Origin of the sequence: Clostridium sp. AF32-7AC, assembly GCF_003477925.1 — a bacterium.
Classification (GTDB): Bacteria; Bacillota; Clostridia; order Lachnospirales; family Lachnospiraceae; genus Otoolea; species Otoolea fessa.
This window is the reverse complement of record NZ_QUEG01000004.1, coordinates 1-115,343: the sequence shown is the minus strand read 5'-3', so window position 1 is coordinate 115,343 and position 115,343 is coordinate 1. Positions and strand designations below refer to the sequence as shown.

General features: G+C 49.1%; 99 protein-coding genes, 2 pseudogenes, 2 riboswitches and 1 other annotated feature. Of the genes and pseudogenes, 87 read left to right on the top strand and 14 right to left on the bottom strand.

Annotated features, from left to right (window positions below):
- Positions 1-11: 11 nt before the first annotated feature.
- From DWZ45_RS07585 to DWZ45_RS07555, 7 genes are all read left to right on the top strand, one after another.
- A complete protein-coding gene (locus DWZ45_RS07585; protein WP_118468420.1) occupies positions 12-1,061 on the top strand; it encodes a lactonase family protein in 1,050 nt (349 codons plus the stop codon).
- 97 nt (positions 1,062-1,158) lie between these two features.
- Positions 1,159-3,429 carry a hydratase gene (locus DWZ45_RS07580; protein ID WP_118468419.1) on the top strand — a complete coding sequence of 757 codons (2,271 nt, stop codon included), beginning with the start codon at positions 1,159-1,161 and terminating at the stop codon, positions 3,427-3,429.
- A 173-nt stretch (positions 3,430-3,602) separates the two neighbouring features.
- Positions 3,603-4,388, top strand: a complete 786-nt coding sequence (locus DWZ45_RS07575) for an RraA family protein (RefSeq protein WP_207663859.1) — start codon at positions 3,603-3,605, stop codon at positions 4,386-4,388.
- Between the two features lie 334 nt (positions 4,389-4,722).
- The gene (gene secA, locus DWZ45_RS07570; protein ID WP_118468417.1) at positions 4,723-7,305 is read left to right on the top strand and encodes a preprotein translocase subunit SecA; all 2,583 of its coding nucleotides are present in this window, start codon (positions 4,723-4,725) and stop codon (positions 7,303-7,305) included.
- A 212-nt stretch (positions 7,306-7,517) separates the two neighbouring features.
- The gene (prfB, locus tag DWZ45_RS07565) at positions 7,518-8,645 is read left to right on the top strand and encodes a peptide chain release factor 2 (RefSeq protein ID WP_117796089.1); all 1,128 of its coding nucleotides are present in this window, start codon (positions 7,518-7,520) and stop codon (positions 8,643-8,645) included.
- Positions 8,646-8,849: 204 nt separating this feature from the next.
- Complete coding sequence (locus DWZ45_RS07560) at positions 8,850-9,293, top strand: ACT domain-containing protein (RefSeq protein WP_107001373.1); 444 nt, start codon at positions 8,850-8,852, stop codon at positions 9,291-9,293.
- A 5-nt stretch (positions 9,294-9,298) separates the two neighbouring features.
- A complete protein-coding gene (locus tag DWZ45_RS07555; protein WP_117796088.1) occupies positions 9,299-10,516 on the top strand; it encodes a homoserine dehydrogenase in 1,218 nt (405 codons plus the stop codon).
- 93 nt (positions 10,517-10,609) lie between these two features.
- Here DWZ45_RS07555 and DWZ45_RS07550 read toward each other — a convergent pair whose 3' ends face one another.
- Complete coding sequence (locus DWZ45_RS07550) at positions 10,610-10,990, bottom strand: hypothetical protein (protein ID WP_118468415.1); 381 nt, start codon at positions 10,988-10,990, stop codon at positions 10,610-10,612.
- Between the two features lie 232 nt (positions 10,991-11,222).
- Between DWZ45_RS07550 and DWZ45_RS07545 the strand changes: the two genes are divergently transcribed.
- The 33 genes from DWZ45_RS07545 to eutH all read left to right on the top strand — a co-directional run bounded on the left by DWZ45_RS07545 (position 11,223) and on the right by eutH (position 42,470).
- A complete protein-coding gene (locus DWZ45_RS07545; protein ID WP_118468413.1) occupies positions 11,223-13,376 on the top strand; it encodes a Tex family protein in 2,154 nt (717 codons plus the stop codon).
- Positions 13,377-13,469: 93 nt separating this feature from the next.
- The gene (locus DWZ45_RS07540) at positions 13,470-13,967 is read left to right on the top strand and encodes a YcxB family protein (protein ID WP_107001377.1); all 498 of its coding nucleotides are present in this window, start codon (positions 13,470-13,472) and stop codon (positions 13,965-13,967) included.
- Positions 13,964-14,389: a tRNA (adenosine(37)-N6)-threonylcarbamoyltransferase complex ATPase subunit type 1 TsaE gene (tsaE, locus tag DWZ45_RS07535; RefSeq protein WP_022360622.1), complete on the top strand. Its 426-nt coding sequence runs from the start codon at positions 13,964-13,966 to the stop codon at positions 14,387-14,389. The genes DWZ45_RS07540 and tsaE overlap by 4 nt, the downstream gene beginning before the upstream one ends.
- Before the next feature lie 23 nt (positions 14,390-14,412).
- On the top strand, positions 14,413-15,162 hold the full coding sequence (gene tsaB, locus DWZ45_RS07530) for a tRNA (adenosine(37)-N6)-threonylcarbamoyltransferase complex dimerization subunit type 1 TsaB (RefSeq protein ID WP_117796084.1): 750 nt from the start codon (positions 14,413-14,415) through the stop codon (positions 15,160-15,162).
- On the top strand, positions 15,162-15,650 hold the full coding sequence (gene rimI / locus DWZ45_RS07525) for a ribosomal protein S18-alanine N-acetyltransferase (protein ID WP_107001379.1): 489 nt from the start codon (positions 15,162-15,164) through the stop codon (positions 15,648-15,650). Before tsaB ends, rimI begins: the two co-directional genes overlap by 1 nt.
- An 85-nt stretch (positions 15,651-15,735) precedes the next feature.
- A complete protein-coding gene (locus tag DWZ45_RS07520) occupies positions 15,736-16,140 on the top strand; it encodes an ACT domain protein (protein ID WP_022360619.1) in 405 nt (134 codons plus the stop codon).
- Positions 16,141-16,256: 116 nt separating this feature from the next.
- Positions 16,257-16,499, top strand: coding sequence for a hypothetical protein (locus DWZ45_RS07515; protein WP_181357235.1), 243 nt, complete (start codon positions 16,257-16,259; stop codon positions 16,497-16,499).
- Positions 16,500-16,720: 221 nt separating this feature from the next.
- A complete protein-coding gene (locus DWZ45_RS07510) occupies positions 16,721-17,632 on the top strand; it encodes a ribonuclease Z (protein WP_118293360.1) in 912 nt (303 codons plus the stop codon).
- Between the two features lie 5 nt (positions 17,633-17,637).
- Positions 17,638-18,807 carry a tRNA (adenosine(37)-N6)-threonylcarbamoyltransferase complex transferase subunit TsaD gene (tsaD, locus tag DWZ45_RS07505; protein WP_227589677.1) on the top strand — a complete coding sequence of 390 codons (1,170 nt, stop codon included), beginning with the start codon at positions 17,638-17,640 and terminating at the stop codon, positions 18,805-18,807.
- A gap of 114 nt (positions 18,808-18,921) precedes the next feature.
- Positions 18,922-19,689, top strand: a complete 768-nt coding sequence (gene ispD, locus DWZ45_RS07500) for a 2-C-methyl-D-erythritol 4-phosphate cytidylyltransferase (protein WP_118293361.1) — start codon at positions 18,922-18,924, stop codon at positions 19,687-19,689.
- A gap of 37 nt (positions 19,690-19,726) precedes the next feature.
- Positions 19,727-19,861: a sequence feature (ribosomal protein L10 leader region), on the top strand.
- A 47-nt stretch (positions 19,862-19,908) separates the two neighbouring features.
- Positions 19,909-20,397 (top strand): 50S ribosomal protein L10, encoded by a 489-nt coding sequence (rplJ, locus tag DWZ45_RS07495; protein WP_022360614.1) that lies wholly within the window; start codon positions 19,909-19,911, stop codon positions 20,395-20,397.
- Positions 20,398-20,501: 104 nt separating this feature from the next.
- On the top strand, positions 20,502-20,873 hold the full coding sequence (gene rplL, locus DWZ45_RS07490; protein WP_107001383.1) for a 50S ribosomal protein L7/L12: 372 nt from the start codon (positions 20,502-20,504) through the stop codon (positions 20,871-20,873).
- Between the two features lie 165 nt (positions 20,874-21,038).
- Positions 21,039-21,701 (top strand): hypothetical protein, encoded by a 663-nt coding sequence (locus DWZ45_RS07485; RefSeq protein ID WP_118293362.1) that lies wholly within the window; start codon positions 21,039-21,041, stop codon positions 21,699-21,701.
- Between the two features lie 165 nt (positions 21,702-21,866).
- Positions 21,867-22,541 carry a uracil-DNA glycosylase gene (locus DWZ45_RS07480; RefSeq protein ID WP_022360612.1) on the top strand — a complete coding sequence of 225 codons (675 nt, stop codon included), beginning with the start codon at positions 21,867-21,869 and terminating at the stop codon, positions 22,539-22,541.
- Between the two features lie 12 nt (positions 22,542-22,553).
- Positions 22,554-23,393, top strand: a complete 840-nt coding sequence (locus DWZ45_RS07475; protein WP_022360611.1) for an undecaprenyl-diphosphate phosphatase — start codon at positions 22,554-22,556, stop codon at positions 23,391-23,393.
- 234 nt (positions 23,394-23,627) lie between these two features.
- Positions 23,628-24,344: a polysaccharide deacetylase family protein gene (locus tag DWZ45_RS07470; protein WP_181357236.1), complete on the top strand. Its 717-nt coding sequence runs from the start codon at positions 23,628-23,630 to the stop codon at positions 24,342-24,344.
- 9 nt (positions 24,345-24,353) lie between these two features.
- The gene (locus tag DWZ45_RS07465; protein ID WP_107001387.1) at positions 24,354-25,676 is read left to right on the top strand and encodes a replication-associated recombination protein A; all 1,323 of its coding nucleotides are present in this window, start codon (positions 24,354-24,356) and stop codon (positions 25,674-25,676) included.
- Positions 25,677-26,048: 372 nt separating this feature from the next.
- Positions 26,049-27,860 carry a transcription termination factor Rho gene (rho, locus tag DWZ45_RS07460; protein WP_118468411.1) on the top strand — a complete coding sequence of 604 codons (1,812 nt, stop codon included), beginning with the start codon at positions 26,049-26,051 and terminating at the stop codon, positions 27,858-27,860.
- A gap of 316 nt (positions 27,861-28,176) precedes the next feature.
- The gene (gene rpmE / locus DWZ45_RS07455; RefSeq protein ID WP_022360607.1) at positions 28,177-28,386 is read left to right on the top strand and encodes a 50S ribosomal protein L31; all 210 of its coding nucleotides are present in this window, start codon (positions 28,177-28,179) and stop codon (positions 28,384-28,386) included.
- 86 nt (positions 28,387-28,472) lie between these two features.
- The gene (locus tag DWZ45_RS07450) at positions 28,473-29,429 is read left to right on the top strand and encodes a DUF1385 domain-containing protein (RefSeq protein ID WP_118468409.1); all 957 of its coding nucleotides are present in this window, start codon (positions 28,473-28,475) and stop codon (positions 29,427-29,429) included.
- A gap of 32 nt (positions 29,430-29,461) precedes the next feature.
- A complete protein-coding gene (locus DWZ45_RS07445; protein ID WP_118468407.1) occupies positions 29,462-30,460 on the top strand; it encodes a HemK/PrmC family methyltransferase in 999 nt (332 codons plus the stop codon).
- Between the two features lie 18 nt (positions 30,461-30,478).
- On the top strand, positions 30,479-31,555 hold the full coding sequence (gene prfA, locus DWZ45_RS07440) for a peptide chain release factor 1 (RefSeq protein WP_118468405.1): 1,077 nt from the start codon (positions 30,479-30,481) through the stop codon (positions 31,553-31,555).
- 31 nt (positions 31,556-31,586) lie between these two features.
- The gene (locus tag DWZ45_RS07435; RefSeq protein ID WP_022360603.1) at positions 31,587-32,075 is read left to right on the top strand and encodes a deaminase; all 489 of its coding nucleotides are present in this window, start codon (positions 31,587-31,589) and stop codon (positions 32,073-32,075) included.
- A complete protein-coding gene (locus DWZ45_RS07430) occupies positions 32,044-32,823 on the top strand; it encodes a class B sortase (RefSeq protein WP_118468403.1) in 780 nt (259 codons plus the stop codon). Before DWZ45_RS07435 ends, DWZ45_RS07430 begins: the two co-directional genes overlap by 32 nt.
- 288 nt (positions 32,824-33,111) lie before the next feature.
- Positions 33,112-34,005 carry a glucose-1-phosphate thymidylyltransferase RfbA gene (gene rfbA / locus DWZ45_RS07420; protein WP_022360600.1) on the top strand — a complete coding sequence of 298 codons (894 nt, stop codon included), beginning with the start codon at positions 33,112-33,114 and terminating at the stop codon, positions 34,003-34,005.
- A 14-nt stretch (positions 34,006-34,019) separates the two neighbouring features.
- Entirely contained in the window at positions 34,020-35,042 is a 1,023-nt protein-coding gene (gene rfbB, locus DWZ45_RS07415) for a dTDP-glucose 4,6-dehydratase (protein WP_118468399.1), read from the top strand.
- Complete coding sequence (gene rfbD, locus DWZ45_RS07410; protein WP_118468397.1) at positions 35,042-35,896, top strand: dTDP-4-dehydrorhamnose reductase; 855 nt, start codon at positions 35,042-35,044, stop codon at positions 35,894-35,896. The genes rfbB and rfbD overlap by 1 nt, the downstream gene beginning before the upstream one ends.
- A gap of 179 nt (positions 35,897-36,075) precedes the next feature.
- The gene (gene glmM, locus DWZ45_RS07405) at positions 36,076-37,428 is read left to right on the top strand and encodes a phosphoglucosamine mutase (protein ID WP_107001396.1); all 1,353 of its coding nucleotides are present in this window, start codon (positions 36,076-36,078) and stop codon (positions 37,426-37,428) included.
- Positions 37,429-37,431: 3 nt separating this feature from the next.
- The gene (gene greA / locus DWZ45_RS07400; RefSeq protein ID WP_022360596.1) at positions 37,432-37,935 is read left to right on the top strand and encodes a transcription elongation factor GreA; all 504 of its coding nucleotides are present in this window, start codon (positions 37,432-37,434) and stop codon (positions 37,933-37,935) included.
- A gap of 29 nt (positions 37,936-37,964) precedes the next feature.
- On the top strand, positions 37,965-38,477 hold the full coding sequence (locus DWZ45_RS07395) for a nitroreductase family protein (RefSeq protein WP_117796070.1): 513 nt from the start codon (positions 37,965-37,967) through the stop codon (positions 38,475-38,477).
- Between the two features lie 360 nt (positions 38,478-38,837).
- The gene (locus tag DWZ45_RS07390; protein WP_182426649.1) at positions 38,838-39,983 is read left to right on the top strand and encodes an SEC-C metal-binding domain-containing protein; all 1,146 of its coding nucleotides are present in this window, start codon (positions 38,838-38,840) and stop codon (positions 39,981-39,983) included.
- Between the two features lie 21 nt (positions 39,984-40,004).
- Entirely contained in the window at positions 40,005-41,297 is a 1,293-nt protein-coding gene (locus DWZ45_RS07385) for a 2-hydroxycarboxylate transporter family protein (RefSeq protein WP_118468395.1), read from the top strand.
- Positions 41,298-41,387: 90 nt separating this feature from the next.
- Positions 41,388-42,470 (top strand): ethanolamine utilization protein EutH, encoded by a 1,083-nt coding sequence (gene eutH, locus DWZ45_RS07380; RefSeq protein ID WP_107001400.1) that lies wholly within the window; start codon positions 41,388-41,390, stop codon positions 42,468-42,470.
- A 157-nt stretch (positions 42,471-42,627) separates the two neighbouring features.
- On the opposite strand, the gene hypD is transcribed toward eutH, so the two are convergent.
- The gene (gene hypD, locus DWZ45_RS07375) at positions 42,628-45,075 is read right to left on the bottom strand and encodes a trans-4-hydroxy-L-proline dehydratase (protein WP_117796067.1); all 2,448 of its coding nucleotides are present in this window, start codon (positions 45,073-45,075) and stop codon (positions 42,628-42,630) included.
- Positions 45,076-45,080: 5 nt separating this feature from the next.
- On the bottom strand, positions 45,081-46,001 hold the full coding sequence (locus tag DWZ45_RS07370) for a trans-4-hydroxy-L-proline dehydratase activase (RefSeq protein WP_118468393.1): 921 nt from the start codon (positions 45,999-46,001) through the stop codon (positions 45,081-45,083).
- Positions 46,002-46,588: 587 nt separating this feature from the next.
- Positions 46,589-46,710, top strand: a riboswitch (molybdenum cofactor riboswitch).
- A gap of 128 nt (positions 46,711-46,838) precedes the next feature.
- Between DWZ45_RS07370 and DWZ45_RS07365 the strand changes: the two genes are divergently transcribed.
- The 12 genes from DWZ45_RS07365 to DWZ45_RS07310 all read left to right on the top strand — a co-directional run bounded on the left by DWZ45_RS07365 (position 46,839) and on the right by DWZ45_RS07310 (position 60,387).
- Positions 46,839-47,759 carry a substrate-binding domain-containing protein gene (locus DWZ45_RS07365; protein ID WP_022360332.1) on the top strand — a complete coding sequence of 307 codons (921 nt, stop codon included), beginning with the start codon at positions 46,839-46,841 and terminating at the stop codon, positions 47,757-47,759.
- A 209-nt stretch (positions 47,760-47,968) separates the two neighbouring features.
- Positions 47,969-48,652, top strand: a complete 684-nt coding sequence (locus DWZ45_RS07360) for an ABC transporter permease (protein ID WP_022360331.1) — start codon at positions 47,969-47,971, stop codon at positions 48,650-48,652.
- A complete protein-coding gene (locus DWZ45_RS07355; protein WP_107001403.1) occupies positions 48,639-49,349 on the top strand; it encodes an ABC transporter ATP-binding protein in 711 nt (236 codons plus the stop codon). Before DWZ45_RS07360 ends, DWZ45_RS07355 begins: the two co-directional genes overlap by 14 nt.
- A gap of 142 nt (positions 49,350-49,491) precedes the next feature.
- Positions 49,492-49,632, top strand: a riboswitch (molybdenum cofactor riboswitch).
- Positions 49,633-49,881: 249 nt separating this feature from the next.
- The gene (gene glp, locus DWZ45_RS07350) at positions 49,882-51,111 is read left to right on the top strand and encodes a gephyrin-like molybdotransferase Glp (RefSeq protein WP_118468391.1); all 1,230 of its coding nucleotides are present in this window, start codon (positions 49,882-49,884) and stop codon (positions 51,109-51,111) included.
- A 74-nt stretch (positions 51,112-51,185) separates the two neighbouring features.
- The gene (locus tag DWZ45_RS07345) at positions 51,186-53,093 is read left to right on the top strand and encodes a molybdopterin biosynthesis protein (protein WP_118468389.1); all 1,908 of its coding nucleotides are present in this window, start codon (positions 51,186-51,188) and stop codon (positions 53,091-53,093) included.
- A gap of 13 nt (positions 53,094-53,106) precedes the next feature.
- Positions 53,107-53,559: a hypothetical protein gene (locus DWZ45_RS07340; protein ID WP_118468388.1), complete on the top strand. Its 453-nt coding sequence runs from the start codon at positions 53,107-53,109 to the stop codon at positions 53,557-53,559.
- On the top strand, positions 53,559-53,945 hold the full coding sequence (locus DWZ45_RS07335; protein ID WP_022360326.1) for a 4Fe-4S binding protein: 387 nt from the start codon (positions 53,559-53,561) through the stop codon (positions 53,943-53,945). Before DWZ45_RS07340 ends, DWZ45_RS07335 begins: the two co-directional genes overlap by 1 nt.
- 15 nt (positions 53,946-53,960) lie before the next feature.
- Positions 53,961-56,171, top strand: a complete 2,211-nt coding sequence (locus DWZ45_RS07330) for an aldehyde ferredoxin oxidoreductase C-terminal domain-containing protein (protein ID WP_207663858.1) — start codon at positions 53,961-53,963, stop codon at positions 56,169-56,171.
- Between the two features lie 39 nt (positions 56,172-56,210).
- The gene (gene thiS, locus DWZ45_RS07325; RefSeq protein ID WP_022360324.1) at positions 56,211-56,408 is read left to right on the top strand and encodes a sulfur carrier protein ThiS; all 198 of its coding nucleotides are present in this window, start codon (positions 56,211-56,213) and stop codon (positions 56,406-56,408) included.
- A 20-nt stretch (positions 56,409-56,428) separates the two neighbouring features.
- A complete protein-coding gene (locus tag DWZ45_RS07320; RefSeq protein WP_182426648.1) occupies positions 56,429-57,184 on the top strand; it encodes a HesA/MoeB/ThiF family protein in 756 nt (251 codons plus the stop codon).
- Between the two features lie 204 nt (positions 57,185-57,388).
- Positions 57,389-57,982, top strand: a complete 594-nt coding sequence (locus DWZ45_RS07315; protein WP_107001407.1) for a TetR/AcrR family transcriptional regulator — start codon at positions 57,389-57,391, stop codon at positions 57,980-57,982.
- A gap of 146 nt (positions 57,983-58,128) precedes the next feature.
- Entirely contained in the window at positions 58,129-60,387 is a 2,259-nt protein-coding gene (locus tag DWZ45_RS07310) for an excinuclease ABC subunit UvrA (RefSeq protein WP_118468384.1), read from the top strand.
- A gap of 58 nt (positions 60,388-60,445) precedes the next feature.
- Here the strand turns inward: DWZ45_RS07310 and DWZ45_RS07305 are convergent, their stop codons facing one another.
- The 3 genes from DWZ45_RS07305 to DWZ45_RS07295 form a co-directional block, all read right to left on the bottom strand.
- Positions 60,446-60,703 carry a DUF4177 domain-containing protein gene (locus DWZ45_RS07305; protein ID WP_022360320.1) on the bottom strand — a complete coding sequence of 86 codons (258 nt, stop codon included), beginning with the start codon at positions 60,701-60,703 and terminating at the stop codon, positions 60,446-60,448.
- A 48-nt stretch (positions 60,704-60,751) separates the two neighbouring features.
- A complete protein-coding gene (locus DWZ45_RS07300) occupies positions 60,752-62,287 on the bottom strand; it encodes a BCCT family transporter (protein WP_118468382.1) in 1,536 nt (511 codons plus the stop codon).
- A 347-nt stretch (positions 62,288-62,634) separates the two neighbouring features.
- Positions 62,635-63,528, bottom strand: coding sequence for a glycyl-radical enzyme activating protein (locus DWZ45_RS07295; RefSeq protein WP_107001410.1), 894 nt, complete (start codon positions 63,526-63,528; stop codon positions 62,635-62,637).
- Between the two features lie 799 nt (positions 63,529-64,327).
- Here DWZ45_RS07295 and DWZ45_RS07285 point away from each other — a divergent pair.
- The 9 genes from DWZ45_RS07285 to DWZ45_RS07245 all read left to right on the top strand — a co-directional run bounded on the left by DWZ45_RS07285 (position 64,328) and on the right by DWZ45_RS07245 (position 73,370).
- Entirely contained in the window at positions 64,328-65,773 is a 1,446-nt protein-coding gene (locus tag DWZ45_RS07285; RefSeq protein WP_227589679.1) for a sodium:proton antiporter, read from the top strand.
- 13 nt (positions 65,774-65,786) lie between these two features.
- Positions 65,787-67,001: a cytidylate kinase-like family protein gene (locus tag DWZ45_RS07280; protein ID WP_227589680.1), complete on the top strand. Its 1,215-nt coding sequence runs from the start codon at positions 65,787-65,789 to the stop codon at positions 66,999-67,001.
- Between the two features lie 244 nt (positions 67,002-67,245).
- A complete protein-coding gene (locus DWZ45_RS07275) occupies positions 67,246-67,725 on the top strand; it encodes an acyl-CoA thioesterase (RefSeq protein WP_107001412.1) in 480 nt (159 codons plus the stop codon).
- A gap of 88 nt (positions 67,726-67,813) precedes the next feature.
- Positions 67,814-68,095, top strand: a complete 282-nt coding sequence (gene spoIIID / locus DWZ45_RS07270; RefSeq protein ID WP_117796058.1) for a sporulation transcriptional regulator SpoIIID — start codon at positions 67,814-67,816, stop codon at positions 68,093-68,095.
- A gap of 219 nt (positions 68,096-68,314) precedes the next feature.
- The gene (locus DWZ45_RS07265; RefSeq protein WP_118468380.1) at positions 68,315-69,109 is read left to right on the top strand and encodes a sirohydrochlorin cobaltochelatase; all 795 of its coding nucleotides are present in this window, start codon (positions 68,315-68,317) and stop codon (positions 69,107-69,109) included.
- 152 nt (positions 69,110-69,261) lie between these two features.
- Entirely contained in the window at positions 69,262-70,596 is a 1,335-nt protein-coding gene (locus DWZ45_RS07260; RefSeq protein ID WP_243023465.1) for an ABC transporter substrate-binding protein, read from the top strand.
- A 36-nt stretch (positions 70,597-70,632) separates the two neighbouring features.
- Positions 70,633-71,709, top strand: a complete 1,077-nt coding sequence (locus DWZ45_RS07255; protein ID WP_182426647.1) for an iron ABC transporter permease — start codon at positions 70,633-70,635, stop codon at positions 71,707-71,709.
- 28 nt (positions 71,710-71,737) lie between these two features.
- Positions 71,738-72,880 carry an ABC transporter ATP-binding protein gene (locus tag DWZ45_RS07250; protein WP_118468376.1) on the top strand — a complete coding sequence of 381 codons (1,143 nt, stop codon included), beginning with the start codon at positions 71,738-71,740 and terminating at the stop codon, positions 72,878-72,880.
- A 55-nt stretch (positions 72,881-72,935) separates the two neighbouring features.
- Positions 72,936-73,370 (top strand): protease complex subunit PrcB family protein, encoded by a 435-nt coding sequence (locus DWZ45_RS07245; protein WP_107001425.1) that lies wholly within the window; start codon positions 72,936-72,938, stop codon positions 73,368-73,370.
- Positions 73,371-73,490: 120 nt separating this feature from the next.
- Here the strand turns inward: DWZ45_RS07245 and DWZ45_RS07240 are convergent, their stop codons facing one another.
- Entirely contained in the window at positions 73,491-74,435 is a 945-nt protein-coding gene (locus DWZ45_RS07240; RefSeq protein WP_022360306.1) for a D-2-hydroxyacid dehydrogenase, read from the bottom strand.
- Positions 74,436-75,107: 672 nt separating this feature from the next.
- Between DWZ45_RS07240 and DWZ45_RS07235 the strand changes: the two genes are divergently transcribed.
- The 21 genes from DWZ45_RS07235 (at position 75,108) to DWZ45_RS07135 (ending at position 100,634) form a co-directional block, all read left to right on the top strand.
- Positions 75,108-76,061 (top strand): hypothetical protein, encoded by a 954-nt coding sequence (locus tag DWZ45_RS07235; RefSeq protein ID WP_118468374.1) that lies wholly within the window; start codon positions 75,108-75,110, stop codon positions 76,059-76,061.
- 165 nt (positions 76,062-76,226) lie between these two features.
- Positions 76,227-76,463, top strand: coding sequence for a hypothetical protein (locus tag DWZ45_RS07230; RefSeq protein ID WP_347475383.1), 237 nt, complete (start codon positions 76,227-76,229; stop codon positions 76,461-76,463).
- Between the two features lie 20 nt (positions 76,464-76,483).
- Positions 76,484-76,666, top strand: coding sequence for a DUF4250 domain-containing protein (locus DWZ45_RS07225; RefSeq protein WP_022360303.1), 183 nt, complete (start codon positions 76,484-76,486; stop codon positions 76,664-76,666).
- Positions 76,638-77,081 (top strand): type II secretion system protein, encoded by a 444-nt coding sequence (locus DWZ45_RS07220; RefSeq protein ID WP_118468373.1) that lies wholly within the window; start codon positions 76,638-76,640, stop codon positions 77,079-77,081. Before DWZ45_RS07225 ends, DWZ45_RS07220 begins: the two co-directional genes overlap by 29 nt.
- 296 nt (positions 77,082-77,377) lie before the next feature.
- Positions 77,378-78,121 carry a lysophospholipid acyltransferase family protein gene (locus DWZ45_RS07215; protein WP_107001428.1) on the top strand — a complete coding sequence of 248 codons (744 nt, stop codon included), beginning with the start codon at positions 77,378-77,380 and terminating at the stop codon, positions 78,119-78,121.
- 3 nt (positions 78,122-78,124) lie between these two features.
- On the top strand, positions 78,125-79,249 hold the full coding sequence (locus DWZ45_RS07210) for a bifunctional chorismate mutase/prephenate dehydratase (protein ID WP_118468371.1): 1,125 nt from the start codon (positions 78,125-78,127) through the stop codon (positions 79,247-79,249).
- Positions 79,250-79,355: 106 nt separating this feature from the next.
- Entirely contained in the window at positions 79,356-80,654 is a 1,299-nt protein-coding gene (locus DWZ45_RS07205) for an ATP-binding protein (protein ID WP_182426646.1), read from the top strand.
- A 1-nt stretch (position 80,655) separates the two neighbouring features.
- Positions 80,656-82,221, top strand: a complete 1,566-nt coding sequence (locus DWZ45_RS07200; protein ID WP_107001430.1) for an HD domain-containing protein — start codon at positions 80,656-80,658, stop codon at positions 82,219-82,221.
- Between the two features lie 2 nt (positions 82,222-82,223).
- Positions 82,224-84,353 (top strand): RNA degradosome polyphosphate kinase, encoded by a 2,130-nt coding sequence (locus DWZ45_RS07195; protein ID WP_117796048.1) that lies wholly within the window; start codon positions 82,224-82,226, stop codon positions 84,351-84,353.
- A gap of 158 nt (positions 84,354-84,511) precedes the next feature.
- A complete protein-coding gene (locus tag DWZ45_RS07190; RefSeq protein ID WP_022360295.1) occupies positions 84,512-85,216 on the top strand; it encodes a response regulator transcription factor in 705 nt (234 codons plus the stop codon).
- Positions 85,206-86,345 (top strand): HAMP domain-containing sensor histidine kinase, encoded by a 1,140-nt coding sequence (locus DWZ45_RS07185; RefSeq protein WP_347475382.1) that lies wholly within the window; start codon positions 85,206-85,208, stop codon positions 86,343-86,345. Before DWZ45_RS07190 ends, DWZ45_RS07185 begins: the two co-directional genes overlap by 11 nt.
- 196 nt (positions 86,346-86,541) lie before the next feature.
- Positions 86,542-88,998, top strand: coding sequence for a hypothetical protein (locus DWZ45_RS07180; RefSeq protein ID WP_118468369.1), 2,457 nt, complete (start codon positions 86,542-86,544; stop codon positions 88,996-88,998).
- Positions 88,998-89,960, top strand: coding sequence for an ABC transporter ATP-binding protein (locus DWZ45_RS07175; protein WP_022360292.1), 963 nt, complete (start codon positions 88,998-89,000; stop codon positions 89,958-89,960). Before DWZ45_RS07180 ends, DWZ45_RS07175 begins: the two co-directional genes overlap by 1 nt.
- Positions 89,938-90,861 carry an ABC transporter permease subunit gene (locus DWZ45_RS07170; protein ID WP_118468368.1) on the top strand — a complete coding sequence of 308 codons (924 nt, stop codon included), beginning with the start codon at positions 89,938-89,940 and terminating at the stop codon, positions 90,859-90,861. Before DWZ45_RS07175 ends, DWZ45_RS07170 begins: the two co-directional genes overlap by 23 nt.
- A 55-nt stretch (positions 90,862-90,916) precedes the next feature.
- A complete protein-coding gene (locus tag DWZ45_RS07165) occupies positions 90,917-92,239 on the top strand; it encodes an SPFH domain-containing protein (protein ID WP_118468366.1) in 1,323 nt (440 codons plus the stop codon).
- Between the two features lie 5 nt (positions 92,240-92,244).
- On the top strand, positions 92,245-93,330 hold the full coding sequence (locus DWZ45_RS07160) for a TFIIB-type zinc ribbon-containing protein (protein ID WP_118468364.1): 1,086 nt from the start codon (positions 92,245-92,247) through the stop codon (positions 93,328-93,330).
- Positions 93,327-94,208: a TPM domain-containing protein gene (locus DWZ45_RS07155; RefSeq protein WP_118468362.1), complete on the top strand. Its 882-nt coding sequence runs from the start codon at positions 93,327-93,329 to the stop codon at positions 94,206-94,208. Before DWZ45_RS07160 ends, DWZ45_RS07155 begins: the two co-directional genes overlap by 4 nt.
- Before the next feature lie 37 nt (positions 94,209-94,245).
- Entirely contained in the window at positions 94,246-95,757 is a 1,512-nt protein-coding gene (locus DWZ45_RS07150) for an SEL1-like repeat protein (RefSeq protein ID WP_022360287.1), read from the top strand.
- A 189-nt stretch (positions 95,758-95,946) separates the two neighbouring features.
- Positions 95,947-97,431, top strand: coding sequence for a threonine synthase (gene thrC / locus DWZ45_RS07145; RefSeq protein ID WP_118468566.1), 1,485 nt, complete (start codon positions 95,947-95,949; stop codon positions 97,429-97,431).
- 118 nt (positions 97,432-97,549) lie between these two features.
- Positions 97,550-98,413: a class II fructose-1,6-bisphosphate aldolase gene (gene fba / locus DWZ45_RS07140; protein ID WP_022360285.1), complete on the top strand. Its 864-nt coding sequence runs from the start codon at positions 97,550-97,552 to the stop codon at positions 98,411-98,413.
- A 103-nt stretch (positions 98,414-98,516) separates the two neighbouring features.
- A complete protein-coding gene (locus DWZ45_RS07135; protein WP_118468361.1) occupies positions 98,517-100,634 on the top strand; it encodes a glutamine synthetase III in 2,118 nt (705 codons plus the stop codon).
- A gap of 113 nt (positions 100,635-100,747) precedes the next feature.
- Here DWZ45_RS07135 and DWZ45_RS07130 read toward each other — a convergent pair whose 3' ends face one another.
- Together DWZ45_RS07130 and DWZ45_RS07125 are read right to left on the bottom strand one after the other, a co-directional pair.
- Positions 100,748-102,118 carry an N-acetylmuramoyl-L-alanine amidase family protein gene (locus DWZ45_RS07130; RefSeq protein WP_118468359.1) on the bottom strand — a complete coding sequence of 457 codons (1,371 nt, stop codon included), beginning with the start codon at positions 102,116-102,118 and terminating at the stop codon, positions 100,748-100,750.
- 324 nt (positions 102,119-102,442) lie between these two features.
- Positions 102,443-104,230, bottom strand: a complete 1,788-nt coding sequence (locus DWZ45_RS07125; protein WP_118468357.1) for a phosphotransferase — start codon at positions 104,228-104,230, stop codon at positions 102,443-102,445.
- A 629-nt stretch (positions 104,231-104,859) separates the two neighbouring features.
- Here DWZ45_RS07125 and DWZ45_RS07120 point away from each other — a divergent pair.
- Positions 104,860-106,458, top strand: coding sequence for a glucan-binding protein (locus DWZ45_RS07120; RefSeq protein ID WP_118468355.1), 1,599 nt, complete (start codon positions 104,860-104,862; stop codon positions 106,456-106,458).
- A 361-nt stretch (positions 106,459-106,819) separates the two neighbouring features.
- Positions 106,820-108,391, top strand: a complete 1,572-nt coding sequence (locus tag DWZ45_RS07115) for an AAA family ATPase (protein ID WP_118468354.1) — start codon at positions 106,820-106,822, stop codon at positions 108,389-108,391.
- A 203-nt stretch (positions 108,392-108,594) separates the two neighbouring features.
- Here the strand turns inward: DWZ45_RS07115 and DWZ45_RS07110 are convergent, their stop codons facing one another.
- The gene (locus DWZ45_RS07110; RefSeq protein WP_118468352.1) at positions 108,595-110,271 is read right to left on the bottom strand and encodes an AAA family ATPase; all 1,677 of its coding nucleotides are present in this window, start codon (positions 110,269-110,271) and stop codon (positions 108,595-108,597) included.
- A 229-nt stretch (positions 110,272-110,500) separates the two neighbouring features.
- Positions 110,501-112,048, bottom strand: coding sequence for a glucan-binding protein (locus tag DWZ45_RS07105; RefSeq protein WP_118468350.1), 1,548 nt, complete (start codon positions 112,046-112,048; stop codon positions 110,501-110,503).
- 106 nt (positions 112,049-112,154) lie between these two features.
- Here DWZ45_RS07105 and DWZ45_RS07100 point away from each other — a divergent pair, with 106 nt between their 5' ends.
- Together DWZ45_RS07100 and DWZ45_RS07095 are read left to right on the top strand one after the other, a co-directional pair.
- Positions 112,155-113,609, top strand: coding sequence for an RNA-binding domain-containing protein (locus tag DWZ45_RS07100; RefSeq protein ID WP_243023464.1), 1,455 nt, complete (start codon positions 112,155-112,157; stop codon positions 113,607-113,609).
- Positions 113,610-113,684: 75 nt separating this feature from the next.
- Positions 113,685-113,899, top strand: a pseudogene (locus DWZ45_RS07095) (type II toxin-antitoxin system YafQ family toxin); the annotation flags it as partial.
- A gap of 40 nt (positions 113,900-113,939) precedes the next feature.
- On the opposite strand, the pseudogene DWZ45_RS14815 reads toward DWZ45_RS07095, so the two are convergent.
- From DWZ45_RS14815 to DWZ45_RS07085, 3 genes and pseudogenes are all read right to left on the bottom strand, one after another.
- Positions 113,940-114,064, bottom strand: a pseudogene (locus DWZ45_RS14815) (hypothetical protein); the annotation flags it as partial.
- A gap of 66 nt (positions 114,065-114,130) precedes the next feature.
- Entirely contained in the window at positions 114,131-114,418 is a 288-nt protein-coding gene (locus DWZ45_RS07090; RefSeq protein ID WP_107001445.1) for a hypothetical protein, read from the bottom strand.
- Between the two features lie 102 nt (positions 114,419-114,520).
- Positions 114,521-114,841 (bottom strand): AAA family ATPase, encoded by a 321-nt coding sequence (locus DWZ45_RS07085; RefSeq protein WP_107001446.1) that lies wholly within the window; start codon positions 114,839-114,841, stop codon positions 114,521-114,523.
- Positions 114,842-115,047: 206 nt separating this feature from the next.
- Here DWZ45_RS07085 and DWZ45_RS07080 point away from each other — a divergent pair.
- The coding region (locus tag DWZ45_RS07080) for a transposase (RefSeq protein ID WP_147353104.1) at positions 115,048-115,343 on the top strand (296 nt) is incomplete at its 3' end.

Here is a 115,343-nt window from a genome sequence, read left to right as displayed (position 1 = left end):
GAGAATCTACCATGAAACAGTTCGCATATGTAGGATGCCGCACCACCAAGGAGCGCAACGCCCGCGGCAAAGGCATCCGTATTTTTGAGATAGAAAATGGAACCTGGAAACCGGTTGGACTTTTAGAAGGTCCGGTGAATCCGTCCTATTTTTGTCTGAATGAAGCACAGGACATGCTGTATACCATTCATGGTGATTACAGCGAAGTCAGCGCTTATCGAATCCAGCCGGATGGAAATCTTGTCTACTGCAATACAGTGGGCACACACGGAACGAATCCGGTGCATCTGGTGCTTGACAGAAGCGGAAAATGGCTGTATGTGGCAAATTTACAGACCGGTGCAGTTTCATTGATTCCGGTGCTGAAGGATGGAAGTCTTGGAAAAATCAAGGAATTGTATTTCATTTCCGGTAACGGCGGTCCGGGTTATATTTCCCATCCGCATCAGACGATGCTTGATCGGAGCGGACGCTGGCTGGCAGTTCCATCCCAGGGAAGGCTTCAGGGTGTCGGAAAAATTACATTATTTGAAACAAACGGAACAGAAGGAACACTGAGAGAGCATTTTGCCATCAAGGGACGCACAGGGGCAGAGCCGAGACACTGCGTATTTGCACCGAGCAATCGTTTCTGCTATTGCGTGAATGAGAAAGACAGCACGGTAGCGGCGTACCGGTTTGATGAGAACGAGGGAACGCTGGAGCCGATGCAGATTTTGACGAGTCTGCCGGAGGACTATGCCGGAGACGGCTGGGCGAGCGCTATCGATATGGATGCAGAGGGAACGACCCTGTACGTATCGAACCGCAAGCATGACAGCGTGAGCGTGTACCATCTGTACGCTGAGACAGGCCGGATGAGCTGGATGCAGAACATTAAGACCGGCGGTGAACAGCCAAGATTTCTGACTGTCAGTCCGGATGGAGAGTGGGTTGTTGCAGCCAATGAGGTAACAGACACCATTGTATGCTTCAAGAGAAATGAGAATGGAAGTTTACAGGAAAATCCGGTGGTAGTAGAAACGGAGAGCCCAGTCTGCATAGTATTTAAGACCCGGTAGAGAAAAAAACGAGATATTTTTGAATTGAAAAGCCGATTTTTAGCAGAAAAATGAGAATGATTCGATTGGCACGAATCGTAACGAAAGGAGTACATATATGGTAACCTTACATGAGGGAAAACAATTCATTATAAATAACGATCACATTGCAAGTGCAGAGGAAGCTGCAAAGCTTTCTGAAGAAGCAGCAAAGAAAGAAACACTGACCTGGCAGGTGCTTTCAAAACACAATCACTCAGACAATATGGAACATCTGGAAATCCAGTTTGATTCTATGGGTGTGTATGACAATACCTACGTCGGCATTCTCCAGACAGCTTACGCAAGCGGTCTGAAAGAGTTCCCGATGCCGTGTGTATTTACAAACTGCCATAACTGTCTGTGTGCAGTCGGAGGTACTATTAACACCGATGTCCACAAATATGCAGAATCTGCCTGCCGCAAATCCGGTGGTATCTTCGTTCCGCCGCATGAGGCAGTCATCCATCAGTACATGCGTGAGATGATCGTTAACTCCGGCGATATGTCGATTGTATCCGATTCCCACACCCGTTATGGTACACAGGGTTCTGTCTCTATCGGCGAAGGCGGTCCGGAGCTTGCAAAGGCAATGCTGGGAAAATACTATGAGATCGACTATCCGGGTGTGATTGCCGTTCTTTTAACCGGTACCCCGAAGCCGTGGGTTGGTCCGATGGATGTGGCTTTGAGCATCATCGGCAAGGTATTTAAGAATAATTTTGTGAAGAATAAAGTCCTTGAGTTCATTGGACCGGGCGTACACAGCCTCTCAATGGATTTCAGAAACGGTATTGATACGATGACAACCGAGTCTGCCTGTCTGTCTTCTGTGTGGGCGACGGATGATAAGGTAAAAGAGTATTTTGAGATTCACAAGCGTCCGCAGGGCTTCAAGGAGATGGTTCCGGGCAATGTAGCACTCTATGACGGCGTAGTAGAGGTAAATCTGGATACGATCGTTCCGATGATTGCGCTTCCGTTCCATCCAAGCAATGCATATCCGCTGGCAGATGTCATCGCTGAACCGGAGAAATATTTAAAGATGGTAGAAAAAGAGGCAGAGCGTGTTTTCGAGAATAACAAGGATATTCATCTGGATCTCTGCTCCAAGATTCATGACGGCAAGATCAAGGTTGATCAGGCGGCGATCGCAGGCTGTGCAGCCGGTTCCTTCGAAAATATCTATGCGGTTGACCAGATCGCGAAGAAGATGGACAAAGGACTGGGAACCTTCCCATTCAATATTTATCCGGCATCTCAGCCGATTATGTATGAGTTAAACAAAATCGGTGTCTTAAATGACCTGATGGGATATGGGGTGCGTGTGAAGACAGCATTCTGCGGACCGTGCTTCGGCGCATCGGATGCACCTGGAAACAATGATTTCTGTATCCGTCATAGCACTCGTAACTTCCCGAACCGTGAGGGAAGCAACCCGGCAACCGGTCAGATCGCATCGGTTGCACTGATGGATTCCAAGTCAATCGCGGCAACTGCATTTAATGGCGGCTATTTAACCTCTGCAGAGAACTGCCCGGTTGTATTTGAAACACCATCCTATGAATTCAATGAGCACATTTACGAGAACATTGTATACAATGGATTTGGAAAAGCAAAACCGGAGACAGAGATCGTTTATGGACCGTCCATCAAGGACTGGCCGGAGATGGAGCCGTTAAAAGAAAATCTGTTATTACAGGTAGCCAGCGTAATCCGTGACGAAGTGACAACCACAGACGAACTGATTCCGTCCGGTGAGACAGCCTCCTATCGTTCTAATCCGTACAAGATTTCAGAATTTACCCTGATTCGTAAGGATCCGAAGTATGTTGGCCGTGCGAAAGCGGCACAGGAGTATGAGAAAGCTCGTCTGGCTGGTGACAGCGCTAAGGCTGGTGAATTTTATCAGGTACTGCAGGCAGCTGGCGTTACAACATCGCTTGAGGAGCTGATGCAGACAACCGGTATTGGTTCCGTACTGTATGCAAAACGTCCGGGTGATGGTTCAGCTCGCGAGTATGCAGCAAGCTGTCAGAAGGTGCTTGGCGGTCTGGCTGACATCTGTATCGAGTACGCAACCAAGCGTTACCGCAGCAACTGCGTCAACTGGGGTATCCTGCCATTTACCTGCGATGAGGCGGAAATTAATCTGGAAGCTGGCGAGTATGTATATCTGCCGGGTATCCGTGAAGCAGTTGAAAAGGGTGCAAAGGAATTTGAAGCAACTGTTATCGGAACAGACGGCAGCAGCCGGAAGCTTATGCTGGATCTCAAGGATGTGACCGAGGCGGAGAAGGAAGTTCTGCTGGCGGGAAGCTTGATTAACTTTTATAAAAACACAAAATAAAAATGGGAAGCGGGCGGTTGCTTGTGAGTATTGTGAGTAGACGCTGAATCCTGTCTGTACGCCCGGAATCCCGGATGCCCGATGGGGAGGGGACTGCGGGCGTATAATCAGTCGTGAAAGATTGAAACAGCCAAAACGTGAGAAATAGTTTAAAAGAAAGGGAAAGAGAGTCTATGAATATAGAAGAAATGCAGACGCAGAGAGACGCTGATTATGAAACATATAAGGCAGAAGGGCGCATCTGGGGAATAGTTCCGCGCGAAAAGATTGTGCAGATTCAGATTCCACGTACCAGCAAAGAGGTGATTGACCGCTACTATGCGCTGGAAGATATGAGTACGGCTGTATCGGACATTCTGGATACTTACGGCATTCACGGTGCTGTTCCAAACACCTGCTTAAAGCCAGTCAAGGCAGGCTCACGCCTGGTGGGAACAGCTGTCACGGTCCGCAGCATCCCGTCCCGCAAGACGGCGACGCAGGGACAGCGAGACAAAGATAAGATTTTGATGTCCACGAAGGATATTTTCTACCTGGGCGAGGCGGGCGATGTGCTGGTGTCGGATTTCGGAGGCAATCTGGAGTATTCCAATATCGGTGGCCAGAGCTGCCATCTGGCGAAAGTACGTGGATTTGCAGGCTGCATCGCTTATGGAAGCTGCCGCGATACGGAGGAGATCAGCCGGATGGATTTCCCGGTATTCTCCTGCGGCGTGACGCCGATGACCGGAAAATACCGCATGGAGTGTGCAGAAGTGAACGGACCGGTCAGCCTCTGCGGCTGCCTTGTCATGCCGGGCGATCTGATCGTGGCAGACGGCTCCGGTGTCTGCATCGTTCCGAATGAGCTTGTCGAGGAAGTGCTTGAAAAAGCGGAGAAGTCCGCGGCAAAAGAAGAAGAATTTTCCCGGATTCTGGAAGCAGGCGGGGGAATTGAGGAGCTGAAAAAAGCAAAATAATAAATAGGTATTTTCAGGGATATATTTCATAGAAACAGGGATTTGTTTACCATGCTGAAAGCGAGGTAAGCAGGTCCCTTTGTTCATGTATGGAGGATCTTGTTTTATGGCTGGGATTTTCCGGGTACGGCAGGTTCGGGTTATCTCAGCCGGGCGCGTGCGCAGCGTAAATGTAAAAAAATAATGAAATCATTGAATAAAATTCCCGTTAGTGTTAAAATAAATAAGATTGTATAACTATGCCTATATGATCTTTATGTATTAAAACATATCATTTATGATGGAATGAAATAAAATAACTAGATTTAGAATGTAAGAAATAGGAGAGAAAAGCATGAATCTGATAGAGAAAGTGTTTGGTACCCACAGCGAACGTGAGCTGAAGCTGATCCGCCCGATCGTGGATAAGATTCTAGGTATGCGCGAGCAGATGACTGCCTTATCGGATGACGAACTGCGCGACAATACGCGCAAGTTCAAAGAGCGCCTTGCGAACGGCGAGACGCTGGACGACCTTCTGCCGGAGGCATTTGCAACCGTGCGTGAGGCGGCGAGACGAGTATTAAATATGGAGCATTACCCGGTTCAGCTGATTGGTGGTATCGTCCTGCATCAGGGACGTATCGCAGAGATGCGTACTGGTGAGGGTAAAACCTTGGTTTCCACCGCACCGGCGTACTTAAATGCGCTGGCTGGAAAGGGTGTATTCATCGTTACCGTCAACGACTATCTGGCAAAACGAGATGCAGAGTGGATGGGCGAGGTTCACAGATTCCTCGGTCTGACGGTCGGCGTGGTTTTAAATTCAATGAATTCCGACGAGCGCCGGGAAGCTTACAACTGTGATATTACCTACGTTACCAACAATGAGCTTGGTTTCGATTACCTGCGTGACAACATGGCGATCTACAAAGAGCAGATGGTTATGCGGAATCTGGACTATGCGATCATCGATGAGGTCGATTCCGTCCTGATCGATGAGGCGAGAACCCCGCTTATCATTTCCGGACAGAGCGGCAAGTCCACGAAGCTCTATGAGGTGTGCGATATTCTGGCACGTCAGTTGGAAAAGGGCGAGGAATCAGCAGAATTTTCCAAGATGGCAGCCATCATGGGCGAGGAGATCGAGGAGACAGGCGATTTCGTAGTCAATGAGAAAGATAAAGTAGTCAACCTGACCGAGGCTGGTGTGAAGAAGGTCGAAGATTTCTTCCACATCGAAAACCTGGCGGATCCGGAGAACCTGGAGATCCAGCACAACATCATTCTGGCACTGCGTGCCAACTACCTGATGTTCCGCGATAAAGACTACGTGGTAAAAGATGACGAGGTTCTGATTGTCGATGAGTTTACCGGACGTATCATGCCGGGACGCCGTTATTCCGATGGTCTCCATCAGGCGATTGAGGCAAAAGAACATGTACATGTGCGTCGTGAGAGCCGCACACTGGCTACCATTACGTTCCAGAACTTCTTTAATAAGTTCAATAAGAAAGCAGGTATGACCGGTACGGCACAGACTGAGGAGAAGGAGTTCCGTAACATTTACCAGATGGACGTTATCTCCATCCCGACGAACCGCCCGGTACAGCGTATTGATTACGAGGATGCGGTTTATAAGACGAAAAAAGAGAAATTCCATGCGGTTGTCGAGGAAGTGGCAGCAGCCCATGAAAAGGGACAGCCGGTTCTGGTTGGTACCATTACGATCGAGACTTCCGAGCTTCTGAGCAAGATGCTGACAAGACGCGGCATTCCGCATAAGGTATTAAATGCGAAGTTCCATGAGCTGGAGGCTGAGATCGTAGCAGATGCAGGTATCCACGGTGCCGTTACGATCGCGACTAATATGGCAGGTCGTGGTACGGATATCAAGCTGGATGAGATTTCCAGAGAACTGGGCGGCTTAAAGATTATCGGTACAGAGCGTCATGAGTCCAGACGTATTGATAACCAGCTGCGCGGTCGTGCCGGACGTCAGGGCGATCCGGGTGAATCACGTTTCTATTTGTCTCTGGAAGATGATCTGATGCGCCTCTTTGGTTCTGAGCGTCTGATGAATATGTTCAACGCCATGGGCGTACCGGAGAATGAGCAGATCGAGCACAAGATGCTTTCCAAGGCGATCGAGAAGGCACAGATGAAGATCGAGACCAACAACTACGGTATCCGCGAGAACCTGTTAAAATACGACGAGGTTATGAACGAGCAGCGTGAGGCAATCTACGCAGAGCGCCGCCGTGTACTGGATGGCGAGAATATGCGTTCCGTTATCATGAAGATGATCACGGATATCGTAGAAAACGCCGTAGATATGTCCATCTCTGATGAGCAGGAACCGGCTGAGTGGGATTTGTCCGAGTTAAATTCCCTGCTGCTTCCGGTTATCCCGTTAGAGCCGATTCAGCTGGCGGAAGATCAGCAGCATATGAAGAAAAATGAGCTGAAACATATGCTCAAAGAGGCGGCAACGAAGCTTTATGAGACACGCGAGGCAGAGTTTACAAGCGCGGAACAGGTACGCGAGATGGAGCGCGTGATCCTTCTGAAAGTGGTTGATGCAAAGTGGATGGCTCATATCGACGATATGGATCAGCTGCGCGAAGGCATCGGTCTGCAGGCGTATGGTCAGAGAGACCCGCTGGTTGAGTATAAGATGAGCGGCTATGAGATGTTCGACAGCATGACGGCAGCGATCCGTGAGGATACCGTCCGTATTCTGTTCCACATCCGTGCAGAGCAGAAGGTCGAGCGTGAACCGGCTGCCAAGGTAACGGGAACCAACCGTGACGACAGCACCGTGCAGGCACCGAAGAAGCGTGAGGAGAAGAAGATTTACCCGAACGATCCGTGCCCATGCGGTTCCGGCAAGAAGTACAAACAGTGCTGTGGACGGAAGCTGTACGCGAAGAATTAATAGATGAAAGAAGGCAGGCTGCTGTGATTTTGCAGCAGTCTGTGCAGAAAATTCCCGAAACTATGGCGAAATACCTGGTTCCGGGAATTTTTCCAAATATAAAAAAGAGTTACGGTCTATATGTGTGTGATCCGTAACAAAATATAACTGAAAGAATGCTGAACCGTTGAGAAAAATGGCAGCAGATAGATGAGAATGGAGAAGGTGAGAGCATGGTTGAATTAGATCAGTTTAAGTATACGTTATCAACCTACGATGAGACGCTGAAAGAGGTCAAGGATTCCCTGGATCTGGAAAATAAGGAGCGCCGCATCACGGAGCTTGACAAATCAATGGAAGAACCGGGCTTCTGGGATGATCCGGAGCGCTCGACCAAGACGGTCCGTGAGGCGAAAAATCTCAAAGATACCGTGGATGGCTACAAGCACCTTGAACAGCAGTATGAGGATATCCAGGTCATGATTGAGATGGGCTATGAGGAAAATGACCCGGCGATGATTCCGGAGATTCAGGAGATGTTAGATGAGTTCGTCAAAGAGCTGGAAGAACTCCGCACAAAGACACTCCTGTCCGGCGAGTACGACGGCTGCAACGCGATCCTCAAGCTGAACGCGGGCGCGGGTGGTACCGAGGCGATGGACTGGTGCAGTATGCTGTATCGTATGTACCAGCGCTGGGCGGACAAAAAGGGCTTTACGACCGAGGTGCTTGATTTCCTGGATGGCGACGAGGCGGGACTTAAGTCCATCACACTGCAGGTCAACGGCGAAAATGCCTACGGCTACCTGAAATCGGAGAAAGGTGTCCATCGTCTGGTCCGTATTTCCCCGTTCAACGCGGCTGGCAAGCGTCAGACCTCGTTCGTTTCCTGTGATGTCATGCCGGATATTGAAGAAGATCTGGATGTGGAGATTAATCCGGACGATCTGCGGATCGATACCTATCGCTCGAGTGGTGCCGGTGGACAGCATATCAACAAGACGTCCTCCGCGATCCGTATCACGCATCTGCCGACCGGTATCGTCGTACAGTGCCAGAATGAGCGTTCCCAGTTCCAGAACAAGGACAAGGCGATGCAGATGTTAAAGGCAAAGCTGTACCTGCTCAAACAACAGGAAAATGCCGAGAAGTTGTCCGACATCCGCGGCGATGTCAAGGACATCAACTTCGGAAATCAGATTCGTTCCTACGTTATGCAGCCGTACACGCTCGTCAAGGATCACCGGACAAACGCGGAAAACGGCAATGTGAACGCGGTGATGGACGGTGATATTGATCTGTTTATCAGTGCGTATTTAAAGTGGATCAGCCTGAAAAACCAGAAGACAGAAGAAGCATAAAAGAAGATAAAACAGCCTGGATTGGCGGCACAAAAGTTTGACGGAGAAGAAAGCGCTCTGTCGAGTGCCGTCAGTTTGGGCTGTTTTTTTACAGATACAATTCGACTATAATGAAAGAAATAGATTGCAGAGTGTCAATAAATGTGATAATATCTTTCTGGTAAACACAAATGTATTTCTGGTGCGTACACAAGCGGAGATGGAATGGAAGAAAAAACAAAGTATTATCTGTTAAAGCAGAAAGCAGTGCCGGAAGTCCTTTTGAAGGTGGCGGAAGCGAAGAAGCTCATTGCGTCGGAAAAGGCGATGACGATTCAGGAGGCGACCGACCAGCTTGGGATCAGCCGGAGTTCCTTTTATAAGTATAAGGACGATATTTTTCCATTTTACGACAACGCCAAGGGCAAAACGATTACCATGGTGCTGCAGATGGATGATGAACAGGGACTTTTATCGGATCTTCTTCATATCGTAGCGATTTACAAGGCAAATATTCTGACGATTCATCAGAGTATTCCGGTCAACAATGTGGCGACGCTGACACTCAGCGTGGAAGTCCGTTCGGATACCGGAAATATATCGCATATGGTCGAAGAGATGGAAGAAAATTCGGGAGTACACAACGTAAAAATTATAGCCAGGGAGTAAAGATTATGATTCAGGTAGCAGTGATGGGCTATGGAACAATTGGTTCCGGAGTCGTAGAAGTATTAGAAACCAACAAAGACAAAATCACAGAAAAAACCGGCAAAGAGATTGCAGTAAAATATATTCTGGATCTGCGTGAATTTCCGGGTGATCCGCACGAAGCGCAGATTGTTCATGATTTTGAGATCATTGAAAAAGACGAAGACGTAGAGATCGTTGTAGAGGCGATGGGCGGCGTCAATCCGGCATACAAGTTTGCAAAAGCGTGCCTGTTAGCCGGTAAGCACGTTGTGACCTCCAACAAGGCACTTGTAGCGGCACACGGCACCGAGCTTCTGGCGATTGCACGCGAGAAGAACTTAAACTTCCTCTTCGAAGCCAGCGTAGGCGGCGGCATCCCGCTTCTGCGTCCGCTGACCCAGTCTCTTGCAGGCGAGAAGATCGAGGAAATCAGCGGTATCTTAAACGGTACAACCAACTACATCCTTACCAAGATGGCAAGAGAAGGTCAGACCTTTGAGGAAGCCCTGAAGAAAGCGCAGGAACTCGGATATGCAGAGCGCAACCCGGAGGCAGACGTAGAAGGCTACGATACCTGCCGCAAGATCACGATTCTTACCTCACTGGCAACTGGAAAAGAAGTAAATTACGAAGATGTGCCGACCGAGGGCATCACAAAGATTACCGATACTGATTTCAAATATGCGGCAAAGCTGGGAACTTCGATTAAACTGTTTGGAACCAGCCGCATGGAAGGCAATAAAGCCAGCGTCTATGTATGCCCGATGATGATCGGACCGGATCATCCGCTCTTTGCAGTCAATGACGTATACAATGCAGTCATGGTTCGCGGCAATACACTTGGAACCGTCATGTTCTACGGCAGCGGCGCCGGAAAACTCCCGACCGCCAGCGCAGTCGTCAGCGACATCGTAGAGATCGCCGGACACATGGAAGACAACATCCCGACCGGCTGGACCGACGAAAAACAGCCAGTTGCACCGATGGGCGAAGTAACCTTCAGCTACTTCCTCCGACTGGCAGGCAAATCAGCCGACAAACTTGCCGATGTGCGTGCAGCCTTCGGTGAAGCAGAAACCATCGAACTCCCGGAGATGGACGAATTTGCGGTCATAACCGGAGAAATGACCGAAGCACGCTTCCGGAAACTGGCAGCGGCATTCGAGGAAGATATCCGCCAGACGATTCGCTATACAAAATAGGATATAAAGTAAAAAGCACGCCAAAGTCATTCATGACGCGGTGTGCTTTTTAACGCAAGAAATACACAGAAAAAGGTCCTCTTGCCAATCATTTTATTGTAACGGACCAATCAAACTCTCATACAACTCCATTGCCTGATCAAAAAACGGCGCATATTGCGGATCCGTAATCATATGGTACACCTGGATCAGGCAGAAAAACTCAACTACTCCAAAGATGGTAGACATAACTCCCAGTATCAGCCCGACCACTGCGCTGCCGCGCCGCGGCTGTCCTTCCTCCTTGGATAGGACAAACAGTACATTCGCCGACATTCCGAGCAGAATCGCGGCGGAAAAACTCAAAAACAGGGAGAAAAATGCGAAGATGCCGCACATCATTGACATCGTGGCATAGCGGCGCGAACGATTGCTCCGGGTTTCATTTGTATCTGAATGTTCCTTCGGAGAAGGTGTTTCATCGTAATAACTCATCGTATATCTAATCCTTTCATAACTGTGAAAAAAGAAAACAGCTACATCCTTTTCTGAAAATTAGAGACAGCCGCCAAATAGGGCAAAACAAAATCTATGCCAATCCGGCAGATTGAATCCGATAAAAGTGTATCATGAATAAAGCTGCTTGTCCAGTTAGGCATTGACTTGCGAAATATGCGCTGGAATGGTATGATTAAACAGCGCATTGATATTGAAGGAGAGTTTTTGCATGGATATTATACAGGCATTAAAAGAAGAGCTTCAGATAGGGAAAAATCAGGTCGAAGCGGCGGTCAAACTGATCGATGAGGGAAACACGATCCCGTTCATCGCGCGTTATCGCAAGGAGGCAACCGGTTCCCTGAACGATGAGGTGCTGCGCCAGTTAGATGAGCGTCTGCGCTATCTCCGGAATCTGGAGGATAAAAAGGAGCAGGTGATCGGGGCGATCCGCGCCCAGGAGAAGCTGACGCCGGCGCTGGAAAAACAGATCCGCGAGGCTGCGACGCTGGTGGCAGTGGAAGATCTGTATCTTCCGTACCGCCCGAAACGTCGTACCCGTGCCGGAATTGCCCGTGAAAAAGGGCTGGAACCGTTAGCGGTCTGGATTTACAAGCAGGAAGCGGGCGGCAGCCTGGAGGCGGAAGCGGCGAAGTATGTGTCGGAAGAAAAGGGCGTTGCAGATGTTTCAGAGGCAATAGAAGGAGCGCGTGATATTCTGGCTGAACGGATCAGCGAGATGGCAAAGTACCGCAACTACGCACGTAAAAAGACGATGCAGGACGGTCTTTTGGAGGCGTCCGCGAAGGATGAGAAGGTACAGTCGGTGTACGAGATGTATTATCATTTTTCCGAACCAGTCAAAAAGCTGGCGGGACACCGCGTGCTGGCGATCAACCGCGGTGAGAAAGAGAAGATTCTGAGCGTGAAGCTTATAGCGCCGGAGGAGCAGATTGTCCGGTATATGGAGAAACAGCTGATTATCCGCCCGGATGGGGATGCGGCGCGCGCGATGGAAGAGGTCATTTTAGACAGCTACCGCCGCCTGATCGGACCGGCCATCGAGCGCGAGATCCGCACGGGGCTGACAGAAACGGCAGAGAGCGGCGCGATTCAGGTATTTGGCAAGAATCTGGAACAGCTCCTGATGCAGCCGCCGATTGCAGGATGCGTGGTGCTCGGCTGGGATCCGGCATTCCGGACGGGCTGCAAGCTGGCAGTTGTGGATGAGACGGGAAAGGTGCTCGATACGACGGTCATTTATCCGACCGCACCGCAGAACCGCGTGGAAGAGTCGAAGGAGATCGTGAAAAAGCTGATCCGCAAGTACGGCATTTCCCTGATCTCAGTGGGAAATGGTACGGCAAGCCGTGAATCTGAGCAGATCATCGTGGAACTCTTAAAAGAAATTCCGGAGAAAGTCCAGTATGTCATCGTCAATGAGGCGGGCGCGTCGGTTTATTCGGCGAGTAAGCTGGCGACGGAGGAATTTCCGCAGTTTGACGTCGGACAGAGAAGTGCGGCATCGATCGCGAGACGCCTGCAGGATCCGCTGGCGGAGCTGGTAAAAATTGATCCGAAATCCATTGGAGTCGGTCAGTACCAGCATGATATGAACCAGAAAAATTTAAGCGAGGCGCTGCAGGGCGTGGTGGAAACGTGCGTAAATAAGGTCGGCGTGGATCTGAATACGGCATCGGCGCCGCTGCTCGCCTATATTTCCGGCATTAACAAGACGATTGCGAAAAATATCGTGGCATATCGGGAGGAGAATGGCGCATTTTCAACGCGCCGTGAGCTTTTGAAGGTGGCGAAGCTGGGACCGAAGGCGTATGAACAGTGCGCCGGATTTATGCGGATCCAGGGCGGCAAGAATCCGCTCGATGCGACGAGTGTGCACCCGGAGAGCTATAAAGCAGCGGAGGCACTTTTAAAGCAGCTTGGACATGATCCGAAGGAGATCGCGGCGGGCGGCATCCGCAATATCCGCAAGGAGATCGCGGATACGGCAAAGCTGGCAAAAGAGCTTTCGATCGGCGAGCCGACCTTACTCGATATCGTGAGCGAGTTGGAAAAACCGGCGCGCGACCCGCGTGAGGAGATGCCGAAGCCGATTCTCCGCACGGATGTGCTGGAAATGAAGGATTTGAAGCCGGGCATGATTTTAAAAGGAACCGTGCGGAATGTCATTGATTTCGGTGCGTTTGTGGATATCGGCGTGCATCAGGATGGTCTGGTTCACGTGTCCCAGATGACAGACCGCTATATCAAGCATCCGCTGGAGGCGGTCAGCGTCGGGGATATCGTGGAGGTCAAGGTGCTGGCGGTTGATGTGGCGAAGAAGCGCATTTCGCTGACGATGAAAATCCGGGAGACGAAGTAAACCACGGCAGATTCAGCCGTTGGTTATAGGATGCAGGAGCGCTGACTGGAATGGGGCGGCGGATAAGGCATAGAAAATTAGGGAGAAGATAAAATGGACTTACGTGTAAAAATACAGCCAAAAGAGATTTTTATTTATTCGATGTACAATTTCTGGGCGGGACTGCGTGGAATCGGATGCATCATACTGACGGTGCTCGTTATTATTGCAGCGGCAGCCAGCGAGGAACGTCTGGGAACGCAGGTGACGAATCTGGTGATTCTGGGAGTGATTGCCTTGACAGGCTTTCAGATTTTTGCAATCTGGAAACAGGCAGAGCGCACCGCCCGGGATGCGAAAACGGGAGCTGAGATTGTATTTCACATTGGAGACGAGGGCATCCGTGCCCGCCAGGCGAACGGCAAGGGTGAGATCAGCTGGGATAAGCTGGTAAAAGTGAAAAAGATCGCGGGAATATATGTGCTTTACCTGGGTCGAGACAAGGCGTACCTGATGCCGAAGCGCGTGTTCAGAGGTTCGGAGGAGCAGATTTTTCTCAGTATGCTTACAAGAAATCTGCCGCAGGAAAAGAGAAGAGGAATTCGAGCATGATGATAGAAACAAACAGCCCGGAAGAGACGTATGCGTTTGGAAAAAAGCTTGGAATGGAAGCGCAGGCAGGGCAGGTGTATTGTTTGAATGGTGATCTGGGCGTGGGAAAGACGGTCTTTACGCAGGGGTTTGCCGCGGGACTTGGAATTCAGGAACCGGTCAACAGCCCGACTTTCACGATCGTGCAGGAGTACGACGATGGGCGCCTGCCGCTCTACCATTTTGATGTATATCGTCTCGGCGATGTGGACGAGATGGATGAGATTGGCTATGAGGACTATTTCTACGGCGAGGGCATCTGCCTGATCGAATGGTCGGAGCGCATCCGCGAGATCCTGCCGGAACATCCGATCCAGATCACAATTGAAAAAGATCTGGAAAAGGGCTTTGATTACCGGAAAATTTCAGTAAACGAGCAGTAGCCGGCGACAGGAGGAAAGAGAAAATGAGAATTTTGGGAATCGAAAGCGCATCCCTGGTGGCATCGGTTGCTATTGTTACGGATGATGTGATCACGGCGGAATATACGGTGAATCTGAAAAAAACGCATTCGCAGACACTTCTTCCGATGATTGATGAGATTGTGAAAATGCTGGAGGTGCCGTTGGAAAGCATCGATGCAATCGCAGTATCCGGCGGTCCGGGCTCTTTTACGGGGCTTCGGATTGGCTCTGCGACAGCGAAAGGACTGGGACTGGCGCTTGGGAAGCCGCTGATCCATGTGCCGACGATGGATGCGATGGGATATTGTCTGTACGGGGCTTCGGCGCTCATCTGCCCGATGCTGGATGCGAGACGGCAGCAGGTGTACACGGGGCTCTATCGGTATGAAGAGAAGTTCGAGATTGTGAAAGAACAGTGCATTACGGATATCCATGCGTTGATTGCCGAGTTAAATGAGCGCGGCGAGCGCGTGATTTTCCTGGGGGACGGTGTGCCGGTCAACCGGGCGGTGATCGAGGAAGAGATGAAGGTGCCGTATTCGTTTGCACCGGCACAGGCGAGCCGTCAGCGAGCTTCGGCGGTGGCAGCGCTTGGCGCAGTGTATCTGGCAGAGGGAAAGACCGAGACGGCAGCCGAGCATAAGCCGGATTATCTGCGGAAATCGCAGGCGGAGCGCGAGCGCGAGGTCGCAGAGCGTCAGGGCGAGATGGATAAGCTGGCAGCCGGTATTGTGGTCGTGGAGAAGAAATAATGGCGGCAGGAACGGGAACGCAAAAAGAGCTTTGTGTTCAGATAGTGGATTTACAGCCGGGGGATCTTCCTGCGGTCCGGGCACTGGAACTGGAATGCTTTTCGGATGCATGGTCGGAGAAGCTTTTACAGGATCTGCTGACGAGCAGCTGGGATAAAGCCTGGGTGCTGAAAGAGGATGAAACCGTCTGTGGCTACAGCAATTTCCGCGTCATTGCCGGGGAAGGCGAGCTGATGCGGATCGCGGTTCACGGCGCGTGCCGGGGGCGCGGCTATGGGCGGCTTCTGATGGAACGGCTGTTAAGGGAAGCAGAGGAAGAAAACGTCGAGGATATCACCTTGGAGGTGCGTGCATCCAATGCCCCGGCGATTGCGCTGTATGAGGCGTATGGCTTTCAGAAAGAGGCGGTTCGGAAGAATTATTACAGCGGGCCGACGGAAGATGCGCTGATTTATTGGAAAAGAAGCGGAAAAAGCATTGACAGATGAAATGGAAATGAGTATACTGTTTAACAGATAAAAGCGTAACACTTTACAGTGTTAAATTAAAAGAAAAGAACGGTAGGAGGTTCATATGCTGAGTCAGGTATCTATTTTTGCAGAGAATAAGAAAGGACGTTTACAGAATATTACATCCCTTCTTCAGAAGGAGAATATTAACATCTGGGGTTCGATCACGAATGACAGTGCGGAGTACGGTATTATCCGTATGGTTGTTTCTAATCCAGAGCACGCGGAGAAAGTGCTGGCGGAAGCTGGTTATCTCTGTCGTCTGACAGAGGTGCTTGGCGTCGAACTGGATGACGAGGTCGGAGCACTCAACCGTCTGTTAATTTCCCTCGAAGAGAGCAATATCAATGTAGATTACCTGTATCTCTCCTTCAATCGTGATTCTGGCAAGCCGGTTATGGTGCTTCACACGGACGATGTGAGGGAGGTCAGCATCTGCCTGACATCGAAGGGATATAAGGTACTGTAAGTATTTCCAGCACTTTCCGCTTAAAAACCGGTATAAAAAACAGTATAATGATGGAGAAGCTGTGGAGGACATGGCTTCTCCATTTTGCGTATATAGAAGAGAAAGGCGAGGAGAGCATGAGAAAATATGGAGAGAGCGGCATTCTTCTGTCGGTTGTCTGCAACCGGTGCGGGAAGAAGCTGGCGGTGAAAGAAGGCATTCTGCGCGAAGGAGCGGCGCATTTTGATGTGGCATGGGACTATTTTTCGGAGAAAGATGGGGAGGTGCATCATTTTGATCTGTGCGAGGAGTGCTATGATGGAGTGACGCGGGAATTTCTGATTGAGGCAGATAAGGAGGAGAGGACGGAACTATTGTAGAGTCGTGAGGGGAACGGAGAAACGCGGGACAGGCGGTGCGCCATCTGCGTCTCGCCAGTGAATTGGATTGCTGAATTTCTGGCTTGCAACATAGTATTTCTTTATGATATTATTAAATGATATGGGAGTTAGGAGAAAAGCTGTTTTGACAGCTTTTTGCATGACTTTTAATTAAAAAGATTTATTATGAATCATTTATTTAATAGAAAAGAGGATGTTCCATGTTAGATGTATGTTTGCTGGGAACGGGCGGGATGATGCCGCTGCCGTATCGGTGGCTGACGGCTTTGATGGTTCGCTGCTCGGGCAGCAATTTGCTGATAGACTGCGGGGAAGGCACGCAGATTGCGTTGAAAGAAAAGGGCTGGAGTCCGAAGCCGGTGGATGTGATTTGTTTTACACATTATCACGCGGATCATATCAGCGGTCTGCCGGGACTTTTGTTGACGATGGGAAATGCGGAGCGGACGGAGCCGATCACGATGATTGGACCGAAGGGACTGGAACGCGTGGTGACGGCACTGCGGACGATCGCGCCGGAATTGCCGTTTCCGCTTGAGTTTATCGAGCTGACGGAGCCGAGACAGCAGCTTCAGATTGGACCGTATGTGATCGATGCGTACCGGGTCAACCATAATGTGACCTGTTATGGGTACTCGATTTCGATTCCGAGAAAGGGACGGTTCGATGTGGAACGCGCGCGGGCGCAGGAGATTCCGCAGAAGTTCTGGAGCCGCCTGCAGAAGGGGGAGACGATCGAGGAGGAAGGCAGAACGCTGACACCGGATATGGTGCTCGGAGGTGACCGGAAGGGAATCAAGGTGTCATACTGTACCGATACGAGACCGCTTCCAGTAATTGCGGAGTACGCGAAGGATGCGGATCTGTTTATCTGTGAAGGCATGTACGGCGAGGACGGGAAAGAAGCCAAGGCGAGAGAATACAAGCATATGACATTCCAGGAGGCGGCGCACCTGGCGAAGGAGGCCCAGCCGAAGGAAATGTGGCTGACTCATTACAGCCCGTCGCTCATCCGTCCGGATGATTATATGGATAAAGTGCGTGAGATATTCCCGAGAGCGAAAGCCGCCCGTGATGGCTGGACGGCAGAGCTGGGATTTGATGAGGAGTAAGGGCGATGCAGACGGAAGAAAAGAGAGAGAATATAGAAGAAAAGAAGGAAGAACGGATGAAAATGCCAGTTTCAGGAGCATTGGAACGGGGACCGGGGAAAGCTCCGGTATCGGGGGCAGAGATTTCCGTGCATGATACAGAAAACGGACACCCATCAGAAGATGTTTACATTCTTGCAATCGAGAGTTCCTGTGATGAGACGGCAGCTTCAGTCGTGAAAAACGGACGTACCGTTCTTTCCAATATCATATCTTCCCAGATCGATCTTCACACGCTGTTTGGCGGCGTTGTGCCGGAGATTGCGTCGAGAAAGCATATCGAGAAGATCAACCAGGTTATTGAAGAGGCGCTGACAGAGGCACATATGAGTCTGGAGGAGATGACGGCGATTGCAGTTACCTACGGTCCAGGGCTGGTTGGCGCGCTTTTGGTCGGTGTGGCGGAAGCCAAAGCACTCGCGTATGCGGCGAAGAAGCCGCTGGTCGGCGTACACCATATCGAGGGGCACGTATCGGCAAATTTCATCGAAAATCCGGATCTGGAACCGCCGTTCATGTGCCTGATCGTGTCAGGCGGACATACACATCTGGTGATTGTGAAAGATTATGGCGAATTTGAGATTCTGGGACGCACCCGAGACGATGCAGCAGGCGAGGCCTTTGACAAGGTGGCACGCGCGGTCGGGCTCGGTTATCCGGGCGGCCCGAAGGTCGATAAGGCGGCAAAAGAGGGGAATCCACATGCGATTGAGTTTCCACGGGCAAAAGTGGGCGACAATCCATATGATTTCAGCTTCAGCGGCTTAAAATCGGCGGTCTTAAATTATATTAACCATGCGAAAATGATGGGCGAGGAGATCAATGTGCCGGATCTGGCGGCTTCGTTCCAGAATGCGGTTGTGGAAGTATTGGTATCGCGCACGATCGAGGCGGCGAAACAGCACGGCTATAAGCGCGTGGCGATCGCCGGCGGTGTGGCATCCAACTCCGCTCTCCGGGCGGGCATGGAGAAGGCCTGTAAAGAGGCGGGCATCCAGTTCTTCCATCCGTCACCGATCTTCTGTACGGACAATGCGGCGATGATCGGCGCGGCGGCGTACTATGAATATAAGAAGGGCGCGCGCGCAGGCTGGGATCTGAATGCGGTGCCGAATTTGAAGCTGGGCGAGAGATAATACAAATTTTTTTAGGAAGAATTGTTTTGCGGTTAGTTTTTTTAAAAGATTGATTTGACAAAAAGTGGAAAAAGAGTGTTTTAAGAGATCGTTCTGGCATGGAGGAGAAACGAGATGGAACATACATTGGATCAATTTGGAAAAGAGAAAATTACACCGCATCCGACCCGCACCGCCGCTATCGTTCTGGCAGCCGGACAGGGAAAACGGATGAAAAGCAAGATTCAGAAGCAGTTTCTCCTTCTGGAGGAAAAGCCGGTCATCTGGTATGCACTTCACGCGTTTGAGGAGAGCCGGGTCGATGATGTGATTCTGGTGACCGGGGCGGATGAGATCGCGTACTGCCGGGACGAGATTGTAGGAAAATATGGATTTTCCAAGGTGCGCGCTATCGTTGCGGGCGGAAAAGAGCGCTACCATTCGGTCTACGAGGGGTTAAAGGCGCTCGGCAGCCAGCTTTCCTATGGGGAGGGGGACTGCGTCCTGATTCATGACGGGGCGCGTCCGTTTGTGGACGAGCCGATGATTGAACGTATCGTATCAGATATACGAAGTTATAGCGCAGCAGTGGCAGGCATGCCGTCAAAGGATACGGTCAAGCTGGTGGATGCGGACGGATTTGCCTCTGTGACGCCGGAACGGGCGCATGTCTGGATGATTCAGACACCGCAGGGATTTACTTATCCGCTGATCCGCGCGGCGTATGACAAGATGATGAGTCGGGAAGAGTACCAGCAGGGAGTGACGGATGATGCGATGGTGGTCGAGACGATGACCGATCACAAGGTGCGCCTGACCGAAGGTTCTTACCGGAATATCAAGGTGACAACGCCGGAGGATATGGAGGTTGCGGCTGCATTTTTACAAAATAAAAAAAGTTAATAGGTCTATTGACAACCCTTGACTTCTATGTTATAGTACTTATCGTGTTTAACTGCCGAAGACAGCAGGTGCCGAAAGGCATAAGGTTAATACGCCTGCCGAGGGAACTGATATCGTTGTATATTTCTATCCCCCTGTCCTGCGAGTGACGGAGGGATTTTATTTTACAGAAAACGTTTACCAGGCGGTTATAGAAATAAAACAGGAGGTAAACCAATCATGGCAAAAGTTGAATTAAAGCAGCCGGTTGTTGCTGAAATCGCAGAATTATTCAACGGCGCTAAGGGCGCAGTAGTAGTTGACTACCGTGGACTGACAGTTGAGCAGGACACACAGCTCCGTAAGCAGTTAAGAGAAGCTGGTGTTACTTATAAAGTATATAAGAACACCATGATTCGTTTCGCTGCTAAGGGTACCGCGTTCGAGGCTCTGGAGCCGAATCTGGAGGGCCCGACCGCTCTGGCTGTATCCAAAGAGGATGCTACAGCTCCGGCAAGAATTTTAGCTGAGTTCGCTAAAAAAGCAGACAAGCTTGAGATCAAGGGCGGCGTTGTAGAGGATACTTACTACGATGCAAAGGGCATGCAGGTTATCGCAACCATCCCGTCCAGAGAAGTTCTTCTTGGAAAACTTCTTGGAAGCATGCAGTCTCCGATCACAAACTTCGCTCGTGTTATCAAACAGATCGCAGAGCAGCAGGAGGCATAAGACCCTTACCTGCAAAGCAGGGTGTAAGGTGCGTGAGAGCCGCATAGTAAAGCAAGAGGCCGCATAAGGCCGATTTAAAATTCAATCACAGGAGGAATATTAAAATGGCAAAGTTAACAACAGCTGAGTTCATTGAGGCAATCAAAGAATTATCCGTATTAGAGTTAAACGATTTAGTAAAAGCTTGCGAGGAAGAGTTCGGTGTATCCGCAGCAGCAGGCGTTGTTGTAGCAGCAGCAGGTGCAGCTGAGGCAGCAGAAGAGAAGACTGAGTTCGACGTAGAGCTGACAGAGGTTGGCCCGAACAAAGTTAAAGTTATCAAGGTAGTTCGTGAAGCTACAGGTCTTGGTCTGAAAGAGGCTAAGGAAGTAGTTGACGGTGCTCCGAAGGTAGTTAAGGCTGGCGCTTCCAAGGAAGAGGCTGAGGACATCAAGACTAAATTAGAGGCTGAAGGCGCTAAAGTTACCTTAAAGTAATTTAAGTAATTTCGCATAGAGCTAATTGCATTACAGATGGAGAGTCTGGCGTGTGCGTGAGCGCATGCCGGGCTCTTTTTATTTCATGGGAAATTGCGTCCTATGAAATAAAAAAACGCTCCGCGAAGATGCAGACTCTTTTTTAAACGGGGGAATCAAATCAAGATGGCAGAGAAGACAAGAAATGAAACGGCAGCAGATGAGGAACTTAAAACGCTTCGGGAACGGCTTAAGGCGTGCGAATTTCTGCTGATTGGGCTTGGAAGCGAATGGGAGAAGGCGGGAGGCGCGGAGGTACAGGAGGCATACCGGGCGCTGGCATCGATGACAGAGGGGAAGGATTATTTTATCGTGACAACCGCAAAGGATGCGCGCATCTTTGAAAGTTCGTTGGATGAAGCGAAAATCACGGCGCCGTGCGGTAATGTGAACTGGCTTCAGTGTTCGAAAGGCTGTACGAAGGATATCTGGGAGCGCGGCGAGGTGGCGGATGGTATCTGCCCGCACTGTGGGGCGCCGCTGACAGAAAACACAGTTCTGGCGAATCCGTATATCGAGGAAGGTTATTTGAAAAGCTGGAATCTCTACCGGGAATGGCTGGCTGGAACCTTAAACCATGCGCTTCTGATTCTCGAGCTGGGAGTGGATTTCAAGACGCCGACCGTCATCCGCTGGCCCTTTGAAAAGACGGTCTTTTTTAACCGCAAATCGCATATGTATCGGATAAACCAGAAGTTTTACCAGATTGTCGGAGATATTCAGGAGAGGACCGTATCGATTCCGCAGAATTCGGTCGGCTTTATCCGCAATTTTCCTTCCTGCGATTGAGAGTCCACTTAGTTACTGGGCACGTATGCGTGAACAGTAACGTCCACTTATCTGCGGAGGGGACATTTGGGAAGCAAAACTTGAGAAACCGCTTCGATTGTGCTAAAATGGAACCATCGTTTGACAGAAAACGACAGAAAATGACATGGACGAGAGGATAGGGCAATGGGAGCAATCAGTAATGACTGGCTGGCTCCGCTCAGCGGAGAGTTTAAAAAGCCATATTACAGAAAGTTATACGATACTGTGAAACGGGAATATGAGACGCATGTTGTATATCCGGATGCGAATGATATTTTCAATGCATTTGATTTTACCCCTCTTTCCGAGGTAAAGGTGGTTATTTTAGGTCAGGATCCCTACCATGGTCCGGGACAGGCGCATGGGCTTTGCTTTTCGGTAAAGCCGGATGTGGAAATCCCGCCGTCCCTGGTGAATATTTATCAGGAATTGCACGATGATCTCGGCTGCTACATCCCGAACAATGGCTATCTGACGAAATGGGCGAAGCAGGGAGTCATGCTGCTGAACACTGTTCTGACCGTTCGCGCGCATCAGGCAAATTCCCACCGTGGAATCGGCTGGGAGGAGTTTACGGACGCTGCGATCAAGATCTTAAATGAGCAGGACCGTCCGATGGTATTTATTCTGTGGGGACGTCCGGCACAAGCGAAGAAATCGATGCTTAATAATCCAAAGCATCTGATTCTCGAAGCACCGCATCCGAGCCCGCTGTCTGCGTACCGCGGATTTTTCGGCAGCCGGCCATTCAGCAAGACCAATGAATTTTTAAAAGAACATGGTGTTGCCCCGATCGACTGGCAGATAGAAAACGTGTAGGAAGGAGCAGACATGAGTTTTGTTGAGATTTTAAAGGTAATTGTACTGGGAATCGTGGAAGGTTTCACGGAATGGCTTCCGATCAGCAGTACCGGGCATATGATTCTGGTGGATGAGATCATCCATCTGGATGTCAGCGAGGCGTACCGGGAAGTGTTTATGGTTGTCATCCAGCTGGGTGCGATTCTGGCGGTTATGGTGCTGTATTTCAATAAATTGAATCCGTTTTCACCGCACAAATCGATGGCGCAGAAGCGCGGTACAATTCGTTTGTGGATAAAAATTATTATAGCCTGCATTCCGGCAGCGGTGATTGGGCTTCCGCTTGACCATTTCATGGATAAGCTGATGAACGGCTATGTCGTAGCAGCGATGCTGATTCTCTACGGCGTTTTGTTTATCGTACTGGAAAATCGAAACGTGCACCGTCATTTTCCGATTGAGCGCGTGACGCAGATTTCGTTCCAGACTGCGGCGCTGATCGGCTGTTTCCAGGTGCTGGCGATGATTCCGGGTACTTCCCGTTCGGGCGCGACGATTCTGGGCGCGATGCTGATCGGCTGTTCACGTCCGGCGGCGGCAGAATTTTCATTCTTCCTTGGGATTCCGGTTATGTTCGGTGCGAGTTTTTTAAAGATTGTGAAATTTTTCATTCAGGGCGGCGGATTTTCTTTCGCGGAGTTCATTTATCTGGTTCTTGGTATGGTGGTCGCATTTGGCGTGTCCGTGTACTCGATCAAGTTCCTGATGGGATATGTCCGCAAGCATGATTTCAAGTTTTTCGGATATTATCGGATTGTGCTTGGTATCGTGGTGCTGTCCTACTTTGGTATTTCGGCGCTAGTAGGTTAAAATGTACGCTCGGAGTCTTTCCTGCACTTGCTTTTGCGGCTGGCGGAAAGATTCCGAGAGCACATTAAATAGAAAAAGAGGATTCAGACCTGACAGAAATGCGGAGGTCTGGATCCTTTTTTGCGTTCATATAATACATGGAAGCGGAAACGCAAATATAAAGGGGATGCCCTGTCACAGTTCAGGGCTGACACGTCTAAAATGGTAAATCGGATCATTCAAAATAAGGGTTCCATGAGGAAAAAACTGCTCTGCCTGTGCACGGCAGTGCTGCTGGATCTGTGTTTCTTAGGAATCGTGTGCAGGCTGGCAGTGGGGATGCAGTGGGAAGATTTGGCGGAAGTGGAGCAGGCGGACCAGACGGACCAGACGGTTTCCTCCCCGGAATGCTTTTCCGGCGGGGAGCTGGCGCTGACCTTCGACGACGGACCGCACAGGGTGTACACGAAAAAGCTGCTGGACGGCTTGCGCGAGAGGGGCGTGAAAGCCTCTTTTTTTCTGGTCGGGGAAAATATTCCGGGTAATGAGGAACTGGTGCAACAGATGGCTAAAGACGGTCATCTCATCGGGGTTCACTGCATGGCACATGTGGATCTGGCGCGCCAGCCGATTGAAAAGAGCGTGGAGGAGATTCGGGAGACGGCCGATTGGATCGAGGCGGTCACGGGAAAACGTCCGGAATACATACGTCCGCCGTATGGTTCATGGAGTACGGAGCTTCAGGAGAGAGTGTCGATGACGCCGGTGTTCTGGGACGTCGATACGCTGGACTGGAAAAACCGGAATACGGCGCGGATTGTGAAGCATATCTGCAAAAATGCGGCGGTTCACACGGTGGTGCTGATGCATGATGCATATCAGACTTCGGTCGATGCTGCGCTTGAGACGATTGACACATTGACGGCGGAGGGATATACTTTTGTTACAATAGAAGAATGTCTGATTGATTGAGAGGATACGATGGATTTATTTGATTATATGCGGAAAAATACGATCGAGCAGGAGGCGCCGCTGGCATCCAGGCTGCGCCCGTCCACGCTTGACGAGGTGGTGGGACAGAAGCATATCATAGGAAAGGATAAGCTTTTGTACCGGGCGATCAAGGCAGATAAGCTCGGATCGCTGATTTTTTATGGACCGCCCGGAACGGGCAAAACGACGCTGGCGCGCGTGATTGCCAACACGACGAGCGCGCGTTTTGAGCAGCTCAACGCGACGGTGGCGGGGAAAAAAGATATGGAACAGGTCGTGCAGGATGCCAAGGATGCGCTGGGGATGTACGGAAAGCGCACGATCCTGTTTATCGACGAGATTCACCGCTTTAATAAGGGGCAGCAGGACTATCTTCTGCCGTTTGTTGAGGACGGGACGATTCTGCTCATTGGTGCGACGACGGAGAATCCGTATTTTGAGGTCAATGGGGCGCTGATTTCCCGATCCCGTATTTTTGAGCTGAAACCGTTGGAAAATGCGGATATCCGCGAGCTTTTAGAGCGGGCGATCCATGACAAGGAAAAGGGCATGGGAAGCTATCGCGCGGAGGCGACGGACGAGGCTCTGGATTTTCTGGCCGATATGGCAGGCGGAGACGCGCGCGCGGCGCTCAATGCGATCGAGCTTGGTATTCTCACAACGGAACGGAGTGGAGATGGGCTGATTCACATTACACTCGATGTGGCGCAGGAGTGCATCCAGCGCCGTGCCGTGAAGTATGACAAGACGGGGGATAACCATTACGATACGATCTCAGCGTTTATCAAGAGTATGCGCGGTACCGATCCGGATGCGGCAGTTTATTATCTGGCGAAGATGCTGGATGCAGGCGAGGATATCAAATTTATTGCGCGGCGTATCATGATCTGTGCGTCGGAGGATGTCGGCAATGCGGATCCGCAGGCGATTCAGGTTGCGGTCAGCGCGGCATTGGCAGTGGAACGGATTGGTCTGCCGGAGGCGCGGATTATCCTGTCGCAGGCAGCTACCTATGTGGCGAGCGCGCCGAAGAGCAACGCGGCGTATGTGGCGGTCGATGAGGCACAGGAGGCGGTCAGGTTAAAGGGAAACTTTACGGTGCCGTCCCATCTGCGCGATCGCCATTACAGCGGGGCGGAGAAGCTGGGGCATGGCGACGGGTACAAGTATGCACACGATTATCCGAACCATTATGTGAAGCAGCAGTACCTGCCGGATGGACTGGAGGGCAGCACATTTTACCGCCCGTCAGAAAATGGGTATGAGAAGAAGATGGGGGAGTGGCTGCGCTTCCTGAAGGGCTCTGAATGAGAAAAGCTTCTTTTCAGATGGATTTTGCCGATGCTACGCATTCCAAATCGGCAAAATCTGCTGCCGGAACTGTATCGTACGGAATTTTCAGTTCAGAAAATTCCTACCTGTGAACAGTTACTATGTTCCTGAATTGATATGTATGAAGAAAATGTCTACTTGAATTTTTATGAAAACCGTTTATAATAAAACCAAGGTGGCTGCAGGATAAAGAGCAGTCACAGCATAAAAGGCTATGTTAAAAAGGTATGCCGGGCAGGTATCTGCCTGTCCGGTTTCGTGTAAGTACCTGGAAGACATCCACACGTTTCTTATTTCTGATTTTTGAATCCCAGAGAATATGACACAATTAAACAGGGTAAGGAGAATTATATGAGAGAAAAATTAAAGACACTCCCTCTGGTGCAGCTTCGGGAAATGGCGAAGGCACAGGGGTTAAAGGGGATCAGCACCCTGAAAAAGGCGGAGATCATAGACAGGCTGTGCGAACTTGAGAAGCCGGCGGAAGGGGGACAGAAAGAAGAAACGCCCCAGGCTTCTGTCAGTGAGCATCCGGCCGGATCGGCGGAACCGGCAGAGAGAACGGAAATGCACGTGCAGCCGCGCAGAACTGATGCAGGGCAGAATACATCGGCACAGACGTATTCGCAGCCGCGGAGATCTGCCAACGGAGAACGGGCTGCGGGAGGGCAGAATTCCAGCTATGAGCGCCGCAGCGAAGGCGGATACCGCCGGAATGAATACGGCTCCTATACACGCCGTGAGAATAATAATACCCGTTATCAGGATAACCGCAGACGCGAGTACACGCAGCGAGAGGGGTATCAGAGAAATTCCTATGTGCCGCGTAACAATTACAATGAAGCGATGAGCGCAAGAACCGAGTATAGCCAGCCGGAACATACCGCACCGGCACCGCAGATGGCAGAAGCAGCCTCCGAGTACAGTCAGCCGGAACGTACCGCGCCGGTGCAGCAGATGGAAAGCACCCGTACCGAGGTGGAAAATGCACGCATGGAGGATCTGAAAAATGAATTTCAGGAGCTGGACAGCGGCATCGAGGCGAACGGAATCCTGGAGGTTATGCCGGATGGATTTGGATTTATCCGTTGTGAAAACTTCCTGCCGGGTGAAAATGACGTCTATGTGGCGCCGTCCCAGATCCGCCGTTTTAATCTGAAAACTGGTGATATCGTGCGCGGAAGCCGTCGTGTGAAGTCGGCGACGGAGAAATTTGCCGCATTATTATATATTAATTCGGTCAATGGATACCCGACCAGCGTGGTGGAAAAACGTCCGAATTTTGAAAATCTGACGCCAATTTTCCCAAATGAACGCCTGCACCTGGAATATCCGGGGGTTAAGACTTCCATGGCGATGCGTGTGATGGATCTGCTGTCCCCGATCGGAAAAGGACAGCGAGGCATGATCGTATCCCCGCCAAAAGCCGGAAAGACCACCCTGTTAAAGCAGGTGGCGACGACCATCACAAAGAACCATCCAGAAATGCACCTGATCATCCTTCTGATCGATGAGCGTCCGGAGGAGGTGACAGATATCCGTGAGACGGTAACGGGAGAAAATGTCGAGGTCATCTATTCGACGTTTGACGAGCTGCCGGAGCGTCATAAACGTGTGTCGGAGATGGTAGTAGAACGGGCGAAGCGCCTTGTCGAGCACGGAAGGGACGTTATGATTCTTTTAGACAGTATCACCCGTCTGGCGAGGGCTTACAACCTGGTGGTTCCGCCGAGTGGACGAACTCTTTCAGGTGGTTTGGATCCGGCAGCGCTGCATATGCCGAAGCGCTTCTTCGGTGCGGCGAGAAATATACGCGAGGGCGGCAGCCTGACGATTCTGGCGACCGCGCTGATTGAGACGGGCAGCCGTATGGACGATGTTATTTACGAGGAATTTAAGGGAACCGGCAACATGGAGCTGGTGCTTGACCGCAAACTTTCCGAGAAGCGCATCTTCCCGGCGCTCGATATCCTGCGTTCCGGTACGCGAAGAGATGATCTGCTTCTTTCGTCCGCCGAGGCGGAAGCGGTCGATATCGTCCACAAGGCGACCAACACGCAGAAACCGGAGGATACCGTCGAGCGGATTCTGGATCTGTTTGCCAAGACGAAGAACAATACGGAATTTGTGGAGATCACGCGGAAAAAGGGGTCATTTTACTAAAAATCATGTTTCACCAATAGCGCGTCTGTGAGGACTTTCTCCCAGGCAGGAAAACAGGACTGTAAGAAGAAAAATAGTATTGAAAAATAGATAAAATTGCTTGCTAAAAAGTACACACCATGATATAATTATAAGGCTGTATTAACAGACGGTAGTTCTGACATCTGCGTGAGTCGTCCTTACGAGTGGAAGGAACGCTTAAATGATGGAATAGCGTGCCTGGATGTGCGGAGCTTTATATAGAGCCGTTTTAAGACGGCTTGCAATTAAAAAAGCGGTCGGAAATCGCAATGAAAAATTCAGAGAGGTGAAAGAAATGAGAGAAGGAATCCATCCAGCCTATTATCAGGCAAAAGTAGTTTGCAACTGTGGTAACGAGTTCGTAACTGGTTCTACCAAGAAAGACATTCACGTAGAGGTTTGCTCCAAGTGTCATTCATTCTACACAGGCCAGCAGAAAGCAGCCGCTGCCCGCGGACGTATCGATAAGTTCAACCGCAAGTACGGCATCAACGCAGGCAAATAAGTTTGAACCATGTAAAGGTTGGGTTTTAGTGGCGACATTAAACTCAGCCTTTTTGTTTTCTTCTTTTTTTATTTTGAAAGGACAGCATGAAGTATTCAGGAATTGGCGGTCAGGCGGTAATTGAAGGAATCATGATGATGAAAGGCGAGGACTATGCAGTGGCAGTCCGCCGACCTGACAAAGAGATAGAAGTAAAAAAAGACACATATCAGAGTATCACGAAAAAAGCGAAGATTTTACAGCTCCCGTTTGTGCGCGGCGTGTTCCGGTTTGCAGATTCGATGATCATCGGCATGCGGAGTCTGTCGTATTCCGCCAGCTTTTTTGAGGATGATGAGGATGCAGAGCCGGGAAAATTCGAACAGCTTTTAGACCGTGTGTTCGGCGAGAAGCTGGAGAGTGCGATCATGGCAGCAGTGCTGGTAATTTCGTTTATCCTGGCAATTGGTATTTTTATGCTCCTGCCGCTGGGGATTGCGAACCTGTTTAAGGGAGTTATCACATCGGATCATCTGATGGCAGTGCTGGAAGGTGTGATCCGGATCGCGATTTTTATTATCTATATTAAACTCGTTTCGCGGATGGAGGACATCCGACGGACATTTATGTACCACGGGGCGGAGCACAAGTGCATCAACTGTGTGGAACACGGACATCCGCTGACGGTAAAATATGTGCGCGAGAGCTCGAAGGAGCACAAGCGCTGTGGTACCAGTTTCATATTGATTGTCATGGTGATCAGTATTCTGATGTTTATGGTGATCCGGGTCGATACGATCTGGATGCGGATGCTGAGCCGTATTATTCTGGTTCCGGTCATTGCGGGTATATCATATGAGGTATTGCAGTGCGCCGGACGGAGCAATTCGAAGTTTATGGATCTGGTGAGCCGTCCGGGTATGTGGATGCAGGGTCTGACGACGAAGGAGCCGGATGACTCGATGATTGAGGTGGCGATCGCGGCGACCGAGGCAGTTTTTGACTGGAGAGAATACCTGACGGAGAATTTCCCAGGCTGGGAAAAGCAGCTGGAAGAGTCATAAATAGAACACGGTACGACAGAGGGGATGAGTCGATGAGCGAGGAAAACGGAAGAACAGACCTGACCTGGAGAGAACTGTTGGATGAGGGCGGCGCGCGCTTAAGTGAGGCGGGTGTGCCGGACGCAGGGACGGATGCCTGGTATCTGATGGAAGCGGCGTTCGGGATTGACCGGGTGCATTATTATCTGGATCAGAACCGTCCGATCCATGCGGAACGCCTGGAAAAGGGCTATGGGCGCTATCAGGAAATGCTTCAGAAACGGGCAGAGCGCATTCCACTGCAGCAGATTCTGGGAATGCAGGATTTTATGGGAATGACATTTTCTGTCGATGAAAATGTCCTGATTCCGCGCCAGGATACGGAGACGTTAGTTGAGCGGGTTCTTCGGGATTACCCGGAAAAGGATCTGAAACTTTTGGATATGTGTACCGGATCCGGCTGTATCGCGATCAGCCTTGCCGTGCTTGGCGGCTACCAGAACATGACGGCGGTGGATATTTCCGAGGCGGCGCTGCGCGTGGCAAAGAAAAATGCGAGACGTCTCTTTTTGATTCAGAAGGGAACTGCGCGGTCAGAATCGTTTCAGGTATCGGAGGATCCGTGGTGCATCCGCCTGAAAACGTGGCTGGCAAAGGGACCGCGCCTGCAGGCAGAGATCGAGGAACACAGCCTGACACTTTTGCAGAGCAATCTGTTTCAGGCGGTGGAGGCGGATGTCATGTACGATGTGATTGTGTCGAATCCGCCGTATATCCCATCGGCGGTGATCGACGGTCTGGAACCGGAGGTACGCGACCATGAGCCGCGGCTGGCGCTGGACGGCAGCGAGGACGGTCTGTATTTTTACCGGGTTCTGGCGCTGGAGTGCAGCAAACATCTGAACAAGGGCGGCTGCGTATATTTTGAGATAGGATATGACCAGGCGGAGGCGGTCAGCCGGATACTGACCATCGCCGGGTATCGGGAGATAGAAGTGATAAAGGATGAGCCGGGGCTTAACCGCGTGGTAAAGGCACGGTGGAACCGTTAGACGATAGAGGAGGATATCATGTTTGACAGATTGGATGATTTGCTGATCCGTTATGAAGAGCTGATGGAAGAGCTCGGCAGCCCGGAAGTGGCAAGCGATACAAATCGTTTCCGCAAGCTGATGAAGGAGCAGTCGGATCTGGCTCCGATTGTGGAGGCATATAAAGAGTATAAGAAGGCAAAACAGGACGTAGAGGACAGTCTGGCGCTTCTGGATGAGGAATCCGACGAGGAGATGCGCGAGATGGCGAAGGAAGAGTTAAATGCTGCGAAAAAGCGCATTGAAGATCTGGAGCAGGAATTAAAAATTCTGCTTCTTCCGAAGGATCCGAACGATGAAAAGAACGTTATCGTCGAGATCCGTGCAGGTGCAGGCGGCGATGAGGCGGCATTATTTGCGTCCGAACTGTACCGTATGTATGTGCGCTTTGCAGAGCGCAACCGCTGGAAAACTGAGCTTGTCAGCGTCAGTGAAAATGGAATCGGCGGTTTCAAGGAGGTCGTTTTCATGATTACCGGCCAGGGCGCTTACTCCAAGATGAAGTACGAGAGCGGTGTCCACCGTGTACAGCGTGTGCCGGAGACCGAGTCCGGCGGACGTATCCATACCTCGACCGCGACGGTTGCCGTGATGCCGGAGGCAGAGGATGTGGACGTTGTCATCGATGATAAAGATATCCGTATTGACGTTATGCGTGCGTCCGGAAACGGTGGACAGTGTGTCAACACGACTGACTCCGCGGTACGTCTGACCCATATTCCGACCGGTATCGTGATCTACAGCCAGACTGAGAAATCGCAGTTACAGAACAAGGAAAAGGCGTTCCGTCTTCTGCGTTCCAAGCTATATGATCTGGAGCTGGAGAAACGCCAGAACGAGGAAGCGGCAGAACGCCGCAGCCAGATCGGTACCGGTGACCGTTCCGAGAAGATCCGTACCTATAACTTCCCGCAGGGACGTGTGACCGAGCACCGCATCAAACTGACCTTGTATAAGATCGATTCGATCATGGACGGCGATCTGTATGAGATCATTGACAGCTTAATTGCAGCCGATCAGGCGGCGAAGCTGGCGAAGATGAATGAGGGCATCTAAAGAATTAGAGAAAACGGAAGGGGGATCCTATATGGAAAGAAGAGATAAAGTCAATTATTATTTGGATCTGGCGGAAATGGTTTCGCAGCGGAGTACCTGTCTGCGAAAGCACTACGGGGCAGTGATTGTGAATAACGATGAGGTTATCTCGACCGGCTATGTGGGCGCCCCGCGCGGACGGAAAAACTGTTCCGATATCGGTCGCTGCATCCGCGAGGAGCTTCATGTGCCGCGCGGCGAGCGGTACGAGTTGTGCCGCAGTGTCCATGCCGAGGCAAATGCCCTGATCAGTGCCTCCAGAGAGCGCATGATCGGCGCGTCGCTGTATCTGACCGGTGTCGATGCGAGAACCGGCGGGTATGTGGAAAAATCGAGCTGCTGTTCGATGTGCAAGCGCATGGTAATCAATGCCGGAATTGAACATGTCTATATCCGTGATACGAAAAATGAGTACCGAAAAGTCGATGTAGAAGATTGGATCCGCGAAGATGAATCGCTGGAAGGAAAATTTGGGTACTAAGAAGCGCACAGGAGACGGCGCTGCCCGCTGGGCACGCCGCATCTTCTGTGCTTTTTTGATCGTGATTGGATGTCTGGTTTTGGCGGATGGTGTGGGGGATGCGGTTAGAAGGGCGGAAAACAGAGATTCACAATCTGAAGGAAATGTAGAGCAGAATTTATCTGGAAAATCTGATTCAGATGCGTCAGAGCCGATATGGCAGCCAGATTTCGCAGCCTTAAAATGCCAGAATGCCGACGTCATCGCCTGGATTCGCATTCCCGGTACTCACATCGACGAACCGATTGTCCAGACAACCGACAATGAATCGTACCGCAGCATCGGGCTGGATGGAAAACCAGATCCAGCCGGGACTGTCTTTCTGGACTGCGAGAGTGCACCGGATGCATCGGATTTTCATTCGATTTTTTATGGGCATCATATGAAGGACGGAAGTCGGTTTTCCGAGCTGATCCGCCTGAAAGACGAAGATTTCTTCCAGAAGCATCGGACGGCTTATCTCTATTTCCCAGATGGGAAAAGGCGGACACTCCGTCTGATTGCAGCGCTCACTGCGGGCAGTCAGGGGGAACGGCGTAGGACGGAATTTGCGGATCGGTCGGAGATGAATTCTTATATAGAAGAAATGACGGAGGGATGCCGGTTTCGCGAACTGCCAGACGGGGAGGTTTCCCACTTGTATTCCTTTGTGACGTGCAGTTATGAATTTGCGGATGCGCGGACGATTGTGTATGCAGTGGATGAGTGATGCTCATAGATTGTACGTTACTGTTCACGTATACGTGCCCAGTAACGGAATTTGCCGTGGCTCCGCATTTAAATACGGCAAATTCCTGCTGCCACCACGTTTTCTTACGGCACTTTCGGTTCCAAAAGTGCCTACCCGTGAACAGTTACGATTGTACAATGCAAGAAAGAAGTGTAAGGCAAATAAATTTGCAAGCAGCAGGCAAATGTGGTATATTACTTATAGTGATGAGATCTGCCTTTTTTTAGAAAAGAGGCGTGAAAATAAAACATATGAGGAGAACAAGATATGAAGGGTATCGTTTTAGCAGGCGGTTCAGGCACACGCCTTTACCCGCTGACACGCGTAACTTCCAAACAGCTGCTTCCGATTTATGACAAACCGATGATTTACTATCCGATCTCCGTTCTGATGAACGCGGGAATCCGGGATATTCTGATTATTTCGACACCGGATGACACACCGCGTTTTAAGGAATTGTTGGGCGATGGACATCAGTTTGGTTTACATTTAAGCTATGCCGTGCAGCCAAGTCCGGATGGACTGGCACAGGCATTTATCATCGGCGAGGAGTTCATCGGGGATGATTCCGTAGCGATGATTCTGGGTGACAATATTTTCCAAGGTCAGGGACTTGTGAAACGCCTGCGTGCTGCCTCTGCCAAGAAAGAGGGCGCGACTGTATTCGGCTACTATGTCGATGATCCGGAGCGCTTCGGTATCGTAGAATTTGACGACCAGGGCAAGGCGATCTCCATCGAGGAGAAGCCGGAGAAACCGAAGTCCAATTACTGTGTAACGGGTCTGTATTTCTATGACAACCGGGTAGTAGAGTATGCGAAACAGTTAAAACCGTCTGCCAGAGGCGAGCTTGAGATCACCGATTTGAACCGCATCTATCTGGAAAATGGCGATCTGGATGTCATTCTTCTGGGACAGGGCTTTACCTGGCTCGATACCGGTACACATGAGTCCTTAGTTGAGGCAACCAATTTCGTTAAGACAGTAGAGACCCATCAGCACCGCAAGATCGCGTGCCTGGAGGAGATTGCGTACTTAAACGGCTGGATCAGCAAGGAAGAAGTGCTGGAGGCATACGAGGTATACAAGAAAAACCAGTATGGCAAATATCTGAAAGACGTACTGGATGGGAAATATGTTGATAAAATACATCAGAATTAAAAGGAGTTAAAACAATGAAGATTATCGTGACAGGCGGAGCCGGATTCATCGGCGGAAACTTCGTACACCATATGGTAAATAAATACCCGGAGTATCAGATCATCAATCTGGATCTTCTGACCTATGCGGGCAACTTAGAGACACTGAAACCGGTTGAAAACAAACCAAATTACAAGTTTGTACACGGCGATATCGCAGACCGCGACTTCGTGTCTAAGCTCTTCGAGGAAGAAAAGCCGGACATCGTAGTAAACTTTGCAGCAGAGAGCCACGTAGACCGTTCCATCACGGACCCGGAGGCATTTGTCCGTACCAATGTCATGGGAACGACCACCCTGCTGGATGCCTGCCGCACCTATGGAATTAAACGTTATCATCAGGTATCGACCGATGAGGTATACGGCGATCTGCCGTTAGACCGCCCGGATCTCTTCTTCACGGAGACAACCCCGCTTCATACCTCCAGCCCGTACTCTTCTTCCAAGGCGAGTGCGGATCTGTTTGTACTGGCATACCATAGAACCTACGGACTTCCGGTGACAGTATCCCGCTGCTCCAACAACTACGGTCCATATCATTTCCCGGAGAAGCTGATTCCGCTGATGATCAGCCGTGCGCTGGCAGACGAGGAACTTCCGGTATACGGCGACGGCGCGAACGTCCGCGACTGGCTGCACGTATCCGATCATTGTGAGGCGATCGATCTGATTCTCCACAAGGGACGCGTCGGTGAGATTTACAACATCGGCGGACACAATGAGAGGACCAACCTGGAGGTTGTCAAAACCATCCTGAAAGCGCTGGACAAGCCGGAAAGCCTGATCCGTTACGTCAAGGATCGTCCGGGTCATGACCGCCGTTATGCGATCGATCCAACCAAGATCGAGACAGAGCTTGGCTGGAAGCCGAAATACAATTTTGACACCGGCATTCGTCAGACGATCGACTGGTATCTGAACAATCAGGACTGGTGGAAACACATTTTAAGCGGTGAGTACAGCCAGTACTTCGAAAAAATGTATGGAGATAGATTATAATGAGAGTATTAGTGACAGGCGTTAAAGGCCAGCTTGGCTATGACGTGATGAATGAGCTGAAAAAACAGGGTCTTACTGGCATCGGTGTGGATGTCGATGAGATGGATATTACCGATGCAGAGGCATGCCGCCGCGTGATCACCGAGGCAAAGCCGGATGCAGTGATCCACTGCGCTGCATATACTGCAGTAGACGCAGCGGAACAGAACATGGAACTCTGCCGTAAAGTCAATGCAGATGGAACGAGAAATATCGCTGAGGTCTGCAAAGGTCTGGACATCAAAATGATGTACATCAGCACCGATTATGTATTCAACGGTCAGGGCACCCGCCCGTGGGAGCCGGATGACCACCGGGAACCACTCAACGCCTACGGTCAGTCGAAGTATGAAGGCGAGCTGGCAGTCGAGGAGCTGGTAAAGAAGTTTTTCATCGTTCGTATCGCGTGGGTATTTGGCGTGAACGGCAAGAACTTCATCAAGACGATGCTGCGCGTTGGCAAAGAGCGCGGGGCAGTCAGTGTTGTGGATGATCAGATCGGTTCCCCGACTTACACATACGATCTGGCGCGTCTGCTGGTTGATATGATTCAGAGTGACAAATATGGTCGTTACCATGCGACGAATGAGGGACTTTGCAGCTGGTATGAATTTGCAGTTGAGATCTTTAAGCAGGCGGGCATGGATGTCAAGGTGACGCCGGTCAGCACTGCTGAGTATACAGCTGCTTATCCGGGTCAGGCAAAACGCCCGATGAACAGCCGGATCAGCAAAGAAAAACTTTTGGACAACGGATTTGAGCGCCTTCCGTCTTGGCAGGATGCGGTAGGTCGCTATCTGAAAGAAATTCAGTAAAAGATGTGCAATCAGACATAGAAAGCAGCAGCGGCAGAAAGTGTGAAGCGCCGTTGGCTGCAGGATTTTCTTCAGGTTGGAATCAAAATCGTAGAAGGTCATGTATGTTAGTGGGGGATTTCCATAAATGTACATGACCTTTGGACTCTGTATTTGATGATGTAGGAGGAACTCTCAAAATGGGTAAATATTTTGGAACAGACGGATTCCGCGGCGAGGCAAATGTGACGCTGACCGTGGAGGACGCCTATAAAGTAGGTCGTTTCCTGGGCTGGTACTATGGACAGAAGACGAAAGCAGATCGCTGCCGGGTTGTGATCGGCAAGGATACGAGACGCAGCAGCTATATGTTTGAGTATTCACTGGTATCGGGACTGACCGCTTCCGGCGCAGATGTCTATCTGCTTCACGTGACAACTACTCCGAGTGTATCGTATGTTGTACGCACCGAGGAGTTTGACTGCGGTATCATGATCTCCGCAAGCCACAATCCATACTATGACAACGGAATCAAGGTCATTAATGGACGCGGCGAGAAACTGGAGGAGGAGACGATCGAGAAGATTGAGTCGTATCTGGATGGCGAGATGGGCGAAATTCCATTTGCCAAACGCGATGCGATCGGACGCACCGTTGACTATGCGGCGGGACGCAACCGCTATATCGGTTATCTGATTTCCCTGGCAACACGGTCTTTCAAAAATATGCGGGTAGGTCTTGACTGTGCAAACGGAAGCGCTTCCGCGATTGCGAAAAACGTATTCGACGCACTGGGCGCGGAGACACACGTCATCAACAACACGCCGGATGGTCTGAATATCAATACAAATTGCGGTTCCACCCACATCGAGGGACTGCAGAAATATGTGGTTGAAAATCATCTGGACGTTGGATTCGCTTATGATGGAGATGCGGATCGCTGCCTGGCAGTGGACAGTGAGGGCAAGCTGGTGGATGGCGACAAGATCCTCTATGTATGTGGAAAATACATGAAAGAGCAGGGCACGCTGGTCAACAATACGGTTGTCACCACGGTTATGTCGAACTTCGGTCTTTATAAGGCATTTGAGCGCGAGGGCATTTCTTATGAGAAGACGGCGGTTGGCGATAAGTATGTCTATGAAAATATGTCCCAGAACGGTCACTGTCTGGGAGGCGAGCAGTCGGGCCATATCATTTTCAGCAAGCACGCGACGACCGGAGATGGCATTTTGACATCATTAAAGCTGATGGAAGTGATTCTGGAGAAGAAAGAGACACTTGCAAAGCTGGCTGATGAGGTGCAGATTTATCCGCAGGTTCTGAAAAATGTCAGAGTCAAGGATAAAGAGGCGGCGCAGGCAGACCGCGACGTGCAGGCGGAGGTTCAGAAGGTATCGGATGCGTTGGGCGATACCGGTCGAATCTTAGTTCGTCCGAGTGGTACAGAGCCGCTGATCCGCGTGATGGTCGAGGCACCGACGGATGAAATCTGCGGAAAATATGTAGCACAGGTTGTAGAAATGATAGAAAAAAAGGGACTGGCAGAGTAAGACATGAGAGAGCAGCTGACAGAAAGTGATGTAAAGAAGATTCAGGAAGAGATCGACCATCGGAAGCTGGTGGTCCGCAAAGAGGCGATCGAGGCGGTCAAGGAGGCGCGCGCACAGGGTGACTTGAGCGAAAACTTCGAATATTATGCTGCTAAGAAGGATAAGAACCGGAATGAAAGCCGTATTCGCTATCTGGAAAATATGCTGAAGCACGCTAAGATCGTATCGGAAGAATCCCGCCCGGATGAGGTCGGAATGAATGATACGGTTACTCTGTATTTTGAGGATGACGACGAGGAAGAAGTATACCGTCTGGTAACGAGCATCCGGGGCAATTCCCTGGAAAACCGGATCAGCATCGAGTCGCCGCTCGGAAAAGCGATCGAAGGACACCATGTGGGTGACCAGGTGGAAGTGAAGGTCAACGATAAGAGCAGCTATGTGGTGGAGATCCGGAAGATCGAGAAAACGGGAGAAGAGGATTCGGATCGGATTCGTAGTTATTAGTTGCAATACAAAGGAGAGTTTTGATTACTATGAAATTTGAAGAATTATGTGATGCACGTTATTCACTTCGTAAATTTGACAGCCGCCCGGTTGAGGCGGAAAAATTACAGAAAGTGCTGGAGGCAGGACGCAAAGCCCCGACGGCACATAACTTACAGCCACAGCGCTTTTTCGTGATGCAGAGTGAGGAGGCTCTGGCGAAAGCGGATGCATGTACGGCGTGTCATTTTCATTCGCCGGTTGTGATTGTAGCAGCCTATGATCCAGAGATTTCCTGGAAACGGGAAGAGGACGGGAAAAACCATGGAGAGATCGATGTGACATTGGCGGTTTCCCAGATGATGCTGCAGGCAGCAGAACTGGGACTGGGAACAACGTATGTTGGTATGTTTAATCCAGAAAAATTGCTGGAGCAGTTCCCAGAGATGAAGGGCTTACAGCCGACGGCCTATCTGCCGCTTGGATATCCGGCAGAGACAGCTCATCCGTCCAGGCTGCATGCAGATCGCAAGCCGCTAGAAGAGTTGGCGGTATTTCTGTAAAATATAGACAATCCGTAACTATTCAGTACCTTCACAGTCACGCGCAAAAATCCATTAAAAATTGCCTGCGGCAATGGGATTTTTGCCTGCTGGCCCATGTTTTCGTACGGTCAGCGCAGTAAATGCGCAGACCTACTGAACAGTTACGACAATCCTTTATTTACCATAATCCTTAATCGATACAGTCTGTTTCCTGAGAAGTTTGGAGACAGGCTGTATTTTTGTGTAATGTCAATGATGCGCACTCGCGCGAAGCAGAAATATGTAACGATATATCTTGCAATCCATGTGCATTTAAAAGTATAATAAAAAAATATGAAGAGAAGCATGAAACGATGTAAGATGAGAAAAGGAAATTGTATGTTATTAAGAGAATATTTAAAAGAATGGACCAAAGAAGACTTATTAAACGAAGCAAGAAGCTACGAGTTAAAGAACTGTTCCCGACTTAAAAAGGATGACCTGATTGACCGAATTGTAGAATATTTAACGACGGAAGAGGCACTCCGGGGTAGACTTTCATGCCTGACGAAAGAGCAGATGGTGCTTTTTTGCAAAGCCTGTACCGAGCCACAGAAAATTTCTGCAGAAGAGATTATGGATGGAATGCAGTTATATAAATACATACTTGGAAGTTTTGAGAAAGTGAGTGACTGCTTTACTGTCTTTGAAGAGATTGCACAGGGTTTTAGCGGGATTGACGATGAGGCATTCCGGGCGGTTCAGAGCAAAAAAGGCTGGCTGATGAAGTGTATCAGCTTCTTTATCGATTATTATGAGATTGCGCCGCTGGAAATTTTGTATGAACTGTACAAATTGAAGGTGAAAGGCACGATCGAAGAAATGATCGGGATGCTGGAGGAAATGCCGGAGGACATCACAGAATCCTGCATTTTCCCGATGGAGAAACTGGGAATGCAGGACCTGCCGAAAGAGAATCCGCTTTATTCCGAGAGGGGCTTGTATGTACATCTTCCAGTTTTTGAGGGTGATGGACTCACTGCTTTGTTGAAACAGCAGCAGAATAAAAAATTCTATATTCCGTCTGCACAGCAGTTGGATGAAATCTGTCAGAAAGGGTATGAGGCAGGGGTACTGGCTTATAAGGAGCTGGAGTCCTATTTCATAAAAAAATTGGATGTGCCGTATGAGAAAGCGGCTAGATGGTGCTTTGAGACGTGGGCCAGCAGTTATGAAGGAAAATCACCGGCAGAACTGATGAATAAGATGCATGAAGAAGGGATTGTCTTCCAGAGCGAGCAGCAGATGGGCGAATTTTTAAGACTTCTCATGGATGCGTTCAACAATACGAGAACAAAAGAAAACCGCGGAAATAAACCGTGGGAATTAAGTGAGAGAGGTATGATCGGCGGCATGCCGGCGATGGTGCCGGAAATGTCCCAGCCAGCACCGGTAACCGCGAAAAAGGTGGAGAAGATTTATCCGAATGATCCGTGTCCTTGCGGATCTGGGAAGAAATATAAGAAGTGTTGTGGAAGAAATTAATACTCAGAGGTGAAATGAAAAATGCAGCAAGAGAGGAAAGAAATATCTGGCAAAGCTAATACGATCGCTGGTTTTTCCATCCCTCTGTATCTAGGCATCCTGGCGCTGGTGGTGGTCTGTATGTATATGGACTGTCTTCCGGCAGGCTTGGTCGGCGGCATGATTGCGCTGATGGTGCTGGGCGAGGGACTCAATTTTTTAGGAAATCATACACCGGTTGTGAAAACGTACCTGGGCGGCTCGGTCATCTGTATTCTGGGGGCGGCGGTCATCCAGGCACTGGGGCTGATTCCGGAGCAGACGCATGAGATCCTGGACAATTTTGTCAACAAAGAAGGATTTCTGGTCTTCTATATCTCAGCGCTGATCACAGGAAGTCTTTTCAATATCGACCGCGGGCTTCTGATCCGCGCAACGGTGAAACTGCTTCCGACAGCTGTCATATCGCTGGCAGTCGGCGTGATACTTTCAGGTCTGCTCGGTATGGTGATGGGGGAGAGTTTTCTGGAAGGCATCCTGTATATCGGTATTCCGATGACGAGCGGCGGCATGACGGCGGGAGCAGTGCCTCTGTCGGCAATGTATTCGTCGGTTCTGGGGACGGACGCCGGACAGATCCTGACGCGGATCGCACCGGCGACGGTGCTGGGAAATTGTGTGGCGATCATTTTTGGCGGTTTAGCCAATAATATCGGCGAGCGAAAGCCATCTCTGACCGGAAATGGCTGCCTTGTCAATGACGGTCACGAAGTGAAGAAACAGCCTCCGATGAAACCGACCTTCGCACTCTTATGTACGGGACTTATCATTTCGATGGCATTTTATGAACTGGGGGCGCTCTGCCATCATTTTATTTCGATTGTACCGACATATGCGTGGATGATTGTGGCAGTTGTGATTGTGAAGGGAACGGGAATCCTTTCAGATCGCCTGGAGGACGCGGCGAGAGAGTGGGGACAGTTCGCGATCCACAGCTGGACGGCGGCGGCGCTGACTGGAATCGGAGCGACGCTGATTGATTTAAAGACGATTCTGCACACCATCACTCCATTTTATCTGCTCAGTGTCGTGCTGATTGTCGGGGCGATCACACTGACCGCCGGACTGATCGGCATCAAGATGGGATTTTATCCGCTGGAATCATCGATCGCAGCGGGGATGTGTACGACGAACATGGGCGGTTCCGGAAATGTGGCGGTGCTCAGCAGTTCGAAACGGATGGAACTGCTTCCATTTGCACAGATTGTGACGCGCTCCTGCGGGGCACTGATGCTGACGATCGGGGGTGTGCTGATACAGCTGCTGGCGAGGTAGAAAAAGAACGGTGATTGACAGAGAAATGTACCTGATAGAGGGAAAATAAGTGGAAACAGAGAAATAGGGAAAAGCTGGGAGGTACGGCTTATGAACATATTCATTGCGATCATGCTGGTGTTTGCGGCAGCCGGTCTTGTGGATGAGATGCTGGGAGGAAAGCTGGGGCTGATGCCGAATTTTGAAAAGGGGCTTGCCACCATGGGCGGTCTGGCGATGTCCACGGTCGGATTTTTTGCGATCGGAGTTACATATGTGCAGACCCACGCGGAATCGATTGCAGAGGCGGCAAAGCATATGCCGTTTGATCCGGCGCTCATTCCAAGCTGCCTTCTGGCGCCGGATATGGGGGCGCTTGGCATGGCACAGAAGCTGGCGGCGACACCAGCGCTGGCGGCATTTACCGGTGCGATGGTAGCAGGCAGTCTGGGTATGACGGTCGGATACCAGCTGCCGGTTTTTCTGGCAGCCGTTCGAAAAGATGAAATAGGAGAGCTGATGCGGGGGTTCATCTTCGGACTGATTGCCATACCGTCTGGTCTGGCGGTCGGAGGTCTGATGCTGGGTCTGCCTGTCCGTCAGCTCTTTTTTAATATGATTCCGGTGCTGGTGCTGTGCGTGGTGCTGATTGCGGCATTTGTGTTGGTTCCGAAGCTGACGATGAAGATCATGATTTTCATCGGAAATGCGATCCGTATTTTTAGTTTTCTCCTGTTTGGTGTGGCGGTCTTCGGAATTTTCATGCCGAAGTATGCGGTTGTCGAGGATGCCTTGATTGAGGAAATGCTTTTTATGGTACTCCGCATGGTCATCGCAGCGTGCGGCGGTCTGGTGCTGTCGCAGGTGGCGTTAAAACGTCTCCAAAAGCCGATCCAGCGCATCGGGGCGATCCTGGGTATCAATGAGGAGGCAGTTGTCGGACTGTTCCTTTCCTTTATACAGAGCCTTGCGATGCTGCCATTGTTTTCCAAGATGGATAAGCGCGGGAAAGTATTAAATGCCGCTTTCTCTGTGGCAGGTGCCTATGTAGTAGGCGGTCAGATGACCCTTGTAGCGTCCCTGATACCGGGAAACTGGGTAACAGCCTATATGATCAGCAAGGTGCTGTCAGGCGGATTGGCAGTTGCCCTGGCGGTTATTTGTATGAGAAGGTCAAAAATGATAACAGAGTAGAGCGGAATATCTGATATTGAGATAAGGATAAAGAAATAAGAAAGCCCCGGCAGTTTCGCTGCCGGGGCTTTCCGCCCTTTTGGGGCTATATCATTTTCATAGAAGGCATTATATGTTGAACTTAAGACTTTTAGAGTTGTCAAACTGTTGCGAGCAATTAACAGCAGCCACAGCCTCCAAAGCTCTGCTCGGTTCTCTCAATGATCTCGTTCTGAAGCGGTTTATCCAGGTTGCGGAAGTAGTCACTGTATCCAGCTACGCGGACGATCAGTTCCTTGTATTCTTCCGGATTCTTCTGAGCTTCGATCAGAGTCTGGCGGTCGATAACGTTAAACTGCATATGATGTCCGTTCATAGCAAAGTAGGAACGAATCAGAGCAGCCAGGTTGTCAATACCCTTCTCGCCTGCGATAGCAGCCGGAGTAAACTTCTGGTTCAGCAGAGTACCGCCGGTCTCACAGTGGTTCATCTTGGAGCAGGATTTAACAACTGCGGTCGGTCCGTTGATATCAGCACCCTTCTCAGGAGAGATACCCTCAGACAGAGGATTATGAGCCAGACGGCCGTTCGGAGTAGCGATCATAACATCACCGAAGTATACGTGGCAGGTGGTCGGAAGCATATCTACATGATATACACCGCCTCTGGTGGTCGGTCTGCCGGTAATATAATCTTTGTACTCATTGAATACACTTACCATGATGTCATCTGCATAATCATCATCGTTGCCGTATTTCGGAGTTTTATTCTTAACCAGGTTCAGAATGTCCTCATGGCCCTTGAAATCGTCGTTCATAGCGTCGATGAGTTCTTTCATGGTAAACTTCTGATTGTCAAATACGTTGAACTTGATAGCGGAGAGTGCATCGGAAATAGTACCGATACCAACACCCTGGATGTAGCTTGTGTTGTATCTCGGGCCGCCTGCGTTGTAGTCTTTACCTTTCTTGATACAGTCATCGGTACAGATGGAAAGGAACGGAGCCGGCATCATCTGAGAGTAGATTCTCTCGATAACCAGGTTGCCGCGCATCTTAACATCGATGATGTACTCAAGCTGTGTCTTGAATGCGTTCCACAGTTCGTCATAGGATTTGAAGTCTTCTGCCTTGCCGGTGTGCGGTCCGATCTGTTTTTTGAACATTACATCGTAGCCATCATACAGAGCGAGCTGTAAGCACTTAGGGATGTTTAAGTAACCGGTCAGCCAATAAGCCTCGGTTCCCCATGCACCGGTCTCAACACATCCGGAGCATCCAGCGTTTCTTGCATCTACCAGGGATTTGCCCTGATTTACCAGCTCCTGAATCAGCTCATCGGTATTGTAGAATGCCGGCTGGCCCCAACCCTGACGAGCGATCTCGCAAGCTCTCTTTAAGAACTTATCCGGAGTAACCTTGGAAATCTGTACGTTGGAGTTTGGCTGGTTCTGTCTCATATCTTCCATACAGTCAAGGATTAAGTAAGAAACAGCGTTAACTGCGTCTGTACCATCTTCCTTCACACCGCCGGAGTTGATATTTGCGAAGTCTACGTATGTACCGGACTCTTTTAAGGTTACGCCAACCTTAACCGGAGCCGGAGAGTTGAACAGTTTAACCCAGAGACACTCAAGAAGCTCAAGAGCTCTGGTATCATCCAGAGTACCTGCAGCGGTATCTTTCTCATAGAACGGAATCAGATGCTGATCCAGACGGCCCGGTGTAAATGCATCCCACGGGTTTAACTCGGTTGTAACGCCAAGGTGTGTAAACCAGTACATCTGAAGTGCCTGCCAGTAGGTCTCCGGTTTGTGCTCCGGAACAACGGCACAGTTAGCTGCAATCTGCTCAAGCTCTGCTTTTCTGACCGGATCCTTCTCCTCAGCAGCCTTCTCAAGAGCCAGATCATGATATCTCTTACCTAAGATAATGATAGCATCGCAGCAGATATCCATAGCGCGAAGCTCCTGCTCTTTGTCATAAGCTTCCGGATCATTGAAGTAGTCAAGATCTTTGATAGCCTGCGCGATCTCTTTCTTGTAATCGCCGTAGCCCTTGATGTAGAAGTTCTTGCCGCCGGCTGTATGGCCCGGTCCACGCTGCTCCATGAACTCGGTAAACATACCAACCTCATAGCAGTCTCTCCATTCCTGGGTCATAGCTTTTAAGAGATGCTCTCTGACTGCACGGTTCTTCCAGTACGGAATGATCTCTTCTTCCTGAAGCTTTAGATCGTCTTCGGTAACAGTGAAGTTAACCAGTTTACGATCATTCATGATGTGCATATCTTCGATGGTGTGACAGCACAGCTCCGGGAAAGTCGGTGAACACTGCGGGTCTTTGCCCTTCTCACCAACTAACAGCTCATCCTCGCCTAAGTAAAGAGTTTTTCTGGAGAAGTACTCTTTCAGAACGAGAGCTCTTAAAACCGGTACAGATACGGAACCTTCGTACTCTTTGTAAACATCGGTTTCAATTTTTGCTCTTTCCAGATCCAGATGCGGCTGGGTGGAATGGCTGATTCTTCTCAGTCTTTTAATTCTCTCGGTACATCCGCGGTCGTTGTCTTTTAACAGACCTTCTGGTGTGTTGATTACGAATGAAGTATCAATTTTCTCTGCCATTTAAATCATCCTCCTATATTGACTTTGTTGAATCCCTGTTCTTCGAACATGGACTTAAAGTGTTCCATAAGCTCGGACACCGGTACGCTCATCTCATCATCATGGTACTCCATGTCGAGGCTGGCGTATTTACCCTTTCCGATGTCATGATAAGGTAAAAGGTTTACCTGACGTGCGTGAATATTATTTTCCTTCAGGAAATGGATGACACTTTCAATGTGTTCATCGGTTGCGTTGACCTGCTGGATAATCGGAAGCCGGATGTAAAGACCAGCGCCCTCATCACTTAATTTCTTTAAGTTCTCAAGAATCAGTGAATTGTCAACGCCGATATATTTCTTGTGGTCTTCCGGATCCATCACCTTGATGTCGTAGAGAAAAACATCTACGTAAGGAAGAATCCGCTTCAGATTCTTATAATCTGTGTAGCCGCTGGTGTCGATGAAAATGCTGACACCGTTCTCGTGGAGCTTGCGACAGACTTCTTCCACATAGTCCATATGCTGGGAAGCCATAACCTCGCCGCCGGAGAGTGTTACACCGCCGCCGGACTGCTCATAGAAGATTTTGTCCTTCATCGCTTCCTTGACAAGTGCATCTACCGTGTATTCCTTACCGGCCAACTCCCGGGCCTCTGTGATGCACCAGTCGGTACAGACGCCGCAGGCGGTACACTTGGAACGGTCAAATACAATCTTGCCGTCTACGATGGAATTGGCTCCCTGTTTACATTTTGCAACGCATCGGCCGCAGGTGGTACATTTGTGCTGATGAAAAATCAGTTCCTTATAATAATGCTGACTCTCCGGGTTGTGGCACCACATGCAGCGTAAGGGACATCCCTTGAAGAAGATCGTGGTGCGGACACCATCGCCGTCGTGCGTTGAAAATTTCTGGATGTTAAATATGTAAGGAGTTTCTGCCATTCTTTCCCCCTCCTTTGCAAAAAACTAGACTGTGTTCTAGTTCTGAGTCTATAATACTACAACCATCTCAAGAATACAAGAGTAAATTGAAAAAAAAGTATTAATTTAATTTTTAACAGACGAATCTGAAAAATAATCATCCGATCACGCTGAAACAAGCGGAGTGCGGAATGACTATAAAAGAAAATTAATATAACATATAAGATACCATAGAAAAATGGGGCTTACAATCGGCAAAAATGAGGATATTATGCGTGAAAAGAAAGTGAAAATTGTAGAAAAGATAAAATGGTTTGAATATTCATAATATATAAAACAAAAACAAAAAATTAAGCACAGTTAAAAGAGCATCGCACAAATATGAAAAGGGAAAATCAAGATAGAAGTGAAAAAAGACTAAAAATCCAGAATAACAGTAGAAAAGAGCAGTAGAAAACAAAAAACAAAATAAATAAGAAGCTTGAAAAAATGAAAAAATTTCGCTCATGTGAAAGTTGCCCGGTTGACAAGAGGAATTTTGCCATGGTATAGTAAAAATGTATAAGGATGTTTCGGGAAGTATTAGAAGAACCCGGACAGCAGAAGCCAGGAAAACTATATTTCGAGCTGAAAAACCTAACACAGTATATTGTCAGGGTTTACAGCCAATGGGTATCAGGGGAAACTCGGATGCCTCCCGCATTTGGAAAGAAATGCATTGGAAAGAGAAGTAGGACCTGCTGCTTATTTAGGAAGAAAGGCAGCTGGTAAAAGGCGGCGCATCCTCTGCCAGAGTCTCGTTCCGATGAAATGTTTTTCAGCGTATTCTTAAACAAAAGAAGGGAGAAGAACAATTTCATGAAGAAGACAAACAGAATCATTGCATTGGCAATGGCGGCCATGACAGCATTGTCTATGACAGCCTGCTCCGGAAGCGCAAAAGAGACAACGGAGGCGGAAAGCGCCGCAGAGACAACCGCAGAGGCTGCTGAGGAAAGCAGTGCAGAGGAGACCAAGGAAGCATCCGGAGAGACGCTTCTGATGGCAACGACGACCAGTACCGATAATACAGGTCTTCTGGATTACTTAAAGCCAATCTTTTTAGAGGATACAGGTATTGACTTACAGTGGACGGCAGTAGGAACCGGTGATGCGATTCAGAAAGCAAAAGATGGTGAAGTCGATGTGATACTGGTTCATTCTAAAGCAAAAGAAGAAGAATTCGTGGAGAGCGGCTACGGTGTAGAGCGCTTCCAGGTTATGTATAATGATTTCGTGATCGTAGGACCGAAGGATGGTCCGATTGCAAAGACGGATGATATCAACGCTGCATTTAAACAGATCATGGACGAGCAGCTGACATTTGTGTCCCGTGGAGACAACTCTGGTACCCATAACAAGGAGACCGGAATCTGGGAGAAGCTGGGAATTACAGATTATGAGAGCAATCCAAACTATGTATCGGCAGGCGCTGGAATGGCTGATACACTGGCGATGGCAGATGAAAAAGGTGGCTACTGCCTGTCTGACCGCGGTACCTGGCTTGCCAAGAAGGCAGATTTCCCGGATATGGATATTGTATGTGAAGGCAGCAAGGAACTTTTAAACCAGTACGGCGTTATCGCAGTAAATCCGGAGAAATATCCGGATGTCAACAACGAGGCGGCGAATACGTTTATCAAGTGGATCTGTTCTCCGGAAATCCAGACGCTGATCGGTGAATACGGCGTAAAGGAGTACGGCGAGCCGTTATTCTTCCCGAATGCAGAGCAGAAATAGAATACTGCCGGATGATATGCGGCAGTGCTGGGATTAGCGTATTTAAACGAATAAAGCAGGCAGTTGAACCTTGCAGAATTTATAATGTATAAACAGGAAACCGGAGAAGGGAGGATGCACTTTTTCCGGTTTTCTGTCATTAAGAATTGAGAAAATGAGAACGCCTGCAGAACATAAGGTGTTTCAGTGGATATGCTGGGAGAAAAAATATGGGAAACCTGTTTTCAAAATTTTTTGGTACGGTCGGAGTGATAGATTCTATCCGGGTAACGCTGGTGATGTCTTTCTGGTCAACCTTGATTGCGTCCATGCTTGGAATTTTTCTGGGACTTGTGCTGGAGCAGACGAAATTTCCAGGAAAAAAGCTGGTAGTCCGCGTGAACCGGACCTTGATGGGAGCACCTCCGGTTGTCATCGGACTGCTCACATATATGCTTTTGAGAAAAAAAGGTCCGTTTGGGGCGCTTCGATGGGTATTTACGATCAAAGGAATGGTGGCAGCCCAGGTTCTGATCATCACTCCGATCGTCTGTGGAATGGTATATTCATATGCGGTCCGCACGGCGCCTTCGATCCGGGCGTTTGCCAGGACGATGGGAGCTGACCGGCATCAGACCGCGCGGCTTCTGCTGCGTGAAATGAAAAATGAAATTTATTTTGCGGTTGTGTCTGGATATGGGCGTTCCATCAGTGAGGTCGGGGCGGTCTTTCTGGTAGGTGGAAATATAAAAAACAGCACCCGGACAATGACGACTGCGATTTCAACCCTGAAAGGTGCAGGCGATTATTATGAAGGGGTATTTTTGGGAGTGATCCTGATGCTTCTGGCATTTGCGGTACAGACATTGGCAGAACATTTCAGACAGGAGGAGACACCGGATGAAAATCTCTAAGCTGCAAAAGAAGATGGGTCAGTTTACGCTTCAAATCGAGGAACTGTATCTGGAGAGCGGGAAGGTTCATGGTCTGATAGGAACCAATGGCTGCGGAAAAACAACACTTTCCAAGCTGATACAGGGGATATTGGTTCCAGATGGCGGGAGGATTGATTACGAGGGACTGACACCCCGGGATATCACGATGACAACACAGAGACCGTATCTTTTGCATGATACGGTGTATCAGAACCTGATCTATCCGCTGAAAATACGGGGAATCCGCCCAGATGAGGCGAAGATGGATGCCTGGCTGGAACGATGCGGGCTTCTGCAGAAAAAAAATCAGTATGCCCGTTCCCTGAGCAGCGGGGAACAGCAGAAATTATCATTTATCAGGGCGCTGGTATTTGACCCTGCGTTTGTGATTGTTGATGAAACGCTTTCCAATCTGGATCCTGACAGTACAGAATTGTTTGAACAGCTGATGCGGGAGCAGCAGACGAAAAATAAGATGACATGGCTGCTAATCAGCCATCAGCTGGTGCATGTCCGCAAGATTTGTGACCAGGTACATTTTATGGAGCAGGGGAATGTTCTGGTGTCTGGAACACCGGAAGAAATCCTTCTTCACCCGTCTCACCCGTCCATCCGCCGATATCTGGCTGATACAGAGGTTTCATATCGTGAAAATGAAAAAAATTCAGAAATATGAATAAAAATGCGAGGCGATTGCGCTAAATATGAAAAAAATGGAAAGAGTTTTGCTTGGGATGATTGACACAGTTTGTGAAAATGTGGTATAATTTCTGGTAGAAAATCATGAGAAAGAGAATTGTCGCACGAGAGCGGCAGTTATACAGAGTTGATTTCGAGCTTTTCTGCCTAAGCTGTGAACCGATTGACAGGATGGAAGAAAAGCCAATGGGTATCCGGGGAAACGCGGGTGCCTCCCCGCATCAGACGATGCATTGGAAAGGAATAGCTCTCGGATGACCGGGATGAAGCCCCGGAAGTTCTGGAAAAGAGCAGTAAATTCCGCCAGCCCAAGCAAAGCCTGATGTAGATAAGTGCATATCAGCAGAAAGCCATAAGAGGCAGACTGCATTATCAGGAACGGATACAGAGAGCGGAATGTTTTCTGTATTCGTTTTTCTGTTTCATTCGGAGAGGCGGTCCATGAATCAAAAGCACTTCGCATGGATGCATACCTTCGCGAAGAAGAATCATGCCGCAAGGGAGGAACTATGAAGTTATTGAAAGTTGATACGCTGGCGCAGGCGCGGGAACGTCTGCTTGAAGCGGCAAAAGAGTGCCTGCCAGAGACGGAGCGGGTTGCGCTTGCAGATGCATCTGGCTGCATTTTAGCAGAAGATATTGTCTCTGAGGAAATGATTCCTGCATTCCGCCGTTCCAGTGTAGATGGGTATGCAGTCTGTTCAAAGGACACGGCGGGCGCAACAGAAAGTATCCCGGTTTTTCTGAAGGTGCTGGAAGAAGTAGAGATAGGACATCCGGCGGTATCAAAGATTGAACCGGGTACCTGTGCCTATGTGCCGACCGGCGGCATGGTTCCGGAAGGGGCAGATGCCATGGTGATGGTAGAATACAGTGAACGGTTCGGAACAGATGAGGTTGCCCTGTATGAAAATGTTCCGTATGGAAAATGCATCGTGCTTCCGGGAGAAGATGTAAAAACCGGGGATATAGTCCTTAAAGCGGGAACCCGGATTGGCCCGGCGCAGGCGGGAACGTTGGCAGCGCTTGGCGTGGTGCAGGTGCCGGTTTTTAAACCGTGGAAGGTGGCAGTTCTATCGACGGGCGACGAACTGGTCAGGATCGATCAGGTTCCTGGACCGGGGCAGGTGCGGGATATTAATACATGGGCGCTGTCATGTTATGTGAAGAAGACAGGTCTGGAGCTTGTTTCGGCAGAGGCAGTGAAGGATGAAGAAGTACTTTTAGAGGAGAAAATCAGGGAGGCGGTCAAAGCCTGTGATTTGATTCTGATCTCCGGAGGAAGTTCCCAGGGAAAGAAAGATATGACTATGGAGATATTAAACCGCATCTCCAAGGAGGGAGTATTTACCCATGGGCTGGCACTGAAACCGGGAAAACCGACGATTCTGGGATATGATAAAGAGAAACATACGCTGTTAGGAGGACTTCCTGGGCATCCGGCAGCAGCGCTTGCCGTTTTCCATTTATTATTTGTGTGGCTCTGGAAGCAGGTAACCGGTCAGCCGGATCAACCTCCGTTAGAAGCCTTTATGACAACGAACCTGGCGGGTGCACCCGGAAAAACAACCTGCCTGCTGGTAAAGCTTCAGATGGCTCCCCAGGGGCTGGAGGCAGAACCGGTATTTGGAAAATCAGGCTTGATTTCGACGATGGCAGAGGCAGACGGCTACGTTCTGATTGATATGAATCAGGAGGGTCTGAAGAAGGGTGAGCAGGTGAAAGTATACCGTTTTTAAAATGAATTGTTTCCAGAAGAGCGGCGGAGAATAAAGGATCGGCAGAGCCTGGTGGAAACAGAATAGAGGCAGAGATGGGAAAGAGAAATTTATATCTGAATAATACACCGGTGGAGGAGGCAAAAGCCCTTTACCAGAAAGCACTGGGGGAATTATTAAGACCCAAGGCAGAATGGATTCCCGTGACGGAAAGTCTGCACCGGATTACAAAAGAGGCAGTCTATGCGAAATATTGTTCTCCGCTTTACAATGCGGCAGCGATGGATGGAATCGCGGTTGAGGCAGAGAAAACAAAAGGAGCATCGGAGCGGAAACCACTTACCCTATATCCAGGTACAGATTTTACAGTGGTGGATACGGGTGATCCGATTCACGCACCATGCGATGCAGTTATCATGGCGGAGGATCTGCTGGAGCAGGAAGATGGATCGGTGCAGATTACGGATGCAGCAGCATCATGGCAGCATGTGCGCCCGATCGGAGAAGATATCGTAGCGGGTGAGATGCTGATGCCCGGTTATCATGAGATACGCCCGATTGATATAGGTGTTCTCCTGTCTGGCGGAATTACAGAGATTGAGGTGTTGAAAAAGCCGTCGGTAGCGATTTTTCCGACGGGAACCGAAATCATAGAGCCGGGACAGGAACCCAGGGATGGGGACATCATCGAATCGAATTCGAGAGTGTTTGAGGCACTGGTAACGGAACATGGCGGTGCGCCCCATCGTTTTCCGCCGATTGCGGATGAGTATGAAACATTGAAAGAAAAGGTGGCAGAGGCAGTTGAAAAATATGACATGGTGATTGTCAATGCCGGCTCCAGTGCAGGAACCGAAGATTTTACGGTTCATGTACTTCGGGAATTGGGGGAGGTTCTGGTACACGGGGTGGCAATCAAGCCGGGAAAACCGGTAATATTGGCGATTGTCAATGGAAAACCGGTGATCGGACTTCCGGGATATCCGGTATCCGCCTATATCAACTTTGAAAATTTTGTAATTCCTGTGCTGCAGAAACTGGCAGGACGTACAGAAACAGGCGGCACGACGGTGCGGGCTGTCATATCCAAACGCCTTGTATCATCCCTGAAACATAAAGAGTATGTGCGGGTGAAGGTAGGAGAAGTGGGTGACAAGCTCGTCGCTTCTCCATTGGCGCGCGGGGCGGGAGCAGCAATGAGCCTGGTGCGGGCAGACGGATTCTGTGTGATTCCTCAGAACAGCGAGGGGGTCGAGGCGGGAGATACCGTTGACGTAGAGCTATACCGTTCCCTGGAGGAAATTGGAAGTACGGCAGTGGCAATCGGAAGCCATGATCTGATTCTGGATGTGATGGCAGATTTGCTGCCGTGTATGTACCCGGGTAATTACCTTTCCAGTACGCATGTAGGCAGTATGGGCGGTTTAATGGCATTAAAGCGGGGAGAGGCGCATCTGGCTCCGACCCACCTGCTGGATGAAGAGACAGGAGAATATAATATTGCGATCCTGAAAAAACTGTTTGCGGGTGAAAAAATGGCACTTGTCAAAGGTGTTGAGCGAATTCAGGGAATTATCGTAAAAAAAGGAAATCCGCTTGGAATCCATGAAATTGAAGATCTACGTGGTTTGAATTATGTCAACCGACAGAGAGGAGCGGGGACAAGAGTCCTTTTTGATTATAAGCTGAAGGAAGCCGGTATTTCACCGGAAGAGATTCACGGATATGACAGAGAGGCGGCAACGCATATGGCAGTGGCGGCTGCCGTGTCCGGCGGCGATGCAGACGCGGGCATGGGAATCCAGTCGGCAGCCAGGGCAATGGGACTTGATTTTATTGAGATTGGACGGGAAGAGTATGACTTTGCGATTCCAGTCAGATTTCTGGATTTTCCACCGGTACAGCATTTTCTGGCGGTTTTGAAAAGCCGGGAGTTTGCAGAGAGAGTGGAGAAGCTCGGTGGTTATGGGCTGGCAAGAACCGGAGAAATTTTATATTTATAAAAGAGGGGATTAGATGGGAGCAGTTGTGCGTGAATTATATGTGTTCCGGCAGAGGGGACAGCCGGGAGAAGCCGTGGAGAGCGCCTGGTTCCGAAGGGGGATCGGAATGGAGGGTGACCGGCATGCAGCGGGAGGTGAAAGGCAGACTTCGCTGTTGGCGGGAGAAGCCCGGGACTGGATGGAGAAGCAGACAGAACCGGGACTCTGCTTCCGCCGCTACAAGGCAAACCTGATAACGGAGGGAATAGATACCACCCAGTTAAATACGGGGGATCTTCTGGCGGCGGGAGGGGCGGTATTCCGTGTCTCCGGGTATGGAAAAAAGTGTTTTCCAGAGTGTATTTACCATGAAAAAGGAGTTTTCTGCCGCCTTTCGGCAGGAGCCATATTTTTGGAAGTGATTCGGGACGGGTATGTATCTGTTTCGGATGAAATAATGAAATTGAACAAAAAGGAGGAACTGTGATGAGACGATTAGAGAAAGATGAATCACTCTGCATTGGATGCCACCAGTGCGAAGAAGCCTGTTCGAAGGCATTTTACAAGGTTTCGGATCCAATGAAATCCTGCATCCGCATTACCGACAAGGAGGATGGAAGCCATCATATTGCTGTGTGCACACAGTGTGGAAAATGTTCGGAAGTATGCAATACAGGTGTGATTACGGAGGATGCGAGAGGCGTTTACCGGCTGAATAAGAAAGAATGTGCCGGCTGTCTGATGTGCGTTGGATTCTGTCCGGAGAATGTTATGGTACAGTGTGATGATTATCTGGAGCCGTCCAAATGTACGGCGTGCGGATTGTGCGTAAAAGCATGTCCGACCGGAGCGATCCGTCTGGTAGAAGAGTAAAAGGAGGAGAAAGGCATGATTAAAATGTGTGATCTTCCGCGTTATGCGGACGCAGATATGGAAGAAATCAAAAAAATGAAAGAGGCCCACACGGTTCTCAATCAGGTTACATACGAGCCAAAGCCGCTGTATCATGGATATACGGATAAGCGTCTTCGAATCAATGTGACAGATAACACCATCGATATGATCGACATTCCTCAGGAGGTCAAAGAAAAATTTATCGGCGGAAAAGGTTATTGCCTGCGTTATCTGTGGGATGCAACGAATCCGGATACAAAGTGGAATTCTCCGGAAAATGCCATCACCATGTCGGCAGGACCGGTTGCCGGAATCACGCAGTACGGCGGTACCGGAAAATGCCTGGTATGCAGCATTTCACCGATGACAGATATCCCGATTGATTCAAACGTTGGCGGATATTTTGGCCCATTTTTAAAATTCTCCGGATTTGATGTGATCGAACTGACTGGAAAAGCGGAGGAAGACGTGATTATTGTCATCGATGGCAATAAGGGAACCGTTTCAATTGAAAAAGCACCGTTAGAGCATAAAGATGCACATGTACTGGGAGAAGAGCTGACAACCATGTATGCGGAGGATGACAATGATCGCAAAAACGTGGCGGTCGTATGCTCTGGTTCGGCGGCGGATCATTGCAACCTCTCTATGTTGAATTTTACATTCTATGATCCGAAAAGAAATGTAGTCCGCTTAAAACAGGCTGGACGTGGTGGTATCGGACGTGTCTTTGCGGACAAGCACATTAAAGCGCTGGTATGCCATTTTAAAGGCGTAAAAGCAAATCTGAACCATGTATATGATATCAGTATCCTGAACCGGGATGGTCTGAAATTCCATCGTGAGGTGGCGACACAGGATGACAAACAGAATTCAATGCGTAAATCCGGAACGGCATACTCCCTGCGTACCCTGAGCGATTATGATATTCTGCCGACCCACAATTATAAATATGGCGGAACGGATAAGATCGATGAGATGGCACCGGAGGTATGGAGAAATAAATGGCTGACCCAGGGCGGAGCGGACGGATGCTGGTATGGATGTTCGATGGCATGTGCTAAAACAGCCGATCAGTTTGAATTAAAGACAGGTCCGTATAAGGGACATAAAGTATGTGTGGATGGTCCGGAGTACGAGACAGCAGCCGGTGTTGGTCCGAACTGCGGCGTAACCGATCCGCAGGTAATTCTGGAAGTAAATTTCTACTGTGATACATATGGCATTGATACGATTTCCTTTGGCACCATGACTGCTTTCCTGATGGAATGCTATGAAAATGGTATCCTGAATAAGGAGAGAACCGGCGGTCTGGAGCTTGTATGGGGCAATGCAGAGGCGGAGCTGGAGCTGCTGCACCAGATGGCGCGAAACGAAGGCTTTGGCAAGATTGCGGCACTGGGAAGTCACAAGCAGAAAGAGTATTTTGCAGCGCAGGGCTGGGGCGATATGGATTTCATGAATGATATCGCGATGGAACAGAAGGGACTTGAATATTCAGAGTATTCTTCCAAAGAATCCCTGGCGCAGCAGGGCGGCTATGGTCTGACCAATAAGGGACCGCAGCATGATGAGGCATGGCTGATTTTCATGGATCAGGTAAATAACCAGATCCCTACCTTTGAGGATAAGGCGGAAGCGCTGTATTACTATCCGATGTTTAGAACCTGGTTTGGTCTTCTGGGACTTTGTAAGCTGCCGTGGAATGATATTGTACCGGCTGACAACAGCATGACCGATGAACCGGCGAAGGTACCGGAGCATGTAGATAACTATCTGGATCTTTATTATGGTGTCACTGGAACCAAGATTGATAGGGATGATATGATTAAAATGTCTGAGCGTGTCTACAATTTCCAGCGTATTTTCAACATCCGTCTTGGCAAGGGACTGCGTGCGAACGACGCGATTCCATACCGCTCCCAGGGACCGGTTACGGAAGAAGAGTATCTGTCCCGTCAGGAGCGCTACGATGGTCAGCTGGTAGAGCTGGTTGGTTTTACAAAAGAAGAAGTCGAAAAAATGTCCTTAAAGGAAAAGATGGATGCGACCAGAAAGTACAGAGAAGGGGAATATGAGAAGCTGATTGATGCGGTATATCCGAAGCGCGGCTGGAATTTAAACGGCGTTCCGACAATTGCACACCTGAAAGAGCTTGGCATGGATCTTCCGGAGCTTTTGGAAGTAGTTGAGCCGCTTCAGTAAGACTATTCATTAACACGTTGCAGAAGGGAAGTGGATATAATGGTACTGAATAACCGTCCATATCCGGACTGGCATGAAGGACTGACAATCAGGGGTGTGATGGAACACATGAAATTTACCTGGCCCAAGCTGGTCGTGAAGGTAAATGGACAGCTGGTCTGGCCAGAAGACTATGATAAAGTAACACTTGAAGAAGCAGATGATTTGAAGATTTATCATTTACTGGGGGGCGGTTGATTCAGAAAGGAGACGCTGGTTTGGAGATAGACAAAGAACGCTATAAAAGAAATCTTCTCCTGCCGGAGGTAGGAGAAGAAGGACAGAAAAAGCTGGCGGAAAGCCGGGTGCTGGTAGTCGGGGCGGGGGGACTTGGATCTCCCGTCAGCCTCTATCTGGCAGCAGCAGGAGTCGGTACGATCGGGATTGCTGATTTTGACCGGGTGGATGTCAGCAATCTGCAGCGGCAAATCCTTTACCGGGAACAGGACATTGGAAAAGCAAAAGCAGAACTGGCGGCGGAGCAGCTTCAGAGCCGGAACCATTCGGTGCAGGTAGAATTATACCCAGAGGGGATTACAGCTGAAAATGCAGAAGAAATTCTTGCAAAGTTTGATGTGATTGTGGATGCTTCGGATAATTTTCCAACCCGCTATCTGCTGAGTGACACATGTATGAAGCTGGGAAAGCCGGATGTATATGGAGCTATCTGTGAATTTGCGGGACAGGTTACCGTGTTCGCATCGGACGGACCATGTCTGCGCTGTCTCTGTCCGGAGGCAGAGGACCCATCCGGAAACCCGAATTCGGCTGCTTATGGTGTGCTTGGCGTGATTCCCGGTATGATCGGATGTATGCAGGCGGCAGAAGTATTGAAGCTTCTTTTGGGCAAGGGAGAGCCGCTGATTGGAAAAATGCTGTTCATTGAAGCCAAAACGTGGTCCACGGATCTGATAGAAGTTCCGGTGCATCCCCAGTGTAGCTGCCATACACATACCAAAGTTCACCGGACGTGAAAACGGTATTAAAAATAGACATATGGAACAATCTCTTTACTTCACAGGAAAAGAATGATAAAATAAATTAAATTGTCGAAAGCAGATGAGGAAGATTATCCACTCTGCTTTCGGCTGGATTCAGGTAAACAAAAAGGTAAATTAGATGACCAGGAATGTTTCCCTGAAATTACGATTATTGAGAAGTTAAGAGGTAAAAGGCAAATGGCGAAGGGTAATAACACAAAAGCAAAAATTGCCCGTGTTGCATGGAAATTGTTTCATGAGAAGGGATATGAGGAGACGACGATCGATGAGATTATCCTGCAGTCTGGAACATCAAAGGGAAGCTTCTATCATTATTATAGTGGAAAGGATGAGCTTCTGGCATCTCTCCCAGAGATCTTTGATGCAAAGTATGAAGAGGTAATGCAGGCGCTGGATCCGGAGATGGACAGCTTTGACAAGCTTATGACGCTCTGCTTCAGTGTACATGATCTGATAGAGTCGGATATCCCGGTAGGGCTTCTGGCGTCACTCTATTCCTCACAGGTGGTGACAAAGGGGGATAAGCATCTTTTAAACCAGAACCGTTTTTACTATAAGATGGTAAATCAGCTGGTCGATGAGGGGCAGCGCCGGGGGCAGATTACCCGCAGTATGCCATATTACGAGATTGCACATATGTATGCACTCTGCGAGAGGGCAATCATCTATGATTACTGCATTTCAGACGGTGGCTATGCGCTTGGAGAGTATACAAGAAAGACAATGCCTTTGCTGTTCGGCGGAGTGCGTGTAAAGCAGGAAGTCAAATAAAAAAGCAGACGGAAAATGCTTCTTAGGGGTATTTTCTGTCTGCTTTTGTGCGTGATAGCCGCGTACAGATCAGGATAGCATTGAGTACCTTTAAAATAAAGGAACCTGGGACGGGAAAATGCAGCTTAAGAAAGGAAAAATGCCAGATGGAACGAGAAAATCAGGAGTATATAAGCATTGTGAATGCAACGGAAAACAACTTGAAACATGTGTCGTTGAAAATTCCGAAAAAGAAAATCACGGTTTTTACCGGTGTGTCCGGTTCGGGCAAATCATCGCTCTGCCTTGATACGATTGCGGCAGAGTCGCGGCGGGAGCTGAATGTGACATTTCCAAGTTTTGTCCAGCAGTTTCTGCCGAAATATGGTCGTCCGGAGGTTGAGCGCATGGAGAATCTTCCGGTCACGATCGTGATCGATCAGAAAAAGCCGGTGGCAAACTCCCGCTCAACGGTCGGCACATACACCGATATCTATGCGCTGCTGCGCCTGCTCTTCTCACGTGTAGGCAAACCGTTTGTCGGCTATTCGGACAGCTTTTCCTTCAACCATCCGAGCGGCAAGTGTGAGCGCTGTGAGGGCCTGGGCGTTGTGACGGAGCTGGACATCCACAAGCTGGTGGATTTTGATAAATGCCTAAACGATGAGGGCGTTATCCAGTGGCCGGCGTTCACGACCGGCGCATGGCGGTGGAAGCGGTACGCGTACAGCGGTCTGTTTGATTTGGACAAGAAGATCAAGGATTATTCGAAGGAGGAGATGGATTTATTTCTCTATTCGCCGCAGATCCGCCTGAAAAATCCGCCGGCAAACTGGCCGAAATCCGCGAAGTACGAGGGCATTTATCCGCGTATGTACCGCAGTATCATTACATCTAAGGAAGGACAGCTTCACAAGAAAGAGCTGGATCGCATTGTCAGCACCTTTACGTGTCCGGAGTGCCACGGGGCGAGACTGAATGCGAAGATCCGGAGCTGCCTGATTAACGGAAAAAATATCTGCGAGGTTTCGGATATGCCGATCCCGGAGGCGGCAGAGTTTATCCGCCAGATTGATGATCCGCTGGCACGCGATATCAAGACCGAGATCCTGAAGCGGATGAATGCGCTGATTGAGATCGGACTCAGCTATCTTTCTTTAAGCCGTGGAACAGACACTCTCTCCGGCGGCGAGGCGCAGCGTATCAAGATCGCGCGATACATCAATTCGCCGCTTACCGATATGATGTATGTGCTTGATGAGCCAAGTGTCGGACTGCATTCGCGTGATATCCAGAATCTTAAAAATTCGCTGATCAAGCTGAAAGAGCACGGAAATACCGTGATGATTGTGGAACACCACCGGGAAGTCATCGCGCTGGCGGATCACATTGTGGATATGGGACCGGAAGCGGGCATAAACGGTGGACAGATCATGTATCAGGGAAGCTACGAGAACCTTTTGAAAGCGGACACTGTGACCGGGCGGATGCTGCGGACGAAAACGCCGATGAAGATGGAGTACCGCAAGCCGACCGGATGGTATCAGGTCGAGCACGCGAAGCTTCATAACTTAAAAGATCTGAGCGTAAAGCTGCCGCTTGGCGTGATGACGGTCATCGCCGGTGTGGCTGGTTCGGGAAAAAGCTCCCTGATGGAATATTTTATGAGCCAGTATCCAGGCGAGGTGATCTCGATCCGGCAGAAGGATATCGGTATCAATCTGCGTTCGACCCCGGCGACGTATCTGGATATCGCGGATGCGATCCGGGCGCTTTTTGCGAAAGCGAACCATGTCGCACAGGCATATTTCAGTTTCAATTCCAAGGGCGCCTGCCCGGCGTGCCAGGGAAAAGGTGTAATTATATCGGATATGGCATATATGGACTCGATTGAGACGGTCTGCGAGGTCTGCCACGGAACGCGGTATTCGGAGGAGGTGCTGCACTATCAGTACAAGGGAAAAAATATTGCGGAAGTCATGGATATGACCGTCCGTCAGGCGATCCAGTTCTTTGAAGCTGAGGATTTTGTGAGGAAACTCGATACGCTGGTACAGGTCGGACTCGGTTACCTGCACCTGAATCAGTCGATGACGACGCTTTCCGGCGGCGAGCTGCAGCGTGTGAAGCTGGCGAGCAAGCTGGATGAGCGGGGACAGATATTCATTCTGGATGAGCCGACCGACGGGCTGCATCTCGACGATATCCGCCGTCTGATGAAGCTTTTTAACCGGATGACCGATCAGGGCAATACACTGTTTATCATCGAGCACAGCCTGGATGTGATGAAGGACGCCGACTATATCGTGGAGCTTGGACCGGGCGGCGGACTCGCAGGCGGCAGTCTGCTCTTTGCCGGGACACCGAAGGAGATGCTGGAAGCGGAGCGGAGTGTGACGCGGGAGTATCTGCGGGAGAGCTTATAGATAAAGAAAAATATCCCGAATGCATCGGAAAGTGCATTCGGGATATTTTTAACAACACTTAATCAATTCGTTCAAATACCATGGTAGCTTGAATTTTATCGCCGCCAAGAAAACCCTTAGAGCCAGAAGATGTTGTTGAGATCGTGTGAAGCCGGTATCCTTTGGCCGCTTGTTTATTAATTTCTGATTGCAGATTAGTAAGACTTGCTGTGCCTGAACCAGTGCCAAGTAGTTTTTCTGTTAAAACAACCTGTAAAACAACATATTTGTCCCCATTATTTCCTGCAGCTTTTCCTGCAACATCATCCCATGCCATAATGCTACTCCTCCTTTGCATATTTAAACTGACTTAATGATATCACAATTATATTTCCCTGGAAAGATATTTCTTCGCATCCTTAAAAAACGCCGCCACGATCAGGAGAATGATAAACGCGATCGGAAATGCTGCAATGATGGACACGGTCTGCAGGTTTGCCATTGAATTATCACTGAAAATGAGGACCATCGGCAGTAGAATCAGGCTCAGGGACCAGAAGGTTTTGATCGCCATGTGCGGTTCGTCCTCGCTTGTCAGGTTCTTGTAGGAGTAGGCGGAGGCAACCAGTACGATCGCGTCAAAGCTGGTGGCATAGAAGGCGATCATCGCCGCCGCGAGCAGAACGAGAACCATCGGGGCGAGCGGAAGCGTGCGGATGATGGCAGTGATTGTGGAATAGAGGTCGCCACTGGCGGCATAAAGCCCCATGACATCCAGTTTTCCGAACACCTGGAGTCCCAGGCTGTAGTTTCCGAGGATAATAAAGCTCACAAACGTGCCGCCAAGCCCGAACACGTAGCCGCCGAGGATTGTCTGCCGGATCGTACGTCCACGAGAGATGGTTCCGATGAAGAACGGGGCAGCGACGCACCAGACCATCCAGTATGCCCAGTAGAACATTGTCCATGTCTGCGGAAATGAGGTGGTGCGCTGTGGGTCGGTGTAGGTGGAGAGTCCGATAAAGTTCTGTACCAGATTTCCGATGGAGGAAAAGCCGGTTTCGATGATATAGCGAGCTTCACCGCCAAACAGCAGCACATACGCCAGAAGAGCGAAGAAGAGGTAGACGCAGGACGCCGCGAGCTTCTGGATGCCCTTCATGCCACGCACGACGGAAACGGTATATACCAGGCAGGTGACTGCCAGAATCGCGATGGTGATGAGGCGGGTGTCGCCGAATCCGAAGAGTTCGGAGACGATCTGGCTCATCAGAGGGGTCGCCAGCGTAAAAGTCGTGGTTGTGCCGGCCAGCAGTGCGAAGACCGCCATCAGATCAATCAGGGTTCCGGCAAGCCCGTCTGTGTGTTTTCCGAGGATCGGGCGGCAGGCTTCGGAGTATTTCTGTTTATGGCAGCCGCGCACATGAAGCATGAAGCCAAAGGCAGCGGCGAGCACGACATAGAAGCCCCACGGGATCGGACCCCAGTGAAAGAGCGGGTATGTGCTCGCCCAGTCCTGAATACTGCCCATTTCTGCCAGATGCGGGTCATTGGCGTAGAGAACCCACTCACACAGGGAGTAAAAGAGAATGTCCGCCGCAAGTCCGGAGGTAAACATCATCGAACCCCAGGCAAAATTGGAATAGAGCGGCTTCTCATCCGGTTTTCCGAGCCGGATGGTTCCGTAGCGGGAAAAGGCGATGTAGATTGACAGAAGAAAAATGCCGAGTCCGATGGCAAGGTAGCCGACACCGAAGTTTTCCCCGAGAAAGCTCCGGAGATTTTCCAACACTGCCTTGGATGCATCTGGCGCAGCCAGAAAGCAGAGACAGAGTATTATAATAAGAAGAAATGGGACGACCATCGTGGTCCAGTCCAGGCGTTTTGGCTCTGGCGCTGTTTGGGATTGTGGATTTTGCATGGGAAACCTCCTTTTAAATCATTTGTAAAAATGAGGATTTTTGCAAATGGTTTATGTTCATTTTTTGATAAATAAATTAAATATTGAACACATTATAGCATTGGGTGGAAAAAAAATCAATGAAAAATTTGGGAAAAAATAGAGAAACAAGGAAATAGATGTTACCGGTTCACGGGTAGGCACTTTTGGAACCGAAAGTGCCGTAAGAAAACGTGGTGGCAGCAGGAATTTTCCGTATTGAAATGCGAAGCCACGGCAAATTTCGTTACTGGGCACGTATGCGTGAACAGTAACGAATCGATAGAAAAATGTATGGGAGGCGGCAATGGAAAAAACCTGCCGCCTCCCTACTGCTCAATCTGCACATCAAATCCCAGTCCGCGCAGCATATTCGCATAATTCTCCATATCCTGGCCGGAGAAGGTCTGCTCGCGGGCAAGCGTCGGAGATTGCGTGTATTTTTCATATTTAATGATCCCCAGATTTGAATAGGAGAGCAGAATTACATGTCTGATGTGGTGCTCAGACAAAAGGTGGGCATACCTGCGGGCATCGATGAGCGTGTCGTTGATGCCGGGGGTAATGGTAATGCGGACCGCCACTTTTTTTCCGATAGAGATGGCAAAGTCCAGATTTTCCAGAATCGAATGATTTGAGACACCGGTGAACTGGACATATTTCTTTTCAGAATAATGTTTTAAATCGATGATAATCATGTCCGCGTTGGCGATGAAGCGGGAGAAAGCCAGCGGTTTGGCGAAAGCGGTCGTCTCAATCGCGGTGCGGATGCCGTGTTCTTTACATTTTTTCAGGACAGCGGTGGCTGCTTCCGGCTGCATCAGCGGATCGCCGCCGGAGAGAATGACGCCGCCATTTCCATAGAGCTCCCGGTCGGCAAGAATTTTTTCCATGATTTCATCCATATCCATCATCTGACCGACGAAATGAAGCATTCGGGACGGACAGTGATCCGTACAGGCACGGCAGAATGTACAGGTGTCCGGGGTAAAGGTGAGACGGTTGTCTGAAAATGCCAGACTTCCGGTGGGACATTCGCTGACACAGAGATTGCAGTAGAGACAGTGCTTGCTGTCCCAGAGAATCCGGGTCGGGCGCTCATGCGCCTGCGGTGTTGAACACCAGACACAGCGCAGGGGGCATCCTTTAAAATAAATCGTAGTTCGCAGCCCGGAACCGTCAGCCAATTCATTTCGTTTGATCTTAAATATATTCGCCTGCATGAATACAATACTCCTGAAAATCCTTCTGATATTTATAAAACACGATAAGACATTGAGTATTCCGGCACGGGATGGCACCGGAATTTCCGAATGGATTCGTAATACATCTGAATGCAAAATACAGGCTAACTATAGCATAAAGAAGATAAAAAGTAAATGAGACAGTTTCTCCAATTTGCTGCTTGATTTTTTTACAAAGATTTGACAAAAAAGCGGAAATAAATTTTACAAAAAAGCGCTATAATAAAACAGGTTCAAGAGAGAATATGTGTGAACGCTGCGAAAGAGCAGGTTATACAGCGGCAGATTTGCCAACTGGCACATATCGAAAAAGAAACCACGAAGGAATACCGCGAGAGATCGGGCGGCTGGCTTAAAATGAAGCGCGAAAACAGCTGCAGGAAAAAGATGGAAGATGGCGGGGAAGATATGGAATTGAAATATGAACTCTGGAAAGAGAGTATAGTTCAAGAAAAAGTTATATGTGAATGTAGGAAGCGTCTGTCGGGATATCGGCGGGCGGTTTTTTGTTTCATAGTAGAATTAAATATATCATTTGTGAAATTACAGTATTATACATAATTTCTATATACAAAAGAGGTATTTGTTTATGTTATGAGCACAGGCTTACAACACTTATTAATAAGAATTAATATAAGGTACTTTTAACGAAAAATTTGCGGAAAATCACGCTTACAACGTGAAAAACACGGTTGTATTTAGGAAATAAACTTGTTATAATGAGTGGCTGAAATGGAAAATGTAAAACAAAAAAGAAAAAAGTTGGGAGGTTACGAAGGTGAAAAGATTGAGTGCGTTTTGCGCGAGCCTGGGATTATTTTTGATGGCAAATCCGATGACGGCTCTGGCAGCAGAACAGGAAGGCGGTGCATCGGCATCCTCTGTGCCGCTCTGGATGTGTATTCCATTTGCGGGACTGCTTCTCTGTATTGCGATTCTGCCGCTTGTGAAGGCAGAATGGTGGGAAGAGCACCAGCCTCATGCGGTTGCTCTTTGGTCAATTCTTTTTATCATTCCGTTTGCGATGCGTTACAGTGCGGGGACAGCACTGGAAACGGTTCTGGAATGTCTGGTCAATGACTATTTGACCTTTATTATTTTGTTATTTGGACTTTTCTGCGTTGCCGGTAATATCACGATGTCCGGTGACCTGGCAGGTTCTCCGCGTGTCAATGTAGGACTACTGGCACTGGGAACCCTGCTTTCAAGCTGGATCGGTACGACCGGTGCCAGTATGCTGATGATTCGTCCGGTTGTCAAGATGAATGCATGGAGAAAGAAGAAACGTCATATCATTATCTTCTTTATTTTCCTTGTATCCAACATCGGCGGATGTCTGACCCCGATCGGTGACCCGCCTCTGCTGATGGGCTTCATGCGCGGCGTACCGTTCTTCTGGAGCTTACATCTGGCGCCGATCTTATTCTTCAATATGCTGGTGCTGCTGACAATCTTCTATTTTATTGATAAGAGGGCATATCGTCAGGATATCGCGAGCGGTCTGAAACCGGATATCAGCAAACCGGGTACCGAAGTAAAGCTGCGCGGCGCGCACAACCTGATTTTCCTGGTTATGATCGTGGCAGCCGTTATTTTAAGCGGTACCTTACCGTCCATGCCGCAGTTCCAGGATGCAGCCGGAAAGGTGCTTGGCATCCATCTGTTTGGAGAGGTAGAATTAAGCTATCCGGCCATCATTGAGATTGTGATCATTCTGGTGGCGGCCTTCCTGTCCTTCAAGACCACGAAGGTTGAGATCCGCCGTGAGAACCACTTTACCTGGGGCGCGATTCAGGAGGTTGCGGTTCTGTTTATCGGTATTTTCATCACGATGCAGCCAGCCCTGATGATTCTGAAAGCAAATGGCGCGAACCTGGGCATCTCCGAGCCGTTTGAAATGTTCTGGGCGACCGGTCTGCTGTCCAGCTTCCTGGATAACACGCCGACCTATCTGGTATTTTTAACAACGGCAGGTGCGCTTGGATTTACGGAGGGCATGGTGACGACGTTAGGAACGGTTCCGATCAAGATGCTGATGGCGATCTCCTGTGGTGCGGTATTTATGGGTGCGAACACCTACATCGGAAATGCACCGAACTTCATGGTTAAGTCGATTGCGGATGAAAACGGTGTGCGTATGCCGTCCTTCTTCGGATATCTGCTCTGGTCGTTCGGTATTCTGGTTCCGGTCTTTGCACTTGATATGCTGTTATTCTTTTTATAGGGGGTGAGTGACGATGAGCAACAATCAGGAACATACCAATACAGATAATATGGAAAATCAGACGCAGCAGGCGCTTGAAAAGGACAGCGCCCAGTATGCGAATGAAGTAACGGGTGCGGAAAATGCAGCCGAAAAGGATTCAGCAGGGAAGAAGCCGGGCAGCACGGTGCCTGGAAGAGATGAAAAACGAATCCGTGAACTGGCGGAGAGTATTTACGATCTGGATGCGGAGGTTTATGCACAGTTAGGTTCTTCTCTGGGACGTGTTTTCAATCGTGACCGGAAGCGCTGCGTGGATGAGCTGACTCATCTGATGCTGACACGCCCGCAGGGTAACCTGGTTCGAAGTGAGATTGCCCTGATCGGAAACATGGCGCGTACCATTGAGAATAAGGAAGAGCGGAAGCTCGTCATGACCGAGTACAACCGGATTTTGACCGAAGTCATGAGTCTGCCGACCAGTTTCGCGAGCGGCGACGTTATCAACGCAGAGCTGGCGAAGCTGAATACATTTAACCTGAAAAACCGTTTCTCCGAAAATGACCACCTGATCGTATGTATCAGCTGGACCTACGGAAGCGGCGGTGTAAATATCGGATTTAAGCTGGCAGATAAGCTGAAAATCAATTTCTACGACGCGGAGATCTTTGAAGCGGTTCTGAAACGTCTCGAGGCTCAGAAGGATTCTATACAGGATTCTGTCAGCTACGGAATCAAGCCGGGAATCAAGAAAGAGCCGGCGCACGATCAGGATGCCAATGTAAACCCGAGTGAGGCATTCATCCCGGAGCGCCATCTGACCCTGCGCCAGCGCATGCGCGAGTTCAGCCGTTTCCACGGACTGCCGAAGCGTGATGCGGTCTTCTTCAACGAGAGCGACCTTCTGGTTGACATGGCGAAGAAGGAAGATTTTGTTATTCTGGGACGATGCGGAGATGCCATCATGGCAAACAACAACATCCCGCATATCAGTATCTACATCACGGCGCCGTTTGAGCAGCGTATCAAACGTGCGATGGAGATTGACAGTTCCCTGACGGTCAAGCAGGCACGCCATATGTTAAAGCATCTGGATCATGTCCACAGCCAGTACTATCATTATTATACAAACCGAAACTGGGGACATTCCAACAACTATGATCTCTGTATCAACAGTGCCAGCTACGGTATCGATGGAACCGTGGATTTCATCTATCGGATGATCATGGCGCGGGAAGAGGATAAATAAGAGAACGGCTGAAGATGATGGGAGTCAGCGAAAGACAACAGACGCTGCTCCCAGATTCTTCGGTCGTTTTTTTACATTTATAGTTTACTGCCAATAGAATGTATAACTAAAAAGATTCAGAATTTTTGCGGCGGAATACTTGCAAATTTGAGGGAAAGCCAGTATACTAGGTACCATATCACAGGGAAGTCCTTCGAAAGCGGGAGATTGGAAGAGGCATCCTTCTCGAAAGGAGAAATAAATTATGGAAGAAAGAATTATGCGCCGCGTAGCGGATTCAGCTGTTATCCAGACACAGCTTGTATTAAATAGTCACTTAAATGGTGCTGGTCGTTTGTTTGGCGGTCAGCTGATGGAATGGATCGACGTTGTAGCGACCGTTGTAGCGCGCCGCCACGCGCACTGCAATCCGACAACTGCATCGGTTGATAACCTGCAGTTCAAAGAGGCAGTCCACCTGAACAATACCCTGATTATCGAGGGTAAGCTGACTTACGTTGGAAGAACCTCCATGGAAGTGCGCGTCGATACATTCGTAGAGTCTTTAAGCGGTGCGCGTAAACTGGTTAATACCGCTTATGTGGTTATGGTAGCGCTGGATGAAAACGAGCATCCTATGGAGGTTCCGGGACTGCTTGTCGAGACCGATGAGGAGAAGGCAGAGTGGGAAGCTGGCGTGAAGAGAAACGACTTGCGGAAGCACCGCCGTGCGGAGAACTACTAATCGGCAGTGTTTTTGTTTGGGAAAGGGAATTTGCATAAACCGGAAACAGATGTAATAAGATGTAAAAAACGTTCTCAGGGGAACTCCCATGAAGGAATATATCGAGGAACGGGCGGTTGCGATCGCTAATTACATCATAGACTACAATGCGACAGTGCGGCAGGCGGCGCGGAAATTTGGGATCAGTAAATCTACCGTGCATAAAGATGTGGCCGAGCGCCTTTCCCATATCAATCCGCCGCTTGCATCCCGGGCGCGTGTAGTACTGGACATCAACAAAGCGGAACGCCATATCCGGGGCGGGATGGCGACGAAAGAAAAATATGAGCATGAGCACCAGCTGCGCGCGTGCAGCCGGGACGAGAAATAGAAAAGCTGGTAAAATCGGAGCTGAAAGCAGAAAAAGGGGCATTCCGCCTGGACGGGCGGAGTGCCATTTTTTCTGCTTCATTGCAAACTATTTCAAAATATGCTATAGTAGCTTCGATTCATGAAGCTATATGTCAGCCAGATTCAGGCATATGGCAGCGTAGGGGGAACGGGAAAATTCTGAATTGAAAGATAAAAAACAAAGAGGAAGAATGGATAGATGGAACCAAGACAGGCAATCCTGGTAGTCAGCTTCGGGACAAGCTACAATGACAGCCGGGAAAAGACGATCGGGGCGGTTGAGCGTGCAGTGGCGGAGGCATTTCCGGCATATGAGGTGCGCCGGGCATTTACCAGCCAGAGGATCATTGATAAATTGAAAAAGCGGGATCAACGGTCGATCGACAATCTGAAGGAGGCACTTGACCGGGCAGCAGCCGATGGGATTAAAAGTCTGATTGTGCAGCCGACCCATCTGATGGATGGATTTGAATACATGGATGTAAAAGCGGAAGTGGAAGCGAATCAGGGGCGTTTTGAACGGCTGGCGCTGGGAGCACCGCTTCTTGCCAGTGAAGCGGATCTGGATGCGGTGATCCTGGCGATGGCAGGAGAACTGGGCGGATATGACGATGGAAAAACGGCACTCTGCCTGATGGGGCATGGGACGGACGCGGCTTCCAATCAGGTGTATCAGAAGATGCAGGATAGGATGATCGCGGGCGGCTATGCAAATTATTACATCGGAACCGTGGAGGCGCAGCCGGATTTACAAGCGGTGATCGAGAAATTGGGCGCGCAGAAACACTATCAGAGGGCAGTGCTGCAGCCGCTCATGGTGGTTGCAGGCGACCATGCGAATCAGGATATGGCAGGTGAAGAGGAGGATTCCTGGAAGAGCCGCCTGGAACGCGCCGGATACCAGGTGGAATGCCGCATCCGGGGACTGGGAGAGGTTGAGGCGATCCGGAAGCTGTATGTGGCGCACGTGAGAGAGGCAGAGTGGGAAAAATGAAGAAAATAGGATGGATAACGGGAAAGAAAAGGTTACTGTACACGGGTAGGCACTTTTGGAACCGAAAGTGCCGTAAGAAAACGTGGTGGCAGCAGGAATTTGCCGTATTTAAATGCGAAGCCACGGCAAATTCCGTTACTGGGCACGTATGCGTGAACAGTAACAAGAAAATGGCACTTAGGATGGCAGGACTGTCGCTTATGGGGGTGCTGCTCTTGAGTGGCTGTGGAAATACGGGAAAGAGTGCGGTGGCGGCAGCGTCGTCTACATCCGCCAGTGAGATATCCAATGAGGCGGGTAAAGGTACGAAAGTGTCCCAGCCGGCAGAAAACGTGGATGCACAGGTGGCGGAGGCATCACTTCCACAGCCGGGTGAGGCGATCAGTGCGTCCCTGGCCTGGAAATCGCGGATGGAGCTTGCCTATGCGACCCAGTTTGCGGTCGATACCTATGAGGATGCGGACGGGATGCAGTACGAAGCAGTTTCGGTTGCGGATGGAAGCCGTTTTCTTCTGATTCCAGAGGGCGGAAAGGTGCCGGAAGATCTTCCGGATTCGATCCAGGTGCTTAAGCGCCCGGTCAAACAGATTTATCTGGTAGCGACCGCGACCATGGATATGTTCCGGATGCTGGGAGCGCTCCCGGATATCCGGTTTTCGGGAACCGATGCGTCGGGCTGGTACATCCCGGAGGCAAAGGAGGCGATGGAGAATGGGTCAATTCTCTACGCAGGCAAGTACAGCGAACCGGATTATGAGCGGATTGTCTCGGAGGGCTGCGGTCTGGCAATAGAAAATACGATGATTCTCCATTCGCCGGAGGTAAAAGAAAAGCTGGAAAGTTTCGGAATCCCGGTGCTTGTGGATCATTCCAGCTACGAAGCACATCCGCTGGGGCGGACGGAATGGATCCGCCTGTATGGAGTGCTGACCGGTAAAGAAAAAGAGGCGGAAGCGGCATTTGCAAGGCAGGAAGCAGCTTTGCAGCGTGTTACAGAAGAAGGTTCGGATGCGGAGAACGCAGGCGGGAGCGTGAAAACAGAACAGACGGCACAGGCGGAAAAGCCGTCGGCGGCGTTTTTCTATATTACGAACCAGGGCAGCGTGAACGTGCGCCGTTCCTCTGATTATATACCGAAAATGATAGAATTAGCGGGCGGCAGATACATATTCAGTCATTTGGGGGATGACGGAAAGCGGTCTTCGACCGTCAATATGCAGATGGAAGAATTTTATGCAGCCGCGAAAGAATCCGATTATCTGATTTATAACAGTACAATCGACGGGGAGATTCACTCAATTTCGGAGCTTTTGGCAAAAGCGCCGGTTCTCAAGGATTTCAAGGCGGTACAGGCGGGAAATGTCTGGTGCACGACGAAGAATCTCTATCAGGAATCCATGTCGGTTGGAGCAATGCTGGAAGATATCCATGCGATTTTCAGCGGAAGCCAGGAAGATGGGACATATCTGTATAAATTGCAGTCGTGAGGATGGAAAGTGTAATAAAGATAGATAGGAGAAACGATGCGTTCAGTATCAGAAGCAAACAGACAAAAACAGGAAAAAAAACAAAGAAACCTGGCGCAGGCAGGCAGACAGGTGCGGATCGCAGGCGCATTTCTGCTTCTGATTATGCTGCTGCTCCTGTCGCTTATCTGGAGTGTCTGTTCAGGCAGTGTATCGGTTCCGATCATGGAATTTTTACAGGAACTGCGGGAGCCTAAGCTGCGTGGAATGGCGTGGACGATCATCTGGGAGATCCGTCTGCCGCGCGCGCTGGCGGCGCTGATCCTTGGCGGGGCGCTGGCACTGTCAGGGTATCTGTTACAGACCTTTTTCCACAATCCGATCGCGGGTCCCTTTGTGCTGGGAATTTCTTCTGGTTCAAAGCTTTTGGTAGCACTTGTGATGGTCGGATTTCTGGAATGGAATATTACGATCAATTCGGGGATGCTGGTGGCAGCGGCATTTGCCGGAGCGCTTCTCTCTATGCTGTTTGTGCTCCTGGTCGCGCGGAAAATGGAACAGATGGCAATGCTGATCGTCGGGGGCGTGATGATCGGCTATATTTGCTCGGCAGTCACGGATTTTGTTGTGACCTTCGCCAGCGATGCGGATATTGTCAACCTGCATAACTGGTCGCGCGGAAGTTTTTCTGGTATGACCTGGGAAAATGTGGCAGTCATGGCGGGCGTGACCTTTGTCTCAGCGGCAGCGGTGTTTCTGTTATCCAAACCGATCGGCGCATACCAGATGGGGGAGACGTATGCGAAAAGCATGGGAGTCAATGTCGCACATCTGCGTTTCTTTATGGTGATTTTGTCCAGCATCTTATCTGGCTGCGTAGCGGCATTTGCCGGTCCGGTTTCCTTTGTTGGAATCGCGGTTCCGCATCTGATCCGCTGGCTGTTTGCCGATACAAGACCGCTGGTGCTGATTCCGGGCTGTTTCCTGGGCGGAAGCGTGTTCTGCCTGTTCAGCGACTGGCTGGCGCGGACGGTCTTTGCCCCGACGGAATTGAGCATCAGCACGGTAACAGCTGTCTTCGGTGCGCCGGTCGTGATTTTTGTGATGATGCGGAAACATCGAAAGAGCACCTGAAGCATAGAGCAGCGGAGGAGAAAATACCATGAATCCAGAAAATGAGGAGAAGATCTACTTTTATACAGAGGACTTACAGGTTGGATACGGTGGAAAACAGATCTTAAATCCAGTCCGGATCGGGATAAAGAAGGGTGAGATCCTGACTTTAGTCGGACCGAATGGAGCCGGAAAATCGACCATTTTAAAGAGTGTCGCCGCGCAGCTTCCCCCTCTGGGAGGCGCGGTTTACCTGGACGGCGCGGACCTTCTGGGAATGAAGGGAACGGAGCGCGCACGGAGGATGGCGGTCATGTTTACGGAAAAGGTTCATGCAGAGTGGATGACCTGCCGGGATGTTGTGGCAGCCGGGCGTTATCCGTACACGGGGCGGTTTGGTGTCCTCTCGGAGGAGGACTGGAAGGCAGTTGATGAGGCGATGGAGGCAGTGCAGGTATCAGAGCTTCGGGAGCGGGACTTCCAGACGCTCAGCGACGGTCAGCGGCAGCGGGTGATGCTGGCGCGGGCGCTCTGTCAGGAGCCGGAACTGCTGCTTCTCGATGAGCCGACTTCCTATCTGGATATCCGTTATAAGCTGGAATTTATGTCGGTCTTGCAGGAGCTGGCGCGCCGCAAGAAGGTGGCAGTCATTTTATCCATTCATGAACTTGATCTGGCGGAGCGCGTCTCTGACTGGGTGCTGTGCGTCAGCCCGGGGCAGGAAAGCCGGTTTGGACGCCCGGAAGAGATGCTGACTCCAGAACATCTTTCCGAGCTTTTCCAGGTCGAGGAAGGGCGCTTCCGTCAGACAGGCGGCAGTATGGAGCTTCCGCGTCCGGAGGGGGCACCAGAGGTGTTTGTGCTGGCAGGAGGAGGAAGCGGGCGCGCTGTCTTCTGGCAGCTTCAGAGAGCTGGAACCACGTTTGCGGCAGGGATCGTATCGGAAGCCGACTTAGATTATCCGGCGGCTTGTACATTGGCGTCCAGATTGATTGCAGTCCCCGCATTTGAAGAAATATCAGAGGAAAAGGAACAAGAAGCCAGAGAATGTCTGGATGCGTGCCAGTGCGTGATTGCGTGCCGCAGGCAGTATGGGGGCTGGGCGGCGGCGAACGACCGGTTGCTGGCGTATGCCAGGGAAAAAGGAAAAAAGATTGAATATCACAACCTTCCGCTTCATAAAATGCAGTAAATCAAAGCATTTTGCCGCGTGGCTGCGTGCAGGGGAGCGGGAGGTTTTTTATTTGATGAAAAGTAAGAAAAGCAGGAAAAAATGGCTTCTAAGCCTTATGGTTGTGATGGGAATCTTTCTGGCGGGGGTCTATGCGGTTGCATGCGGCGGTGAAAAACAGGCAGAAAAATTGCGGGATCTGGAATTTGCCGTCATAGGTCCCGATGAGACGCCGCAGGAGCTGGCGCAGATCATAGAAGAAAAGAAGAACGATTCCTTCCGCCTGACTTACACAAGCGGAAATGACCTCTACATAGCTGCCGGGTACGGCAAGCAGGAGACCGGCGGTTACAGCATTACGGTTCCGGAGTTGTACCTGACGGACAATTCGATCATCGTCAAGACCGAGTTAAAAGGACCGGAGAGAAGCGAGCCGACCGGGGAAGAGCCGTCGTATCCGTATATTGTGCTGCGGACGGAACTGCTGGAGGAACCAGTGGTATTCCAGTAGTTTCCTATGAAACAAAAAAACAGGAACCGGCGAGAGTATCATCCGGTTCCTGTCTTTATGCAGTTTCTGCAGAACGATTTCCGCAGGATTTCCTATATGAGTATAAGACTGGTTTCCTGATTACAGGGAAAGAGCCTCTTTTACCTTGGAAATGATGTGAAGTCCGATGTCTCTGGAAGCATCTACGGACTGAGCGCCGATGTGCGGGGAAACGATGAAGTTGTCGCACTCGAACAGCGGGCTTGCGAATGTATCATCACCTGTCAGACCGCTGCCAGCCAGCTCGTTCTCCATAACGTCTGCTGCGTAGCCGCCGATCTTGCCAGCTTTCAGAGCCTCGTACATGTCTTTCTCGTTTACGATACCACCACGGCTCATGTTCAGAACAACTGCATCATCCTTCATCTCAGCGATGGACTTAGCGTTGAACAGATCCTTTGTCTCTGGTGTCAGCGGTACGTGGATAGATACGAAATCAGCTACCTTTAACATCTCGTCTACGGACATGCCAGTTGCATGCTCTTTCTCGAAATCTTCCGGTTTCAGGAATGGATCGTAAGCAACGACAGTCATACCAAATGCACGACCAAGTTCGCCGACTCTCTTACCGATACGACCGAAGCCCATAACACCCAGAGTCTTGCCGCGAAGCTCACGACCTTCGAATTTATATTTGTTCCACTCGTGTTTTACTTTTACATCGTAGTTAGCTGTGAAAGTACCACGGGAGATATCTAACATCTTGGAAATGGTCAGCTCTGCAACTGCGTTAGCGTTTAAGCCCGGTGCGTTGAAGATCTGGATTCCTTTGGATTTTGCATAGTCCATATCAATGTGGTTCAGACCAACGGAGCAAACGCCGATAACCTTCAGGTTCTTAGCAGCGTCGATGATCTCCTGATCGATCTTCGGATCTACACGCATGATCAGAACGTCTACGTCACCGATTTCAGCTAATAACTGATCCTTGGTGGACGGCAGATTCTCTGCAGTTTTAACTTCCATGTATTTGCTGAGTTCTTCAGCAATACCAGCGTATACTTTGTCAATGATAAGACACTTCATAGTTTAATTTCCTCCGCTCTTATTTTGTAAAATGTACCTATATGCAAGTATACCTAAAATCTGCTGTTCAGTCAAGTCATTTTGCCGTACCAAACAGAAAGTCGTATTCGATTTTTTGTATAACACTTATAAGTAAATGATGGATAAAAAGGTGTTTTTGTAGAAAATGCCGCGGGAGCGATTTATAAATTGTATTTTGAGATAGGGCAGACTATAATAAAGGTACAATGCAGTTCAAAGTCCGGTTCCGGACGGCATTCGATGATTCTGCCCGCAAAGAGGGCATCTGTGATTCACAGAAATATCCGGGTATTTATGAAATTTCATAATGCATTTTTTGTTTCAGGGGAAACTGCGTCCTATGAAACAAAAAAATAGCAGTCATATGATTGAGCAGTGCTGAATATAAGTATCATATCGTTACTGTTCACAGGTAGGCACTTTTGGAACCGAAAGTGCCGTAAGAAAACGTGGTGGCAGCAGGAATTTGCCGTATTTAAATGCGAAGCCACGGCAAATTCCGTTACGGGGCACGTATGCGTGAACAATAACAATTTTAGAAAGGATGGAGAAGGTTGAGAGAGGAGTACGGAAATTTAGAACGTGCTTACGAAAGAATGCGGTTCGGCTGGCAGGAGACATTTGCCGGGGAATGGCAGAAAGGGAGAATGTATGGGGAAAAGAGAAGACAGAAGATATGGCTGGAGGCTGGCAGTGCTGACATTTGTGCTGCTGTGCCTGCAGGGCACCGGCGGACAGGCTTACGCACAGGAAGATAAGGCGGGAGAACGGCGGATCCGTTATTCTTCTTCCTATTTGAAAGAGGCTGAGATACCAGAAGCGCCGGAAGAATATCTGGAAGAGGGGAAAATTACCTACCGGCTTGTGGGGACAGAGATAGAGGCGGTGCCGGTGCGCGGCAGAACGCGGGAGGTTTCGGGGGAGATGGTCTATCCATCCGTGACGCGGGAACAGGAGATCCCGGCGAGAGCGCCGATGGAGGTGGAGGATCGGGAGAGCCGGAAGACGGTATCGGTTATGCTGGATCTGAAAAGAACCTCTTATGAGAACGAACACTGGCAGGATGGATTTGAGATTTCGGTCGTATTTCACGAATACGGGGCGGACACATACCGGCTGGGTGGAACTGCCGTGATGCATGATGAGAAAGTGCCGCCATTGGAGGTGTGCAGGGAAGACCTGCTTGCAAGTGCAGGGCTATCGGAGGATGAGGTGCAGATTGAGTCGGCAAGCTGGGAGGGAGATGCTTATCAGGATGAGGCTGGCATCTGGTGCCGCAATGCGGCGGTACAGGCAAAACGCCGCGTATGGGATTGCCGGGCAGTGTACGGGGGAACGGTCAGACTTCCGGAATATGAGCGTTACCGGAGGCGGATGGAGTATGAAAAAGCGGAACTGGATGTGGAAGAGATGACAGAAATAGAAGTGGATCCGGGAACTCTGGTGGAAACAGAGACTGCGCCGGTGGAAAACCTCCCGCTTCCGTTCTGGAGACGGTGGATTCACTACGGACTGACGATCAGTGTAAGTCTGCTGCTGCTTTTACTGGCATGGCTTGGATTTCGGCAGCTGCGGCGGATGGCGCGTGAAAAAAACGAACGGTAGGTTATGTGGGTGCAGTTGATAAAAGGAAAAAAGTGCCGTATACTAGAAAACTGGTAAGCTGGCGGTTATGGTTCGTGTAAAAAAAATTTGAAATCAGAGGCACGGCGTGAGGATATGCCGGCAGCCAGAATTGGGGATCAGACCAGAAAGAAGAGGAAAAACGGCGTGACAAGAGATGTTGTATTTAAAATGGAACGTCCGGGACTGGTAGAAGTCGGACAGACAGTAGAGGTGACGGAGTCGGTGACGCCGTTTAATGTCAATTATATGATTGAACCGGCGGTGGCGATGTCGGGGCTTTTTAAGCTGAATGACCGGATTCCCGCCGATCACGGCGTGGTAAAGGCGATCGAGGAAAATGGCCGCGGTTACTATGTGACGGTTACGTTTGAGTATGAATAAAAGGACAGAAAGGGAAAAAGATGGCAGGAAAAATACCGAACGATCCGATTATGTGCCTGAGCTTTGTGAACACACAGCTCAGAGATTTTTACCCGGATTTAGATGAATTATGCAGTGCGTTTGATACAGAACGGTCGGAGCTTGAGAAGAAGCTGCAGGCGGTGGGATATACCTATGACAGAGAAAAGAACCAGTTCCGCTAGGGCACGGTCAGGCTTTACGCTGGCAGAGCTGCTGATCGTGACCGGGATTGTGGCGATTCTCGTTGCAGTTTCGATCCCGATCATGTCCGGACAGGTACAGAAAGCGAAGGAAGTGCGGGCGAAAGCCGAGGCGAGGATTCTATGCATGGCGCTCTGGATGTATCTACATGATTTGGATGAACAGGACATTCATCCGGAAAGCTGGGAGCTGATGATGGATCTGGGTGGTTCTTTCCGGGAACTGGGAGAAAATCCGCTGGAAAACTATCTGGATGGAGAGATTTCTGAGGATGTGTCTATCTACAGCGTGTATTACAGCGATACACTGGAAAGCTATGAGGGAATCTTGTGCGAGATAGGTGGAATCGAGGTGGAAGCGCTGATCAGCGGAAAGACGGAGATTGTGAATCCATAAAAAATAGAGAGGCAGGTTACTGTTCACAGGTAGGCACTTTGGGAACCGAAAGTGCCGTAAGAAAACGTGGTGGCAGCAGGAATTTGCCGTATTTAAATGCGAAGCCACGGCAAATTCCGATACTGGGCACGTATGCGTGAACAGTAACAGAGGCAGGATGTCTTACAAGGAAAGTCTTGTAAAACCCTGCTTCTTTCTATATAATGAGACAGTAAAGCAGTCTGTCTGGAAATGAAAATAGCAGGATAAAAACCAGACGGTTTCGGACAGATACAAGAGAAAAGAGAGGTATCAGTATGTTTCGCGCGATAAAGATAGTAGGAACGATCGTCAGCTTCCTTGTTGGTTCCATCGGCACATTGCACCGTATGGATAAACAGGGACAGGTAGATCCGGTCGCAGTGGAGGAAGAAAGCACCCAGATGGTGCGTAATATTTTTGAAAAACTGCTCAAAATGGCAGGTGTGACGGTAGAGGTGCGCGGATATGAAAATATTCCGCAGGATCGCCCGGTGCTCTATGTGGGAAACCACCGGAGCTATTTTGATATCCTGGTTGGCTATACGACGGTTCCGGGACTGATGGGATTTGTGGCAAAGAAAGAGATGGAGAAGATTCCGCTCTTGTCAAAATGGATGCTCAATGTCAACTGTCTGTTTTTAGATCGGAACAATATAAAAGAAGGTTTAAAAACGATTCTGGCGGGGATCGAGAAGGTGCGCCGCGGCGTTTCTGTCTGGATTTTTCCGGAGGGAACCCGCAATAAAAATGAACAGCTTTCAGATCTGCTTCCATTTAAAGAGGGAAGCTTGAAGATTGCAGAGAAATCTGGCTGTCCGGTTGTTCCAGTGGCGATCAAGGGAACAGCGGAGGTCTTTGAGAAGCATATTCCACTTATTTGTCCGAGCCATGTCGTGATTGAGTTCGGCGAGCCGTTCATCGTGAAAGAGCTGGATCCGGAGAACCGGAAGTTTGTCGGCGCATATACGAGAGAAAAGATCGCAGGGATGCTTTCAGAGATGGAAAAGGAGAACAGCTAAGAGATGGATTTGCTGGAGATAAGAGGGCGTCTGGATCAGATTGACACCCAGATAGAAAAGTTATTTGAGGAGAGAATGCGCCTTTGCAGCGAGGTGGCAGAGTATAAGATCGCGACCGGAAAGGCGGTTTACGATGCCGAGCGTGAGAAACAGAAGATCGAGTCAGTTCAGGCGATGGCAGAGGGCGAGTTCAACAAGCAGGCGGTTGCCGAGCTGTTTTTGCAGATGATGACGCTGAGCCGCCGGTATCAGTATCAGACGATCGCAGGGCGCGTCGGCGGTCCGGATCTGGGCTTCCATAAGGTGGAGAAGCTTGAAACAGCCGGAAAACGCGTGGTGTTCCAGGGATTAGAGGGCGCTTACGGTCATGCGGCGGCGCTGCAGTTCTTTGGAAAAGACGCGGATATCCATCATGTACGCCGGTTCGAGGATATGATGGTGGAGATTCAGGAGGGAAAATCTGATTTTGCGGTGCTTCCGATTGAAAATTCTTCCGCCGGTGCTGTGACGGACAACTATGATTTGCTTTTAAAATACGACAATGTGATTGTGGCGGAAACATTTCTGCCGGTACACCACTACCTGCTTGGCACACCGGATGCGGAACTTTCCGATGTGAAGCGTGTTTATGCACATCCGCAGGCGCTGATGCAGAGCAGCGACTTCTTAAACCAGCACGACTGGCAGCAGCTCAGCATGGAAAATAATGCTGTGGCGGCACAGAAGGTACGCGATGAGAAGGATCCGTCACAGGCGGCAGTGGCAGGTGAGGTGGCAGGTGAGATTTACAGGCTCAAAAAGCTGGCAGGTCCGATCAACAACTGTCCGGACAACACGACCCGTTTCCTGATTTTGGCGAAGGATCGCGTCTATCAGGCGGGCGCAGAGAAAATCAGCCTCTGTTTCGAGCTGCCGCACCGCAGCGGTACGCTGTACAGCATGCTCGGCAATTTTATTTTCAATGACGTCAATATGCGGATGATCGAGTCCCGCCCGATCCCGGAGGAGAGTTGGCAGTACCGCTTCTTCGTGGACATCGAGGGAAACCTGGAGGATGCCGGTGTGCAGAATGCACTGTACGGAATCATGCGCGAAGCGAAAAATGTAAAAATATTAGGAAATTACTAGACTCTTTAGCTTAGGACAAGACAGAATGGGGTGCTGTCCACGGGCAGGCATTTTTGACACTGAAAGTGCCGTAAAAGCATGTGATGGTAACCGGAAAGGCAGAATAATGGAAGAAAAAAGAAAAAATACGATGATTTTATACCGCAACCTGCGGTATCAGCAGTTATTTGACGACATGTGCAGCCTCTTAAAACCAGAAGAAGGCGAGGCACGCCCGGATGCATATGCATGCGCGAGTCAGCTCATCGATCTGGCAGTGACCTATGGATTCCGCGGAAACCTGTGGCATTGTTTCCTAGCGTTCTGCATGGCAAACAATGAAAATGCCTACAGCACATCCTGTGAGATCATCGGACCGGTCGGCGGCAGCTTGAGCGAGCTTGCACGTCACGATTTTGCACAGGTCAGAGAGCTTTTTTCCCTGGATATTGCCTGTCTGGACGAGACTGAGAACGGCATCTGGTCGGAGATGAAGCATTACGAAAATGCGCTGGAAAACAGCAAGGCGTTCAACCACCGCATCCGCGATCGGATCGTTGAATTATCGGTTTCCCTGGAGCATGCGGAGAGTGATCAGGAATTTCAGGATATCGTGACCGAATTTTATAAAGAATTTGGTGTTGGCAAGTTTGGCCTTAACAAAGCATTCCATATTATCATGGATGAGGAGGCAAAACAGGTCGATATCGAGCCGATCACGCGCGTGGAACATATCGAGCTGAGCGATCTGGTCGGCTATGAGCTGCAGAAAGCCAAGCTGATTGAGAATACCGAGGCATTTATCGAGGGGCGCGCGGCAAACAACTGCCTGCTTTTCGGTGACAGCGGTACCGGTAAATCATCCAGTATCAAGGCGATCTTAAATCAGTATTATGACCGCGGACTCCGCATGATCGAGGTGTACAAGCATCAGTTCCGCGGACTGTCAGATGTCCTGGAGCAGATCAAAGACCGCAACTACAAATTTATCATTTATATGGACGATCTTTCCTTTGAGGAATATGAGCTGGAATATAAATATCTGAAAGCAATCATTGAGGGTGGTCTCGGCATTAAGCCGCAGAATGTCCTGATTTATGCGACATCGAACCGCCGTCACTTAATCCGCGAGAAATTCAGCGATAAGCGCGAGCTGGACGACGATCTGCACTCCAACGATACGGTGCAGGAAAAACTGTCTCTGGTTGCGCGTTTTGGCGTCACGATCTACTACGGCTCACCGGACAAGAAAGAGTTCCAGAACATCGTCCGCGTACTGGCAGATAAATACCACATCCATATGCCGGAGGCAGATCTGCTTCTGGAAGCCAACAAGTGGGAGTTAAGCCACGGCGGGCTGTCCGGACGTACTGCCACCCAGTTTATTGCAAACTTACGCAGCAAGCTGAAAGGAGAGATCAAGTAATATGACCGTTAAAACCTTTGCCGCTATTGATGTGGGTTCCTTCGAACTGGAGCTGGGAATTTTCGAGATTTCTGCTTCCGCCGGAATCCGCGAGATTGATCATGTGCGCCATGCGCTGGCGCTTGGCAAAGACACGTACAATGACGGACGTTTGAGCCACGAGATCGTGGAGGAAATGTGCGAGGTCCTGAATAAGTTCCGGGAAGTGATGAAAACATACCGGGTATCGGATTACCGGGCATTTGCGAGTAGTGCGCTTCGGGAGGCGCGGAACAGCCAGATGGTACTGGACCGGATTCTGGTGCGTACCGGACTCCGGGTCCGCACGATGAACAACTCGGAGCTTCGTTTTAAGAGTTATAAAGCCGTTGCAGCCAGGGAGGAAGAATTCCAGCACACCGTGAAAAACGGTGCGGCGCTGATGGATGTCGGATTCGGAAGCACCCAGATCTCCCTCTTTGATGAGGAGGTACTGGTATCGACGCAGAACCTTCTGCTCGGCGTGCTGCGCTTAAGCGAAATGTCAGCACACTGGCGCGTCGATTACCGGAAGATCCCGGCGATCATCGACGAGCTGGTAGAAAATGAATTATACACATTCCGAAAGATATTTTTAAAAGAGCATCAGATCGAGACGCTGATTGCGACCGGCGAGACAATGAACTATATGATCAGCCGCGGCATGCATGAAAAAGGCGGGGCGCGGTTCACGGCAAAGGAATTTGGCGTGTTCTGCGAGAAGCTGATTGGAATGTCCTCGGAGGAGATTCAGGAGCGCTATGAGCTGCCGCAGGATTACGCAGAAGTGCTGATTCCAAGTGCGATTCTCTACCGGAAGGTATTAGACATGACGGGTGCTTCCTATATCTGGGCACCGGGGACGACACTCTGCGATGGTATCGCGGCAGAGTACGCACAGGAAAACCGTCTGGTCCGCTTCCATCATGATTTTGAGGCAGATATTCTCTCAACGGCGCGCCAGATGGCGAAGCGCTACCGCTGCCACGGCGCACATGTGCGCGAGGTAGAGCGGTCGGCGGAGATGATCTTTGATGCAACGAAAAAATACCATGGTCTGGGAGCGCGGGAACGGCTGCTTTTAAAGATCGCAGCGACCCTGCATGACTGCGGCAAGTTTGTCAGCATCACGCGCGGTTCGGAAAGCTCGTACCAGATCATCATGGATACGGAGATCATCGGAATTTCCCATCTGGAGCGCGAGGTTGTAGCCAATATCGTGCGCTACAACATTCAGGAATATGCCTACGATGAGGTCATCCTGGAGTCGGATCTGTCCCAGTATGCGGGGCTTGGAACCTCCCGGAGAGAGCTGACGATCCTGATTGCGAAGCTGACGGCAATTTTGCGTCTGGCCAATTCGATGGACCGCAGCCACCGCCAGAAGCTGAGCGACAGCCGCATCGCTGTGCGGAACGGCAGTCTGGTGATTACGACGGACTGTCCGGAGAGTATCGTGCTGGAGCAGTATTCATTTGACCAGAAGGCAGATTTCTTTGAGGAAGTCTTTGGAATACGGCCTGTACTCAGGCAGAAAAGAGGGGTATAAGGATGTCGGATGCAGTGTTGAAATACGGAGAACCTGAAAATTATGTAAACCGTGAACTGAGCTGGCTGGAATTTAACTACCGGATTCTGGGTGAGGCGCGTGACAAGACGACCCCGCTGTTTGAACGTCTGAAATTTTTAAGTATCACGGCGTCGAACCTGGATGAGTTTTTCATGGTCCGCGTGGCATCCCTCAAGGACATGGTTCACGCCAATTATACGAAGCGGGATATTGCGGGTATGACGGCACAGGAACAGCTGGATGCGATTGATGGAAAAACGCATGAGCTGGTCGAGAATCAGTACCGGACCTACAACCGGATGCTCCTGCCGCTCTTAAAACAGCACGGTCTGCGCGTGGTCACCGAGCATGAGAAGCTTACGAAGGAAGAAGCGGTGTACGTTGATCGGTATTTTGAGGAATCGGTCTACCCGGTCCTCACGCCGATGGCGGTTGATTCCTCCCGCCCGTTCCCGCTTATTCACAATAAATCGTTAAATATCGCCGCGCTGGTTCGCAAGAAAAAGGGAGACGGCGAGCTGGAATTTGCGATGGTCTGCGTGCCGGGCGGGCTTCCACGCGTGGTGGAGCTGCCGTGCCAGGAGGGCAAATCGATCATTTATCTGGAAGAAGTCATCGAGCGGAACATCGACAAATTGTTCTTAAATTATGATATTATCAGCTGCCATCCGTTCCGTGTCATGCGAAATGCCGATCTGAGCATCGACGAGGATGAGGCGGAGGATTTGCTCAAGGAGATCGAGCAGAAGCTCAAGAAACGCCAGTGGGGCGAGGTTATTCGCCTGGATATCGAGAAAAAGGCGGACAAGCGCCTCTTAGACATCCTCAAAAAGGAGCTGCACGTCGGCGGGCACGCGATCTATGAGATTGACGGACCGCTTGATCTGACGGTTCTCATGAAGGTGTTCGGTCTGCCGGGCTTTGACGAATTTAAGACACCGCCGTACACGCCGCAGCCGGTTCCGGCGCTGATGAATGAGGATGATATTTTTGCCAATATCCGCAAAGGCGATATATTGCTGACCCACCCGTTTGAGACTTTTGAGCCGGTCGTCAATTTTATCAAGAAAGCTGCCCGCGACCCGGAGGTGCTGGCGATCAAGCAGACACTCTACCGTGTCAGCGGCAACTCCCCGATTATCGCGGCGCTCGCCGAAGCGGCGGACAATGGAAAACAGGTGTCGGTTCTGGTTGAGCTGAAAGCCCGTTTTGACGAGGAAAACAATATTCTCTGGGCGAAGATGCTGGAAAAAGCCGGCTGCCACGTTATCTATGGTCTGCTGGGGCTGAAAACACACAGTAAGATCACGCTGGTGGTGCGCCGCGAGGAAGAGGGCATCCGCCGCTACGTCCATCTGGGAACTGGAAATTACAATGATTCGACGGCAAAACTCTACACCGACTGCGGTCTTTTAACCTGTGATCCGCTGATCGGTGAGGATGCGACTGCAGTCTTTAACATGCTGTCGGGTTATTCGGAGCCGCTTGGCTGGAACAAGCTGTCGCTGGCGCCGCTGTGGCTGCGCGGACGTTTTCTGCGCCTGATCCAGCGGGAAACGCGCAACGCCCGCGAAGGTATTCCAGCGCGGATCGTGGCAAAGATGAACTCCCTGTGCGACCGTGAGATCATTGCGAGTCTTTACGAGGCGTCCAATGCGGGGGTAAAAATACAACTCATCGTCCGCGGCATCTGCTGTCTGCGCGCCGGGATTCCGGGATTAAGCGAGAATATAACGGTCTGCTCGATCGTTGGAAATTTCCTTGAGCACAGCCGTATTTTCTACTTCGAGAACGACGGTGAACCGCAGATTTTCATGGGAAGTGCCGACTGGATGCCGAGAAACCTCGACCGTCGTGTGGAGATTCTCTTCCCGGTTGAGGATGAGAAGCTGAAAGCACGCATCTGTCACATCTTAGAGGTACAGCTTGCCGACAATGTCAAGGCGCAGTACCTGAGACCGGACGGAACCTACGCTAAACGCAACCGCCGCGGCAAAGAGCCGGTCTGCGCGCAGGATACCTTCTGTGCGGAGGCAGTACAGGCGGCGAAGGAGGCTGGAAAAAAGCAGGACCCGGCGGCGATGAGGGTGTTTATTCCGCTGGAACAATAAAGAAATTGCAGTTCGCAGATAAGCAAAATTCTCCAAAAATGTAATAAATTTTTAAAGCATAAATCCTCCCCATATGGTAAACTGGAAACAGGTATATTCGTCTGGTATTTCGCATAGAGATACCGGGAACCTGCATTACATATGAGGGAGGTTTTTTTATGTCTGAAATACACGTTCTGGTGGTGGATGATGAGAAAGAGATTGCCGATCTGGTGGAGATTTATCTGGTCAGTGATGGTTATAAAGTATATAAAGCATCCAATGCGTTAGAGGGATTGGAGATTCTGGAGAAGGAGACGATTCATCTGGTGCTTCTCGATATCATGATGCCGGGGATGGATGGTCTGGAGATGTGCCGCAAGATCCGGGAGACGAACAATATCCCGATCATCATGCTGAGCGCGCGCTCAGCGGATCTGGATAAGATTCTGGGACTGGGAACCGGCGCGGATGATTACGTGACGAAACCATTTAACCCGCTGGAGCTGACGGCGCGCGTCAAATCACAGCTTCGCCGCTACACGCAGTTAAATCCGCAGAGCGGTGCAGGAAACCAGGTTAAAAATGAGATCTCGATCAAGGGACTCACGATCAACAAAGATAATCATAAAGTGACGGTGTACGGCGAGGAGATCAAGCTGACGCCGATCGAATTTGACATCCTGTATCTGCTGGCATCCAATCCGGGGCGGGTCTTCAGCACCGATGAAATCTTTGAGAAGGTGTGGAATGAGAAAGTCTACGAGGCAAATAACACGGTTATGGTACATATCAGACGGCTTCGCGGCAAGATGAAGGAGGACACCCGACAGAACAAGATCATTACAACGGTCTGGGGGGTAGGATACAAAATTGAAAAATAAAAAAGATATGAGTCGCCGATTCCGGACACGGATGGTCATGAACATCGTTTACAGCACCGTGGTGGCATGCCTGGTGGAGGTGTTTCTGATTGCCAATGTTTTGATGATCAGTAGCTATCTGCGGGAGACGCGGTACCGGGATTCTTTTTTCCTGCGCCTGACGGAGACAGAGACACTGATGGCATTTGTCTATCTTCTGTCGGGCATCGCGATCTTCTCAGTCACTTTTTTTGCCCTCCAGGAGCGGTCCATGCGCTATATCAGCCGGATCTCGTCCGCGATTCAGAATATTTCCGAGGGCGATTTGAATACGACGATCGAGGTGCGGGGCGACGACGAGTTTACGGCGATGGCGGTCAATTTAAATAAGATGGTCGGGGATATCCGGAATCTGATGGACAAGGAGCGCGAGGCGGAGCGCACGAAGAATGAGCTGATTACCAATGTGGCACACGATCTGCGGACACCGCTGACCTCGATCATCGGCTATCTTGAACTTCTGTCCGGCAAGGTGGAGATTCCTGCAGAAATGCAGAAAAAATATATTGATATTGCCTATGCAAAATCGAAACGTCTGGAAAAACTGATCGAAGATTTGTTTGGTTTTACTAAAATGAATTATGGAAAAGTGGCAATGCACGTGTCGAAGGTGGACATCGTCAAACTGCTCAGCCAGCTGTTGGAGGAATTTTATCCGAGCTTCAAGGACAAAAACCTCTCCTACGAGCTGCAGAGCAATGTCCCGGGCAAGGTTATCACGGCAGACGGAAATCTTCTGGCGCGCCTTTTTGACAACCTGATCAATAACGCGATCAAGTACGGTGCGGACGGAAAACGGGTGCTGGTGCAGATTCATGCGGAGGAAGAGGTCGTGACCGTCTCGGTGACGAACTACGGTTACGTGATTCCGGCGGACGAGCTGCCTCTTTTATTTAATAAATTCTACCGCGTGGAACAGTCGCGATCGACCAACACGGGCGGCACAGGGTTAGGTCTGGCGATCGCCAAAAATATCGTCGATATGCACGGCGGCACGATTCAGGTAACGAGCGATCTGAATGGAACGGTGTTTACGGTGCGCCTGCGGACGAATTTTGACATCAACAGGGAAAATTTCCAGATGCCGTAAAGGCGAGTGTGGGAAAGAATCTGATAGACATTTTAATGGATTTTTGGTTACTGTTCACAGGTAGGCACTTTTGGAACCGAAAGTGCCGTAAGAAAACATGGTGGCAGCAGGAATTTGCCGTATTTAAATGCGAAGCCACGGCAAATTCCGTTACTGGGCACGTATGCGTGAACAGTTACAGATAGGGAGAGAAAGGATGCAGAAAAAGAGGGGAATACAGTTCTTTTTTGCGATATTGATCGGATGGATGGCACTATTCTGCCTTCCTGCGGGGTACGCATATGCCTCACAAGAGGAAGCAGATGCGCCGCTGTCGATGGACGTTTCCTATGGATTTGACAATACGGCAAAGAGCGACCGTTACCTTCGGGTAACGGTTCTTCTGAATAACAATAAAGCGCCGTTTGAGGGAACGCTGGAGTTTCTGACCGCGCAGTCCAGTCTGGAGGCGTACCAGTATTCCTATCCGTTATCATTGGCAGCGGGGGAGAAGTTTGAACAAGAATATTATATCCCGCTGGGTGTGCGGGCGGATCAGATGTTTGTATCGGTACAGGATGTAAACGGGGAAACGGTCATCCGGAAACGTCTGAAACTTGGTTCTGAGGAGGACGTTGCGGAGAGTTATATCGGAATTTTGACGGATACGCCGGAGGCACTTTCTTATTTAGACGGCGCGGGCATCCGATATGGGACGCTTCGGACGCGGGCGGTTTTTCTGGATGCCGAGCAGGCACCGGATGACCGGCTGGGTTACGATCCGCTGGATCTGGTAATTGTGTCTGGATTTGACCTGGATTCGCTCAGTGATGTCCAGTATGAGGCGCTGCGGCGCTGGGTGGAAGACGGCGGTACGATCCTCTTTGGCGGCGGTGTGGATTGTGCGAGAAATTATGGCAGGTTTGCAGAGAAGGTGCTGGAGCCGCCGTATCTGGATGCGGTAACCGTTCCGGTCAGTCTGGGCGGGGAGACGGCACCGGGCGAGCAGACGGGGGAGATCCAGGCAGAATGCGTCGATGTGAACCTGAAGAACGGCAGCACTCTGCTGGCGGGGGAAGTGTTCCCGCTGTTATCCCATACGAACTGCAAACAGGGGCGGATCGTGGCAGCTGCCTTTTCGATGGATGCGATCAGCGATTTGTGCCTGACCAATCCATCCTCATTTGAAAAGCTGTATACGCTGGTGCTGGGAAGTGATACCGTGGACGAGCTGGCACAGGAGGATTACTACGGTTATTCGGGCTCGTATTTCAGCGTACAGGGGCTGGTCAACACCGGCAATGCGGGGCGGCTTCCGAAGGTTGCGGCGTACACGGCGATCGTGGTGGTCTACCTGCTTTTGATTGGTCCGGGCATCTATTTCTACTTAAAAAAGCGGGGAATTTACCGGTATTATCTGCCGGCGGTGACACTGGGGGCGTTTTTGTTTACCGGCATTATTTATGCGCTGGGCGTAAAGACACGCTTCCGGGAGCCGTTTGTGACGTATGCGTCGATTCTGGATACCTCGGGAGAAGAGGCGGAAGAAGCCACTTATATGAACATCCGAAGCCCTTATAACAAGCCGTATTCGGTGAGTTTAAAGCCGGGCTATGAGGTGCGCCCGATGACGCGCAGTTACTATTACGATGCGGTTTCGGCGGTGCGCTTTACCGGTGAGGAAGAGTATCATACGAACTTTGTTTATCAGCCGGAACGGGTCGAAATTAAAATGCGGGATACGGTCGCATTTTCACCGAATCTGTTTACCCTGCGTCGTGAGCTGGAGAAAACGGACGCGATGGGCGTTCAGGGAAATATTTCCTATTTTGATGGCGTGGTGTCGGGAACGGTAAAAAACTGTTTTGAGGAACCGCTGGAGAATGCGGCTCTGCTCATCAATGGGAAAGCGGTGCTGCTGGGAAGATTAGAGCCTGGGCAGACGGTTTCTCTGGATGGAAAGGAGAGCTGCGATTATCCGGTCAGCTATTCGTATGCGGCAGCACAGATGGTGACCGGGGCGGATCAGTATGAGAAAGCGGAGATTGAGGATCCGGACTATTTAAAGGCGCAGGAGTGGACGAGACTTTTGAGCTTTTATCTGGATTCCGGCGCGGGGCGCAATCCGTCTGAGGCGTGCCTGGTGGCATTTTCAACCCGGAAGCTCCAGGGAGAGGAAGATTTCCTGGCGGATGCGAGGACACTTCGGGAAGGATTTTGCATGGTGACCGAGTCAATCCCGCTGAACCGTGAAAAAGACGGAAAACTTTACCGTTCGGCGCTTGAGGAAGATCCAACGGTGCTCGCCGGAAATTATGAGGCGGCGTACAACACAATGTATAGCGGGGAAACAGCGGAGGCTGCGACGGTCGAATATTCGCTGGGAAGTGACCTTGTCATTGAAAAGCTTACGTTTGAGACTCTGTCACCGCGATTTTCGGAAAATCCGCTCTATCCGTATATGTCATTCTTCTCCGGAAGCATGTATTTCTATAACTATGAGACCGGGCGCAATGACCGGATTGAGCTGAAATCAGAGTATTCGGCAAAGGAGCTTTCGCCGTACCTGTCTCCGTCGAACACATTGACCGTCAAATATGTGCCGGAACAGACGGGAGAGTATGGCTGGGAAAGCCAGCTTCCAAGAATCTATGTCGTAGGGAGGAGAGAGTGATGCTGACAATTAAAAACCTCAGAAAACGATATGGCAATTTTCAAGCGCTGGATGGGCTGAATCTGGAGGTCGCGGACGGGGAACTCTTTGGATTCGTGGGTCCCAATGGGGCAGGCAAGACGACGACGCTCAAGATTCTTGCGGGACTTCTCGTTCCCGACGAGGGCGAGGTGGAGATCGGCGGACTGGATGTTTACTCAGACGGAAAAGAACTCCGGCGGCGGATCGGCTATGTGCCGGATTTCTTCGGAGTATATGATAACCTGAAAGTATCGGAATATATGGAATTTTTCGCATCCTGCTACGGAATTACGGGGCTGCAGGCGCGGACGCGCTGCCATACGCTTCTGGAACAGGTGCGGCTGGAAGATAAAGAGGACTTTTTCGTGGACGGGCTTTCGAGAGGTATGAAGCAGCGCCTCTGTCTGGCGCGGGCGCTCATCCACGATCCGGATCTTCTGATCCTGGATGAACCGGCTTCCGGGCTGGATCCGCGCACCCGGGTGGAGTATACGGCGATTCTGAAAGAACTGCGCGATCAGGGAAAAACGCTGCTCGTCAGCTCACATATTTTATCGGAATTGTCAGAGCTTTGTACCTCGATCGGCATCATTGAGCAGGGAAGAACGGTTCTGCAGGGCAGCATGGATCAGATTTTTGAGCGGATCAACTCGTCCAATCCGCTTCTGATCTCAATTTTCAGCCAGAAAGAAAAGGCGCTTGCGATCCTGAAAAGCCATCCTTGCGTGCAGACGATCGCGGTGCAGGGGGATGAGATCAAGCTGGGCTTTTTGGGGGATCGGCAGGATGAGGCGCTGCTTTTGCAGCAGCTTATCGATGCGGATGTGATGGTCAGCAGCTTTATGCGCGAGAAGGGAAGCCTGGAATCACTGTTTATGCAGATCACAGGACATGAAGAAGAGAGGGCGGTGCTGAAACATGAGATGGAATCCGGTATTTAGGAGGGAAATGACAGTCGGAAGCCGCAGCATCCGCATGATGGCGATTCTGTTTGTTTTTAACAGTATTCTGGCGGCGGTGGCGCTGTTTAATATGTATTCGGTGGCGGAACAGGTCAGGACGACGGCGGAGATCCAGTATTCGCAGTTTCTGGATCTCTACACGTTCGTCTCCTCGATCGAATTTATCATGCTGCTTTTCATCATGCCGGCGCTGACTGCCAGCAGTATCAGCGGCGAGCGGGAACGCCAGACGCTGGAACTGATGCTGACGACCACGATGGAGCCGCGTGACATGGTGCTTGGAAAACTGGCGTCCTCGCTGGTGACGATGCTGGTGCTGGCGGTCTCGGCGCTTCCGGTACAGGCGCTCGTATTTGTCTACGGGGGCGTTACGCTGCAGGACATCGGGATGCTGTTCCTGTGCCACGGCGTTGTGGCAATTTTAACGGGTAGTATCGGGATCTTTTATTCATCGGTGCTGCGCCGCTCGACGGTATCGACCGTCTGCTCCTATGTGACGGTGGTGGCGCTGACGGCGGGAACGATGGCAGTCAATCTGTTTGCATACCGGATGGCGCTCCGGGCGGCAAATTCGTATGCATCTAATCTCAATGCATCGGAAATGGCAAGTTCCGGCATTTTACGCTATCTCTTTCTTTTCAATCCGGCTGTCTCGTTTTATAATGTAATTAACGGACAGGCGGGAAGCGGTGACATGAGAAAATGGTTCGAGCCGCTGTTCGGTGTATTTCCAGATAATGCGATCACAGCACACTGGACGGCGTGCAGCCTGATTTTGCAGTGTATACTGGCGATGGTGCTGATCGCGGCAGCAGTCTGGGCGATCACGCCGGGAAAATGGAATCGGCATGGGAAAAATAAAGGGAAGGATAACCGATAGATAGAAAAAGCAGAAAAACAGAGAGACTATGAATTTGGACAAGGAGGCAGAGAGTATGGGAATTATCAGAGCAGCGGCACACGCGGTCGGCGGCGGGCTGGCAGATCAGTGGCTGGAAGTGATTGAACCGGAAAATATGGGGGAACAGACCGTATTTTCAGCGGGTGTGCAGACACGCCGCGGGGAGAACCGGAAGAGAACGCCGGAAACGGTGTCCAATGGTTCTGTGATCCATGTGTACCCGAATCAGTTTATGATGCTGGTGGACGGCGGTAAGGTCGTTGATTATACAGCGGAAGAGGGTTATTATACAGTGCAGAATTCATCCCTGCCGTCTCTGTTTAACGGACAGTTCGGCGATGCGCTGAAAGAATCCTTCAACCGTGTGCGCTATGGCGGACAGACGCCGTATGCACAGAAGGTCTACTATATTAATCTCCAGGAGATCAAGGGAATCAAGTTCGGCACACGGACGCCGATCAACTATTTTGATTTATTCTATAATTCCGAGCTGTTTCTGCGCGCACATGGAACTTACTCCATCAAGATCACGGATCCATTGAAATTTTATGCGGAGGCTATTCCGAAAAATCAGGATCAGGTGGAGATTGATTCCATCAATGAGCAGTATTTAGCGGAGTTCCTGGAAGCGCTGCAGACCTCGATCAACCAGATGTCGGCGGATGGCGTGCGGATTTCCTTTGTAGCCTCCAAAGGCAGGGAACTGGGACGATATATGGCGGAGACGCTGGATGAAGAGTGGAACCGTCTGCGTGGCATGGAGATCCAGTCAGTCGGTATCGCCAGCATTTCCTATGATGAAGAATCGCAGAAACTCATCAATATGCGGAATCAGGGCGCGATGCTCGGCGACCCGTCGGTGCGCGAGGGGTATGTACAGGGCGCGATGGCACGCGGCTTTGAGGCAGCCGGTTCCAACGGAAGCGGTGCGATGGCAGGCTTCATGGGAATGGGCGCCGGCATGAACTTCGGCGGCGGATTTATGGGCGCCGCATCGGCGTCCAACCTGCAGCAAATGCAGATGCAGCAGGCGGCGCGGCAGGGATATGCGGCACCACAGGGCGGTTATGCGCCGGGGCAGGCGAATAGAGCGCCGCAGGGTGGTTATGCACAGCAGCCGGGACAGATGGATGCGGCACCACAGGGCGGTTATGCACAACCGGCAGGACAGAATGCACCGCCTCAGGGCAGTGCGGCAGCTCCGGCGGAATCCTGGACTTGTGAGTGCGGCAATGTCAACCACGGAAAGTTCTGCTCCGAGTGCGGCAAGCCAAGACCAGCCGGTCCGTGGACCTGCAGCTGCGGAACGGTCAATACAGGTAAGTTTTGTTCTGAATGCGGAAAACCGAGGTCATAGGGCGTATGGAGATACAATCATATAAGTGTCCAAACTGCGGCGGCGGGCTGGTGTTTGATCCGAAGACGCAGAAATTTAAATGTGAATACTGCCTCTCAGCGTTTACGGAAGAGACGTTGAAAGAGATGGAAGAGGCAGCCAGAAAGTCAGAGGAAGCTTCGAAGCCGGGTGAAATGCCGGAAGCGGAAAAGATAGAGAGCCAGAAGCAGGCGGAGTCCAAGATGGTTCTCTATACCTGCCCGAGCTGCGGCGCGGAGATTGTGGCACAGGAGACGACGGCGTCCACGTACTGCTGTTACTGTCACAATCCGGTGGTTCTTTCGGGAAGTCTGGACGGTAAATACCGCCCGGACGGTCTGATTCCGTTTGAGATCGACAAGAAAAAGGCAAAAGAAATCTTTAAAAACTGGATTCAGAAGAAAAAGTATGTGCCGGATGATTTCTACTCGCCGCGTCAGATGGACTATCTGGAGGGAATTTATTATCCATATTGGATGTATAGCTGTCAGGTATCCGGTGAGATGCAGGCGGAGGCGCTGCGGAAACGCGTGACGGTGGCGGGGGAGATCGAGTATATCGAGACGAGCCGTTACCATCTGGAGAAAAAGGCGGAGCTTCCCATCAAGGATGTGGCGCGCAACGCGTTAAAGCAGGTGGACCGCAGCCTTGCCGAGACCGTGCTTCCGTTTGATATGAAGAAGCTGCGCCCGTTTCAGGCAGGCTATTTTCTGGGATTTAGGGCGGAGCGGCGCGACCGGGAAAAGGAAGAATTTACACAGGAGATTGAGCAGGAGATCAAGCAGTATACGAGAGAATCCCTGCAAAATAGCGTCTCCGGCTACGATCATGTGGATATCCGGAACCATCGGGAGACCATCACGGGGGAAAAATGGAACTATGCCATGCTTCCGGTGTGGATGATGACCTATCCGGATCCGAAGAGCGGTCAGATGTACTATTTTGCGATGAATGGGGAAAATGGAAAGGTCTGCGGCGTCCTGCCGGTTGATTCGAAAAAACTGGTGCGCCTGTTTTTGACGATTTTCATTCCTGTGTTTGTACTTTTGCTGCTGGGAGGATACCTGATATGATAGAGAATCAAAAGGCGGGAGTCACACAGAAAAAGAAGAAATATGGACGGCTGAAAGATTTTATATGCTTCTTTGTTGCAGCATTTATTTCATTTTCACAGGTCAGCCTTATATGGGCGGCGGAAGGCACGCGCGTCTTCGACGAGGCGGGACTGTTCAGCGCGGAAGAAGTGCAGGAGCTGGAGACACGGATCGATGAGGTGCGTGACTCACAGGATGCCGATCTGGCGGTACTGACAGTCGAGGACGCACAGGGAGAATCGGCGGAAAGCTATGCCGATGATTTTTACGATACCCACGGACTGGGCGTCGGGGACGATGCGAGTGGTATTCTGCTTTCGATCGATATGGACAACCGGGAGATATACGTTTCTACCACCGGGTATGCGATGAAGGTGCTGACGGATGCGCGGGTAGAGAAGGTGCTGGATGCGGCATATGACAGCGTGGCGGATGGAAACTATGCGGAAGGCGCGCTGGGGGCGATCGACAGCATCGAAAATTATCTGGAGATGGGCGTTCCGGCGGGACAGTATACGCAGGTGCGCGAGGAGAAAAAACATTCCCTGGAATGGTATGAGGTGCTGTTTGCGGCGGTCGCGGCTGCAATCGTGGCGGCACTCCCGTGCTTTTCGGTGATGCGCCAGTATAAGATGCAGAAAGAACACCGCCAGTCGCTGGGTTTCCATATGGCATACCGGGCGGACAGTGCGCTGCATTTTGTTCAAAATGAGGAGCAGTTTGTAAACCGGTCGGTAGTGACCAGACGGATTCCGAAAAATCCGGGTCCGGGCGCTTCGGGCGGTTCGGCCGGAAGGACGACCATACATCAGGGCAGCAGCGGAAGGATGCACGGCGGCGGAGGCAGAAAGTTTTAATTGATACAATTTCGTGTGGAAGGCGGATGAATGATATATGACAATCCTGATGACAGGCTTATGTGAGAAAGGTGCAGACCAGATCTGGAAACAGTGTAACGATGCGATGTACGCCCAGGGAGTTACCTGGCTGGAAGAGGCGGCGTATGCGGGCGATGCGGAAGCATGGTTCTTTTTAGGACACTGTTACAGCTGGGGGGACGGGGCTGTCGGGTTCAATGAGAAAAAAGCGTATGAATGTTACCTGCGGGGGGCTTCGGCGGGAAGTGCCCGGGCAGTGTTAGGAGCGCTGCGCGCCGGTCAGTATGACGAACAGATGAAGCAGTCGGCACGTTATTCCATCGAGGAAAGTTACCGTCAGGTGCGGGATGCCGCTGAGATGGGCGATGTCTATGCCGCGTGGCAGATGGGCGAGGCAGTTGAGTGGGAAGATCTGGCCGATTATATGCCGCAGACTGAGAGCGCCCGTGAGCAGTGTCTCTTCTGGTACGAACGGGCGGCGGACGGCGGCATTATCCCGGCGATGGTTAAGATGGGAAAATGCTGCCAGAATGGTACATACCGGGAAAAAGATGAAAAAGAGGCACTTCGCTGGGCGAACCAGTGCGCCGCCAGCGGGGAGGTCTGGGGACTCTTCCAGATGGGGGAACATTACCGCCAGGAAGAAGACTGGGAAGCTGCATTCCAATATGACTATGCGGCGGCAAAGCAGGGGTCTTCCCGCGCCATGCTGTATCTGGGGCAGATGTATTTAAACGGACAGGGCACAGAGCGCGATATCCAGGCGGCCGTCCAGGCGCTGGAAGGAGCCGCGGCGCGGAACGAGGCGGAGAGCTTTGAAGAACTTGGAAATCTGTTTTATCAGGATGAGCTGGTGGAGCGCGATGATGAAAAAGCGTTTTACTGGTATGGAAAAGCATATGCGGCAGGCATCAAAGAGGCGGCGCTTCCGTTAGCCCGCCTGTATCTGCGCCCGTCCGATGAGCAGGACACTGTCCGGGCAGAAAAACTTCTGCGGGAGGCAGCTGGGATCGAGACGGACGGACAGGCAAGTCTGGCGCTTGGAAATATCTATCGGGATGGTCTGAACGGCGAGATTGATATGAAGCAGGCAGTTTCCTGGTACGAAAAAGGCGCTTCGCAGGGAAATCCAGAGTGCATGGAGATTCTTGGATGCCTGTATTTCCAGGGCGAAGAGGGAGTAGACCGCGATTATGCAAAAGCATTTGAGTGGCTGAACCGGTGCGAAGAAGCCGGAAGTCTGCAGTCTGCATCCAAGTTAGGCTATCTCTATATGAAGGGAGAAGGCTGCACCGCCGATGAAAATAAGGCGAAGGAGCTTTTTGAGCGGGCGGCACAGACGGAATGTGACGGATATGCACTCTATGAGCTTGGATTTATCTACGAACGGAAAAATGAATCCCCGGAAGATCTCGAGCGGGCGGCACAGTGCTACCAGAAGGCGATTGAGATGGGAAATGAGAGTGCTTCACGGCGGTTTTCCCATTTTAAGAAGGGATTGTTTGGGCGCTGGAAGATCACGTATTAAGGGGGGAATTTTTCTTGCGCTGTGCCATAAAGTATGATAGAATTTTTAACTAAAGTGAGCAGGGGGTCCCGTAACTTTGCGGGAGAACTGCAAAACCACACAGAACACTTACATGGCAGAAAGTTTGACTCCGGCATCCTTTGCAAAGATGGGGACGACGGGGAAAGATAAAAAGAGAGGATGAAAATCATGGCAATCAATTACAGCAGTACCCGTGGCGGTGAAAACAACGTAACGGCTTCGATGGCGATCTTAAAGGGACTGGCAGCAGACGGTGGCCTGTTCATGCCGGATCATATCCCGGCGTTAGATTGCAGCCTGGAAGAATTATCCCATAAAACATATCAGGAAGTAGCTTATGCGGTTATGAAGCAGTTCCTGACTGATTTCACAGAGGAAGAGCTGAAAACCTGTATCGAGCGCGCTTACGACAGTAAGTTTGATACGGAAGAGATTGCGCCGCTTGTCAAAGCAGACGGAGCATATTATCTGGAGCTGTTCCACGGAAGCACGATTGCCTTCAAGGATATGGCGCTCTCGATCCTGCCGCATCTGATGACCGTATCGGCGAAGAAGAACCATGCGGAGAACACGATTGTGATCCTGACCGCAACCTCCGGCGATACCGGAAAGGCAGCGATGGCTGGTTTTGCAGATGTTGAGGGAACCAGAATTATCGTATTTTACCCGAAGGACGGCGTCAGCCGTGTGCAGGAGCTGCAGATGCTGACCCAGAAGGGCGCGAACACAAGCGTTGTCGGTATTTCCGGAAACTTTGATGATGCACAGAGCGGTGTCAAGAAAATCTTCGGTGACAAAGAATTTGCCAAAGAATTAGCAGGCAGAGGCTATCAGCTCTCTTCCGCAAACTCCATCAACATCGGTCGTCTCGTACCACAGGTTGTATACTATGTATATGCGTATGCAAAACTGCTTGAAAACGGCGAGATCGAGAACGGTGAGAAGATCAATGTAACCGTTCCGACCGGAAACTTCGGCAATATCTTAGCTGCTTATTTTGCAAAACAGATGGGTGTGCCGATCGACAAGCTGATCTGCGCGTCCAATGACAATAAAGTTCTGTACGACTTCTTTAAGACAGGCGTATATGACAAGAACCGTCCATTCATCCTGACCTCTTCCCCGTCGATGGATATTCTGATTTCCAGCAACCTGGAACGTCTGATTTATCTCTCCACCGGCTGCGATGCGGAGGAGACCAAGAAACGCATGGAAGAGCTTTCGAAAGATGGCAAATATTCGGTTACCGATAAGATGCGTGCGCGCATGGCAGATTTTGTCGGCGGTTATGCCGATCAGGCGGCAAATGCAGCCGAGATCAAGCGTCTCTACGATGAGACCGGTTATATGATCGATACGCATACCGGCGTTGCATCCTGCGTATACCATAACTATGTGAAGGAGACAGGCGATACCAAGAAGACAGTTATCGCATCGACGGCAAGCCCATATAAATTCTCCCGCAGCGTCATGGAGGCAATCTTCGGCAGCGAAGAAGGCAAGGGCGAGTTCGAGCTTATCGACGAGATGGAGAAAGCATCCGGCGTGAAGATCCCGCAGGCGATCGAGGAGATCCGCAAGGCCGAGATCCGTCACAACCGCCAGTGCAAGCCGGAGGAGATGGAGAAGACCGTTTCGGAGATTTTACAGTAAAAGTTACAAAATATTAAAATAATTGCCTGTTATTTTTTTGACAGGCTAGGCAAATACTGAATTATGGTATATAATAGACTCTGGTTAGATCAAAAAGAGACAACGAGGAGGTTTGTATATGTTAGTTAGTGCGAAGGAAATGCTTCAGAAGGCAAGAGATGGCAAATATGCGGTTGGTCAGTTCAACATCAACAATCTTGAATGGACCAAAGCGATTTTACTGACGGCACAGGAGCAGAACTCACCGGTTATCTTAGGTGTTTCAGAGGGCGCAGGCAAGTATATGACTGGCTTTAAGACAGTATCTGCGATGGTAAAAGCGATGATCGAAGAGCTGAACATCACGGTTCCGGTTGCGCTGCATCTGGATCACGGCACCTACGAGGGCTGCTACAAATGTATCGATGCTGGATTTTCTTCCATCATGTTTGACGGCTCCCATTATCCGATCGCCGAGAACGTAGAGAAAACCAAAGAATTAGTCAAAGTCTGCGCGGAGAAAGGTATTTCCCTGGAGGCTGAGGTTGGTTCCATCGGCGGCGAGGAAGACGGCGTGATCGGTATGGGCGAATGTGCAGATCCGAACGAGTGCAAGGCGATTGCAGACCTCGGAGTTGATATGCTGGCAGCAGGTATCGGCAATATCCACGGCAAATATCCGGCAAACTGGCCAGGCTTAAGCTTTGAGACGCTGGCAGCCGTAAAAGAAAAAGTAGGCGATATGCCGCTGGTTCTTCACGGTGGTACCGGTATTCCGGAAGATATGATCAAGAAAGCCATTTCTTTAGGTGTAGCGAAGATTAATGTAAATACTGAGTGCCAGCTGGCATTTGCAGAGGCAACCCGCCAGTATATCGAGGCTGGTAAAGATCAGCAGGGCAAAGGATTTGACCCGCGTAAACTTCTTGCACCTGGTTTTGAGGCGATCAAAGAGACGGTTAAGACAAAGATGGAACTGTTCGGTTCTATCGGAAAAGCCTGATGAATAAGTAAGGTTCATGACCGGACTGCAGGGATGTACATTTCGCAACGCGGATATACATACCGGCGGTCCGGTCTGTTTTCATATTAATGTGAGGGATTGAATGAGCGAGATTATCAATGTACCGGAAATTTTCGGAAAAAATGTGTTTAATGACAAGGCGATGCAGGAACGCCTTCCGAAAAGTGTTTACAAAAAACTGAAGAAAACCATTGAAGACGGAGCTGAGCTGGATCCGTCCATCGCAGATGTTGTCGCACACGCGATGAAAGACTGGGCGATCGAGCGCGGTGCGACGCATTATTCCCATTGGTTTCAGCCGCTGACCGGCATCACGGCAGAAAAACATGATGCGTTTATCTCCGTACCGGATTCCAACGGACGCGTTATCATGGAGTTTTCCGGTAAAGAGCTGATTAAGGGCGAGCCGGATGCATCCTCGTTTCCGTCGGGCGGACTTCGTTCCACCTTTGAGGCACGCGGCTATACAACCTGGGATTGTACTTCCCCGGCATTTCTGCGGGAAGATACGCTGGGCGTGACACTCTACATACCGACTGCATTCTGTTCGTACCGCGGCGAAGCACTGGATAAGAAGACACCGCTGCTGCGTTCCATGCAGGCAATCAACGAGCAGGCACTCCGGATTCTCCGCCTGTTTGGAAATACGACTTCCCACCGTGTGATTCCGTATGTGGGACCGGAGCAGGAGTATTTTCTGGTTGATAAGAACAAATATTTACAGAGAAAAGACCTGATCTACACCGGTCGTACCCTGTTTGGCGCGATGCCGCCGAAAGGACAGGAGATGGATGATCACTATTTTGGAAGCATCCGTCCGAGAGTCGGTGCATTCATGAAAGAGTTAAATGAGACACTGTGGCGTCTGGGTGTCAGTGCAAAGACACAGCACAACGAAGTTGCACCAGCACAGCATGAATTAGCACCAACCTATTGTCAGGTCAATCTGGCAGTCGATCACAACCAGATGGTCATGGAAGCGATGAAGCGTGTCGCAGGACATCACGGTCTGACCTGTCTGCTGCATGAGAAACCATTTGACGGAATCAATGGTTCCGGTAAGCATAACAACTGGTCCCTGACGAGCGACGACGGCATCAACATGATGAATCCGGGCGAGACGCCGCACGAAAATGTACAGTTCCTTCTGGTTCTGGCGTGCATCATGAAAGCAGTTGACAGACACGCGGATCTGCTGCGCGAGTCCACCGCGATTCCGGGCAACGATCATCGTCTGGGTGCGGCAGAGGCGCCGCCAGCGATCATCTCTATTTTCCTGGGCGAACAGCTGGAGGATGTTATCGACCAGTTGTGCAGCACGGGCGAAGCCGCACATTCTAAGAAAGGCGAGGTACTTCAGACGGGAGTAGCGACACTTCCGGATTTCGTCAAGGATGCAACCGACCGCAACCGTACTTCACCGTTTGCGTTTACCGGTAACAAATTCGAGTTCCGTATGGTTGGTTCTTCGGATTCTGTTTCATCCCCGAACGTCGTGCTCAACACGATCGTGGCAGAAGCGTTTAAAGAGGCTGCGGACGAATTGGAAAACAGCGATGATTTTGACAGCGCAGTCCATGATATCATCAAGCGTCTGTTTGCAGAGCACCGCCGTATCATTTTCAGCGGAAATGGTTATTCTGAGGAATGGGTTAAAGAGGCAGAGCGCCGTGGACTCCCGAACCTGAAAGCGGGTATCGATTCTGTCGAGGCAATCCGGACCGAGAAAGCGATCAAGCTCTTTGAAGAATTTGGCGTGTACACCCGGACCGAGCTGGAATCCCGCGCCGAGATTGAGTATGAGGCATATTCCAAGACCGTCAACATCGAGGCAAAGACGATGATCGACATGGCGAGCAAGCAGATCATCCCGGCGGTTGTCAAATATACGACTCAGCTTGCTTCCTCCCTGACAGCCGTCCGGACTGCCTGTGAGGAGGCCGATGTCAGTGTCCAGAAAGAACTGCTTTTAGAGACCTCTGATAAACTTTCAGAGATGAAGGTGGCATTGGCGGCACTCAAAGATATCCTGGCAAAGGCATCTGCGATCAAGGATAACAAAGAAAAAGCATTCGCCTATCTGCATGAGGTGTGCCCGGCGATGGTAGCTCTCCGTAAACCGGCAGACGAACTGGAAATGCTGGTAGATAAAGAATTATGGCCATTTCCGAGTTATGGGGATTTGGTGTTTGAGGTGTAGGCAGCTTTTAGAAGGTATGATTTTAATTAAAAAGATTTTGACCATCGATATAAGCTATGAATCGTTGGTCAAAATCTTTTTTTAACAACACTTATATATTTTGCAAATACGGTTTATTTCCGTCCAGGACCCTGCGTCTGTCCCTCCTGAATCGTATCGCCCTGATTGGAGGTAAATCCGTTAATCCGTTTATCGGACGAATTTGACGAAGAGCCTGACGAGCTGGAGTTCGATGTCGTCGGTGCGGTGTAAGACGTGCCGTTGCTGTAGATGCGGCTTGGTACATTGCCGGTATCGCTGGTGGAACTGCTGCTTGTCTGGTTATTCGAAGAGCCTGACGAACTGGAAGTCCCGCCCGGCGTGGAAGTGGAGCTGCTGTAGCCGCTTCCAGGAATCGGAACGGTTGTGCCCGACGAAGAAGCATTTGACGAGCTGGAGCTGTTGGAACTTCCCGGTGCAGTAAAACTGGTCGAAGGATCGGAACTATTCGAATTGTTGGTGTTACCTGAACTGGAGGTCCCTGAATTGGAATTGTTCGAAGCCGTTCCGCTTGGCCCCGAAGTGCTGCTTGAAGAAGAACTGCCAGACGAAGTCCCTGTTCCCTGTGAAGCACTTGGGTCAAAATAGCTGTCGCTCATGCCGGAGAGACTGGACGGTGGATTCTGGCACGCACCGCTCTTGGCAAAGGTGTATTTCACCGAATCAATCGTCCGGGTTGTGTTCGAAGCCATCTTACCGTTCTCATCCAGATAATAGTAGGTGCCGGATACCTTAATCCAGCCTTTCTGACGGTGTCCGTACTCATTGAAATAGTACCAGGTGCCGTCGATCTGCTTCCAGCCGCGGCTCATATTGCCGTCTGTCTTGTCCATGTAGTAGGTGTTTCCGTTGCTGTCATTGAGCCAGCCAGTCAGCATCTTGCCATCATGGAGATAGTAGTATTCATTTTTAATAAGCTGCCAACCGGTCAGCATTTTTCCATTTTCGTCGAGATAATACCAGGTGCTGTTTACCTTCTGCCAGCCAGTCCGCATCGCCCCGTCCGTGCCGAAATAGTACCAGGTGCCGTTATCCATCTTCTGCCAGTTGGTAAACATCCGTCCATCATCGCCCAGATAATACCAGACCGTATCAAGCTGGAGCCAGCCCTTCTGCATCACACCGTACTGGTTAAAATAGTACCAGTAGTTGTTGATTTTCTGCCATTTAGTCATCATCTCGCCGCTCTGGTTGAAATAATACCAGGCGGAAGTGGATGAATCCTGACGCCATCCAGTCACCATTTTGCCGGTCGATTCATCCATATAATAATATTTCTCTCCGATATGTACCCATCCGGTATGCTTCTGACCGTCGTCGGTCATGTAGTACCAGTAGTTTCCGTCCTTCAGCCATCCAGCCGCACGGCTCTGGGAAGAAGGAAGCAGCCCCATGGCACCGATCAGGCAGGCAAGCCCAAGCAGCTTTGCATATCTTTTCCGCATCGCGTATCCCCCTTGCAATGTGATTTATCGTTATCTATGATTACAGTAGAAATTAATATCAAAGATGTTGGGGTCAAAAGGCATTTTGACCCCTCTGATACCAGATTGCTCCGCACTATATGCTCCCGCAATCTTCAAAAAAATTCGTAATTCGCTCATTTTTCTTTGAAAAATGGCTACTTACTCATGTTTTTGGCGGGTCCCCAGGTCAAAAATTCTCCTGCAAGCAAGCTTGCGTCGAACTTCTGACCTTTTGACCCTGGTATCATATCAAATTACTTTATAAGTATAACATAGAAAAATGTAAAATACCTAACGGAAATATTACAATTTTAACAAGTCCTCGGAAACAATTTTTCGATAATAATTTTTCGCATACCGGTACATCACGATCGTGTAATCGCCAAATTCGCGCCCTTCCATACTCTTGAAGACCGCCCAGAGCGCCCACAGGAAACCGCCGAGCGCCGCATAGGCATACGTGACAAAGCGTTCCTCGTCTGATGGGGCGTGCTGGAGGTATTCTTCCAGAAGGTGGTCAAGCTCTTCCTGTGAATAATATGAATAAATACTGCACATCGCAATATCAATGAGCGGATCGCACATGCCTGCATACTCCCAGTCGATCAGACGCAGGGAGCCGTCCGGCAGAAACAGGAAATTGTCTGCAACCGAATCAATATGGGAGAGGCAGCAAGGACGTTTCAGTGTATCCAGCCGATCCATCAGTTCATTCATCCGGGCGCGGACCGCCGGGTAGTCCTCGAACAGCATTTCCTCATGTCCGCGGCAGATCCTTTCATAAAAATCAATCCGTTCCCGAATGCGGAACGTGTGCGGAACCGTCACGCCGGAATGATGCAGCTTCCGCAGCATCTCCATGCAGGCGGCCATCTCCTGCGGATTCTTTGCATCCGCATTCCGAGCGCCCTCATAATACTGGGCGATCTTGTAGCCGGTTTTTCCGTCAAAATACAAAATATGTTCGGTAATGCCAAGCGGTGTGACCGCCTTGTAAACAGCCTCCTCCTCTTTCCGGTTAATCAGAAATTCTGTTCCCGGACCCGGAATGCGGCAGATATAATGTTTTCCATCCAGTTCAAACAGGAACGACTGGTTTGTCATACCAGATTTGAGACAGCGGATGTTGTGTATCGCTTCCTCTTTTACATTGAAAACGTGTGCGACCAGCTGCATGGCGGCATTGTCCGAATGATTCTGATATTTCGGATCAAACAGGCGCAGTTCTTCCAGGTTTTCAAACTCATAGACCTGATCCGCCGGCTGGCAGTTCATCGAAAAATCCAGTTCTTTGATATGATCGACGACAACCTGTTCCCAGTACCATTGTTCTGTGCCAGGCTGATGATAGGCTTCCTCAATGAGCGGAATGAGCTGGTTGGAAAAATCACGCGAGAGGAACGCAGGTCCATACATGACCCAGGAATCATGCCCACCGACCTGCACCGATGTGATACGTCCCTTTTTATTAGAAGAAAGACACCATTCCGACGTTTCACCATCCATATAAACAGAAGAGTACCATGCGCCGCACTCATATTTATGGTACATATTGTTCCGAATCCAGTTGTCCGAGACAAGCAGATACATATTGCGGCCGCGGAACAGCTCGCGGGCATGGTAGATCGTAGCCAGATTATTTTTGGTGGCGTACTCCGGGTTATAGAGGAGTTTGACCTGATATTTGTCGATCAGATATTCAAACTTTTCCTTTAAATAACCGACGATAATTGTGATATCCGTGATCCCCGCTTCATGGAGCTGCTTGATCTGGCGCTCAATCATCCGCTCGCCAAACACTTCCAGAAGCCCTTTTGGCGTTTCAAACGTCAGCGGCACAAACCGAGAGCCAAACCCGGCGGCGGTAATGACGGCGCCATCCACTTTAAATTGTTCCAGATACTTAAGCCCCTGTTCGGTCAGCAGATATTTCCCCGTATCCATATCCGTCATGAGAAATGCCTCCTCCAGGCAGTCCCCAAGCAATTTATTCACAGTCCCCAGGGAAAGATTCAAAATCGAAGCAAGCTCCCGCTGGGTCACATCCGGATTCTCATAGAAACTCCGGCAGATCAGTCCATAGCGATCCATATAAAACCTCCTGAATTATTAAATTCTTTTATTTTTCTCTTATATATTCACGTATTTCGTCATCATTATAGATGGATAAGAGTGAAAATAGGTTCTAGCTGTTGTGTGTTCAAAAAATAAAATTAAAAGTGATATATGAACATTATAGCATAAACACAGAGAAAGTAAACGGAAAAAGCAATGCTGCGGGGGGAGAATAAAGACTGTTACTGGGCACGTATGCGTGAATAGTGACGAAAGGCTTGATAAGGTGGTCTGTGGGAAATAAGAAACGTAAAAAATACTGGAAATACAGGCATTTTAGCGGTTAAAACAGGATTGTACAAATATAAATACAATTACGAAACTATAAAGAATTTTCGTAAAAAATCCGTAAGAAAATGCACAGATAAATGTTATGGTATTTTGGAAAAACGTGTATTATAATGTGAATGTATCGGAGAAAGGCAGTACTTCACAGGGAAGAGAAACATAGGAAATACAGACAATATTCCACTTCAAAATAAAAAGTTGGAAATTCTGTAAAAAAACTATTGATAATTTTCCATATCCGAAGTATAATGACCTAGTAATGCAGTTAGGATTTCGAGAAAAATATTTCAAAAAGTAAAAAGGAGAGTGCATTAATTATGAGAAAGCAGACTAAATTAGTTGCAGTACTTTCTGCAGCAGCTTTACTCGCTATGGGTGCTTCCATGACTTCTTTCGCAGCTGGTTGGGAGAAAGATGACGCTGGAGTTTGGCACTACTATGACAGCGATGATGAGATGGTAACCGATGAGTGGAAGAAAGATGGCGGTAAATGGTTCCATCTTGACGAAGATGGTGAGATGGAGACAGATACATGGGTAGATGATGACTACTATGTAGCTGAAGATGGTCATATGCTGACCAACGAGTGGAAAAAGACCATGGCTGATGAGGATGAAGATGATCCGGAAGACGGCGGCGAGCATTGGTACTACTTCAACAACAAAGGTAAAAAAGTTACCGATACAGATAAGAAGATCAATGGCAAGACCTACTACTTCAACGAAGATGGTGAGATGCAGTATGGCTGGCACGAGGAAGACGGCAACGCATACTACTTAGGTACTGAGGACGAAGGTTGGAGAGCTGAGTCTAAGTGGCTGTGGCTTGAGAAATCCGGTAACAATGAGAACGATCTGGATGATGATGATGATCTGGAAGTAGTTCTTGATTGTTCTGAAGATGACAACTGTGATGATGAGGGTTGGTACTGGTTCCAGTCTTCTGGTAAAGCATATCATGACACAGGCAAGAAGAAAATCAACGGCAAATACTATATGTTCAACGAGCACGGTCAGATGCTGTACGAGTGGATTGATGGTAAGGCTGTTGAACAGGGTTCCAACGCACAGCTTGATGGTAACCTTGCTAAGGGCGAATTAGCTACAACCAGCGTAATGAGATACTACAACGAAGTTGAAGATGGTTCCAGAGGTAACGGCTGGTATCAGATCGACGGCGCTGAGGATCTGGATGCTGATGGTGATACAGACTGGTACTACATCGATGACGGTGAAGTTAAATACGCTGATGGCGGTTCCAAAGACTTCGCTACTTACGATGATGACGGAGCTGTATACGTTCAGAGAATCAAAATTGAAGGTAAATACTTCTCCTTCAACGAAAAAGGTCAGATGCAGGATGGCTTACAGTACTGCCAGGCTGACGGCGGATTCTACTACTTCGATGCCAACGGCTATCAGAAGACTGGCCGCGTAACATCTGTAGAGAACGACGATGATGATTACACATTCTACTTCAACACCAAGAATGGTAAGAATGGTCTTGGCTACAATGGTCTGAAAGATGATTATCTGTACTTCAACGGTAAGAGACTGGATGCAGATGATGACTACAGACTGTACTACTATGATGGAGATATCTATCTGACCAATACCAAGGGTAAAGTTCAGAAGACCTCCAAGAAGTATGACATCGAGAACAAGGGCATCGCTGAGGATGATGTAAAAGTAGAGATCAGCGGCAAGAAAGTTGTATCCGTTACTTTAGCTAGCGGTAAGACAATCAAAGCTGAGGATCTGATTGCTGATGCAGAAGCTCAGTTTGGTAAAGATGTTGTTACAGAGGATCAGATCGTATCTGTACCGTTCATCCAGCTGTATGATGACGATATTTATACCTACACAAATCTGGCTGGTACTAAGGCTGTTGAAGGTTGGTTAGGATTAAACAAATAATTAATCTGAATTTTATTCGATTAGTCATTTGACCTAGGATAATTGAGAAGCGGTATTTCAGGATATTTCCTGGAATGCCGCTTCTTTTTTAGTAAAAAGAGCTCCGATACCTCGAAGTGTTTCGAGATGGCGGAGTTTTTTATGTGGTCGCAATGTAAATGAAGCCTGTCTGTATGACTGCATTTGCCCTCTGTCAGTTAAAGAATAGAATATGCAAAACTCTCTGCAGTACTATCATTTTGAGTTTAAGCATATCTTCCAAGTCTTGTTTCACTGATTCTTTCATGATATGATAATAAAAACAACAAATTATCATGATGTGTGATAAACGTGCAGTTTTATTAAAAAGAGAGGGAGCCATATGGGTATATATTTAAATCCCGGAAACGCAGCTTTTTCAGAAGCGGTGCATTCTCAGATCTATGTAGATAAAACAGAGCTGATTTCTTATACCAACAGTGTGCTGGCAACAAACCAGAAAAATATCTGCGTCAGCCGCCCAAGGAGATTTGGAAAATCCATTACAGCCAATATGCTGGCTGCTTATTATAGTAAGGGATGTCAGTCTGATACTTTATTTAAAGACCGAAAAATCAGCTGTTCAAAAGATTATAAAAAATATTTAAACACTTACACAACTATATTTTTAAATATCCAGGAATTTTTAAGTCGAAGCTCTAATGTAGAAGAATTGATTCAGCGGATCCGGCGTTCACTCATGAGAGAAATTCGCCGTGAATATCCAACGATTGATTTTTATGATGAATTAGATCTGACGGAAAATATGAAGGAAATTTATGCTGAAACAAATGAGCCATTTATTATAATCATTGATGAATGGGATTGTATTTTTAGGGAATACGCAGAAGATAAAGCGGCTCAGGAACGATATCTGGATTTTCTTCGTGATTTTCTAAAGGATAAGGCACATATACATCTGGCATATATGACAGGAATATTGCCAATAAAAAAATACGGTACCCATTCTGCGCTCAATATGTTTGATGAATTCTCGATGGCAAATCCAGGTGTTCTGGCGCAATATGTCGGTTTCACAGAAAATGAGGTGCGCTGCCTCTGCTCAGATTATCAAATGGATTTGGCAGAAATCAAAGAATGGTATGATGGATATCGCTTTGAAAAAGCCTCTTCTATTTACAGTCCGCGTTCGGTTGTGGCTGCTATGACTTCTGGTATCTGCGATTCTTATTGGAACCAGACCGAAACATTTGAGGCACTGCGCGGATATATTGACATGAATTTTGATGGGCTGAAAGACGATGTTCTCAGCATGATGGCCGGAGAAATGGTACCGGTCAATACAGGTAGTTTCAGCAATGATATGACGACATTTCACAGCGAGGATGATGTCCTGACTTTGCTGATTCATCTGGGATATCTTGGATACGATTTCAGCCATAAATCAGTTTTTATTCCGAATAATGAAATCCGTGGAGAGTTTGTAAATGCGGTTTCGGTTTCTCAATGGGGAGAGGTCTCGAAAGCATTAAAAAACTCAGCTGATTTACTTAATGCTATCTGGAGAAAAGATGAAGAAAAAGTAGCTGTCTATATGGAACAGGCTCATTTTGAAACATCCCATTTACAGTATAATAATGAAAATGCACTGAGTTATACTGTATCACTGGCACTCTACGCTGCCAGAAACTTTTATCGGGTTTATCGTGAATTTCCATCGGGATCTGGATTTGCAGATATAGTTTATTTACCGCGAAAAGAATTTCCGGATAAGCCAGCTTTGATTGTCGAACTAAAATGGAACAAATCGGCCGAAGGCGCAATTCACCAGATATTAAAAAAACAATATTTCCAGAATCTGGAAGATTATTCAGGAAATATGCTGCTGGTTGGAATCAATTATGATTTAAAGACGCGAAAACATGAATGTAAAATTTTAGAATTTAAAAAATGAAAAGCAAGTTATTTGTCACGGCGGCAGTAAAAAGAGATGTTGATTGAGAAATCCTCTTTTTGCGGCCGATGTGATTTGACATCCAATTCAAATCTGAATCATTAAGCTGATAGCTTGATATAAGAGGACTCCGTCACTTCAGAGAAGTCTGAGGTGGCGGAGTCCTCTTTTTGTCAAGGTCGAACGTTGTACCGTTTACTAATTCAATCTTTCAAATATACCAGGCAGCGTTTCTTAAAAAAAGCAATTCCATAACACAAAATTTTATCATAGGAATCCTCAAATTCTTTTGCATACATTTTTTCATCGATCTGGGCAAGTGCTTTTTGGCAGGATTGTTTCATCTGGTCAAGCGTGCTGGAATATTTCACTTCAAAAAGGGCCAATTGTCCATTTTCAGAGTCGTAGACAATCACATCGCTTCGTCCTTCTCCATGCTCTTTATTCGACTCCACCACATAACCGGCACCAGTAAAAATACCTGCCAGAAATGCATGGTAAAAGTCTTCTCGGTAATCATGATAACTGATGGTTTTTCTTAAAAGTTTATTCATCTCATCCGTCATCCTGTCGCTGTTTCCATCCCATACCGCATGAAATAATTCTGTGCGGTTCCAATGCTTCGTTGATTCGTTAAACCATTTTATAATTGTTGACTCAAAAATATCTTTGATTTCCCTATTCGGAATCATCAACGCGGTTGTTCCATCTGGAATAGTTTCTTGAATATCCATCTCTCGAACGCGCGTCAGATAACCGGTTAAATATAAAATACTCCATAAGTTATCCTCGGAAGAATGAAGATAATCATAGGTTAAATTTTCTTCAATCTTTTGGAAAATATATCCGCCGGACAATAATTTTTCCAATTTCATTGTGATACTGCTTCCAGCATAATCAATGAAAGAGCGAATAATTGCATTATCGCTTGTATTCTTCCAATAACTCTCAGGCTTCATGGAAGGATTATGCTGAAGATCCCGAAGATAATTCATCACATCCCACGGGCAATATACATCAAAGCATCCGAAATGATAACCGTCATACCAGGCTTTAATTTCATCCGAATATTCGGCAGTATTGGATTCCTTTAAAATCTGATTTACATCGTTTTGTGTAAAGCCAAAATATTCATTTAATCGAGAATCTGTGATGGTATCCGAAACAAAATTATTGGTTCCAGTGAAGATACTTTCTTTAGCAATTTTCAAGCATCCTGTCACAACCGCAAAGCAGAGGCTGGAATTATCTTTTAATGAGGTACTCATCATTGCTTTCATGATTTCCAGCATTTCCTGATAATACCCATTGCTGCTTGCTTTCGCAACGGGAACATCGTATTCATCCAACAAAAGAATAACTGTCTTCCCATAATAAGCCTGCATCATTTTCATCAAAATCAGGATAGAACCCTTTACATCTGTTGCAGATGCAGTCTGATTTTTTAGTCGTTTAAAAATCTCTTTATATGCATCGCTGACGGCATCGCTTTGCTCCAAATAAGAGTATTCGATGCATATCTGGGATATGACAAATTTCAGCATATCAAAAGCACTGTCAAATGTAATCCCATCTACATCCTTAAAGGTAATAAAAAGAGTCGGACGCTGATTCATCCATGTTTGACAAATAGCTGATTCATGACTGATTTCCAAATCTTGAAATAACGAATGGTTATCATGTCGAATATCGAAAAAATGTTCCAGCATACTCATAGCCAGCGTCTTTCCAAATCGTCTGGGGCGAGTAATCAGCGTGACGTTTGCTGTGCTTTTCTTTAATAATTCCGAAATGAGTCCCGTTTTATCCACATAGTAATATTCATTTTCACGTATCTGAGAAAAATCCGAGACGCCAACCGGAATATTAAGATTCGTCATAGAATCATCGCTCCTTTCGAAAAATCAGGCTGTTTTTATTATCATATCATGAAAGGATGGGGGAAACAAGGTGGAGAAAGAGATTGAACAGATAGAAAAAAGTCCCCTGGGAATCGCCCTAACAAAAAAGGGTTGTTACACCATATAAGTGCACAACCCTTTTCATTTTATTCAGATCTGCCACACGTTTGTGTAACAGCTCTTCTTTAAATGTTATTTGAGATATAGATTATTTATTAGCTACAGCGTTCTGTGCTGCCTCGTAAGCATCTGTATTCTCGTAGTGTGTAACGCCCAGTGCATCCTGATAAATTGCATTGTCGAACAGCTCAATCTTCGGTAATGTAGCGGCGTTCTTATAGGTGCCCTCAGAACCATCTTTAGTAGAAGAGGCAATCTCGTATGTGTTTCTGAACGTAAACTTAACGTCATCACCAAAATTTTCTACATCATACTCTTTAGAAGTAGATTTCTGAAGTTTACCTTTGTTGTTTACCAGATAGTATTTCTTATCTACAACATAGATTCTGTAATCATCATCTGCTTCCAGTCTCTTGCCATTCCAGTAAAGGTAACCGGATTTCTCACCTGTATAACCCTGACCATTCTTACCATTCTTGGTCTCGAAGTAGTAGGTGTAGTTATCATCCTCTTCTTCAACATTAGCAATCTTGCCGGTCTTCATATAACCATCATTGTCGAAGTAGTAGAATTTCTTATCGATCATCTGTAAACCAGTCTGCATCTGACCAATTTCATTGAAGCAGAAGTTCTTGCCATTGATCTTGATCTTCTTGGTATATACTTTAGCACCGTCATCAGTTAAGTCAGTATTGTTCTTCTCACCGTCATCAGCTTTCTTAGCCTTACCGTCTTTGAAGTAATACCAATCGGTATCATCGCCTGCCTTAAGTGCATCAGCACCATCGATCTGATACCAGCCATCAGCTCTCCAGCCCTCTTCAACTACGTTCATGTAACGTACTTCAGAAGCGGTAGCTTCGATGGAATCGCTATCCAGTTTTGCATTGGAAGCCACGTTTGCTTTAACACCATTGATCCACTCATACAGCATCTGACCATGATTGTTGAAGTAGTAGTATTTACCGTTGATCTTTTTCTGCTTAGCGTCTTTGTACATCTTACCGTCGCTACCGAACCAGTACCAACCTTCTTCATCACACGGATCATCATCATTCTGAGAATCATGGCTTACGGCATCTGCTGCATCTTTCTCATCATCATCTTCGGAATCCGGAGCAGCTAACCACAGCCAAGAAGAGTTGGTTCTAGCACCGTCATCCTCTTCGCCTAAGTAGTATACGTTGTTGTTAGAATCAGCATACCAACCATACTGCATTTTTCCATCTTCATCGAAGAAGTAAGTCTTGCCATTGATCTTTTTATCATCAGAAGTGGTCTTTTTACCCTTGCTGCCGAAGTAGTACCAGCTTTCGCCATCCTCGTCCGGATCATCCTGATCGTCATCGGACACGGTCTTCTTCCACTCGTTAGTCAGCATATGACCATCTTCAGCTACATAGTAGTCATCGTCTACCCAAGAATCTGTCAGCATGTTGCCGTCATCATCCAGATAGAACCACTTACCACCGTCTTTTTTCCACTCGCCTGTTACCATCTCATCGTCGCTGTCATAGTAGTGCCAAACACCAGCGTCATCTTTCTCCCAACCAGCTGCGAAAGAAGTCATGGAAGCACCCATAGCGAGTAAAGCTGCTGCAGAAAGTACTGCAACTAATTTAGTCTGCTTTCTCATAATTAATGCACTCTCCTTTTTACTTTTTGAAATAATTTTCTCGAAATCCTAACTGCATTACCAGGTCATTATACTTCGGATATAGAAAAGTATCGGGAGGTGGGATTTGTCGATTTTTCGTTTCTTTTTTTCGTTGACTTTTCTTTCTTTCCCAAATACAATAGAAGAAAGAAAGAAAGAAAGAAAGAAAGAAAGAAAGAAAGAAAGAAAGAAAGAAAGAAAGGTGAATAGTATGCTTTCGTTTGAGAATCAAGAGGTGGAATTTAAGCAAGAATATGTACCTGAGATTCGAAAAGAAGTAATTGCCTTTGCAAATGCTTCTGGAGGTACTATTTTGATTGGTGTTAGAAAAGATGGAGCAATTATTGGCGTAGATGATCCAGATGCAATCATGCTTCAGGTTGCAGGTTCTTTAAAAGATTCTATCGCACCTGATATTATGCCTTTTGTCAATATAAAAATTGTGGAAATTGACGGAAAAACGGTCGTTGAAATTAATATTGCAACAGGAACGAATCGTCCATATTATATTCGGGAAAAAGGTCTAAAGCCCAGTGGTGTATATGTTCGAAAAGGAAGTTCTTCACAACCCATGACAGATGAGGGCATCCGGGAAATGATCATTCAAAGCGGCAGATGTTCCTATGAAACAAGCCGAAGCATGAATCAGGATTTGACATTTGAGTATTTTGAAAATGAGATGCACAAACGAAAAATTGCGTTTGGAAGATCACAGATGCAAACATTAAAACTGATAGGTGATGATCATTTATACACAAATCTTGCATTGCTATTATCGGATCAATGTGAAGTAACAACAAAAGTGGCTCTTTTTCAAGGAACAGATAAAGCGGTTTTCAGAGATAGAAAGGAATTTTCTGGTTCTATTTTAAAACAATTGGAAGACGTTTATCAGTTTATTGATTTAAACAATAAAACGCAAGCCAGTTTTTCGGGTTTAATCCGTATTGATAAAAAAGATTACCCAGAAGAGGCAATCAGAGAATCTCTTTTAAATAGTATTGTTCATCGAGATTATTCGTTTAGCGGAAGTAATCTTATAAATATTTATGACGATCGTATAGAAATTGTCTCATTGGGAGGATTGGTTTCTGGACTGGAATTAAATTCTATTTTTCTGGGTGTATCGCAGCCAAGGAATCCTAATTTGGCAGCTATTTTTTATCGCATGATGTTAATAGAAAGTTATGGTACAGGAATTGGAAAAATTCAACGAGCCTATGGAGATAACGAAAAAAAGCCTTTTTTTGAAACAGCAAAAGGTGTTTTCCGTGTTACACTTCCAAATAGAAACGAAGGAATACAAAAGCTGTCAAAACCAAGGAAACGTCTGGTAGCAGTTTACCGACAGCCGCTATCTTCTGAAAAAGCTGAAATTCTCTCATATGTAGCAGAGCATAAAAAAATAACAAGAAAAGAAACCGAAGCGCTTTTAAATATAGGTACAACAAAAGCGTATAGGATCTTAAAGGAATTATCCAGTGCCGGAAAATTGCATATAAATGGTTCTGGAAAAAATGTTTATTATACAGGAGAGTAAGCGATTAGCTAAATCAGAACTTAAACGTGCAAACTGGAAGCTCGGATTCCGATTCAGCTTTGCTGACCTGAAAAGATGAAAGAAACCAAATATACCGTTAAATACACGACCGGTTTCAAAAAAGACTACAAACGAGCCATAAAGCGTGGCTTGAAGATCGAGCTGCTGGAGCAGGTCGTAGCATTGCTGGCAATGGGCGAGCCGCTGCCGGATAAGAACCGCGACCATGACCTGTCCGGCGATTGGGCAGGTCATCGGGAATGTCATATTCTCCCGACTGGCTGCTTGTGGATGGTGTTTGTCAGCGTGTCAAAATTCTCATACTTGTCAATCAAGGCTATAAATTTCTCTGCTGATTTCTGGCTCTGCTCGTAGCCGGTAACAGCCTTTTCCAGTTCCGCGATCTCAATCTCAAGTTCGTCTTGAAACAAAAATGCTCTAAGTGATTTCTTCACTAACCATGACAAATATCATGATTAAGAAGTCACTTAGAGCATATATCACTTCTTGTTTATCTGTCTTTATTTTTCTTTTGGCTGCACGCAGCGGCTGAATCCCCGCTCGCTTACATAAAGTACGGCTGCGGCCGGAATTGCTGTTACGCAGACAACCAGCAGGTTAAAAATCCATTTAAAATTGGTAATGAAGTGCAGGCTCTGCGGAACTGTGATTTTATCATATAAAAATGCCAGAATCTGTGGATCTCTGGTTAAAGTAAATGCTAAAAATGCCACTCCGATTCCCAGCACAATCGCCATGCCAAAAAGGATTCCCCAGACACTCCAGGTTGTTTTTGTATTAGCTGTCATACTCGATTGCCTCCTTAAAATTGATGGCTTTAGTGTAACGCAAAGATGTGTTCCTTTTGTGAAGAATACATAAAATTTCTGGTTATCTTTGTAAAAAGTATTTTATATACAAAAAGCAGCATACAGAGGCACGATTTTCTTGTTTTCATCAAATACAATTAATGTTGTTTCGCGGACAATCGTCTGACTGGATATATGAGAAAGAATCGGAACCAAGTATTCAGGACTAATGTCTTCATCAAATGTCTGCTTAAGCTTTGGATTTGTATCAAAATTAAAGTAAACAGTATTTTCGTAATGGGTACGTCCAAATTCGAGAACAGAATAGGTTTTGCCTACCTGTCTGGCCCCCTGCAATATCAATGGTTTGCGATGTTTACTGTTTTTCCAGTATTCTAAAAATATTGTAATTTTTCGATACATGAAAACACCTCCCGATACTTTTCCATATCCGAAGTATAATGACCTGGTAATGCAGTTAGGATTTCGAGAAAATTATTTCAAAAAGTAAAAGGAGCTTCCTGTATAATAAAAAGCGTAGACGTTGAAAATTGAAAATACCTCAGAGTACAATAAGACTACTGACTGGCAGGTTAGTAAAAATCTTATTATACAGAGAGGTATCTACAATGAAGTCTAACACACAGAACGCAAAAATTGAAGCTATTACAGAAAAAACTTTGGTACTCGGAATTGATGTCGGAAGTGAAATGCACTATGCCAGAGCTTTTGATTACAGAGGAATCGAGTATTCGAAGAAGCCATTTAAGTTTAGCAATACAGAGGCTGGATTTGTGACATTTAAGGAATGGATCCTGAACCTCAAAGAAAGACATGAGAAGGATAAGGTGGTTCCAGGTATGGAACCGACAGGGCATTACTGGTTCAATCTTGGAAAGTTTCTACAGGATAATGAAATGAAACC

What these genes read in the sequence shown, in the direction of transcription:
- DWZ45_RS07220 (WP_118468373.1), top strand. Translation starts at nt 76,638, where the DNA reads ATGACAGAGAAAAGAACCAGTTCCGCTAGGGCACGGTCAGGCTTTACG.
- DWZ45_RS07560 (WP_107001373.1), top strand. Translation starts at nt 8,850, where the DNA reads ATGGAAGAAAAAACAAAGTATTATCTGTTAAAGCAGAAAGCAGTGCCG.
- DWZ45_RS07225 (WP_022360303.1), top strand. Translation starts at nt 76,484, where the DNA reads ATGGCAGGAAAAATACCGAACGATCCGATTATGTGCCTGAGCTTTGTG.
- prfA (WP_118468405.1), top strand. Translation starts at nt 30,479, where the DNA reads ATGTTTGACAGATTGGATGATTTGCTGATCCGTTATGAAGAGCTGATG.
- rho (WP_118468411.1), top strand. Translation starts at nt 26,049, where the DNA reads ATGAGAGAAAAATTAAAGACACTCCCTCTGGTGCAGCTTCGGGAAATG.
- thiS (WP_022360324.1), top strand. Translation starts at nt 56,211, where the DNA reads ATGGTACTGAATAACCGTCCATATCCGGACTGGCATGAAGGACTGACA.
- DWZ45_RS07470 (WP_181357236.1), top strand. Translation starts at nt 23,628, where the DNA reads ATGAGGAAAAAACTGCTCTGCCTGTGCACGGCAGTGCTGCTGGATCTG.
- DWZ45_RS07545 (WP_118468413.1), top strand. Translation starts at nt 11,223, where the DNA reads ATGGATATTATACAGGCATTAAAAGAAGAGCTTCAGATAGGGAAAAAT.
- tsaD (WP_227589677.1), top strand. Translation starts at nt 17,638, where the DNA reads ATGCAGACGGAAGAAAAGAGAGAGAATATAGAAGAAAAGAAGGAAGAA.
- DWZ45_RS07195 (WP_117796048.1), top strand. Translation starts at nt 82,224, where the DNA reads ATGTCGGATGCAGTGTTGAAATACGGAGAACCTGAAAATTATGTAAAC.
- DWZ45_RS07540 (WP_107001377.1), top strand. Translation starts at nt 13,470, where the DNA reads ATGGACTTACGTGTAAAAATACAGCCAAAAGAGATTTTTATTTATTCG.
- DWZ45_RS07305 (WP_022360320.1), bottom strand. Translation starts at nt 60,703, where the DNA reads ATGGCATGGGATGATGTTGCAGGAAAAGCTGCAGGAAATAATGGGGAC.
- ispD (WP_118293361.1), top strand. Translation starts at nt 18,922, where the DNA reads ATGGAACATACATTGGATCAATTTGGAAAAGAGAAAATTACACCGCAT.
- DWZ45_RS07435 (WP_022360603.1), top strand. Translation starts at nt 31,587, where the DNA reads ATGGAAAGAAGAGATAAAGTCAATTATTATTTGGATCTGGCGGAAATG.
- DWZ45_RS07245 (WP_107001425.1), top strand. Translation starts at nt 72,936, where the DNA reads ATGAAAAGTAAGAAAAGCAGGAAAAAATGGCTTCTAAGCCTTATGGTT.
- rimI (WP_107001379.1), top strand. Translation starts at nt 15,162, where the DNA reads ATGGCGGCAGGAACGGGAACGCAAAAAGAGCTTTGTGTTCAGATAGTG.
- DWZ45_RS07275 (WP_107001412.1), top strand. Translation starts at nt 67,246, where the DNA reads ATGGAAGAAAGAATTATGCGCCGCGTAGCGGATTCAGCTGTTATCCAG.
- DWZ45_RS07430 (WP_118468403.1), top strand. Translation starts at nt 32,044, where the DNA reads ATGAATCGCTGGAAGGAAAATTTGGGTACTAAGAAGCGCACAGGAGAC.
- DWZ45_RS07250 (WP_118468376.1), top strand. Translation starts at nt 71,738, where the DNA reads ATGAATCCAGAAAATGAGGAGAAGATCTACTTTTATACAGAGGACTTA.
- DWZ45_RS07125 (WP_118468357.1), bottom strand. Translation starts at nt 104,230, where the DNA reads ATGGATCGCTATGGACTGATCTGCCGGAGTTTCTATGAGAATCCGGAT.
- glp (WP_118468391.1), top strand. Translation starts at nt 49,882, where the DNA reads ATGAAGTTATTGAAAGTTGATACGCTGGCGCAGGCGCGGGAACGTCTG.
- DWZ45_RS07110 (WP_118468352.1), bottom strand. Translation starts at nt 110,271, where the DNA reads ATGACGAATCTTAATATTCCGGTTGGCGTCTCGGATTTTTCTCAGATA.
- rplL (WP_107001383.1), top strand. Translation starts at nt 20,502, where the DNA reads ATGGCAAAGTTAACAACAGCTGAGTTCATTGAGGCAATCAAAGAATTA.
- DWZ45_RS07120 (WP_118468355.1), top strand. Translation starts at nt 104,860, where the DNA reads ATGAGAAAGCAGACTAAATTAGTTGCAGTACTTTCTGCAGCAGCTTTA.
- DWZ45_RS07580 (WP_118468419.1), top strand. Translation starts at nt 1,159, where the DNA reads ATGGTAACCTTACATGAGGGAAAACAATTCATTATAAATAACGATCAC.
- DWZ45_RS07360 (WP_022360331.1), top strand. Translation starts at nt 47,969, where the DNA reads ATGGGAAACCTGTTTTCAAAATTTTTTGGTACGGTCGGAGTGATAGAT.
- DWZ45_RS07550 (WP_118468415.1), bottom strand. Translation starts at nt 10,990, where the DNA reads ATGAGTTATTACGATGAAACACCTTCTCCGAAGGAACATTCAGATACA.
- DWZ45_RS07370 (WP_118468393.1), bottom strand. Translation starts at nt 46,001, where the DNA reads ATGGCAGAAACTCCTTACATATTTAACATCCAGAAATTTTCAACGCAC.
- DWZ45_RS07085 (WP_107001446.1), bottom strand. Translation starts at nt 114,841, where the DNA reads ATGTATCGAAAAATTACAATATTTTTAGAATACTGGAAAAACAGTAAA.
- DWZ45_RS07240 (WP_022360306.1), bottom strand. Translation starts at nt 74,435, where the DNA reads ATGAAGTGTCTTATCATTGACAAAGTATACGCTGGTATTGCTGAAGAA.
- DWZ45_RS07155 (WP_118468362.1), top strand. Translation starts at nt 93,327, where the DNA reads ATGATAGAGAATCAAAAGGCGGGAGTCACACAGAAAAAGAAGAAATAT.
- DWZ45_RS07315 (WP_107001407.1), top strand. Translation starts at nt 57,389, where the DNA reads ATGGCGAAGGGTAATAACACAAAAGCAAAAATTGCCCGTGTTGCATGG.
- secA (WP_118468417.1), top strand. Translation starts at nt 4,723, where the DNA reads ATGAATCTGATAGAGAAAGTGTTTGGTACCCACAGCGAACGTGAGCTG.
- DWZ45_RS07215 (WP_107001428.1), top strand. Translation starts at nt 77,378, where the DNA reads ATGTTTCGCGCGATAAAGATAGTAGGAACGATCGTCAGCTTCCTTGTT.
- DWZ45_RS07190 (WP_022360295.1), top strand. Translation starts at nt 84,512, where the DNA reads ATGTCTGAAATACACGTTCTGGTGGTGGATGATGAGAAAGAGATTGCC.
- DWZ45_RS07090 (WP_107001445.1), bottom strand. Translation starts at nt 114,418, where the DNA reads ATGACAGCTAATACAAAAACAACCTGGAGTGTCTGGGGAATCCTTTTT.
- DWZ45_RS07265 (WP_118468380.1), top strand. Translation starts at nt 68,315, where the DNA reads ATGGAACCAAGACAGGCAATCCTGGTAGTCAGCTTCGGGACAAGCTAC.
- DWZ45_RS07390 (WP_182426649.1), top strand. Translation starts at nt 38,838, where the DNA reads ATGTTATTAAGAGAATATTTAAAAGAATGGACCAAAGAAGACTTATTA.
- DWZ45_RS07235 (WP_118468374.1), top strand. Translation starts at nt 75,108, where the DNA reads ATGGGGAAAAGAGAAGACAGAAGATATGGCTGGAGGCTGGCAGTGCTG.
- DWZ45_RS07515 (WP_181357235.1), top strand. Translation starts at nt 16,257, where the DNA reads ATGAGAAAATATGGAGAGAGCGGCATTCTTCTGTCGGTTGTCTGCAAC.
- rplJ (WP_022360614.1), top strand. Translation starts at nt 19,909, where the DNA reads ATGGCAAAAGTTGAATTAAAGCAGCCGGTTGTTGCTGAAATCGCAGAA.
- DWZ45_RS07465 (WP_107001387.1), top strand. Translation starts at nt 24,354, where the DNA reads ATGGATTTATTTGATTATATGCGGAAAAATACGATCGAGCAGGAGGCG.
- DWZ45_RS07135 (WP_118468361.1), top strand. Translation starts at nt 98,517, where the DNA reads ATGAGCGAGATTATCAATGTACCGGAAATTTTCGGAAAAAATGTGTTT.
- tsaE (WP_022360622.1), top strand. Translation starts at nt 13,964, where the DNA reads ATGATGATAGAAACAAACAGCCCGGAAGAGACGTATGCGTTTGGAAAA.
- rfbA (WP_022360600.1), top strand. Translation starts at nt 33,112, where the DNA reads ATGAAGGGTATCGTTTTAGCAGGCGGTTCAGGCACACGCCTTTACCCG.
- spoIIID (WP_117796058.1), top strand. Translation starts at nt 67,814, where the DNA reads ATGAAGGAATATATCGAGGAACGGGCGGTTGCGATCGCTAATTACATC.
- DWZ45_RS07520 (WP_022360619.1), top strand. Translation starts at nt 15,736, where the DNA reads ATGCTGAGTCAGGTATCTATTTTTGCAGAGAATAAGAAAGGACGTTTA.
- DWZ45_RS07555 (WP_117796088.1), top strand. Translation starts at nt 9,299, where the DNA reads ATGATTCAGGTAGCAGTGATGGGCTATGGAACAATTGGTTCCGGAGTC.
- eutH (WP_107001400.1), top strand. Translation starts at nt 41,388, where the DNA reads ATGAACATATTCATTGCGATCATGCTGGTGTTTGCGGCAGCCGGTCTT.
- DWZ45_RS07300 (WP_118468382.1), bottom strand. Translation starts at nt 62,287, where the DNA reads ATGCAAAATCCACAATCCCAAACAGCGCCAGAGCCAAAACGCCTGGAC.
- DWZ45_RS07130 (WP_118468359.1), bottom strand. Translation starts at nt 102,118, where the DNA reads ATGCGGAAAAGATATGCAAAGCTGCTTGGGCTTGCCTGCCTGATCGGT.
- DWZ45_RS07150 (WP_022360287.1), top strand. Translation starts at nt 94,246, where the DNA reads ATGACAATCCTGATGACAGGCTTATGTGAGAAAGGTGCAGACCAGATC.
- DWZ45_RS07160 (WP_118468364.1), top strand. Translation starts at nt 92,245, where the DNA reads ATGGAGATACAATCATATAAGTGTCCAAACTGCGGCGGCGGGCTGGTG.
- hypD (WP_117796067.1), bottom strand. Translation starts at nt 45,075, where the DNA reads ATGGCAGAGAAAATTGATACTTCATTCGTAATCAACACACCAGAAGGT.
- DWZ45_RS07330 (WP_207663858.1), top strand. Translation starts at nt 53,961, where the DNA reads ATGATTAAAATGTGTGATCTTCCGCGTTATGCGGACGCAGATATGGAA.
- rfbD (WP_118468397.1), top strand. Translation starts at nt 35,042, where the DNA reads ATGAGAGTATTAGTGACAGGCGTTAAAGGCCAGCTTGGCTATGACGTG.
- thrC (WP_118468566.1), top strand. Translation starts at nt 95,947, where the DNA reads ATGGCAATCAATTACAGCAGTACCCGTGGCGGTGAAAACAACGTAACG.
- DWZ45_RS07445 (WP_118468407.1), top strand. Translation starts at nt 29,462, where the DNA reads ATGAGCGAGGAAAACGGAAGAACAGACCTGACCTGGAGAGAACTGTTG.
- DWZ45_RS07480 (WP_022360612.1), top strand. Translation starts at nt 21,867, where the DNA reads ATGGGAGCAATCAGTAATGACTGGCTGGCTCCGCTCAGCGGAGAGTTT.
- prfB (WP_117796089.1), top strand. Translation starts at nt 7,518, where the DNA reads ATGGTTGAATTAGATCAGTTTAAGTATACGTTATCAACCTACGATGAG.
- greA (WP_022360596.1), top strand. Translation starts at nt 37,432, where the DNA reads ATGAGAGAGCAGCTGACAGAAAGTGATGTAAAGAAGATTCAGGAAGAG.
- DWZ45_RS07355 (WP_107001403.1), top strand. Translation starts at nt 48,639, where the DNA reads ATGAAAATCTCTAAGCTGCAAAAGAAGATGGGTCAGTTTACGCTTCAA.
- tsaB (WP_117796084.1), top strand. Translation starts at nt 14,413, where the DNA reads ATGAGAATTTTGGGAATCGAAAGCGCATCCCTGGTGGCATCGGTTGCT.
- DWZ45_RS07180 (WP_118468369.1), top strand. Translation starts at nt 86,542, where the DNA reads ATGCAGAAAAAGAGGGGAATACAGTTCTTTTTTGCGATATTGATCGGA.
- rpmE (WP_022360607.1), top strand. Translation starts at nt 28,177, where the DNA reads ATGAGAGAAGGAATCCATCCAGCCTATTATCAGGCAAAAGTAGTTTGC.
- DWZ45_RS07575 (WP_207663859.1), top strand. Translation starts at nt 3,603, where the DNA reads ATGAATATAGAAGAAATGCAGACGCAGAGAGACGCTGATTATGAAACA.
- DWZ45_RS07255 (WP_182426647.1), top strand. Translation starts at nt 70,633, where the DNA reads ATGCGTTCAGTATCAGAAGCAAACAGACAAAAACAGGAAAAAAAACAA.
- DWZ45_RS07210 (WP_118468371.1), top strand. Translation starts at nt 78,125, where the DNA reads ATGGATTTGCTGGAGATAAGAGGGCGTCTGGATCAGATTGACACCCAG.
- DWZ45_RS07200 (WP_107001430.1), top strand. Translation starts at nt 80,656, where the DNA reads ATGACCGTTAAAACCTTTGCCGCTATTGATGTGGGTTCCTTCGAACTG.
- DWZ45_RS07115 (WP_118468354.1), top strand. Translation starts at nt 106,820, where the DNA reads ATGGGTATATATTTAAATCCCGGAAACGCAGCTTTTTCAGAAGCGGTG.
- DWZ45_RS07510 (WP_118293360.1), top strand. Translation starts at nt 16,721, where the DNA reads ATGTTAGATGTATGTTTGCTGGGAACGGGCGGGATGATGCCGCTGCCG.
- DWZ45_RS07475 (WP_022360611.1), top strand. Translation starts at nt 22,554, where the DNA reads ATGAGTTTTGTTGAGATTTTAAAGGTAATTGTACTGGGAATCGTGGAA.
- DWZ45_RS07485 (WP_118293362.1), top strand. Translation starts at nt 21,039, where the DNA reads ATGGCAGAGAAGACAAGAAATGAAACGGCAGCAGATGAGGAACTTAAA.
- DWZ45_RS07395 (WP_117796070.1), top strand. Translation starts at nt 37,965, where the DNA reads ATGAAATTTGAAGAATTATGTGATGCACGTTATTCACTTCGTAAATTT.
- DWZ45_RS07175 (WP_022360292.1), top strand. Translation starts at nt 88,998, where the DNA reads ATGCTGACAATTAAAAACCTCAGAAAACGATATGGCAATTTTCAAGCG.
- DWZ45_RS07450 (WP_118468409.1), top strand. Translation starts at nt 28,473, where the DNA reads ATGAAGTATTCAGGAATTGGCGGTCAGGCGGTAATTGAAGGAATCATG.
- DWZ45_RS07345 (WP_118468389.1), top strand. Translation starts at nt 51,186, where the DNA reads ATGGGAAAGAGAAATTTATATCTGAATAATACACCGGTGGAGGAGGCA.
- fba (WP_022360285.1), top strand. Translation starts at nt 97,550, where the DNA reads ATGTTAGTTAGTGCGAAGGAAATGCTTCAGAAGGCAAGAGATGGCAAA.
- DWZ45_RS07205 (WP_182426646.1), top strand. Translation starts at nt 79,356, where the DNA reads ATGGAAGAAAAAAGAAAAAATACGATGATTTTATACCGCAACCTGCGG.
- DWZ45_RS07280 (WP_227589680.1), top strand. Translation starts at nt 65,787, where the DNA reads ATGAGCAACAATCAGGAACATACCAATACAGATAATATGGAAAATCAG.
- DWZ45_RS07335 (WP_022360326.1), top strand. Translation starts at nt 53,559, where the DNA reads ATGAGACGATTAGAGAAAGATGAATCACTCTGCATTGGATGCCACCAG.
- DWZ45_RS07365 (WP_022360332.1), top strand. Translation starts at nt 46,839, where the DNA reads ATGAAGAAGACAAACAGAATCATTGCATTGGCAATGGCGGCCATGACA.
- rfbB (WP_118468399.1), top strand. Translation starts at nt 34,020, where the DNA reads ATGAAGATTATCGTGACAGGCGGAGCCGGATTCATCGGCGGAAACTTC.
- DWZ45_RS07385 (WP_118468395.1), top strand. Translation starts at nt 40,005, where the DNA reads ATGCAGCAAGAGAGGAAAGAAATATCTGGCAAAGCTAATACGATCGCT.
- DWZ45_RS07310 (WP_118468384.1), top strand. Translation starts at nt 58,129, where the DNA reads ATGGAACGAGAAAATCAGGAGTATATAAGCATTGTGAATGCAACGGAA.
- DWZ45_RS07340 (WP_118468388.1), top strand. Translation starts at nt 53,107, where the DNA reads ATGGGAGCAGTTGTGCGTGAATTATATGTGTTCCGGCAGAGGGGACAG.
- DWZ45_RS07170 (WP_118468368.1), top strand. Translation starts at nt 89,938, where the DNA reads ATGAGATGGAATCCGGTATTTAGGAGGGAAATGACAGTCGGAAGCCGC.
- DWZ45_RS07585 (WP_118468420.1), top strand. Translation starts at nt 12, where the DNA reads ATGAAACAGTTCGCATATGTAGGATGCCGCACCACCAAGGAGCGCAAC.
- DWZ45_RS07105 (WP_118468350.1), bottom strand. Translation starts at nt 112,048, where the DNA reads ATGAGAAAGCAGACTAAATTAGTTGCAGTACTTTCTGCAGCAGCTTTA.
- glmM (WP_107001396.1), top strand. Translation starts at nt 36,076, where the DNA reads ATGGGTAAATATTTTGGAACAGACGGATTCCGCGGCGAGGCAAATGTG.
- DWZ45_RS07165 (WP_118468366.1), top strand. Translation starts at nt 90,917, where the DNA reads ATGGGAATTATCAGAGCAGCGGCACACGCGGTCGGCGGCGGGCTGGCA.
- DWZ45_RS07295 (WP_107001410.1), bottom strand. Translation starts at nt 63,528, where the DNA reads ATGCAGGCGAATATATTTAAGATCAAACGAAATGAATTGGCTGACGGT.